The following is a 115343-nucleotide window of genomic DNA, read 5'->3' on the forward strand; positions in this document are numbered from 1 at the left end:
GGAAGCCCTGCTCGGAGCCGGTAGGGCGGCGCGATCCAGCTTCCCGGAAGCGTTCACCGGCAAGGTGTCCAGCAGCACGTAGGCGGCGGGCGCCATATATCCGGGCAGCGCTTCGGCCGCCGCCGCGCGCAGCCGTTCGGTCCGCACGGCTCCCGGCCGCGCCGCGACGACGTAGGCCACCAGTTGCGCGCCGACACCCGCGTCGTCGCGCGCCACGACCACCGCGCGATCGACCCCGTCCACCCTGGCGAGCACGGCCTCGATCTCGCCGGGCTCGACGCGCAGGCCGCGCAGCTTCACCTGGAAGTCCGTGCGTCCGAGGTATTCCAGCTCCCCCTGCGGGGTCCACCGCACCAGGTCACCGGTGCGATACATCCGGTCACCGGCCCGCGCGGGCCCGGCCGGGCCGCCGAACGGGTCGGCCACGAACCGCGCCGCGGTGAGCTCCGGCCGCGCCACGTAGCCCCGGGCGAGCTGTACCCCCGACAGATACAGCTCACCCGGCGCCCCGACCGGCACCGGCCGAAGCCGCGAGTCGAGCACATAGAGCCTGGTGTTGAACACCGGCGCACCGATCGGCACCGAGAGGGTATCGGTGTCGGTGACTTCGTGAAAGGTGACGTCGACCGCCGCTTCCGTCGGACCGTACAGATTGTGCAGGCGAACGCCGGTGAGTTCGCGCATCCGCTGGGCCAGCGCCGCGGGCAGGGCCTCCCCGGAGGCGAACACCGTGCGCAGCGGCGTGCGGAACGCGGCGGGCTGATCGGCGAGGAACGCCGCGAGCATGGAGGGTACGAAATGCGCTGTGGTGATGCCATATTCGTCGATGACGCGGCGCAGATAAGCGGGATCGCGGTGCCCGTCCGGCTGGGCGAGCACCAGCGTCGCGCCGATCTGCAACGGCCAGAAGAATTCCCACACCGAGACGTCGAACGTGGCCGGAGTCTTCTGCAGCACAACGTCTCGCGCCGATAGTCGGTAGGTCTGCTGCATCCACACCAACCGGTTGACGATCGCGCGGTGGGTGATGGCGACGCCCTTGGGCAGACCGGTCGATCCGGAGGTGAAGATCACATACGCCGGGTGCTCCGGCCGCAGGGCCGCGACTCGTTCCCGGTCCCATATCGGCCCCGTCCCGGCCGTCTCGTCGGCCTGGTCCACCCGCACCACCGGCAGGCCGGACAGCTCCGGCGGCAGGTCGTCCCCGGTGATCAGCGCGCACGCCGGACGGGCCGTCGCCAGGATGTGCGCCGTGCGCTCCGGCGGGTGGTCCGGGTCGAGCGGCAGGTAGGCGCCACCCGCGGCGAGCACCGCGTACATCGCGATCACCAGTTCCGGCGAGCGCGGCAGGTGCAGCGCAACCAGCGTTTCCGGCCCGACGCCCAGCGCGATCAGCCTGCGGGCGAGCCCGTTGGCGCGCGCGGCGAGCTCGCGGTAGGTGAGGTCGGGCGCACCGGCGGCCCGCAGCGCCACCGCGCTCGGCGTGCGGGCCGCCTGCGCCTCGAACATCGACACCAGCGTCGCCACGGGAGCGAAGCCGGGCCCGCGACCCGGCAGCCGCGCTTCCACGTCGAATCCCGTCTCGTTCCAGATCCGGGTGCTGACCTCGAGTTCCAGCTCGGTCGCGACCTCGACCGCGGCGAGCGCGGTGTCCGGCTCGGTGGCGACCAGGCGCTCCAGGTAGCGGAGGAACCTGGCGTGCTGCCGTGCGACGTCGTCGGCGGTGTACAGGTGCGGATTGGCCTCGAAGTCCACGTGCACGCGGTCCAGGTCGCCGTAGTAGACGTTGAGGCTCAGGTCCTCGACCGGGCCGGTGGACAGCACGTGGTACCGCCCGGCCGTGGCGCCGAGGGTCAGGTCGCTGCGGAACAGCATGATGTTGGCCAGCGGCCCGAAGAGCCCGCGCCGCGCCGGACCCGCGGCGCGCTCGGCATCCCGCTGGATGTCCTCGTGGCGGTAGCGCTGGTGGCGCAGCGCCCCGGCGACCTCGACGCGGGTGGCGCGCAGCAACGCGCCCCAGCTGCCGTCGACCGGCAACCGCAGCGGCACGATGTTCGACAGCATGCCCGCCGAGCGCCGCAGCCCCGCGGTGGTCCGCGCGGTCACCGGCAGGCTCAGCACCGCCTCGTCCCGGTCGGTGAGCCGTCCCAGATAGGCGGCGAACGCCGCGAGCAGCACCACCGCGAGCGTCGAATCCTGGCTCGCGGCAAGGGCGTTCATCCGCTCGACGAGCTCGGGCGCGAGCCCTCGCCCCGCGGTGAGGTTGGTCGCGCGGCGGTGCGCGCGGCGACCGGCGAGGCTGGTCGCTCCGTCCAGCCCGGCCACCCGCCCGGCCCAGTGCGCGCGATCGGCCTCGAACCGGGCGCTGCTGCGGTAGGCGAGTTCGGACTGGGTCAGGGAGGCGAGGGTGCCGGGCCGCACGGGTTCGGGTTCGATGCCGAGCACCCGCGCGGTGTACCGCTCGGCCACCCGCTTGGTGTTGGTGAGCGCGCCGTAACCGTCCAGCACGATGTGATGGGCCCGCAGATACCAGAAGTACCGCTGCTCGGCGACCCGCAGCACCGCGCCCGCGAACAGCCGGTCGGCGCGCAGGTCGACCGGCGCGCTCGCGTCCGCGCGCATCCAGGCGTGCGCCGCGGCCACCGGGTCGGTCTCCTCCCGCAGGTCGATCAGCGGGATGTCGACCGAGAGGCCGAAGTCGACGCACTGGTGCGGCACCCCGCCGGATTCCCCGATCCGCACCAGCACCGACTGGTACTCGCGGGCCGCTTCGACCGAGACCTCTTGCAGCAGAACGGCATCCAGCTCACCGCGCACGTCCACGTACTGCGCGACGTTGACCGGCACGTCCGGCTCGAGCAGCTGCGCGTACCAGACACCGAGCTGCGCGGGCGCCAAGGCGAACGGCTCGGCGGCCCCGGACGGCTTCGGCCCGACGGAACGCGGCGGCAACGCGCTGGCCCCACCCAACTCCGTATCGTGCACCAGAGCCTCCTACTCGGCGGAAAAGCGGCTGTCCGAACGCTTTCGAGCAGCACGAACAAGCCGCTGCGCCCGGCTGCCCAGCCCGGACGCATGGCGTCGGCCACCACGTGGATTCGATGAGAGCGCGAGCGGTGCTCGGGCACGCTCGCGCGGAAAGCCGCCAATCCTCCAACGTCATCGCCGTGGAGCGAGCGCCACGGCTATGTCAGCTACGTCACACGGTCCTGATCCGTGCAGTGCGAACATTAGGCGCTTCGTTAATAAAAAGGAACAATTTGCACTAAAAACTTCTGGACGGTCGTCCAGCGCGGCTACCAGGGCCGGAAGTCCAGGCAAAGCGCGATGCGCGATCGCGGACGACCGCGGCGACACCGATGGCTGTGCAGATTATGAGCCGAAACGTTGCATTCGCGTTGCATCGGCGCCGAGACGGCGGTCCAGCACCCGGATCTTGGCCTCGATCTGCGCGTACAGCGGCGAGTCGCGATCGACCGTGGCGCGGTAGGCGGCCCATGCCGCGGCGTCGTCGCGACCCTCAGGGCACGCGGTCCACCGGCGCAGCACCGCGGCGTCGCCCGAAGCCAGTACCGCGGTGCGCAATCTGACCCGCAATTCGTCGCGAATGTCGATGATGCCCGGCGCGGTCGAGCGCGGCAGCACCGGCCCGGCATGGAGACGTAATGCGGAATCGACATCACCGGAGTCGAGCGCGGCGCGCAACGCCTCCACATCGGTTGCGACCGGAACACGCAAACGGTAGGGGCGCGAATCGAACACGGCCGGTCCGACCACCGCACGCAACCGGGACACGGCCGCGCGGATGGTGCCGTTGTCCAGATCGGTGTCGTCGAGCAGCAGCGCGAGATGATCGGCGCCGAGCCCCTCCGGATGTTCGGCCAGCAGCAGCAGGATCTCGGCATGCCGCTGCGACAGGGGCACCCGGTCCTCCGCGACGCTCAGTTGCGGCTGCCCGAGACCGAGCACGTCGAGCGCGAGCCGGCCGGCCGGGTGCGGCTGCGCCGGGTCGCGCCTGCCGCCACCGTCCGCGCGACGCTCGCCGGAGCGCATCGCGGTGAGCAGCAGGTCCATCTCCGCGGCCGTCGCGGTGGCTTTGACCAAGGCGAGGATCTCCGGTTTCGCCACGCGGACACCGCCTGCGATCATCAGCACCCCCACCAGCCTGCCGTCCGGATCGTGCACCGGCGCCGCCGCTCCGGTGATCTGATGCATCCGGTGCAGGAAGTGCTCCGGGCCGTGGATCCACGCGGCGCGCCCGGTGCGCACCACCAGGCCGACCGCGTTCGTCCCGATGCGGCGTTCGCTCAGGTCGTCACCGGCGCGCAGGCCGATCTCCGCGGCGGCCGCGACCTGCTCGGCGCCGCCGTGCACGGACAGCACCCGGCCGAACTGATCGGCCACCACGACGATCAGACCCGTTCTGGCCGTGTCTTGTACGAGCAGTTTGTCGATCAGCGGCATGAGCGCGGCCATCGGATGCGCCTGGAAATAGCGCTGCAGGTCGGCGCCGCGCAGACCGCGGCCGTCGACCGCGTCCATCGGGTCGATTCCACCGCGCAGACTGCGCAGCCAGGACTCCAGCACGGCGGGACGCAGCAGACCGGCGAGGCGGGCAAGTTGATCGCCACCCGCGCCGAGATATCCGTGCGCCTTCGCGGCGTAGACTTCGAGCGCACCGAGTTGGGCGCCCGGCTCGACGCCCGGCCGTGGGGGTCGCCCACCTGCGATGTTGCTGACCATTTGCCTTTCTTTCCCGCCCCAAACTGTACCGGCGCATTCGAAGCGGCAACGACCGATGTTGGGCTTTGTCCGCCAGGTCACACCCGGTGCGCATCCCCGAACATTGTGACCGAACCGTCTTTCACTTCATGCCGACAGGTGTGCGGCCGCTTTTTCCGCGATCATCATGGTCGTAGCCTGCGGACCACGACCGAGTGGCACCGGGACCACGGACAGATCCACCACGGACAACCCGGTAACTCCGTGCACCCGGCACCGCTCGTCCACCACGGCCGCCGCATCGTTTTCCCGGCCCATTCGACAGGTGCCGGACAAATGTTGCGAGGTGGCGAGATTCGCGCGTAACCAGCCGTCCAGATCCGCCGGTCGCGGAATCGGATCGACCGGCCGCGCGTTCATTCGTCGCAGCAGCCCGCCGGCGGTCGCCACCGCGTCGCGTAATCGGGCGCGGTCCGCTTCGGCGCTCAAGTAGCGATAGTCGATCAGCGGGGCGGCGGCGGGGTCGGCCGACCGCAAGCGCAGCACCCCGGAGGATCGCGGACGCATCAGGGTGACGCCGAGCCGGTGCACCCCGGGCGTGAACGACACGGCGTACGGCCGGATTTCGACATCGTCGACTTCGAGCACCGTCTCCAGCGGGACGGTCGGCGGTTGGGCCACGTTCAGCAGGTAGGAGATGCCCACTTCCGGATGGTCGCTGAGCCAGGCGCCGACCGGAGCGGCGTGCACGACCGGGATGCCGAGGGAGCGCGACTGTTCCGGGTCGCCGATGCCGGAGCGCAGCAGCAGCGTGGCCGACTCGATCGCGCCCGCGCACAGCACGATGCGGTCGGCCCACTCGACGCCGCTCTCGCCGTCGCGGACGTACTCCACGCCGACCGCCCTGGTTCCGTCGAAGCGGACGCGCGTGACCAGCGTTCCCCCGGCGACGCTCAGGTTCGGGCGGGCCAGCGCGGGCAGCAGATAGCCGATCGAAGGACCGATCCGCCTCCCCTCATCGCAATTGCACGGCACCGCGCCTACTCCCTCACCGCTGCCGGGCGCATTGAGGTCGGGTATCTCGGCGAATCCGGCCGCGCGGCAGGCCTGCTCGAACGCCGCGCTCACCGGCGCTGGAGCCGAGCCGCGCACCACGGGGATCGGGCCGCGATCGCCGTGCCAGGGCTGCGCGCCGAAGTCGAGGTCGCGTTCGATCCGGCAATAGAACGGAAGCACGGCGTCGAACGACCAGGCGTCCGAGCCGCCGAGCGCCCGGCTCCATGCTTCGAAATCCGCCACCGTGGCGCGGACGAAGTACCCGCCGTTGACCGCCCCCGAGCCGCCGATCACCTTGCCGCGCACGATGGTTGCCGGCACCGGCGGGTCGTCGGCGAGGACCACCTCGTACCGCCACAGCCATTCCGCCTCCGGACCGATCGGCAGCGCCGCGGCGGCGAGCAGTTCGGCGGGCATCGCGTCGCGGCTGGTCCACAATCGCCCCGCCTCGAGCAGCCGCACCGTGTGCGCCGGATCGGCGCTCAACCGCTCCGCCAGGACACACCCGGCGGTACCGCCCCCGACGATGAGCGTGTCGGCCATTCGGACTCCCGTCTCAGTATCTCGTCGCGGTCCGCGTCGCCGGGAAGCGGCGCGGCGAGGGTGCGGGCAAGATCCAGGTCATCGCGGGCGATCGGGTCGATCAGTGGGATGGTGTGGTCGGTTTCAGCGCTTCCACGCTGCGCGCGCGGAACGCACCCAGCCACAGGCCGGTGCCGTAGGCGATGTCATCGAGGCGCTTGTAGACCGCGTAGCGCACCGGGTCCAGCCCGCCCGAGTCGCGGTGGGTGAACCAGTCGGCCAGGCCGTCGGCGACGGCCATGGTGATGGCGATGCGCCGCACGCGCCCGGAGAAGACCATCGCCAGCAGCGTGATCGGCCAGTAGTGCCTGCACATCGCCGAGGCCAGCCGCCACAGTCCGGCGAAGAAGCCCCGCGCCAGGTAGATCGCGGCGATCCGGGTCGGGTTGTCCAACCCGGCGAAGACGCGGCGCAACCGGGCCAGCGCGGTGATCAGCGTGACGATGCCGCCGACCAGGCCCCACTTGGTGAGCGTGGCGAACAGGAACGCGGCCAGCACCGTCCAGGACGGCACCGACAGCGGCGAGACCGTTCCCGCGTGCCGCTCGCCCAGCGGCGCCGCGCCGGTGCCGTAGAACAGCTTGCGGCCGAACCACGCGCGGAAGGACACCCGGTGGTCGTGGGCCACGTGCGCCGCGGGCTCGTAGCGCAGCCGCCAGCCCGCGCGCTCCAGCCGCCAGCACAGGTCGACGTCCTCGGCGACGTGCATCGACTCGTCGAAGCCGCCCTGCTCCAGCAGCGCCCTGCGCCGGGCCAGCAGCGCCGCGCTCGGCACGTAGGACACCAGCCCGCGCGAGTGCACCGCCGCCTCCCGCCTGCCCAGGTCCAGCGAGGAGCGGGTGTGCTCGTAACGCGCCAGCGCGTTGGACTCCGGGTCCAGCGCGACGATCCGCGGGGCGACCAGCGCCACCCCCGGGTCGCTGAAGTGGCCGAGCATCACTTCCAGCCACCCACTGCGCGGCACCACGTCGGAATCGAGGAACGCGACGAAGTCGGTGGTCGCCGCCCGTAAGCCGGCATTGCGCGCGGCCGCGGGGCCCTGTTTGCGGTCGTGCCGCAGCACGGTCACCCGGCAGCGGGTGCCGCGGTTACGCGGTATCCGGACCGGCTGGTCGGACCCGTCGTCGACCACGATGACGTTGTGCCCGCGCAACGCCGACAGCAGCCGTGCCAGCCCTTCGGCGTTGTTGTGCAGCGGCACGATGACGGTGACGTCCTCCGGCGAAGGCAGCAGCCGGGGGCGGGGGTTGGCCACTCCGGAGTCGAGCAGCCGTCTGGCTACGACGGCGGACTTGGGACCGGTCACCTCGAGGTACCCGTCGCCGATCATCTCGGCGGCCTCCGGGGCAAGTCGCAGCAACCTGGCCGGCGAACCGCCGATCAGAACCCGCCCGCCGGAGTATGCGCGTACCCGAGGATCGATCCGCACCCCGAATCCGTCGGGCAGGCGATCATGGCGCATTCCTGGCATGCTAGGCGGACTTTCGCGAGCAGACATCAACAGTCCGGAAAAAACGGCGGAATTTCGGGCGAAACCGGCCCGCCACCGGAACGGCCGCGCGCCGCACCCGATGCCGAGGGTTCGCCCGCACCCACTTCCCAGCATCCGGCAACGTGACGGCTATCGCCCGGTCCACAACCGGACGATAGCCAATCCCCGTACTAGAGCATACTTTCAGCAAATTTCACGGCCTCAGGCCAGCGGGCTCTCGTCGCAGGCCCGGGCGGGGCGGCGTTCCGGCGTGAATCCGGCCGGGCGCGTCGCACTGAGCGTCAACGGGACCGGCCCGCTCCTGCGCCCACCCGCGCGCGGCGTGACCCGGCGGGAATGGTCGACCGACGAACGCGGGATCATCCGCGCCGTGTCGGCCAACGCCGCCTCGCCGTAGCCCTGGACGCACTCCGGATCCGGCCCGTCGGCGGGCAGCCCGGTGAAGAACTTCGCCGCCATGCAACCGCCCCGGCAGGCGTCGTAATGACTGCACGACGCGCACGCGCCGCCGCCGCTGGGCTCGCGCAGTTCCCCGAACAGTTCCGAGGATCGCCACACGGCCTCGAAACCGCCGTCGCTCACCACGTTTCCGGCGCGGAACCGGTCGTGAATGGCGAACGGGCACGCATAGACGTCACCCACCGGGTCGACCAGGCAGACCACCCGGCCCGCGCCGCACATGTTCAGGCCGGGCAGCGCCTGACCGAACGCCGACAGGTGGAAGAACGAGTCGCCGGTGAGCACGCCATCGCCATTGCGCAGCAACCAGTCGTAGAGGACGCGCTGCTGGTCGGGCGTCGGGTGCAGCTCGTCCCACACGTCCGCGCCCCGGCCCGACGGCCGCAACCTGGTCAGACGCAAGGTGGCGCCGTACCTTTCGGCGATGGCGCGGAACTGGTCGAGCTGAGCGATGTTGTGCCTGGTCGCCACCACCGACAGCTTCGCGTCCCTGAACCCCGCCGCGGCGAGGTTCTCCAGCGCGCGAATGGCCATGGCGTAGGAGCCGGGGCCGCGCACGGCGTCGTTGACCTCGGCGTCGGCGCCGTCCAGCGACACCTGCACGTCGACGTAGTCGCTGGCCGCGAGCCGGGCCGCGACCTCGGGAGTGATCCTGACCCCGTTGGTGGAGAACTTCACGCCCACGTGATGCGCGGTCGCGTAGTCGACCAGTTCCCAGAAGTCCGGGCGCACCGTGGGCTCGCCGCCGCCGATGTTCACGTAGAACACCTGCATGCGCTCGAACTCATCGATCAGCGCCTTGCACTGCTCGGTACTCAGCTCGCGCGGGTCACGGCGCCCCGAGGACGACAGGCAGTGCACGCAGGACAGGTTGCAGGCGTAGGTGAGTTCCCAGGTCAGGCAGATCGGCGCGGCGAGACCGGACTCGAAGCGGTCCACCAGGCGGACCGCCGCGTCCGACGGCGGGACCACCCCCGCCGTCGACGGCGGCGCCGTGGCCGCGCTCGCGACGGAGGACGCCGTCGGTGCGCCGGCCGGCGCACCGATGATCATGTCGGATTCGGCGAGCTGTGTCAGCGCTTTGGCGTAAGCCGCCGCGCTCGCGTCCGCCACGCCCGCCGCGCGCAGGGCCGCGCGGGCCGACGCGTGCTCCGGCAGCGACCGGACGATCTCGACGATCCGCGGACTCTTCAGGAAGGAGAGCTTGCGCGTGCCGAAGTGGTAGAGCAGCGCGCCGAACGGCTCCGGACGCAGCGCCACTCTCGGATGCAGCTGCCAGCGGGTCTCGAGATCGAGCATCGTCGTCGACCGCCCGTCAGTAGACGCCGCACATGCCGTCGATGGACACCTCTTCGATGAGGCTCTCCTCGACCAGCGGGGCCTCTTCGGCCGACCGCGCGGCGGCCTCCATCCGTCCGGTGTTGTCGGTGTCTGCGTGTCCGGTGGACCCGTATTCCGGCATGGCTACCTCCGCGAGGACGATCCGTGTGCGAACTGCACGGCGCAGTCCGTGCTCACACAATAACGTCATGAACTGACAAAAGAACAGGTTTCAGTCATAGTTCCGGCGAGCGGGGAGGCACCGGCCGCCGCGCGCCGGGCGAGAGGCCGCCGCGTCCGGGAGCCGAGCGGAACAGGCGGCGACGAGGCCGGCGCACGGCGCTCTAGACTGCGGGTGGCAAGCAGCTGAACAGAACGTGACGGGCGGCACGCCCGCAGCGGTAGAGGTGGCATGGGAGTCGGACGAATGCAGGCGAACGGGGGCGGCGGCACACGGTCGTGCGCGCGACGGGCTCGGAGGCGGAAGCGCCTTGCGTAACCACGGAGGGCCCGCGAGCACCACGAACGGCACACTGTCGGAGTCCGAGATCGTCGAGGCCGCGCTGCGGGTGGTACGCGAGGACGGCGTGGAGAAACTATCGATGCGGCGACTGTCGCGCGAACTCGGCGTCTCCCCCATGGCGCCCTACTACTACGTCGCCGACAAGCGCGAGCTGCTCGACCTGGTCGCCAGCGCGGCACTCACCGGAGTGCGCACGCCACCAGCGGAATCCGGCTCCTGGCAGCACCGGTTGCGCGATCTGGTCGACCAGATCGACGAGAAGCTGCGCAAGTATCCCGGCCTCGGTGACATCCTGATCGAGCAGATGCTGGGCAAACAGCTGGACCTGATCGCCGCGATCATGGACATCCTCGACGAAGCGGGGTTCGGCGATCGCAACATCCTCGCCGCCTACGCCACCATCCACACCTACCTGTTCGGCCGCAGCCGGGTGAACCCCCGCGACCGCTCCGCACCGGCCGACGTCACGCTGCCACCGGTGGTCGAGCGGGCCACCCGGTACATCGGCGACCTGCGCGGACGCTACTCCTACGACTTCGGCATGGAGGTGCTGATCGCCGGTCTGGAGGCCCAGCTTGTCCGCCAGGCGGCCACCGACGTACGATGAAACTGAAACACGTTCTAGTTTTGGCGTCGCGGGATGCCCGTGCCAGGTTCGAGAGGACGACATGACCACTGTCGAGGTTCCCCACGGCTCGCGCTCGGTCGTGCTGCGGGTGTCCGCGGTCATCGCCGAGACGGCCGACACCCGCTCACTGGTCTTCGACGTTCCCGACGAGCTGGCCGAGAAGTTCCGCTACCAGCCGGGACAGTTCCTGACCCTGCGCATTCCCAGCGACCGGACCGGCTCGGTGGCGCGCTGCTACTCCCTGGCCAGCTCGCCCTACACCGACGACCGCCCGAAGGTGACCGTCAAGCGGACCGACGGCGGCTACGGGTCCAACTGGGTGTGCGACAACGTGAAGGAGGGCGACCGGATCGAGGTGCTGCCGCCCTCGGGCGTCTTCACCCCGGCCGACCTCGACGACGACCTGCTGTTGTTCGGCGCGGGCAGCGGCATCACGCCGGTCATGTCCATCCTCAAGTCGGCGCTGGCCCGCGGCACCGGCCGCATCGTGCTGGTCTACGCCAACCGCGACCACGAGTCCGTGATCTTCGCAGGCGAGCTGCGCGATCTGGCGGAAAAGCACCCGCAGCGGCTCACCGTGATCCACTGGCTCGAGTACCTGCAGGGCCTGCCGACGGCCGACGCGCTGGCCACCCTGGTCGCCCCGTACCGCGGCTACGACGCGTTCATGTGCGGGCCGAAGCCGTTCATGGACCGGGTGCACGACGCGCTCGCGCAACTGGGCGTGCCGCGCAGCCGCACGCACGCCGAGGTGTTCAACTCGCTGGCCGGCGACCCGTTCGCCGACCAGGCGCCGGTCGAGATCTCCGCGGAGGAGGCGGCCGACGCGGCGACCGTCGAGGTCGAACTCGACGGCGAAGTGCACGAATTGACCTGGCCCCGCAAGCAGACACTGGTGGACATCATGCTGGCCAAGGGACTGGACGTGCCCTATTCCTGCCAGGAAGGCGAATGCGGTTCGTGCGCGTGCACGGTACTCGAGGGCAAGGTCGAAATGGACAACGCCGAAATCCTCGACCCAGAGGATATCGAGAACGGCTATATCCTCGGCTGCCAGGCGCATCCGGTGACCGACCACCTGAAGATCCAGTTCTGAGCGCGCCGGTAGTTCGAACGCACTATCGCGTTCTGCCGCGATAGCGGGATTTGCCGATCCATTGCGGCGGCCTATCGCGCGCGGTATTCCGCGCGGAGTTCCTGCGGCAGATGCTCGGTCGCATAGCTCAACGCGGTGCGTCCCATGGCGGCGGCGTGCCGGTCGAGGAATCCGGTCAGCAGGTCGCGGTCGACGCGCTTGCCGACTTCGCGCAGCATCCAGCCCAGCGCCTTCTGGATCAGATCGTGCCGGTCGCCGAGCAGCAGTTCGCCCAGCGCGAAGGTGGTCGAGGCGTCACCGGCCTTGATGAAGGCGAAGGTGGACAGCAGTGCCACCCTCCGCTCCCACAGCGACTGTGATTCCGCCAGCTCGAACAGCAGATCACGCGGTTTGTCCAGCAGCCACGGGCCGACGATGTGCTCCGCCGACACGTCCACGAGATCCCAGTTGTTCACCCGGCCCCGGCGCACGGCCGCCAGATACAGCCGCACCATGGCGGCGCGCGCGGCGTCGTCGAAGGAGCGCGGCCTGGACGCCGCGGCGAATCGCGCGTTCAAGATGACCAGCGCGGCGAACCGATCCTCGTGCACGTCGCTGTCGAGCAGCCGATCGATCTCCTCGAGCGGAAGCGCAGCGAAACGCTTGGCGACCCGGCGGCTCGCCGTAACCCGGACCCCGAGGAACACCTCGCCCTCGCCGTACTCACCTGGCCCGGTCTTGAAGAATCGCCGCAGGTTCGCCGCGTCGGCCGGGTCGGCCAGTTCCCGCAGCGCCGCGCGCACGTCGGCCGCGGTCACCGAGTCGGTCATCGAGCCATGCTCCTGTTCCCTCCCTCCGCGCCGCGCCTTCGGCGAAGTCCGCACCGCACGCGGTGGCGCCGGTCGTCAGCACGGCGGACGCGGTGCCGAACAGTGGTTCACCCTTGCGCACCCAGCACGCGGCCGGACTCGAAAGCGGCCGCGCTGGCGGGCAGCGCACCGGGGCGTCCGCTGTTCAGCACCCGGATCTCGCCGTTGCCGGTGCTCGGGCGGCCCAGCGCATCGATGCGCCGGATGGTCTGCGCCGCAACGGCTTGGGCGCTGTCGAACAGCCGGACGCCGGTGGGCAGCGCGGCCACGATCGAGTCGGTCACCAGGGGATAGTGCGTGCAGCCGAGCACCACCCCTTCCACGCCGGGCGGAGTGCGCTGCGCCGCGCCCGCGATCGCCTCGTCGGCGGCGGCCAGATCGCCCCGGTCGATCGCATCGGCCAACCCGTGACACGCCACCCCCACCACGTCGGCGTCACCGCCGAATTTCGCGATCAGATCGGCTTGGTACCGGCTCGCCGTGGTGGCCGCGGTGGCCCACACCGCCACCGACCGGCACACGGCCGCCGCGGGCTTGATCGCGGGCACGGTGCCGATCACCGGCACGTCCGGTCCGACGTCCGCCCGCACATGCTCCAGCGCCGTCACGCTGGCGGTGTTGCACGGAAGGACGATCACCTCCGCGCCCGACCGGAGGGACGTCCGCGCGGCGTTCACCACCCGCTCGACCACCCATTCCTCCGGCTTCGGCCCCCATGGTGCGCCATCCGGGTCCAACTGCAGCAGCAGATCCACATCGGGCCGCAACTTGCGCAACCAAGCGGCAGTGGGCAGCAACCCCAGACCCGAGTCGATGAGCGCGACGATCACCGCACCACCGTATTACAGCCCTGCGACAGCCCCGCATGCCGAGCACGGCCCCGGCGACAGCCGCCTCGGCGCGGGGAAACCGGCCGAACCGCCGCACTCGTTCGATGAGGGAGTACGACAGCAGGGCCGCCGACTGACGCCGAACGGGGGCGGCAGGAGCGTCAGCCGCCGGTCAGGATCGCCGCTGCCGCGGGTGTGCGAACCAGGCCGCCTCTGGCGCGAGAAACCGGCCGAACCGCCGTACCCGCTCGGTAACGGAGTACGACAGCAGGGCCGCCGACTGACGCCGAACAGGAGGGCGTCAGCCGTCAGCCGGGATCGCGCCTGACGCAGGTGCGCCGAACCAGAACGACAGCGCCGCGCGCAGACCGCGCTCGGCGGTGTCGGCGGGCTCGTCGACGCTCGCGGCCCAGGCGATGTGGCCGTCCGGGCGGATCAGCAGGGCGTCGGCCGTGCGGTTCTCCGCTTTCGCGGTGCGGATGTCCACGCGGTGCCGCCGGTCCCGGGCGGCATCGCGCAGGTCCGTGCGGTCGGCGAGATCGAGCAGGACGGGCCGTGCGGCATGCAGGAGTTCGGCGACACTGGTCGTGCCGTCGTCCGTGCGCAGGGTGAGGTCGGGCGCGAAGGCGCCGGTCAAGGGATGGTTGTCGGAGTTGGGCAGCGGGTAGCGGATATCGGCGCCCGCGATGAGGGCTCCCATCCGCCGCAGCGGCTGTTCGTCGGTGAGCAGTTCCTGGAAGACCTCCCGCAGCGCTTCGGCGGCCGGGTCGTGCCCACGCCGCAGCGCGACCTGCGCCTGGGTGTGCAGCATGGTGCGCGCTCCGGCGAAACGACGTTCCTCGTCATAGGTGTCCAGCAGGCCGCCGGGCGCCCAACCCTGGACCTCGGCGGCCAGCTTCCAGGCCAGGTTGACCGCGTCGAGCATTCCGGCGTTGAGTGCCACACCCGTGGCGGGGAACAGATGGGCCGCGTCACCGGCGAGCAAGATCCGGCCGGCGCGATAGCGGTCGGCCTGGCGGGCCTTGAAGGTGAAGCGCGACAGCCGGAGCGTGTCGGCCACCGGCAGATCCGCGCCGAGCACGCGACGGATGCTGTCCCGCAGCTCGGCCACGGTCATCGGCACGTCGTCGTCGTATTCGACGGCCTCGTCCTCGATCGTGTAGACCGACAGCACCTCCGACGCGGGCGATGCACCCATCCCGAACAGACCGCGGTCCGTCCGTGTGAAGCCCGCGCGGATGGCGCCGAATCCGGGAACCTCGAGGCCGCCGTCGTCGAGCCGCGTCACCAGATCGGGCACGGTGATCTGGGCCAGTCGGTTCACCTCCGGATAGACGGTGCCGGGAAACGGAATCCCGGCCAGGTCGCGAACCCGGCTGCGCGCGCCGTCGCAGCCGACCAGATAGCGGGCGGTGACCCGGTACGGCCCGTCCGGACCGCCGACCTCCGCGGTGACCGCGTCGGCGTCCTGCCGCAGGTCCAGCACCTGATGTCCGCGCCGGATGTCGACGCCGAGCTCGCGTGCGCGTTCGCCGAGCAGTCGCTCCAGCCGCTGTTGCGGCAGCGGCAAGGCGTGCAGCGGGGAGTCGGGAAGCTGGGTGAGGTCCACGTGCACACCGCCGAAGGGGAACCGCGGAGCGGGGATCGGATCGGTGCAGGCCGCCTCGAACCGATCCAGCAAGCCCCGGTAGCGCAACAGCTCCAGGATCTGCCCGCCGAGACCACCGGCCTTCGGGGTGTCGCGCGGCCGCGACTGCCGCTCCAGCACCAGCGGCCGCACTCCGGCCAGGCGCAGCTCGGCGGCCAGCATCAGGCCGGTCGGGCCTGCGCCCACAATGATCACGTCGGTATGCATGTCAACTCCCATTCCGGCCGAGCCGCGGCCAACGATCCTTCGGGCACCCAGGTCGTCACTCGGACTACCGCGCCCCGTACCTGCCGTGCCGGGGCCACCCGCTCTTGGCGTTGGTCACCGCTCGCGGATGCGCCGGGCGAGGCGCGAAGCGCTGCTGGTTGTTCTGGGCCGGGAAGGTGCTGCGTTGCTTTCGCATATGGGTGCCGCCTTTCGAAAAGCTGGTGAAGCAGATGCCGGACGATCCGGCGGGATCAGGCGCGGTCGAACCAGGTGACCTGCGCGCCGTTGCTGAACTCTCGGCGCTGGGTGACCGTGAATTGCGTCGGCTGGAAATCGCCGGTGAACGCCCGGACGCCGGCACCAGCGATCACCGGGTAGCTCTTGATGATCAACCCATCGACCTCGCCGAGGAGCTGACCGGCCAGCTTGCCGCCGCCGCAGAGCCAGATGTCCAGGCCCGCTTCCTTCTTCAGTTGCCGGACCAGTTCGACCGGATCGGTGTCGACGATCTCCACCTGCGGGTTGTCCACCGGTGCGAGGGTGCTGGAGAAGACGTACTGCTTCAGATGGTTGTACGGGCTGGTGGCGCCGATCGCGAGGCCCGGTTCGTAGGTCCCGCGGCCCATGACCAGGGTGTCGAAGACCTTGTTCGGCGTGTCGATGGGCAAGCCGACGGATTCGCGGAGGGGCGTCGGCACCGTCTCCGGATACCGCTCGTTGATCCACGCCATCATGTCGTCGCACACCGGATAGAAGTCGAATTCGCCCTGCGGCCCCGCGATGTAGCCGTCGAGGGAGACGCCAACGTAGTAGACAAGCTTTCGCAACTTAACCGCCTAGCGTGTAGTACTCTGAACGAAGTGATTTGAACCGTAGTACTACACATGGAGTGGTGTCAAGTGGTGCGCACGAATCCGGAACGCAGACAAGCTCTGCTGGATGCATCGATCGAGGTCCTGGCCCGCGAAGGGGCACGAGGACTGACCTTCCGCGCGGTTGATCAGGAGGCGGGCGTGCCCGCCGGAACCGCGTCCAATTACTTCCCCAACCGGGACGCGCTGCTCGTCCAGGTCGGCAACCGCTACTACGAGCGGCTGATCCCCAGCGACGAAACCATGGCGAGATCACGCGGACCGCAGACACGCGAGAGCATGATCGAACTCATGACCGAGGTCGTCGACCGGGTCTTCCACTTCCGGACCGGCTATCTCGCGATCCTCGAACTGCGGCTGGAGGCAACCCGGCGCCCCGAATTGCAGGCACTGCTCACCGAGCGGGTGCGCGCGGATCTGGACTTCAATATCGCCAACTATCAGGAGTCGCAACTGCCCGGCGACGAGGACGCCGTGGTACTGCTCTATCTCGCCCTGAACTGGCTCATCCTGGAAAGACTCACTCTACCGGGAATTTTCGACGAGCAGCGGGCCGCCGAACTGGTGCGCACGATCGTGGAGCGCGCGATACCGGCTACCCCTTAGATCGCAGGCCATCGACCCCGGTCAACAGCTCGGCGCGGTTCGACGCTCGCCGCCTCCGCCCGTCCGGTGTCCCCACCGGCGCGGGCTCAGCTGGGTGCGAGCAACTCGGTGACCGGAGCCCCGGCCGCGATCTTGGCGCGGGCTTTCATCACCTGGGCCGTCATGCCCGCGCCGACGACGCCGGTGAGGTTGCCGCCCCGGGAGTAGTAGGCGAGGAATTTGCGGCCGTCGTCGGAGGCGATGCGCACCTCGTCGGACGGGCCTGGGGTGCCGAGCGCCTGGATCTTGACGTCGTACTGGTCGCTCCAGAAGTACGGGACGCGCGCCGCCGTCGGCGGTTGCGCGCCCAGTAGCGCGCACGCGACCAATTTGGCCTGTTCACCGGCGTTGGTCCAGTGTTCGACGCGCTTGCGCGATCCGGTCTCGTGCAACCAGGCCGCCACGTCGCCGACCGCCCACACGCCGGCGGCGGAGGTCCGGCCCACCTCGTCGGCGAGCACACCGCCACCGGCCGACGGGTCGGCCAAGTCGATCCCGGAATCGCTCAGCCATTCGGTCACCGGCCGCGAGCCGACTCCGATCACGACGAGGTCGGCGGCGACCTCGGTACCGTCGGACAGCCGCGCGCCGCGCACCCGCCCCGCGTCGTCGCCGAGCAGGGTGTCCACGCCGATGCCGCAGCGCAGATCCACCCCTTCCGCGCGGTGCATCCGCGCCACCAGTTCACCCACCGCTTCGCCGAGTACCGAGGCAAGCGGCGTCGCCTGCGGTTCGACCAGCACGACATCCACTCCCGCAGCCCGGAAACTCGCGGCGAGTTCACAACCGATGAAACCCGCGCCGACGACGAGCGCCGTCCTGGCGCCGCTCAGATCGGCGCGCAGGGCGACGGCGTCGGAATGACCGCGCAGCACGTGCACGCCGCGCAAGGCGGGCAGCCCGGGCAGGCGGCGCGGGCGCAGACCGGTGGCGATGATCAGCTGGTCGTAGTCGAGCGTCGTGCCGTCGGCGAGGCGAACGCGGCGCGTCCCGGTGTCGACCCCGACCGCTTCGGTGTTCAGGCGCAGATCGATCTGCTTCTCGGTGTAGAACTCGCTCGGGCGCAGGGTGGTGTCGTCGGTCTCGCCGCGCACGAACTGCTTCGACAGCGGCGGCCGGTCGTATGGCAACCGCGACTCGTCACCGACCAGCACGAGTTCACCGGCATAACCCGCACGGCGCAATTCCTCCGCGGTGCGCAGGCCGGCGAGGCCTGCTCCGACGATCACGATCGGCGCGGTCATGCGGCCATCCCTTCGCTGGAACCCGGCCGCCGATTCCGCGGAATCGGCGGGGCGACGAAGCTCACCCTAACTGGTGCTTGGTTCATTCCCCTGTGAGGACCATCACGTCGAACGACCGGCCAACTGTCGCGCAACCGTGTCCGTTTCGATGTTGATCGGGCGGTCAATCAGGACTAGACCGAGGTCAGGACATACGCACAGCCTGAGGAGGTACACATGTTCACCGAGAGCCGCGCGCAGGATCTCTTGGCCGTCGTGCTCGGAGCCTTCGCCGCACTGTCCCCGCTGTGGGTGGACCACAACGACAACGCCATGTGGTCGCTGATCGTGCTCGGCGTGCTCATCGCCCTGACCGGTCTGGCCCAGATGTCCCGCCCCGAGATGGCGGCGGCGGACTACGTGATGGGCCTGTGCGGCGTACTGCTGTTCCTCTCGCCGTGGGTCATGGACTTCACCGAGTACCGCAGCGCATCCTGGACCGCATGGGTGGTCGGAGTCGTGACGGCGGTGGTCGCGGTGGCGGCGCTGCCGACGGTGTCGGGGCGGCTGCACGACATGGCGCCCCATCACTGATGCAGCGGCCGGGCGCCCGGCGCGCCGAGCGGCGCCGCAGCGCGAAAGCCGACGGCGACGCCCGGCAGCTGATCCTCGACGCCGCGGAGGAACTCTTCGCGGCACAGGGATACGACGCCACCGCGACGGCGGCCATCGCCGCCGCGGCGGGCGTCCCCAAAGGACTCGTCTTCTACTACTTTCCGACCAAGGACTCGATCCTGTCGGCCTTGATGTCCGAGCGGGTGCCCGCGCAGCCGATCGATGACATCGGCACCGTGGTGGCCCCGGGCGATCCGGCGACGAGCCTGGTCAATCTCGACGCCGCGCTGAACCTGCGCGATCACCGCTCGTCGGTGCTGCGGGTGATCCTGTGGCGGGAGGCCGACACCCATCCCGACGTGCGGCGGCAACTGCGGCGCCTGCGCGACCAGATGCTGGAGGTGACCGCCAAGGTGCTGCAGGCCAGCGCCCCCGGCCCGGTCCGGCCGGGAACCCTGCGCGCGTGCGCCGCGGCCTGGGTCTCGGCGATGTTCGCGATCGCCAGCACCGATCGGCTGCACGCGCTCGACGGCGTGCCGCTGCCCACCGCCGACGAAGTGCTGAACGTGGCTCGCGTGGTCGCGGCGGGCATGACCCAGCTGGGCTGACCCTCCGGAGTTGTCCACAGCACGAGTGTTGTGCACATCCGCCGCCGCGCCGGGCGGCGCGGGGTCGCCGGTCGATCACGATTGCCGGTATGGAAGCACCGCAACTGATCTCGCGTCAGCAGGCGCTGGCATCCGGTCTGTCCGACAAGACGCTGCACCGGCTGTGCAGCACCGGGAAATGGCAGCGGCTGCGCGCCGGGCACTACCTGAACTCGCCGGGCTCCGGTCTCGGCGCCACCGGCAGGCATCTGCTGATGACACTGGCCACCGCGGAGTCGACGTCGGACTCCGCCGTCACCAGCCACTGTTCGGCGGCGGTGCTGCACGGGATGACGACTTGGGGCATTCCGCTCGACCGGGTCCATCTGACCAGGAGCCGGATCAACGGCGGCAGGCTGAGCCGCCGGGTGGTGGTCCATTCGGCGCGGATGGAACCCGACGAGATCACCCTGGTCGACGACATCCGCGTGACCACCCCGGCGCGGACGGTCCTGGACATCGCCCGCTCGGAGGGGCTCGACCAATCGGTCGTCCTAGGGGATTCCGCACTGCGCCAGGGCCTGACCACCACGGCGGAACTGCGCGAACACCTGCGCAGGGCCCGGCGCAGGCCCGGATGCCGCCGCGCCGCCCTCGCCCTGGACTTCCTGGACGGCCGCAGCGGGAGCGTCGGGGCGTCGTTGAGCCGGATCCTGCTGCACCGGGAGGGTCTTCCTGCTCCCGAGGTGCGAGCTCGCGTCTTCTCCGATGAGGAGGTCTGCGTCGGCCGCGTCGATTTCCTGTTTGCCGATCTCGGCGTGATCGGCGAGTTCGACGGAAGCGATCACCGCACGGCCGCACCGCGCGGCCCGCTGCCCGCCGCTCGTGCGGTCACCGCGGAGCGGGTCCGTACGGATCGGCTGCGCGCCCTCGGCTGGGCGGTCGTGCGCTGGAGCTGGAGCGATCTGTCCGCCCCCGCCCAGTTGACCGATCGTCTCCACGCGGCGATCCGCACGGCGGCCGGCACTCGTCGTCGCGGCTACTGGACTCCCACACCCAAACCATGACCCGGCCGAACGCGATTCGCCTCCCGCGCGCCGGCGCCTGCTCGGATCTCGGTGGCCGCAGGCGCACCGATGGCGCGTCAGGCGGGGCGGTCGAGGAACTCGGTGACGTCGATGGCGAAGCGCGGGTGCCGGAGCGCGCTCACGTGGCCTGCGCCCGGGTAGATGACGAGGTGGGAATCGGGGATGCCGTCGGCGGTGCGGCGGAAGGTGTCGAGGCTGTAGGCGGCGTCTCGTCCGCCGCCGATGACGAGAGTGGGCGCGTGGATCTCGCCGAGACGGTCGGTGAGATCGAACCCGTCCTCGGCGCGGAGAAACGCGTACGTGTCGGCGGGGTCGCGCGGGCGGCCCAACGGGTCGAGCAACCACATGAGCGCCGCCGCGAAACGAGCGGCGACGGGCGAGGAGACGCTGCTCGACGCGAGATGGTGCGCGGCCCGGCGGCCGTGCCGGACCGCTTCGGCGTAGCGCATCTGCCCTTCTTTGGCGACCGGATCCAAGCGGCAGCCCGACGACGCGACGACCAAGCGGCGAACGACATCGGGATGGTCGGCGGCGAGTTGCAGCGCCACCGAGCCGCCCGAGGAGATGCCGAGCACGTCCACCGGCTCGCCGAACTCGCGGCGCAGTGCGTCCGCGTGCTCGGCCGCGATCCGCGCCATCGTGGTGCCCTCGGCCATGCCGGGCGCGCGGCTGACCGCGTAGACGCGGAAGTTCCGCGCCAACGGCCGCAGCACTTTCACTTCGGAGGCGAGCATCCGACCACGCGGATTCGCGTGGTCGGGACTGAACCACCGCAGGAAGACCAGCGGCGGGCCCGCGCCGAGGGCGAAGTAGGGCATGCCGTGCTCGAGCACGCCCTCGGCGATCTCGGGCCGCCCGGCCCGCCCGCTCTTGCCCACAACGCCCCTCCGCTCAGCCGTCCATCCGCCCTCCCGACGCTAGCGGAGCGTGCCGCCGGCGGCGATGACCTCTGTCGTCATGCCGTGGAAGCGCTCGACGGCCCGCGCGTAGCGCGCGGAGCATACTGGCCCGGTGAGCCAGCAGACCTCTTCGCGCGCAGCCGGACCACGGCCGTTCCCGCTCGATCCCACGCCCATCCACGTGTCCGACGACGTGCTCGAGGACCTGCGCAGACGCCTGGAGTTGACGCGTTGGCCGGTCGACGCGGGCAACGAGGACTGGTCCTACGGTGTGTCGCGCGGCTATCTGCAGGAGCTGGTCGAGTACTGGCGCACCGGTTACGACTGGCGCGCGGCCGAAGCCGCGCTCAACGCCTACGAGCACTACTTCGTCGACATCGATGGTGTGCCGGTGCATTTCCTGCGGAAGCCGGGTGCAGGCCCCGACCCGACGCCGCTGATCCTCACCCACGGCTGGCCTTGGACCTTCTGGCACTGGGCCAAGGTGATCGATCCACTGGCCGACCCGGCGGCGTTCGGCGGCGACCCGGCCGACGCCTTCGACGTCATCGTCCCGTCTTTCCCCGGATTCGGTTTCTCCGCGCCACTGCCGAACAACCCGGACATGAACTACTGGAAGGTCGCCGACCTCTGGCACGTCCTGATGACCGAGACGCTCGGCCATGCGAAGTACGCCGCGGCGGGCTGCGACGTGGGCGCGCTGGTCACCGGGCAGCTCGGGCACAAGTACGCCGAGGAGCTGTACGGCATCCACATCGGCTCCGGTCAGAAGCTCACCCTGTTCAACGGCGACCGCGCGTGGGACATCACCGGCGGCATGCCCATCCCGGAGGGCCTGCCCGCCGCCGTGCGCGACCGGATCCTGGAACTGGAACGGCGTTTCGCCGTGCATTTGACCGCGCACATGCTCGAACCGAGCACCCTCGCCTACGGGTTGTCCGACTCACCGGCCGGGCTGCTGGCCTGGCTGCTGCAGCGCTGGGTGAAATGGAGCGACAACGGCGGCGACATCGAGTCGGTCTTCGGCAAGGACGACCTGCTCACTCACGCGATGATCTTCTGGGTCACCAATTCCATCGGCACGTCCATCCGCACCTACGCCAACAACAATCGCTATCCCTGGACGCCGTCGCACGACCGGCAGCCGCCCGTCGAGGCGCCGACCGGCATCACGTTCGTCGCCTACGAGAACCCGCCCGGCGTCGACACCGACCGCCGTGTACAGGCGTTCGTCGACAGCGACCGCGGCGCTTGGTACAACCACGTCAACCTCACCGTCCACGAACGCGGCGGTCACTTCATCCCGTGGGAGATCCCCGCCGCGTGGGTCGACGATCTGCGCCGCACCTTCCGCGGACGCACCCCGGCGACCGCCGGGTGAAAGTCCCGGCCCGTATGTGAACTCCCCCAATGGAAGCCGCCGCGCCGGATTCGGCCCGTAAGGTACCGATCATGGTGCCCACCGAGAGGTCCGAATTGGTGCGAGCGGCCGTCGAGTCCTATCTGCTCGACGGAGCGCGCCGGTACAACCGCACCGAGGTCGCCGAGCGGTCGGGGGCGACGACGGCGCTGACCCGGCGGTTGTGGATGGCGCTCGGTTTCCCGTCGAGCATCGGCGACGACGCGGTGGACTACGCCGACGCCGATGTGACGGCGGTGCGCAACTTCGAACAGCTGAACGTGCTGTCCTCGGCCGACGCCAAACAGCAGGCGGCGACCGCGCGCACGCTCGGCCAAGGAATGGCGCGCCTGGCGGAGTGGCAGGTCGATCTGGTGCTCGCGGAGATCGAAGAGCGCATCGCCCGCGCCGAGCCGGGGGCCGACCCCGCGGAGACCGCGCGCGTCGCCGCCGAGGGCGCCATCGCCACGCTGGAGCAGCTGAACACCTATGCGTGGCGGCGGCATCTGGCCGCGTCGCTGTCGCGGTCGCTCGACCCGGGGACGAGCGCGGGCGAGTCGGTGCGCGAACTGGCCGTCGGTTTCGCCGACATGGTCGGTTACACCAGGCTGACCAGGCATCTGCATCCCGACGAACTGTCCATGCTGCTGGAGGCGTTCGAGTCCACCACGACGGCCGCCATCACCGAGAACGGCGGATGGGTGATCAAGAACGTCGGTGACGAGGTCATGTTCGCGACGGAGAGCGCCGCCGAGGCCGCCCGGATCGCGCTGGCCATCCAGGAGTCCACCATGATGGTCGGAGGCACCCCGGAGCTGCGCGTCGCTCTCGCTTACGGCCCGGTGCTGCAACGATTCGGGGATCTGTACGGCTCGGTGGTGAACATCGCCTCCCGGCTCACCGGCGTCGCCCGGCCGGGCACCGTCCTGATCGATGATCACGCCGCCGCCGAACTCGACAGCGACCCGGCGTTCTCGATCAAGCACCTGCGCAGCGTCCGGGTGCGCGGCTTCAATCGCCTGCGTCCGCACCTGCTGCGCCGCAACGGCCGCAACGGCAGGTAGCCCGACCGCCTGCCACCGGCCGCCGCCGTCGGCCCTAGGCTCGTCCGGTGGACAAGGACTGGTCACAGCTACGCGCGCGTTGCCTCGTCGAGGAGGACGCGGCGATTCTGGCCCTACACAAACCCGCCGGTATCTCGGTCATGGGCGAGCGCCACGACACCGATCTCGTCGAGCTGGCGGCGGCCACCGGAGAAACGCTCTATCCGGTGCACCGGATCGATAAGGTGACCTCCGGCTTGATCCTCTTCGCGAAGGAGCTGCGCGCGCACGGCGAACTGACCAGGCAGTTCAACAAGCAGACCGCCGACAAGGCGTATCTTGCCGTCGTCGCGGCCACCGGACTGCCCGACACCGGCGTGTTCGATCTGCCGCTCAGCGTGGGACGGAAGAACCGGGTGCGCATCGCGGCGCCGCGCGAAAGCATTCGCCAGGAGGCGAGCCGCTGGTTCGTCGACGACGCCGACCTGCTGCCCGCGAAGAACTACCCCTCGCTCACCCGGTTCGCGACGGTGCTGCGGGGCCCTTCGCACACCGTTCTCGCGCTGCGCCCGGTGACCGGCCGTCGCCACCAGATTCGCGTCCACTTGGCCTGGACCGGCCATCCGATAGTCGGCGATCCCCTGTTCGACCGCTCCGGCGCGCACCCGCGAACCTACTTGCACTCCTGGCGTCTCGGCCTCACCGCTTCTTGGCGCACCCCGCCGGAACTGGCTTTGGCCGCCGAACCCGACGCGGCCTTCTGGGAGCCGCTGCACGAGTCCGCCGACCCAGCGGCCCTCGACCGCGCGGCCGGCCTGTTGCGGACGCTCGACTAGCGGCACCGCGTTACCCGATCGGCTTGGCGGCGACCATCGCGAAGAACCGCCGAGACTTCGGCCGCACTCGAAGGGCCATGCCGTACGCACAGCAAGCGTCTGAGCAGCGCGATCGCCTAAAGCGGCAGTTGCCTCGAGGCCGCCGCCCAACTGGACGCCGCGCGAACCGGTCCGGGCCGAGCATCGTCCCCGGTACGAACTGGCTATCCACGGCTCTTGTCGCGCCGTGCGGCGTTCGCACCTGCGGAGCCGAGAACGTCGGGTAAAGGAATCCCCGCTACGTCGCGCTCACTGACCCGAGGGACGCGGCTCCAGGTTCGTCCCCAGTCATCCCCAGGCGCCCATGTGCACGGAACAGCAACGGTCCGAGCGGATCAGTTCGGCCAGTTCGGCGAACGGCCGAGCAGCAGAAGAATGCGGTCGAGGGTCGGCGCCTGCTCCGGAAGCGACAGTGCCGGGGCGAAGGCCGCGCCGGGTGCGGATCGTTCCGGACCGTCGGGGACGGCGAGGGCGATGGTCAGCGCGGCTTCGGCCACGTCGGGATCCGGGGTGACGGTCGCGCCGATCGATCGCGCGACGTCCCAGGCGTGCACGACGCTGTCGACGAGGTGGAAGCCGAGCACGCGCACGGCCGGGATGCCCTGGCCGGGCAGGACCTCCGGCAGCACGAGCGAGCGCTCGAACACCTCGTCGGCGGCGAAGGCGGAGAGCACGTCGTCGGCCGATACGCGATAGTCGGCGACCGGATCGGCGGACGCGCGCACGGTCCAGTCCTCGAGATCCTCGCTCCCGCGCGCGGCGGCGGCGAAGCCGTGGTTCTGCGCGATCATGTGTTCCAGCAGGTCACGAAGACGCCAACCCGCGCAGGGTGTTTCGGCGGCCAGCTGGTCGGGACGGACTCCGGCGACCGCGTCCACGCTCAACCACACCGAACGGGCGTGCTGGTCGCGCAATTCTTTCAAGTCATCAGTAAGCATAAGCGTATCGTATGCGCAAGCTTACGATTTTGCCAAGCAGTATCGTCGACCCATGCCGAACGCCCGTCCCGATCTCGCCGCGATGATCGTGCCGCTCGGGCGGGCGCTCATGGCCCTCGAACTGCCCATCCTGGAGCGGCACGACCTGTCCATGTGGGGGTACTCCGTACTCCTCGGCCTCGGCGCGGAACCCGTCTACACCCAGGCGGCGCTGGCCAAAGCGATCGGCGCCGACAAGACCCGCATCATCGGCGTGCTCGACGAGCTACAGCGCCGCGGCCTGATCACGCGCGAAGCCGACCCCGCGGACCGGCGGGTCAACCTGCTGTCGCTCACTCCGGCGGGACGCACCCTGCGCGACCGAGTCCAGCGCGAGATCCAGGCCGGCGAGAACCGGCTGCTCGAGCGGCTTCCCGCGCCGGACCGCGACGCGTTCCTGCGCGCTCTGCGCAGCCTGTCCGACGCGGTGTCCGGACAGCAGAGATAGCAAGAACACAATGTGACTCCGCCCACAACCCGACGGGCAACCGCCGCACGGTGGCGAGCGTCATGACGACGCGTAATACGCAGGTCAATTAGCCTGATGACGTGCCGCGGACGCGACGCGCGCGCCCATCTGACGCAATGCAGCGAACCCCTAGCGAAAGCGAATGCCGATGATCCTGGTTGCTCAGGTCAGCGACACCCACTTCGATCTCGGCACCCGCAACGCCCAGCGTGTGCGGCGGGTGATGGCCTTCATCGCCGGGCTGCGCCGCAGGCCGGACGCCATCGTGGTGACCGGCGACATCACCGACTCCGGCAAACCCGAGCAGTTCGCGGAGGCCAAGGCCGCTTTCGACAGCGAGATCCCGATCTACGCGATTCCCGGCAACCACGACGACCGCGCCGGCTTCCGTACCGCCCTGCTCGGCGAGTCCGCCTCCGACGCCCCGATCAACCACGCGCATCGCGTCGGCGATCTCACGGTAGCCCTGCTGGATTCGAGCGTCCCGGGTCAGCCGGGCGGGCAGCTCGCGGACGAGACCTACGACTGGCTCGGTGGCGTGCTGGACGCGGCGCCCGCGGGCAAGCCGATCCTGCTCGCCCTGCACCACCCGCCCGCGCACCTGTTCAGCCCGATCGTCGACGTGATCTCGCTGGCCGATCCGCAACGGCTCGCCGATCTGGTGGCCGGTGACGACCGGATCGTCGGCGTGGTCACCGGCCACGCGCACTCCGCCGCGGCGACGACCTTCGGGGGACGCCCGCTGCTGGTAGCCCCGAGCACCGCGTCGGTGCTCAGCGGCGAGTGGGAACTCGACCTGCCCGACCACGTCATGGACTACGCGCCCGACCCGGCGGTGGCGCTGCACGTCATCGGTGACGATCACCGGCTCACCAGCCATTTCCGGACGGTTCCGATGGGCGGCCGAATCGGCGTGCAACCGGCCTGACGGCGTTTACCCGGCCCGAGCGGGGGCAATCGGGAGGCACACGACGCCTACCCGGGAGGATTCGCCATGGTCGATCTACCAGCCGCAGTGGTGAAGAACGCGTTCGCGGCCGGAGCCAGGATCCGGCATGCGCGGGTATTCCACCCGTCGGGCCTGCACCTGGCCGGTCGTCTGCACGCCGAGCCCGAATTCGAGCCGCTTTTCGGCAGCGGCGACCGCGCGGTCATCGCGCGGGTGTCCAAAGGCATCGGCCTGCCCAACGGCCTGCCCGATGTGCTGGGCTTGGCGTTCCGGGTGCTCGATCGCGACGAGCAGCCTTGGGATTTCGCGCTCGCCACCACCGGACGGGGACCGCTGGGGCGGTTCGTGATCACCCCTGCGCGCGGCTGGGCCAGCGCACGGTACGGCTGCCTGATGCCCTATCGGATCAGCAACTCCTCGCCCACCTGGTTCTTCGCCGAGCCGGACAGCGTGCAGCCCACGTCCGCGTCGCTCGAGGCGATGCAGGCGCACTTGGACGAGGACCTGGTCAGCTTCACACTCACCGCGGGCCGCCTCGGCGGGCCCACCTGGCGGGTCGCCGAACTCACGCTGCGTCCCGCCGAATCCGCCGAGTACCGCACGGATTACTTCGATCCGATGCTCAATCACCCCGCCGAGGTGGAGCTGTTTCCCGCGGCCATCGGCAAGATCCGCGAGCTGGCCTACACCGGCAGCAGGAGCGGTCGCGGCGAAGAGAGTTAACGCCGGACGGCGCGTTCGCGGCGATAGGCCGCCGGGGTATTACCGGTCCAGCGCTTGAAGGCGAAGATGAACGTCGAGGCCTCGGCGTAGCCGAGCCGGATGGCGACGTCGCTCACCGACAGCGGTGTGGCGGTGAGCATCTCCTCCGCCAGCGCACGCCGTACTTCGTCCAGCAAGGCGCGGTAGCTGGTGCCGGCCGCGTCGAGGTGCCGCCGCAGCGTGCGGGTGCTCATGTTGAGATCGTTCGCCACGGCGTCGATGCCGGGCGGGGCGGCGAATCCATCCGCTCCCCCGCGCGGCACCAAGCGTTCGCGCACCTCGGCGGCGATGCCCGTGCGCGCCCTTCGGCGGTGCACCAGTTCCCGGCACTGCGCCAGGCACATCGCCCAGGTCTGCTCGTTGGCCTGCGGCAACGGCTGTTCCAGCAGCATCGGCTCGATCGCGAACAGGTTGTGCGGCATGTCGAAACGCGGCGGCACGAGGGTCACCTCGGCGATCCGCTCCGCGTAGCCGGGGTCGGGGAACCGGAATTCCGCCCTGGTCAGCGGCAAGCGGGTGCCGAGCAGATCGCTCATCACCTGGTGCATCGCGGTGACGTCGCGTTCGACGAGGAATTGGCGCACGTCGATCGGCACCGACTCGTCGTGCACCACCGCGACGAATTCGCGCTCGCCCCACTCGGCCACCGGGATGCAGAAGGTGAAGCTGAGGTCCAGGTAGCGCAGCGCGAAGCTGATCGCCTCCCCGAGCGTCGGGCTGCTGACGCAGGCGAAGCCGAAGATGCCGAAGGTGGTGATCCGGTAGCGGCGGCCGACCTCCACGCCGAGCGCGGGCCGATCGGCGAGTTCGCGGACGAGGTTGCGGATGACCGCCAGTTCGGTGTGCGCATCGATCTGCACGTCCGGGTCGCGCAATTGCTGCTCGCCGAGCGCGGTGCCGTGCAGCATGCGTCCCGTGGGCACGCCGTGTTCGGCCGCGTAGCCGACCATCAACGCCACGCTGGCCACACCGCGTGGAAAGTTCCAATCGCGGATATCCGGATCCTGCACCCGCTCCACGCGGACATTATGGCCGAATTTCTCTATGCGACGACACGGCGGCTCTTACAGTGGAGTGAGCTACGGTCGCAGTGAGGAGTCTCACATGTCAGCGCGCAATCGGCCATCGATTCTCGTCATCGGCGCCGGCTTCGGCGGCATCGGCATGGCGATCGAGCTGCGTCGCAACGGCTTCGAGGACATCACCATCCTGGAGCGGGCGGCCGACATCGGCGGGGTCTGGCGGGAGAACACCTACCCCGGCGCGGCCTGCGACGTCCCCTCTCCGCTGTACTCGTTCTCGTTCGAACCCAAGCCGGACTGGCCGCAGCGGTACTCGGGGCGCACCGCCATCCATTCCTATCTGCGCGGCGTCGCCGAACGCCACGGCGTGCTGTCGGCGATCCGCTTCGGCACCAGCGTCAGCGACGCCGAATTCGACGACGCCACCGGCCGGTGGACCGTCCGGGCCGCCGACGGGAGGAGCTGGGTCGTCGACGTGCTGATCTCGGCGGTGGGCCAGTTGTCGCGTCCGTCCCTGCCCGCCATCCCCGGCATCGACACCTTCACCGGCCCGTACTTCCATTCGGCCGAGTGGGACCACGACGTCGACCTGCGCGGCAAACGCGTCGCCTGCGTCGGCACCGGGGCCAGCGCCGTGCAGTACATCCCGGAGATCCAGCCCGAGGTCGCCCGGCTCACGCTGTTCCAGCGCACACCGGCCTGGGTGATCCCGAAGTTCGACACCGACTACTCGCCGATCCAGCACAACCTGTTCGCGCGGGTGCCGGGCGCGCTGCTGATCGAACGGTTCGGGTGGTGGTCGATCGCGGAGATCGTCTCGCTGGGGTTGGTGGAGGTTCCCGCCATCGCCCGCTGGGTGGCCCGCATCGCCTCCCGGCACCTCGCCGAACAGGTCGAAGACCCGCAGCTGCGGGCCGAACTCACCCCGGACTATCCGATCGGGTGCAAACGCGCGCTGTTCTCCAACGACTACTACCCCGCGCTCACCCAGCCCAACGTGCGGGTGGAGACCACCGCGATCACCGAGATCACCCCGGCCGGCGTACGCACCGCCGACGGGACGACGCACGAAGTCGACGTGATCATCTACGGCACCGGTTTCAAAGGCACGGAGTTCCTCTGGCCGATGGAGATCTGGGGCCGCAGCGGACGCAGGCTGGCCGACGCATGGGCCGACGGCGCACACGCGTATTACGGGATCACGGTGCCGGACTTCCCGAATTTCTTCCTGGTCTACGGGCCGAACACCAATCTCGGCGTCGGCTCGATCATCTACATGATCGAGTCGCAGACCCGCTACATCCGCCAGGCCGTGCGGTGGCTCGCCGACCACCCCGGCCATTGCGTCGACGTCCGCGCCGACCTGGAAGAGGACTACAACACCGCCCTCCAGCGGCGTCTCGACCGCACCCCGTGGAACTTCTGCTCGAGCTGGTACCGCAACTCCGCCGGCCGCATCACCAACAACTGGCCGGGCTCGCAGACGAGCTACCGCCGCCGCACCCGTCGCTTCGACCCACGGCACTACACCCTCACGCCCGTCTCGTGACGAACGCGCCCCGCCCGGATTCACCTCGGCCCGCCACCGCCCGCCGGGCTGGCAGACTTGTGCTGTGAATGAACTGGCCCGTCCGGGCGGATCGGATGTGCGCGGTCCGCTGCGTCCGATCGAGTTGGCCACCGGCGCCGTGCTCGGCGGAGCCGCCGTCGGGCTGGTGACCATCGGATCGGTCATCCCGTTCGCCGCCGCGCTGCAACTGGTCGGCGCGGTCCCGATCGGGCTGATCGCGCACCGCTTCCGGCTGCGCGCCCTGGTCACCGCGACGATCGCGGCGACGCTGGTCACCTTCGTCGCCGCCGGCGTCGCGTCCGCGACGGCGCTGGTCGCGTCGGCCACCGTGGGCGGGATCATCGGCGTCGTCAAGCGGCGCGGCGGCGGGATCGTCACCGCGTTCGGCCTCTCGGTGCTCGCCGGACTGGCCTGGGCGGGGTTCGCCGTCGGATCGCTCGCGCTGATGTCCACCACCCGCGAGCTGCTGTTCGACAACATCCGCAACGCCTCGCGCGGCGTGCAGGATCTCGCGGCGCGCCTGGAGCAGTTGGCGCCGCTTGGCCGGCTCGCCGCGGACCTGACCGATTCGGTGCTGCACTGGTGGTGGGCGTGGATCGGCGGCAGCGTCGCGCTGGGCATGGTGGCCACCGGCGTCTTCTCCTGGTACGTCCTCGGTTCGGTGCTGGATCGGCTGGCTTGGCTGCCCGGCCGGGACCGGCTGGACGCACCGCTCGACGACCGGCCCGTCGCCCCGCTTCCGGTCACGCTTGACGACGCGGGCTTCCGCTATCCGGGAGCGGCGCGCGATGCGCTGCGCGGCATCGACCTGACCGTCGATGTCGGCGAGTTCGTCGCCGTGGTCGGGCACAACGGTTCGGGCAAGTCGACCCTGACCCGCTTGCTGGCGGGGCTGCCGCCCACCTCGGGATCGGTGCGGCGGCCCGGGTCGGCCGGGCTCGGCAAGCTCGGCGGGACGGCCCTGGTCCTGCAGCGGCCGGAGAGCCAGACCCTCGGGGTGCTCGTCGCCGACGACGTCGTGTGGGGGCTGCCCGCCGAACTCGCCGCCGAGGTGGATGTGGACGCACTTCTCGGCGAGGTGGGGCTCGCCGGAATGGGAGCGAAGGAGACCGCGACGCTCTCCGGCGGACAGCAACAGCGACTGGCGGTCGCCGCCGCGCTGGCCCGGCGTCCCGCGCTGCTGATCGCCGACGAGGCGACCTCGATGATCGATCCGGACGGGCGGCGGGAACTGGTGGACCTGCTGGCCGAGCTGCCGAAACGCCACGCGATGGCCGTGGTGCTGGTGACCCATCACGAGGCCGACGCCGCGGTCGCCGACCGGGTGGTGCACCTGGCCGGGGGAGGCACCGTCGCGCACCTGCCCGCGTGGCCGCGTCCGGCGCGGGATCAGCGACGCAGGCCGATGGGCGCGCCGATCCTCGAACTGCGCGACGTCCGCCACACCTACAACCGTGCGACGCCGTGGGAAGCGCCCGCCCTGCACGGCGTCGATCTGTCCGTGCGCCAAGGCGAGGCCCTGCTCATCGTCGGCGGGAACGGCTCGGGCAAATCCACCCTCGCGTGGATCATGGCGGGCCTGATCGAACCGAGTTCGGGCCGATGCGAGCTGCAAGGGAAGCCGATCGGCAAGCAGATCGGACGGGTTGGACTCGCCTTCCAGCATTCTCGCCTGCAATTACAGAAGCAGACCGTCGGCGAGGAGATCGCGGACTGGGGCGGTCGCGCGACCGGCTCCGGGGCCGTCGGCCGGGCGCTGGACGCGGTGGGGCTGGACCGCGCGCTGGCCGCGCGCTCGATCGAAGAACTCAGCGGCGGCCAAGCCAAGCGGGTGGTGCTCGCGGCGATCGTGGCCAGTCACCCCCAAGTGGTCGTGCTCGACGAGCCGCTGGCCGGTCTCGACCCGGAGGGCCGGGCCGACATCGTCGAGTTGCTCGCGCGGTTGCGGGATGCCGGCTTGACGCTGATCGTCATCTCCCACGACGTGGCCGACATGGCTGCGGTGTGCGACCGGACGGTGCAGCTGCGGTCGGGGCGCATTCTGGGTGCGGAGTCCGCGCGCCAGACGGCGCAGGCGCCGAGCGACTCCGCCGCGCGAGCCGATTCCGGTCCCCGCTCGGTGCGCGCGCACGGCGAAACCGCGTGGCGGTTCGAGCACGGAGGTCGATGATGAGCACCGTTCTGCTGCGCCAAGTCCCGGTCGACAGCCCGGTCCATCGGTTGTGGGCGGGCACGAAGATGATCGGGGTGTTCCTGATCAGCCTGCTGCTGATGTTCCTGCCGTCCTGGCCGGTGCTCGGTGTGATGGCGGCGTTCCTGGTGCTGGTCGGCGCGGTCGCCAGGTTGCCGCTGGGCACGGTGCCGCGGCTGCCGTGGTGGTTCTGGGCGCTGCTCGTCGCGGGAGCCGTGATCAACGTGCCGGTCGGGGGGACGGCCGTGCTGCGCTATGCCCAGGTGCTGGTCTTCGGCCTGATCCTGGTGGCGGCCTCCTTCCTCATCGCGTGGACCACGCCGATGGGCGACATCGCGCCCGCCCTGGCCAAGCTCGGCGCGCCGTTGCGCCGGTTCGGGGTGCCGGTGGACGAATGGGCTGTCGTGGTCGCGCTGACCTTCCGCGGTCTGCCGCTGCTCATGGAGGAGATCCGGGTACTGCGCGCCGCTCGCAGGCTCCGGCCCAAGGACCGCATGATGATCGCCCGCGCGGCCGACAACCCGCTCATCGACATCCTCACCGCGGCCATGGCGGTGTCCACCCGCCGCGCCGGAGAACTGGGTGAGGCGATCACCGCGCGCGGCGGCACCGGGCAGCTCACCGCCCGTCCCAGCGCACCCGGCCTGCGTGACGCGGTGGCGCTCGCGCTGGTCGTCGGCGTCTGCCTCGGCTCCATCGCGCTGCACATCGCGCTGTGAGCGCGGGCGCGCAAATGCGGGGTCCGAACCGGGCCTCGGTCGGTAGCGGCCCCTAATGGTCACCGGGAAATTACGGCCAACCAATTCGCTGACCATTTGCAGACTGAGTGGTATCCATCGAAAACTCTCCGCGGGCAACCTCCAGACCCGCCTCGCGCACAGGGTTGACGTCTCCAACGCGCAGCGGGCCGACCCCATTGCGGCGAACCGGGACCGATCGGTACCACCACGCGAGTCTCCGGGTGCGCAGTCGAACACCAAAACCGCGCAATCCTCTCCGCCCCGCGCGTAGTGCCAGCGAAAGCCCTTGACTTACCGCGACTTACGTCTATGCGCGACGCGATATGAATGATTCGAGATTTATGCCCAACTACGAGGCATGCATCTACACGCCCCGACACGGAGGCCAACCGGCACCGCCTGAACCCCTCGAATCGGGGCCTTGAAATAGCAAATTGCTATATCGACAGGCTCGGCAAAAGGAGGAGGATTACCCTCTGAATCCGTGTCCCAAACCCCCTGGGCCACAGTACAGTTATCACTCGGAAGTAACTGTATTTTGGATCACATCACGGATGTACACGTCGGCGGGGGAAGGAATTTCGGCGTGTGCCGCGTTCTCTAATGCTTGAAACCTGATGAAGATTGGAAACCGAGAAATGATTCTCCGGAGAGTCACCGCCGCCGCCGCTCCACTGGTCGCCGCGCTCGCGGTCGGGGCAGGCGTCGTGCACGCGGAACCGGCTGCGGCGCCGGTGCCCGATATCGGGTACGAAGCCCAGCTGGTCGGCGACAAGATCGTCACGACACTCACCGCGGGCACGTTCGACGTGCGCGGTGACGCCGTGGACATCAAGGACGCCGCCGGCAACGTCGCGGTCACGCTGCCGCTCGCCTTCCGACAGGACGGGCTCGAATATCCCATGGCGCACGTGGTGCGGGACGCGGGCCGCGTGCTGGAACTGACCGTGGTCAAGGACGCGGCGCAGGCCCGCCCGGTGGCGACGCCGGTCGCGTCGCCGTTCGAGAACCAGCGCGCGATGGACGCGTTCCTCTCGCAGTTCGGCATCGCCACCGCGGTCGGCGGGTTCATCGGCACCGTCATCGGCGCGCTCGTCGGATTGACCGGTCTGATCGGCGGTCCCATCGGGATCGGCACCGTGGTCGCCGGTGCGGGCATCGGCGGCATCATCGGCACGATCGTCGTCGGCGGGCCGGCGCTGATCATCGCCGGTATCGATCTGATCAGCACGCTGGCCGCCCCGCCCGGCACCACCAAATGGATGGACACCACCGGGCGTCCGCAGAACTGACCGGCGACCTCGGCACGACGCGCACCGAATCGGCAAGCGGTTCGGTGCGCTTTCGTTTGTGCGCGGTCAGCGGCAACGCCGCGCGAGATCACCCAACCGGTCCGGAGCCGTCGCGCGCCGGTCCCCTTATCGCTCGCGGCATCCAGGAGCCAGCGGCAGACCGGCGAACCGGTCGGCGAGAAAGTTCATCGCGCCCGGCGCCTCACCGATCGCCGCCGGGTTGTGCGTGGGCAGCATCGAGTGCACCGAGGTGAGGGTCGCGCCCTGCGCGCAGTACCGGCCGACCAGGTCGGTGAAGCCGGCCACGGGAATCACGTCGTCGGTGCGGCTGTGATACAGGTACATCGGCGCCTCCGGCGCGCTGCCGCCGAGTTCCTGGGCATCGGTGGCGGCACGGAAATCCGGGTGCGCGAACACATCCGCCACGGCGGTGAAGTCGGCGATCCGCGCGCCGGCGTAGATCGGCACCAGATCGGACCCGCAGGCCGCGCCGTTCGCCGCCAGCGCCGCGCGCCCCTGCTCGTTGAGCAAGTCCAGCACGCCCGTCCCGGGATCGTTGCGGGCGAGCGCGAACAGGATGAGCAACGCCAGCCCGGCCTGCACCGTGCCGTCCGCGTCGCGCGCTATGGCAGGCCAATCCGCCGGAATCCCCCCGGAAGTGATGCCGGCGAACCGGATGTCCGGCGCGTACCACGGCTGCATCTGCGCGGCCCACAGCGTGGCGAACGCACCGCCGGAGTAGCCCCACGCGCCGATGGGTGTCGCGGGCCCGAGCCCGGCTTGCGGCAGATCACGTGCCGCCCGGATGCCGTCGAGCACGCCGCGGCCCGAGTTCACACCGTCCAGGAACCGCGACCGCGGCCCCTCGTAGTCACTGGCCACCACCGCCCACCCGCGCCGCAGCGCCTCGGCCATGAACGGGGTGTCGATCAGCGTGTTCACCGCACCGGTGTCCCAGCCGCCGCGCAGCGCGAACGACGGCGCGCATCGGGTGCCGAGACTGTCCTCCGGCACCTGATACGACAGCAGGGGCCGAGCGCCGGGACCGAACCACGGCAGCATCGGGACCAGCACGGTCGCCACGTCGGCGACGGGCTCGTCGCTCGAGTCGGTGCTCCGGTACTTCACCTGCCACGCCGAAATCGGCAGGGGCAACCCGAACAACGCGATCGGCCGGGAATCCAGCACGGCGCCGTCGGGGTACGCGGCGAGATCGGCGGGAGCGGCGTAGAACGGGTCCAGATCGGGCGGCGGTAGCTCGGCGTGTGCCGCGGGGGCGGCGGCCAGACAGGCTGCCAGCACGAGCAACACGGATAGCACGACCCGCGGGATCGTCGTTCGCACAAGATGGTCGCTCGCCTGCGCGATGACAGGCGCCGCGTGAACAACCTTCATCAGGGCCTCCCCAGTCCGGGCGAGGCGGCGAGTGTCCCGGCACTGGCGGCGCCGGCAGCTGGCCTACCTGCTTCAACGGTACTGCCGGGCCGACCGGCCCGGCAACGGTCGATCGCAGGTCACACCCACCGCCGCTGTTGTCCGCCCGGCTGGTTACAGTGTTGGCCAAAACGCCCCCGGCGCAAGCGAATAGCTGCCCGGCGCGACCGGCGCCCGCAGCGCGAGCGCGACGAAGAGGAGTAGCCGAGCATGCGGCATGGCAACGGACTGGACATCCCGGAAGGACTCGCCGACGTGTGCGCGCCGGACCGGATGGCGGTGATCGTCTACGACATGCAGGTCGGTGTGCTCAGTCAGTTGCCGGACGGCCAGGAGATCATCGAGCGGGTGGCGGGGGTGGTCGACGCGGCGCGCTCCGGCGGCTACCCGGTGGTCTTCCTCCGCCACTTCTTCCTGCCCGAACGGCTCAGCGGGACTTTTGCGCTGCGCATGGCCATGAACTGGCAGCAGGTGGATTCGGTGGACAAGGTGCGCTTCATCCTCCAGCGCGACACCCCGGCCTTCGAGCTGGTGCCCGAACTGCGGCCGCGCGCCGACGAGGTGGTGTTCGACAAAACGTCGATGTCGGCCTTCGAAGGCACTCCGCTGGCCTCGATGCTGCGCGACCTGCGTATCGGCGCGTACGCGATCGCGGGTGTCGCTCTGGAGATCGGCATCGCGCCCACGGTCACGCATTCCACCGATCTCGGATTCGTGCCCGTGGTGATCAGCGACGCGGTCGGCGGCCGGGACAAGGACGCCATGGCGCGCGCTTACGCGGATTTCGAGTTCCAGGGCCACGCGCTGGTGACCGACATCGCGACCATCACCCCGCTGCTCGCGGGCGCCGACTGACCCTGAGACCGGGACCAGGCCCGCGCCTGGTCCCGGTCGACGCTCACTGCTCCCGCAGGGCCTTCTTGGCCGCGTCCTGGGCGGCGTCCACCTGGCTGGAGTACTTGTTGCCCGTCTTCTCGTCGACCAGGTCGCCCGCCTTGTCGATGACCGCGTCCAGCTTGTCCGCGTTCTTCTGCGCCAGGTCCATCGCCTTGCCCGCCAGGTTCTTGAAGTCCACCGTGCACTCCTCGTTGTCGCGCTGAGAACAACCGCGCCACAACCCTACCCAGCGCCAGGGGCCGGGCCGAGCCATGCCGGGTGCCACAGCCGGCCCGCCTCGGTCCAGTTCATGAAACGCACGGTGCCACCGAGTTTCGGCGTCACCCACACCGCTTCCTTGCGTTCCTCGGCGGTGAGTTCGTTGTCGAACGGCGAGGTCTTGCGTTCCAGCTTGCGCAGCCGCGCGGCCAGCTCGCGCATGTCCGGCTCGCTGAAGCCGGTGCCGACCCGCCCGACGTAGTACAGCAGGCCGTCGTGGGGTATGCCGATCAGCAGCGACTTGAACTCCCGAGCTCCGCTGCGCCGCCACCCGCCGATCAGCACCCGCTGGGTGCGCCAGTTGCGCTGCTTCACCCAGGCGTGCCCGCGCTTGCCCGGCAAGTACACCGAATCCTTTCGCTTCGCGACCACGCCCTCGAGCCCGCGCTGCTGGCTGTAGCGCAGGGCGTCGGCGCCCGAGCCGTCCAGCCGCGGCGGCACCACCAGCGACGGCGCGTTCGCCGCGAGCGCCTCGAGCACCCTGCGGCGATCGGAATATCGTTTGCGCAGCAGCGACGTGCCGTCCAGGTACAGCACGTCGAACGCGACGAACACCGCCCGCGCCGCGTCCGCCTGCAGCAGGCCGAGGTTCGCGACATCGTGATCGTCGAAAACAACGGCCTCGCCGTCCAGCACCACCTGATGCCCGGACAGCTCCCGCCGCAACGCCCCGATGCGGGGATAGCGGTCGGTCACCACGTTCCCCGCCCGGCTGCGCAACGTCAGCGCACCGTTGTCGATCTCGGCGATCAGCCGGAAGCCGTCCCACTTGGTCTCGAAGCACCACTCGTCGGCGCCGAGTTCGGTGACGTCGCCGAGCGTAGCGAGCATCGGAGACAGGCCGCGCGGAAACGTCGCGGGTCCGTTCGGTGGACGGATGATCCGGCTCGGCGGCTCGTCCGGCTCCTCTTGCGGTTCGGCTCCGTTGCGCGCGCGCATCAGATGCATCAACCACTGGTTGCCGTTGGTCTGGATCAGCGCGTACCGGCCGTTGAGCCGCTTGCCGTGGAACTGCACGATGACTTCGTCGTCGCGCCACTTCTCGGTCTCGTAGGTGCCGGAGTCCCAGATCGTCATCTCCCCGCCGCCGTACTCGCCCTTCGGGATGGCGCCGTGGAAGTCGAGATACTCCATCGGATGGTCCTCGGTGTGCACGGCGAGGCGGTTCTGGTCGGGCGAGGTCGGCGGGCCTTTGGGCACCGCCCACGACACCAGCACCCCGTCGCGCTCCAGGCGCACGTCCCAGTGCAGGCGCCGCGCATGATGCTCCTGCACGACATAGCGGTTGTTCTCCCCCGGCGCCGGCGACTGAGCGGGAACGGGCTCGGGCGTGCGGGACGGATCGCGCATCGACCGATACTTCGTCAACGCGTCCGGCGCGGACGAGTCGTCCGGTGCCAGCGGTGGATCCAGTTCGGCGAGCAGGTCGCCGTCGGATCGGTACCTGGCCAGCACCTCGTCGAACCGCAGATGCCGCAGCTTCTTCCGGTTCTCGATCTCTTTCCAGGTGCGCGGGGCGGCGACGTTCGGCTCCGCCCTCCCCCGCATCGAGTAGGGCGCGATGGTGGTCTTGGCCGGATTGTTCTGACTCCAGTCGAGGAAGACCTTGCCGCCGCGCGCCGCCTTCGCCATCGTCGCCGTCACCAAGGCCGGGTGCAGCCGCTGCAGATTCGTCGCCACTTGTTTCGCCACCGTGGACGCGCCGTCGGAACTCAGCACGCGATCCAGCGGCACGTAGAGATGAATCCCCTTGCTACCGCTGGTCACCGGGTAGGCGTGCAGTCCGATGCCCTCGACCATCTCACGCACGGCGAGCGCCACCTCGGCGCATTCGGCCAGCCCTGCTCCCGGGCCGGGGTCGAGGTCGAACACCAGCCTGGTCGCCGGACCCATGCCGTCGCCGTCGAAACGCCATTGCGGCACATGCACTTCCAGCGCGGCCTGCTGTGCCAGCCACGCCAGCCCCGCTTCTGAATCGATCAGCGGATAGACGACTTTGCGGTCGGAATGACGCAGGGTGCGCCGCTCGATCCAGGATGGCGCGTGCGACGGAAGATTCTTCTCGAAGAAGGAGGGTTCGTCGACCCCGTTGGGCCAGCGTTTCCGGGTGACCGCCCGCCCGGCGATGTGCGGCAGCATGGCGGGCGCGATGGCCGAATAGTAGGCGATCACCGCGCCTTTGGTCGTTCCGGTGGCCGGGTACAGCACCTTTTCGAGGTTGCTCAGCTCAACCTCGATACCACCGAACTCGCGGCGGGCCGCCATATCCGAAGTGTAGCGGCGGAGGCCACGACGTGGCCTCCGCCGCGGGCTCAGGCGTGCGGCCCGGACTGATCCGGCGGGACCACCTTCTTGGCGGCCTCCTTGCCCTTGGCGATCTTGTCCGAGTACTTGCCGTGTGTCTTCTGGTCGATGAAGTCACCGGCCTTGTCGACCGCGTTGTTGATCTTGTCGGCGTTCTTGGCCGCCGCGTCCTTCCCCTTGTCGACCAGGCCCTTGACCGTATCCGCGAAGCTCATCGCCGTGATCCTTCCTGTCGCCGTTGTCCGGAGTCGTTCAGCCGATATTCTCCCACCAGGAATCCGCGGATGGGGCGCTCGACGGGTCGAGACGCTGCCCCGGCATCGGCACCGCGACAGCGGTGCCCGCCTCCCGCGCCGCGGCCACCATCCGCGTGACCGGCTCCGACCAGCCGTGGAAGGCCAGATTGAACGTCGCCCAGTGAATGGGCACCAGCAGTCCGTGGCCGGGATTCCCGCCGCACAGGTCGGCGTGTGCCCGCACCGCCTCCTCGGGATTCATGTGCACATCCGGCCAGCGCTCGTCGTAGGCCCCGATCGGAAGCAGCGTGAGGTCGAACGGCCCGAGCGCCGCGCCCGCCTCGGCGAATGCCTTGGTGAAGCCGGTGTCGCCGCCGAAATAGGCCCGCTTGGCGGGACCGACGATCGACCACGACGCCCACAGTGTGGTGTTGCGCAGCAGGCCGCGTCCGGAGAAATGCCGCGCCTCCGTGCAGGTGATCGTCAGATCCACGCCATCGCGGTCGCGGCCGAGCTCGGCGAGCGACACCGAACCGCCCCAGTCCAATTCGACGATGCGGTCTTCCGGCACACCCCAGTGCCGCAGGTGGGCGCCGATGCCGATCGGAACGAGGAACGGCGCGCTCTGGCGTGCAACCAGTTCCCGGACGGTCTCCTTGTCCAGGTGGTCGTAGTGGTCGTGAGAGATGAGCACCGCGTCGATCGGCGGCAGGTCGGCCAGCGGTTGCGGCACCGGATGCATCCGCGCCGGACCGACCAGCGGCGATGGCGAAACCCGCTCGCTCCACACCGGATCGGTGAGAATCCGGTATCCGTCGACCTCGATCAACGTCGTGGCGTGGCCGTACCAGGTGACGGCGAGAGCGCCCGCCGCGGCCGGTTGCTGCGGCATCCGTACCGGGATGCGGCCGCGCGGCCTGCCCACGTTGCGCTGGGTCAGCGCCGAGACCAAGAGCGAGGGAGCCGAACCGGCGACCACCTGGCTACTGGGCTCGGTGTTGTGGAACTGCCGATCGCGATAGGTCGTCGCCCCCATCGCGTACGGCTGGATCGCCGAAATCGACGCGCCCATGGCCGACGGGATGTCCCACACGGCCCGGACCAGCCAGCTGATGCCGAGCGCACCCGCCGCCGCGCCCGCGATACGTTTGATGTCCATCATCGCCCCACGAACTTCGCTGGGCGCTTTTCCTGCCTGGCCAAACGACCCTCCTTGGCATCCTCGCTCGTCCACGCGGCCTCCAGCGCCGCGCGTTGCTGCGCGGTTTCCGGCTCGCGCGTTCCGTCGTCGTTGAGCACCAGCTTCATGTGCCGCAGGGACAGCGGGGCCAGCGCCGCGATGTGCTTGGCCCAGGCCTGCGCGTCGGCCACGGTGCCGATCCGGTTGGCGAACCCGAAGGCGTAGGCATCGTCGGCCGAGATCTGCTCGGCTCCCAGCAACACCGTGCGCGCCGGACCGCCGCCGATCAAGGCGGCCAGCCTGCGCACCGTCCACCGATCGACGGTGATGCCCAGTTTCGCGGCCGGGACCGCGATATAGGCCTCCGGCGCGATCACCCGCAGGTCGGAAGCGAGCGCCAGCTGCACACCGGCTCCGATCGCCGCGCCGTTGATCGCCGAGATCACCGGGACCGGCGCCGATTCGATGGCGTGCAACATGTCCAGCAACCCGGACAGGAAATCGCCGGAGTACACCCCGGACAGATCGGCGCCCGCGCTGAACACCGGGCCCCGCCCGGTCAGTACGATGGCCCGTGCCTGGTCGGCGACAGCGTCGAGCACTGCTTCCCGCAGCAGTGTCACGAGTTCGTGATTGAGCGCGTTGCGGCGCTCCTCCCGCTGCAGTTCGATGGTGACCACGTCACCATCGCGGCTGACCCCGAGCATGCGACCTCCCCGACTGAACGGTCCGTCTGATCTCTTCACTCTGCCACAGGGGACTACCCGTTCCACGCCGGGCGATACGATCACCGGCTGTGCCGACCGACTTCGACATCCTGGTGATCGGCGCTGGTCAGGCGGGACTCTCGGCCGGATACCACCTCCAGCGCCTCGGACTGCGCCCGGAGCGGCACTATCTGATCGTCGACCGGTCCCCAGGGCCAGGCGGCGCGTGGCAGTTCCGCTGGCCCTCCCTCACCCTGGACACGGTCAACCGCGTGCACGATCTGCCCGGTATGTCGTTCGCCGAGACGTTGCCGCCCGGTTCGTCGTCCGCGCGGGCGGCATCCGCCGTGCCGCACTACTACGAGCTGTACGAGAAACGGTTCGACCTGCGGGTCCACCGGCAGGTATCGGTCACCGTGGTGTGCGATCGCACGGAGAAAGGCGCCCCCGCCGAGCGCGGTCCGGTGCTCGACGCTGAGACCGACACGGCCGGCCGGATCCGGGTGCGCGGCCTGATCAACTGCACCGGCACCTGGGAGCATCCGTTCGTTCCGCACTATCCCGGGGCGCAGACCTTCGCCGGCCGCCAGCTGCACACCCGCGACTACCGCACCGCCGCGGAATTCGCGGGCGAGCACGTCGTGGTGGTCGGCGGCGGCATCTCGGCGGTCCAGTTGCTCGACGAGATCTCCCGGGTCACCACGACGACCTGGGTGACGAGGACACCTCCGCGCTTTCGCGACGGCGACTTCACCGAAGCCGCCGGGCGTGCCGCCGTCGCGATGGTCGAAGACCGGGTGCGGCGCGGGCTGCCGCCGGGATCGGTGGTATCGGTCACCGGGCTGCCCCTCGACGACCGGCTGCGGGCGGCGCGGGCCCGCGGCGCGCTCACTCGCCTGCCGATGTTCGAGCGCATCGAGCCCGACGGGGTGCGGTGGGCCGACGGAACCTTCCAGCGAGCGGACGTGATCCTCTGGGCCACCGGGTTCCGCAGCGCGCTCGACCACCTCGCGCCGCTGCGCCTGCGCGGTCCCGGCGGCGGCATCACCATGACGGGACGGCTCGCCACGCAGGTGGCCGCCGATCCGCGCATCCACCTGATCGGGTACGGACCGTCGGCGAGCACCATCGGCGCCAACCGCGCCGGCCGCGCGGCGGCTCACGAACTCACCGGATACCTCGGGCTGCGCTGACCGGCCACCCGCCCGGATCGTCAGTCGATCAGGCCCATGGTGAACGTGTCGGGGTCCCCTCCGGTGCGCGCACCGGTGTTCAGCGCGGTGATCGCGTTCATCTGCTCCGGAGTCAGCTCGAAGCCGAAGACGTCGAAATTCTCCCGGATCCGCGACGGCGTCACCGACTTCGGGATGACCACATTGCCCAGCTGCAGATGCCAGCGGATGATCACCTGCGCCGGAGTACGACCGACCTCGGCGGCGACCGCCGTGATGGTGTCCTGCGCCAGCAGCGTGCCCTGCCCGAGTGGGCTCCACGCCTCGGTGGCGATCGCGTTGGCGGCATGGAACTCGCGCAGTTCGGGCTGCGCCAGCCGGGGGTGCAGCTCGATCTGGTTCACCGCCGGAATCTCCCCGGTCTCGGCGATCAGCCGCTGCAGATGCGCCACCGTGAAGTTCGAGACGCCGATCGACCGCACCCGGCCCTGCGACTTCAGCGCTTGGAAGGCGCGGAAGGTGTCCACGAAGCGCCCGGCCGCTGCCACCGGCCAGTGGATGAGGTAGAGGTCGAGGTAATCCAGACCGAGCCGCTGCATACTGGCGTCGAACGCGCGCAGCGTCGAGTCGTAGCCCTGGTCGGAGTTCCACAACTTGGTCGTGACGTAGATCTCCTCGCGGGGCAGGCCGGATTCCCGGATCGCGCGGCCGGTGCCCTCTTCGTTCCCGTAGATCGCGGCGGTGTCGATGCTGCGGTAGCCCGCCTCCAGCGCGGTGGTGACGACCGAGAAGACATCCCCGGCGGGCACTTGGAACACGCCGAAGCCGAGCTGCGGGATCACGTTCCCGTCGTTCAGCACGATCGAGGGAACGGTGCTGGTCTCGCTTTTGAAGGTCACATTCCGACGGTAGAAGTGTGGCGGCGAACCGTCAATCACGCGGTCTGGTGTGTTGTCCCGCAATTTGCTGAGAAACCAGTGGCGCGCCGTGCGGAGGTGCCGCCTCCGCCGCCGGTCAGCTCGGCATACCGGGCAGGCCGAGGCGCCGGTAACGCGCGTGCCGAGCCGCGCGCAGTTCCGGTTCCGGCAGGGCGCGCAAGTCCGCCAGTTCGCGCGCGATCGCCGCGACCATCCGGCGGGCGAAGTCGACCGGCTCGTCGGCCGCGTCGGGGTGCTCGGGAACGATCCGGTCGACCACACCGTCCTCCAGCAGGTCGGCGGCGCTGATCCGTTGCGCCGCAGCCAGTTCCGCCGCATGGTCGGTGTCGCGGAAGACGATGGCGCTCGCTCCTTCCGGCGGCAGCGGGGCCAGCCACCCGTGCGTCGCGGCCAGCACCCGGTCGGCGGGCAGCAGCGCCAGCGCGCCGCCGCCGGTGCCCTGGCCGAGCAGCACCGAAACGGTCGGGGTGTCCAGCGTCACCAGATCGGCGATGCAGCGGGCGATCTCGGGCGCCAGCCCGCGTTCCTCGGCCTCCTTCGACAGCGCCGCACCCACCGTATCGATGACCAGCACCAGAGGCAGCCGCAATTCCTGAGCAAGCGCCATACTGCGCCGAGCCTCCCGCAACGCGGCCGGACCCATGGTGTTCTCGCCCTGCTGACCGCGCCGGTCGTGGCCGAACACGACGCACGGCTGCCCGCGGAAACGGCCGAGGGCGAGCACGGCGGTGCGATCGGACTCGCCCTGCCCGGTGCCGCTGAGCGGAACCCGTTGCGTCACATGACGAAGCAGTTCACGAAGGCCGGGACGTTGTGAGCGGCGGGAGATGAGGACCGACTGCCACACCCGATCGTCCGCAGGACGATTCCGCTCGGCATCGGACCGAATATGCTGTGGCGCATCAAATCTGGAAGACGCAGCAGGATCGTGAGTCGACCGCGGTTGCGATGCCGCGATCTGCTCGGAAAGCCGGCGTCCCGTAGCGGGATCCGGTAACTCCGTGCCGCTCAGCACGCTCAGCGCGCGATGCGCGATCCGACGGAAGACCGGAATCGTCAGCACGCCGTCGATGACGCCGTGCCGATACAGGTTCTCCGCGGTCTGCACGCCTTCCGGAAAAGGTCGGCCGTACAGAGCCTGGTAAACCCGAGGGCCGAGGAACCCGATGAGCGCACCGGGCTCGGCGAAGGTGATGTGACCCAACGAGCCCCACGACGCGAAAACGCCGCCCATCGTGGGATCGCGCAGGTAGACGACGTAGGGATACCCCGCCGACTTGTGTGCCGCCACGGCGCCTGCGATCTTCACCATCTGCACGAAGGCGACGGTGCCCTCCTGCATCCTGGTCCCGCCGGAGGTCGGCGACGCGACCAGCGGCAGACCGAGTTCGGTGGCGCGCTCCACCGCGGAGACGATCCGCTCGGCCGCGGCCACGCCGATCGAGCCGGCCAGGAACCCGAATTCGCAGGCGATCACGGCCACCCGTCGCCCACGCAGCAACCCTTCGCCGGTGAGCACCGATTCGTCGGTGCCCGCCGCGACGGCCGCCTTCCGCAAGGCATCGCGGTACTGCGGGGATGCGGCCACCGTCACCGGCGGCCGGTCCCAGCTGACGAACGAGTCCTTGTCGAGCAGTTGCTCGAGCAACTCTCGCGCCGAAGTACGCACCGGGCGAGCCTATCCGGCCCTACCCGGTGCTCCGGCGAGCCACGCGAGCACTCAGTAGCCCTGCATCACCTTGCGCAGCGCGTACTCGGTGAGCGCGACCAGCGCCTGCTTGGCCGGCTCACGACGACGAGCGTCGATGGACAGGATCGGCACATCGGCAGGCACGGCCAGCGCCTGCCGGATGTCCTCGATCGGGTACCGCGGCGCGTCGTCGAATTCGTTGAGCGCCACCAGGAACGGCAGGCCGCGCGCTTCGAAGTAGTCGACGGCCGCGAAGCTGTCCTCCAGCCTGCGGGTGTCGACCAGGACGACGGCGCCGATGGCGCCGCGGATCAGGTCGTCCCACATGAACCAGAAACGGTACTGGCCAGGCGTGCCGAACAGGTACAACACGAGATCGTCGGCGAGACTGATCCGGCCGAAGTCCATCGCCACGGTGGTGGTCGACTTCATCGGGATGCCGGTCAGATTGTCGATCCCGGCGCTGGCATTGGTCACCAATGCCTCGGTGCGCAGCGGAACGATCTCCGAGACAGCACCGACCAACGTGGTCTTCCCGACACCGAAGCCACCCGCGACCACGATCTTCGCCGATGTTGGCTTACTGGTACGAGTGTCGACCTGCGCCGTCGAATCAAATACGCCGGAGTCCACTGAGAACCCTTTCGATCAGCTCGCGACGTTCATCGTCGCTGGAATCGTCTTTCAATGTCGCCGAAACGCGCACGTGCCCGGCCTCGATCAAATCGGCCACGAGCACACGGGCCACCCCGATTGGGATACCCAATCGGGCTGCTACCTCGGCAACGGACGGCGATTCTCTGCACAACTCCACGATTGACGTCTCGATGTTGGTCAGTTCGAACTGCCGCTCCAGGGCGACCGGATGCGATGCGACGAGGGCCTCCAACGCCAACTCGACCGCGGGCCTGGTGCGGCCTGCGGTCAACGAGTATGGGCGTACGAGACTGGGCTCGACGCTCCCCACGCGGTGATCTTCTATGTCCATCCCACCATCAGGAACCCATCGTGACGCGTGGTGTGGCCTGAACAGTCTGGCCAACCCGCTCGACCAACAGAGCCATCTCGTAGCCGACCTGACCGATGTCACACGACGTGTTGGTCAGCACCGCGAGATAGGAACCATCGCCGACAGCCATGAGTAGCAGGTAACCGTGCTCCATCTCGACGACGGACTGCAGCACGGTGCCGCCCTCGAACAGGTTCGAGACGCCGACCGACAGGCTGGCCAGACCGGCCGTGACGGCCGAGAGCTGTTCGGCGCGGTCGACGGGCAGCTGGGCGCTCGCGGCCATGAGTAGGCCGTCGGCCGAGACCAGGACGGCATGGGCTACGCCAGGAACCTCGTTGGCAAAGTTCGAAACCAGCCAATCCAGCTGACGATTCGTACCACCTAGATCGGGGTTCATCGGTCTCCTTTATCTCCGGTTAGGTTCATTGCTCTCATTGCGCGGCCATCCCGGACGCCCTGCTGGTGACGACTCAAGCTGGACCTGATCGTTTCTGGGTCGCGGCGCGGCGCCCGATCCGCCGCACCGCTCACGCCGCCGGGGACAAGCCTTCCGCCCGGATTGCGTTGGGGCAAGCCCGCCGCCGTTTTCGCCTCCGGCTGCGCCTCGCTGGCACGGCGAGCCGCTTGCCATCCCTCGTCACCCGGCGATTCGAAGGAAGCAGCCACCTGGGACCTATCCGTGTTGGGATCCGACAGCCATGCCGACATCATCTCGGCGAAGATCGGCGTACCGCCCATCACCGAATCCGATTCCTCCGCGGGCTGCAGCCTGGTCTGGAAGAACGAAGCCGTCTTGGCCGGGTTGGACCGGAAGCTGTGCTTGCCCGGATCGCGCCCCGCCGACGCCGCGGGCTGTTCGCCGCTCGCGGCGTGCTGGCCACCGCGATCCCGCTGCGGCAGTGCGACACCCGGCGGCACGGGCTGGCGCTGCGGCGCCTGGGCGCCCGGCTGCCGCTGCGGCAGACCGGTCAGGCCGCCCTCGCGCTGCGGCAGACCGGTCAGGCCGCCCTCGCGCTGCGGCAGACTCGACGGCGCGGGCGGACGCTGCGGCAGACCATTGAGCGCACCGGCATCCCGCTGCGGCAGGCCGCTGCCGGCCGAATCCCGTTGCGGCAGGCCATTGCCGACCGCGGGCAGCGCGCCGGAGCCCGGCTCACGCTGCGGCAGGCCACCGGTGGACTCGCGCTGCGGAAGACGATGCGCGCCCGCGTCCCGCTGCGGCAGACCGTTGCCCGGTTCACGCTGCGGAAGACCATTGGCCGCCGCGTCGCGCTGTGGCAGACCCGGCGCGGGCTGCCGCGACGGCAGACCCGTGGCACCGGGCTCACGCGAGGGCAGACCGCTCACACCGGGCTCACGCGACGGCAAGCCGGTGATACCGGACTCACGCGACGGAATACCGCTCGCACCCGGCTCACGCGACGGCAAGCCCGTGGCACCGGACTCACGCGACGGAATACCGCTCGCACCCGGCTCACGCGACGGCAGACCCGTGGCACCCGGCTCACGCGACGGAAGGCCCGTGGCACCCGGCTCACGGGACGGCAGACCCGTGACACCCGATTCACGCTGCGGCAGACCTCCCGCCGCCGACTCACGCTGCGGCACACCGTTCGATCCCGGCTGCCGCTGCGGTAGGCCGGTGGCGCCCAGCTCACGCTGCGGCAGGCCCGTGGCCCCAGGCTCACGCGACGGCAGACCACCCGCCGCCGAATCACGCTGCGGCAAGCCGCCGGAAGCGGACTCACGCTGCGGCAGACCACTCGAACCGGGCTCCCGCTGCGGCAGACCGCCGGAGGCGGACTCGCGCTGCGGCAGACCGTTCGACGCGTCTCGCGCCGGCGCGCCATTGGCGCCCGGCTGACGCTGGGGCAGACCGGTGCTCGGCTGCGGCACGCCGTTGGCGCCCGGCTGACGCACCGGCAGTTCACCCGAGTTCGGCTCACGCGGCGGCAGGCCGGAACCGGGCCGCTCCGTGGGGGCACCGGGCTGGCGCGGCGGCGGACCGCCGGGGTTGAGGTTGCGTTTGGGCAGGTTGGCCGCGGCCAGCTTGCCGCGCTGCGGACCACTCGGCGCGGACTGCCCCGACGCGGGCCGCAGACTCGTGGCCGACTGCTGGGCCTCCGAGCGCATGCCGGACGACGACATCGCCGAACCCGGCTGCCGCTGCGGCAGTCCGCCGGGGCCGGTGGGGACCGGTCCGCTGGGCGGAGCGGCCGGCTTGGCGCTGACGGCCGGAATCGGGCCGCTCACCCCGGGATCGACGGTCACCACGACATTGCCCCCAGGAGTCCGCTGGACGGCCCGCATCTGCATGGACGACGGCGCCGACGGACGCTGAGGAGCTGCGGCCTGCGGCGAAGGCTGCGGGGTGACGGGCTGCCCCGCGCTCGGTTTGCCCGCGACGATGAGTCCGACGGGCACGTGCACGGTCACCGTCACGCCGGGATCGCGCGCGGTGTCGAAGGTCGGCCGCAGCCGCACGGTGAGACCGTGCCGCTCGGCGAGCCTGCCGACCACGAACAGACCCATGTGCCTGGCCGTGTCCGGCCCTGGCTCGGCGGTCTGCTCCAGACGGCGGTTGATCTCGGCCATCTCGGCGGGCGGCATACCGATGCCGCGGTCGGCCACCTCGATGAGCAGGCCCTGATCGTGCGCCTGCGCGAAGGTGAACTTGACGTCGGTCTCCGGCGGCGAGGCGCGAAGCGCGTTGTCCAGCAGCTCGGCGAACAGGTGCGCGAGGTCGGAGGCGGCGGGTTCCTTCAGCGAACCGCGGGGAGTGGCGCCGAGCTTCACGCGCTCGTAGTCCTCCACCTCGGAGATCGCGGCGCGCAGCACGTCGGCGATCTCGACCGGGGCGGACTTGGCGCGGCGCTGCCTGGTGCCGGCGAGAATCAGCAGGTTGTCGCCGTTGCGGCGCATGCGGGCGGCGAGATGGTCCAGCCGGAACAGGTTCTCCAGCAGGCGCGGGTCCTTCTCGTCGTACTCCATCGCCTCGATGAGCGTGAGCTGGTGGTCGACGAGCGACTTCGACCGCCGCGCCAAGGTCTCGAACATGTCGTTGACCTGCGAACGCATCTTCGCCTGGTCGCTGGCCAGACGCAGCGCCTGGCCGTGGATGTCGTCCACCGCGCGGGCCAGCTGACCGATCTCCTCGGTGCTGCGCACCGGCATCGGCTCCAGCGGCACCTCTTCCGGCGAGGCGCCGTTGCGGAGCTGGGCGACCTCGTGCGGCAGGTCGCTCTCGGCCACGCGCAGGGCGGCCAACCGCAGCCGATGCAGCGGGACGATCATCGAGCGGGCCACGAAGACCGCGAGCAACAGCGCGGCGAGGATGGTGGCGATAACGACCGCGGTGTAGGTCCACGCGTCGCGCTGGGCGTTGGTCACCAGCGAGTTCATCGCGGAGTCGATGTCTTTGGTCGCCTTGCCGACGACGTGCTCGTAGACCGCGAGGCTGTCGGTCAGCGACTTCTTCAGATCACCGACGGGAAGCTGGCCCGCCTGCGACTGCGGGCTGGTCAGCAGCGCGATCCTGGTGTCGATGCCGGCGCGCAGGTCGGCGATCGAGGTGTCGCCGTCGGAGAAGCGGTGCGCGAGCACGTTGAGCAGCGCGCGCTCGGTGTTGGAGGCGATGAGGAAGTTCTGGACGCCGGACTGCTGGGAGCGCAGCACCTCGGGGAAGGCGGCGAGCTCGCTGACCAGGGTGGCGCGGGTGTTGAGCGAGTCGACCAAGCGCAGTTTGGCCGCGTCCACCGCGGTGTCGCTGACCTGGCCGACCGTCGTCTCCACGATCCGGACGCTGTCGCTGCGGACGCGGTCGATCAGCGCGAGGGTGTCCGACGGCGGACCGGTGGAGACCGATTTGCCCTGGGCGCGCACGCCCTTGGCCTGGGTGAGCATGCTGTCGATGGCCGCGCGCGCACCGGGCACTCCGTCGAGCTTGGAAACCGCCTTCTCGGCGTTGGCGATCGCCTTGTCCAGGTCCGCGAGGTTCTGGTCGGTCACCACGGACTGGTTGGTGCCCAGCGAGATCATCTGCGAGCCCGCGGTGGTGGCGGTCTGCGCGCTGAGCGCGGTGACCGATGGGATGGCGGCGACGTTCTCCGAGATGTCGGCGAGCCGGTTCGACTCCGCGAACTCCGACGAGATCCTGGAGACGCCGAGCCCGACCGCGACCGCGAGCGGCACGGCGAGCACCGCCGTCACCTTCCAGCGCAGGTCCCAGTTGCCCAGCGCCCAGCGGCTACTGCCGGAACTAGCGGCGTCACGCATCTCCCACTCACTTTCCAAACTGGCCTCTACCACGCGCCATCAACCGAACCTCCACAATCGCGTGCTTGGCTCGACAGGTGGAGCTGGCCGAGAGCTGCGGCTGGCCGAGAAATTGCGTCTACGACGGCCCAAATAAGTGACATCAGATTCTAACGGATCAATAACTTCTTGGGTGACGGGGCGTGATGTCGCGATCATTGACCTGCCGGTTCCAGGCAAAACCAAAGGTCGCGGCACCCACCCGGGCGTCGCGTGAAGTCTGCCACAATCAACCAGATCTATCGAGGCGGGCATCGAGGCGAGGCTAGGGAGTCACGGGGTTGAACGTGCGGCAGGAGTATCGACCGGCCTATCAGACCAGCTTGGTGGATCCCGCCGAGTTCTGGGCCGGCGCGGCCGAAGCGATCGACTGGGACGTGCCGCCAGCGCAGATCCTCGACTCCGGTGCCCGCCCGGTGGCCAGGTGGTTCTCCGGCGCTCGGCTCAACACCTCCTTCAACGCTCTCGACCGCCACGTCCACCCCACCGCCCCCGGCGTTCCCAGCCGCGCCGACCAGCCCGCCCTGATCTACGACTCGGCTATGACCGATGTCACCGTCGTCTACACCTACGCCGAACTGCTCGACGAGGTGGCGCGGTTCGCGGGCGCGATGGTGCGGCTGGGCGTCACCGCCGGCGATCGCGTGGTGATCTACCTGCCGATGATTCCCGAAGCGGTGATCGCGATGCTGGCCTGCGCCCGCATCGGCGCGGTGCACTCCGTGGTGTTCGGCGGATTCGCGGCCCCGGAGCTGGCCGCCCGCATCGATGACGCGGAGCCGGTGTTGATCATCACAGCGTCCGGCGGCCTGGAACCGGGCAAGCGGATCGAATACCCGCCCATCGTGCTGCGGGCGCTGGACCTGGCCCAGACGACCGCGCCGCGCACCGTGATCGTCAAGCAGCGGCCGCAGTTCGACACGATCCCGTTCCCCGCTCCGCAGCCGGCCACCGAGTACCTGCCGAGTTCGGCGGAGACGGTGGCCGCGCAGTGGCTCGACTGGGACGACGCCGTCCGCGACGCGCCGAGGGCCGACCCGGTGTCGGTCGCCGCGACCGATCCGCTCTACATCCTCTACACCTCCGGCACCACCGGGAAGCCGAAGGGCGTTGTCCGCGACAACGGCGGGCACGCGGTCGCCCTGGCCTGGTCGATGCGCAACATCTACGACGTCGACGCGGGTCAGGTGATGTGGGCCGCCTCCGACGTGGGCTGGGTGGTCGGGCACTCCTACATCGTCTACGCGCCGCTGCTGGTCGGAGCCACCACGCTGCTGTACGAAGGCAAGCCGGTCGGCACTCCGGACGCGGGGGCGTACTGGCGGGTGGTCGACAAGCACAAGGTCGACGTGCTGTTCACCGCGCCGACCGCGCTGCGCGCCATCCGCAAGGCCGACCCCGATGCCGAGCTGGCCCACCGGCACGATCTGTCCTCCCTGCGCGCGCTGTTCTGCGCGGGCGAACGCCTCGACCCGGCCACCTACGCCTGGGCCGAGCAGACCCTGCTCGCGGGTCGCTCGGACTGCCCGGTCGTGGATCACTGGTGGCAGACCGAGACCGGATGGCCGGTCTGCGCCAACCCGCTCGGCCTGCAGCAGCTGCCGATCAAACCGGGCTCGGCCTCGGTGCCGGTGCCCGGCTATCGACTGCGCGTGCTGGACTCCTCCGGCAACGCGGTGGCGCCGAACACCGAGGGCAACATCGTCATCGGGCTGCCGCTGCCGCCCGGCACGCTGACCGGCCTATGGCGTGACGCGGCGCGGTACGAGCGCTCCTATCTCTCCGCCTACCCCGGCCACTACCTCACCGGCGACTCCGGCTACTTCGACGAGGACGGCTACCTGTACGTCCTCGGCCGCAGCGACGACGTGATCAACATGGCCGGGCATCGGCTTTCGGCCGGCAGCATCGAGGCGGCCATCGCGGGGCACGACGCGGTCGCCGAATGCGCCGTCATCGGACTGCCCGACGAGCTCAAGGGGCACCGGCCGCTGGCGTACGTGGTGCTCAAGTCCGGCGTCGAACTCGATCCCGACCGGTTGCGCGACGAGCTGATCGAGCGGGTGCGCACCCAGGTCGGCGCGATCGCCACGCTGCACGACGCCATCATCGTGACCGCGCTGCCCAAGACCAGATCGGGCAAGATCCTGCGCAAGACCCTCCGGCAGATCACCTCCGGCGAGACGTTCGAGGTGCCGTCCACCATCGAGGACCCGGCGGTCCTGGCGGCGCTCGAGCAGCAGATCCGCGTCGCGCGCCCCGAGTGGCTGGATCCGGCGCACGGCGCCGACCACACCGGCGACGTGGTCGAGCCCGACGTGGATCCGGTTGCCCCGTCCTGACTTCCGTCCGCCGTCGACGTCCTCAGAGTTTCCTCAGAGGATGTTCATATCGGTGCCAGCAGTTCGAAATAGCCTCGAGACCGCCCCGAAACCCCTCGATGATCTGGAGGCAGATTCATGAAACGTTCCGTAGGCCGCCCCGCCATCGCCGCCGCGGCAGCAGGTGGAATCGCCACGGTCACGTTGCTACTGAGCCCCGCCGTCGCCGCGGCGGGCCCGATGGAATACGCCGAGCCGCTGCTGACATCGGACTGCTCGTTCGCCCAGGTCGACGCGGCGCTGCACGACAAGGCGCCGCAGCTGGCCGCGGTGCTCGACGCGAACCCGAGCCAGAAGGCCGAGCTGCAGCGCAGGTTCGACCAGCCGGTCGAGCAGCGCAGGGCCGAGTTGCGGCGGGCCATCGACGAGAACCCGGACGCGGTGCGCCAGGCGGAGAACGACCCGAGGACCGCGCAGTTGCGCGACACCATCCGCGTCGTGGCGGAGACCTGCCACAACTACTGATTCGCGGTGACCTGGGTGACCCGCCGGAATCCGCGTGTTCCGGCGGGTCGTCCGCGGGTTCCGAACGCGAGTCCACGCGCCCGGCTCGCACGACCGAAGATCTACGGAGGCGGGGAGCAGAATGGACGACGTGACCTCGACCTCGAACCCGACGGTTCTCGTGGTGGACGACGACGAGGACGTGCTCGCCTCGGTCGAGCGCGGGCTGCGTCTGTCCGGCTTCCGAGTCCTGGTGGCCAGGGACGGCGCCCAGGCGCTGCGCAGTGTGAACGAGCACGCGCCCGACGCCATCGTGCTGGATATGAACATGCCGGTGCTCGACGGCGCCGGCGTGGTGACCGCCTTGCGCGCGATGGGCAACGAGGTGCCGATCTGCGTGCTCAGCGCCCGCGCGTCGGTGGACGACCGCATCGCCGGACTGGAATCCGGCGCCGACGACTACTTGGTCAAGCCATTCGTGCTGAAGGAACTGGTGGTCCGGATCAGAGCGCTGCTGCGCAGGCGGTCGGACGTACCCGCACCCGCGACACCGGGCGCGGTCACCGTCGGCCCGCTCGAGGTGGACGTCGCGGGCTACCGCGCGCTGCTGCACGGCCGGGAGATCGAACTCACCAAGCGGGAATTCGAACTGCTGTCGACGCTGGCCAGAAACGTCGGGGTGGTGCTGAGCCGGGAACGTCTGCTGGAACTGGTGTGGGGCTACGACTTCGCCGCCGACACGAATGTGGTGGACGTCTTCGTCGGCTATCTGCGCCGCAAACTCGAGGTGGACGGCACTGCGCGCCTGCTGCACACGATCCGCGGCGTCGGGTTCGTGCTGCGAGCGCCGAAATGACGGCGCCCGCCGCCGCACCGCCGGGAACTCGCAGGCGCCGGTCGTTTTCGCTGCGCACCCGCGTCGCGGGCGCTGCCGCCGCGGGCGCGATCATCATCGTCACGCTGATCAGCCTGATCAGCATCCGCGCCATCGAGCGCAACAACGTCCGGCAATCCGATCAGCAACTCGACGTCGCCGCGCGCATCGTCCTGATCGAGCCGCAGATCGCGGTCCGGGTCATCAGCCTGACCGGCCTGAACAACAACATGGCTGTGACCGTCCGTGACAACGGGGAGGTCGTCGCGAGCACGCCCCCGGAACTGCCCGAGCTGCCGGTCGGTTCCCGCACCGTCCCGGTGAACGGCATCCCGTACCGGATTCTGACCACCACCGAGAAGCAACCCTCGGGCCGGGTGGTCGCCCTCGGCATACCCGCAGCGGACGCGGCCGAGGCCACCGCCGAGCAGCAACGGTGGGTGCTCGGCGGCGCCCTGCTCGCCATCGCCGCGGCCGCTGGACTCGGCTGGTTGCTCGCGGGCGCGGCGGTGCGCCCGATCGTCCGGCTCACCCGGCAGGTGGGCGCACGCAGCGCGTTCCCGGATCCGAGCAATCCGCAGGCGCCGGTGGAGGGCGCGGGCGTGCACGAGGCGGAACAACTGGCCGACGCGGTGAACACCATGCTGCAGCGAGTGGATCAGGCGCAGGCGCAGACCGCCGCCGCGCTGGAGACCGCACGCGACTTCGCCGCCGTGTCCGCCCACGAGCTGCGCACCCCGCTGACCGCGATGCGCACCGATCTCGAGGTGCTGCGCACGCTCGATCTGGACGAGGCGCAGCGGGCCGAGATCCTCAACGACCTGCAGCGCAGCCAGGGCCGGGTGGAGAGCACGCTCGCCGCGCTGGAGCGGCTGGCCACCGGTGACCTGACCAACGAGCGCGACCACGTCGCCACCGACGTCGGCGACCTGTGCGACCAGGCCGCGCACGACGCCATGCGGCACTTCCCCGGCTTGGTCGTGCGCATCGATTCCGATGCCGAGCTGGTCACCCGCGGCCTGCCCGCCGGGCTGCGGCTCGCGGTGGACAACGCGCTGGCCAACTCGGTGAAACACGGCGGAGCGACCGAGGCCCTGGTCTCGGCGCATCGCGCGCCGGGCGGCCACATCGTGATCTCGGTCGACGACAACGGCCGCGGCATCCCGCCGCAGGAGCGCGAGGCCGTCTTCGACCGCTTCTTCCGCGGCAGCCAGGCGAGCAAGGGCGGCTCCGGCCTCGGCTTGGCGCTGGTCGCCCAGCAGGCCCAACTGCACGGCGGCCGGGCGTATTTCGACGCGGGCGCCCTCGGTGGCATCCGCTTGGTCCTCGACCTGCCCGAGCGGTCGGCAACTTAGACAACTCTCAGAGAAACGCCAAGGGGCGCGCCATATCTCGGGCTTAGGGTCGGCGGCGTGATCGGAAAACGCGCCCGCTGGGGCCTTCTCGTCGTTGCCCTCGTCTCAGCCGGAGCGCTCGGCGCCGGGATCACCGTATGGAGGGGGACGGATCGGGCGCCGACGGGAATCGCGCTGGTCGATGCCGATGCCGGTCCGACGGGCGCGCGCGTGGTCAAGGCGTTGCAGGACGCGGGCGGCTACGAATGGACCGTCGTGGCGCCGGGCGAGGCGAGCGCCGACGACTACGCCGCCGTCATCACGCTGCCCGCCGATCTCACCGCCTCGATGGGCACGCTGGCCGGGCCGGAACCGAAGCGGGCCAAGGTCACCGTGGACACCAACGAACATGCCGACGCCGACCTGGTGCACGGCGCGGTGACCGCGGTGACGCACCGGATCGGCGCGGCCGGCGTCGACGCCGCGCTCACCGCCGTCGCGCAGGCCAGGTCGCAGATGTCGCAGGTGCAGTTCACCGCCCAGTTGCTCAACGCCGGGGTCGAGGCGGCCGCCGCGGGAGCCGACCAGTTCAGCTCCGGCGCCGACCAGTTGCTCGGCTTCCTCGAATTCGCGAAATCGGGGTCTTCGCAACTCACTTCGGCCATCGCGTTGCTGAACTCCACCGTCGACGGCGCCGCCGCGCAGGCCGGTCGGCTCGCCGCGGCTCTCGATTCCACCGGCATCACCATCGCGCAGGTGGAACGGACGGCGAACACGGTGAGCGGCGGACTCGACCAGGTGCTGCCGCTGCTGCGCGCGCTGCCGTTCGCGAACGACCCGGCGCTCGCCGACATCATCGGGAAGCTGGAGGCGCTGCGCGGCGTGTCCGCGCAGGCGGGTTACCAGCTGACCGGCCTCGGCTCGCTCGTCGGCGGCGCGGTCGACCCCGACACCGACCTCGGCACCCTGCTCCGCACCGTCGTCGACCGCATGACCAGCGCGAGCGCGCAACTGTCCGAGGGCGCGAAGCTCGCGGAGGGCCTGCCTCAGCTCGCCGAACAGGGCGGAGCCCAACTGGTCGACGCCATCGGCCAGCTCACCGGCGGCGTGAGCCAGCTACAGAACATCGTGCACAACCTGAGCACCCAGACCGACAAGGCCGTGGCCGCCTTGCCCCAGCGCAGCAGCACCCAGCAAGCGGCGTTGGCAGCCGCCCTGACCGACCCGGTGGAGATCGTCAGAAAGTAGATACGACGATGGCCCGTCTTCCTTCACGGATGACGGGCCATAACATCTTCAGGCTCACGACGCGCGGGCCAACGGTGAGTCTCACGGTTACCGATCGCGCGACCGTTTGGAACCGCGTGCGCTTTTATCCGCGACCGGCTTGCCGACGTGCCCAGCTCACCTCGACCACGTCTTTCGAGCGAAGCGAGACCGAGCATGCGCCGTTCACGGCCCGGCTCGCGTCCGAGCGGCCGCTGCGCAAGCGACGACGTCGCAAGCAGTGGTCGCTCGGACGCGAGCCATGAAGGGGCCGTGAACACGCGGCGCCGAAGGCGCCGCCGAACTAATTGGCGTTCAGCAGGTCGATCACGAAGACCAGCGTCTTGCCGGAAAGCGGGTGACCGCCGCCCGCCCCGCCATAGGCCAGCTCCGGCGGGATGGTCAGCTGACGACGGCCGCCGACCTTCATCCCGGGGATGCCGTCCTGCCAGCCCTGGATCAGGCCGCGCAGCGGGAAGGTGATGGACTCGCCGCGGTTCCACGACGAGTCGAACTCTTCGCCGGATTCGAATTCGACGCCCACGTAGTGCACTTCCACGGTGCCGCCGGGCACGGCTTCCTTGCCCGAGCCTTCGATGATGTCCTTGATCACCAGCTCGGTGGGCGCGGGCCCAGCCTGGAACTCGATCTCCGGTTTGGTCATTCGGCTATCCCCTTCGATAGATGGTGGATGGATATCGTCAACGGTTGTTGATCTCGCGGTAATCGCGAGCGCCGTAACCGGTGTAGATCTGCCGGGGACGGCCGATCTTCAGCGGCTCGCTGTGCATTTCGCGCCAGTGCGCGATCCAGCCGGGCAGCCGGCCCATCGCGAACAGCACGGTGAACATGCGGGTCGGGAAGCCCATCGCCTTGTAGATGACGCCGGTGTAGAAGTCGACGTTCGGGTACAGGCGGCGCTCGATGAAGTAGTCGTCGGTGAGCGCGGCCTCTTCCAGGGCCTGGGCGATGTCGAACAGCTCGTCGTGGCCGCCGAGCTTGCTCAGGATGGCGTCGGCGTGCTTCTTGGCGATCGAGGCGCGCGGGTCGTAGTTGCGGTAGACGCGGTGCCCGAAGCCCATGAGCTTCACCCCGTCTTCCTTGTTCTTGACCTTGCGGATGAACTCCTTGACGTCGCTGCCGCTGGCCTTGATGCCGTCGAGCATCTCCAGCACGGCCTGGTTCGCGCCGCCGTGCAGCGGGCCCCAGAGCGCGTTGATGCCGCCGGACACCGAGGTGAACAGGTTGGCGTCGGACGAGCCGACCAGGCGCACGGTGGAGGTGGAGCAGTTCTGCTCGTGGTCGGCGTGCAGGATCAGCAGCATGTCCAGTGCCGCGGCGACCTCGGGGTCCACCTCGTAGGGCTCGGCGGGGAAGCCGAAGGTCATCCGCAGGAAGTTCTCCACCAGGCTCAGCGAGTTGTCCGGGTAGAGGAACGGCTGGCCGACCGACTTCTTGTACGAGTAGGCCGCGATGGTGGGCAGCTTGGCCAGCAGCCGGATGGTGGACAGCTCGACCTGCTCGGGGTCGCGCGGGTCCAGCGAGTCCTGGTAGTAGGCCGACAGGGCGTTCACCGCCGAGGACAGCACCGGCATCGGGTGCGCGTTGCGCGGGAAGCCGTCGAAGAAGCGCTTCAGGTCCTCGTGCAGCAGCGTGTGCCTGCGGATGCGGTCGGTGAAGTCCTCGAGCTGGGCCTGGGTGGGCAGCTCGCCGTAGATCAGCAGGTAGCTGACCTCGATGAAGGTCGAGGCCGCCGCGAGCTGGTCGATCGGGTAGCCGCGGTAGCGCAGGATGCCCGCCTCACCGTCGATGTAGGTGATCGCCGACTTGGTCGGGGCGGTGTTCATGAAGCCCGGGTCGTACGTCACGTACCCGGTGCTGGCCAGCAGCTTTCCCAGCTCGATCCCGTCGTTGCCCTCGGCGGCCCTGGTGACCGTCATCGGGAACTCGCCGCCGGGGTAGGAAAGCACCGGCTTGGCGTCGTCGTCGACGTTGATGATGTTCTCAGCGGGCACGGAAGGATCCCTCTCAGGCTAGAACCACAGGCACCGGCGCGGTGGCGCACGATGCGCTTGCCTCAACGCTAGCCGTTGGCCGACGCGGACAATACCGGAGGGTAGTCCTGCGGCGGCTCACAAACACGTCCCGGCGCGGTGAGGTTCGCCTGCCCCGGCCGAACGCGGTCGCCAGGTGGCCGCGGTGCACGTCACACGGCGATTTCGGCATGAGCGCGAGCGACACGGTAACGCGTGAAGGCGGGAAACGCGACCGCCGCGATCAGCACGCCCGCCACCACCAGCGCGCCTCCGCCCGCCGCGGCTACAGCGGTACCCAGGCTCGCTGCCGCGAAACCGTGGGCAACATCACCGATCCTCGGGCCGCCCGCGACCACCACGGTGAACACCCCTTGCAGCCGCCCGCGCAGATCGTCGGTCGCCACCGTTTGCAGCATCGTGACCCGCAGCGCGGCCGAGACCATGTCCACCGCGCCGCCGAAGGCCGAGCAGGCCAGCGCGATCCACAGCCCGGCGCCGAGACCGAGACCGTGGCGGGTGAGCCCGACGGCGACGCCGAAGCCGACCATGGCCAGACCCCACAGCGCGATGCAGACCAGCACCGCGAACCCTTGCCTGCGGATGCGCGGGATCCACCCCGAGAAGACCCCGCCGAGCACCGCGCCCGCCGACATCGAGGCGAACAGCAGGCCGAGCGCGACGCCGCCGGTGGCCGGGTCGCCGAAGGTCTCGTGCGCGATCTGCGGGAACAGCGCGCGCGGCATGCCGAACACCATGGCGATCACGTCCACCGCGAACGACGCCAGCAGCACCCGCTGGGTGGCGAGGTAGCCGAAACCGGCGAGCACCGTGCGGAATCCGGCGCTGCGCACCGTCCCGGTCGGCGGCAACTCGGGCAGCCGCCACACCGCCCACAAGGTGGCCAGCAGCGCGACCGCGTCGATCAGGTAGAGCGTGGCCAGCCCGACGACGGGGATGAGCACCCCCGCCAGCACCGGGCCCGCGATCGCTCCGAACTGCATCACCGTCATGTTCAGCGAATTCGCCGCGGCCAGTTGGTCTTCCGGCAGCAGCCGGGGGATGGTCGCGCTGCGGGTCGGCTGATTCACCGCGAAGAACGCCTGCTGCACGGCGAACAGACCCAGCACCAGCCACACGTTGTCCGCCCCGGCCGCCGCTTGCAGCCAGAAGGCCAGCGCCGTGAGCCCGGTTCCGGAATTGGTGATCAGCAGGAGTCGGCGCCGGTCGAGCACGTCGGCGAGCGCGCCGCCCCACAGGCCGAACACGATCAGCGGCACCAGGCCGAACAGACCGGCCAGGCCGACGTAACCGGAGCTGCCGGTGATCTGGAAGATCTGCTGCGGAACGGCGACCACGGACAATTGCGCGCCGATCATGGTGACGATGCCCGAGCTCCAGAGGCGTCGGAAGTCGGGATTGCGCAGTGGAGTGGTGTCGGCGAGCAGTTTCACCGCCGCAGCGTAATCAGTCCTCCGTTCCGGATCGACGCGAGAATTCTCACCCGCACGCTGGGAATACGTCAGGGCTGCAGGCGCTCGACGGTGGTCGTCGCCTCGTCGATCCGCATCCGGATGCGGTTGTGCAGCCTGCCGCGCCGCCCCTGCCAGAACTCCACCTCGTCGGGACGGACCAGGAAACCGCCCCAGTGCGGCGGCACCGGGATCTCGTCGGTGTCGGCGAACCGCGCGGTCGTCTCGGCCAGCGTGCGGTCCAGTTCGGCGCGGGAGGCGATCGGCTGGGACTGGCGCGAGGCCCACGCGCCGAGCTGCGAGTCCCTGGGCCGGGAACGCCAGTAGGCCGCCGTCGTCTCGGCGGGAACCCGCTCGACCGAGCCGCGCAGATGCACCTGCCTGCCCAGCGCGGGCCAGACGAAGGTGACCGCGGCATACGGCAGTGCGGTCAGCTGGGCGCCCTTGGCCGAGTCGTAGTTGGTGTAGAAGATCACACCGTCGGGCGAGAGCCCTTTGCACAGCACGGTCCGCGCGACCGGCCGCGGCGTGCCGTCGGCCAGGGACACCGTGGCCAGCACCATCGCGTTGGGTTCGGCGATGCCCACCGCGGTGGCCTGTTCGATCCAGTGCCGCAGCAGCGGCTCCCAGCCGCCCGCCAGCCAGGTCTCGTCCAAGTCGACGTCGTCGTTGCCGCCGTGCGGCAGGCCGCCGTAGTCGACCCGCATGGCGGCGAGATCCGATGAATTGTCCAGGTCACGCATGGGCCAGACGTTACTCTTCGGTAGCGGGGAGCTAAGGTCTTGATGATCGGCATGTGCTCGTCAAATCCGACAATTCCCATCGGCGAGAACATGCGACCCAAGTGCAAGGAGAGTCGCGACATGACTACCAGCCCCGCGGTTTCCGGTGGGCAGGCCACCGTACCCAGCGATTTCGTCAGTGGCCTCGAGGGCGTGGTGGCTTTCACCACCGACATCGCCGAACCGGACAAGGACGGCGGCGCGCTGCGCTACCGCGGAGTCGACATCGAGAACCTGGTCGGGAACCGGGTCACCTTCGGTGACGTGTGGGCGCTGCTGGTCGACGGATCGTTCGGGCGCGGCCTGCCGCCCGCCGAGCCGTTCCCGCTCCCGGTGCATACCGGTGACGTGCGCGTCGACGTGCAGGCCGGGCTGGCCATGCTCGCCCCGATCTGGGGCTACCAGCCGCTGCTGGACATCGACGACGAGACCGCCAGGGAGAACCTGGCCCGCGCCTCGGTGATGGCGCTGTCCTACGTCGCGCAGTCGGCGCGCGGCATCTACCAGCCCGCAGTCCCGCAGAAGAAGATCGACGAGTGCACCACGGTCACCGAGCGCTTCATGACCCGGTGGAAGGGTGACCCCGACCCGCGCCACACCGAGGCCATCGACGCCTACTGGGTCTCCGCCGCCGAGCACGGCATGAACGCCTCCACCTTCACCGCCAGAGTGATCGCCTCGACCGGCGCCGACGTCGCGGCCGCGCTGTCCGGAGCGATCGGCGCCATGTCCGGCCCGCTGCACGGCGGCGCGCCCGCGCGCGTGCTGCCGATGATCGAGGAGGTCGAGCGAACCGGTGACGCGCGGGCGCTGGTCAAGGGCATCCTGGACCGCAAGGAGAAGCTGATGGGCTTCGGCCACCGGGTCTACCGGGCCGAGGACCCGCGCGCCCGCGTGCTGCGGGCGACCGCCGAGCGCCTCGGCGCGCCGCGCTACGAGGTCGCCGCCGCGCTGGAGCAGGCCGCCCTCGCGGAGCTGCGCGAACGCCGTCCGGACCGGGCCATCGAGACCAACGTGGAGTTCTGGGCCGCCGTGATCCTCGACTTCGCCGAGGTGCCCGCGCACATGATGCCCGCCATGTTCACCTGCGGCCGCACCGCGGGCTGGTGCGCCCACATCCTGGAGCAGAAGCAACTGGGCAAGCTGGTCCGCCCCGCGGCCATCTACACCGGCCCCGGCCCCCGCAAGCCCGAGGATGTCGAGGGCTGGGCCACGATCGCGCACACGTAGCGCGCACGGCGTCACGACCGCGAGCCGGACCTGAGGGCGGAAGATGTTGTCCCGCTGTCAGGTCCGGCTCGCGTAGCATCCGGGAGGGGAAGCTAGAGGACTAGAGGGATGCTGGACAAAGGAATATCGAGGCGGCGGATGCTCGGCGTCGGCGCCGCTCTGGCCGCAGGATTCGCCGCCACCGGGTGCGGCACCACGCAGAACACGTCTTTGGCGCAGGCGCGCGCGTCGATCGCGCCCGGCGCGACCACGGGGATGCGGGCCGCGCCGGTCTCGACGGGCCTGGACGCCGGCACACCCGTCGCCGTCGCCGCCAGGCACGCCGGCAGCCTGCCGCGGCAGTGGGGCGTCGAGATGCCTGGCATCACAAGTACTTTCAGCGCCGCGGGCAAACAGATGGCGCTCACTTTCGACGCCTGCGGCGGAACCGGCAACAACGACATCGACGAGTCGCTGGTGAATTTCCTGATCAGCGAGCGGATTCCGGCGACGTTGTTCCTCAACAAACGCTGGATCGAAGCCAACCGCGCGCGCACCGCGCAGCTGGCGGCGAATCCTCTCTTCGAACTGGCCAATCACGGTGTGGCGCACAAACCGCTGTCGGTGAACGGCCGCGAAGCCTATGGCATCGCCGGAACCGCTTCGGCGCGGGAGGCGGCCGACGAAGTCTGGGCCAACCACGAGTTGCTCACGACGATCACCGGCAAACCGCCGCGATTCTTCCGCGCAGGCACCGCGCATTACGACGACGTCGCGGTGTCCATCGTCAACGAATTGGGTGAAACGCCGGTCGGTTTCAGTATCAACGCCGATTTCGGCGCGACGGCGTCGGCCACCCAGGTGCAGTCGGCGATGAATGCCGCCGCGTCCGGCGCCATTTCCCTGGCCCATATGCATCGGCCGCGCTCCGGAACCGCGGCCGGGATGATCGCGGCGTTGCCGAAGATTCGCGCCATGGGTTTCACCTTCGTGCACCTGTAGCCGCCCGGCCGCATTCGCCGGCGATTCACTCCTCGAGCGACGCGACCCAGTCGACGGCGACCGTATCGCCACGGTCCACCTCGAAGAAGGCGACCTCGAGATGCCTGCCCAGGTCGACCAGCCGCAGGGCGTGCAGCGGCACCGGCTGCACCAGCCGCACCCGCCACGGCTTGGGTTCGTCCCAGGCGCGCAGTTCGAGGTCCAGCCGCAGCACCGGATCGTCACGACCGGAGTAGTCGGCCGCGACCGGAGCGGCGGCGAGCACGGTGGCGTCGGCGCGGCGGCCGTCGGCGAGGATCTTCGCGATGCTCGCCCGGCCCGCGTCTTCGAGGTCGGGGACGTACAGCACCAGGCGATCGCGGTGGCGCGGATCCACCCGGCAGCACACCGCGTCGCCCGGCCGCATCCATTCCAGGTCCGCGTCCGGCACCCGCTGCCGCACCCGGGTCTCGTAGGGGAACTCGCCGGCCAGCTGCACGCGGACCCAGAACACATGGCCCGGTTCGGTGCGGCGCGGACGCACGCCGAGGATCGTGGCGGTACCCGCCTCCCCGCGGATCAGCAACTCCCGCCGCATCGCGTCCGAGACCGTCGCGCCGCGCAGGCGGAAATTCCGCGCCCGCTCGCGCAGTCGCCACCCCGAGTTTGCTGACGGCATGCTCATGGGCGCTTACGTTAGCCGGAGTGTGGGCGTCGCCACAGCGACACCACCGACTACCCTGTTGGCCATGACCTCTGCGTTTCCGACCATTCCCGACGACATCAAGCCCGCCGACGGACGGTTCGGCTGCGGCCCTTCCAAGGTGCGCCCGGAGCAGCTGCAGTCGCTGGTGAACGTCGGCGCCTCGGTGTTCGGAACCTCGCATCGGCAGAAACCGGTCAAGGACGTGGTGGCGCGCGTGCGCTCCGGCCTGCGCGAGCTGTTCGGCCTGCCGGACGGCTACGAGGTGGTGCTCGGCAACGGCGGCACCACCGCGTTCTGGGACGCGGCGGCCTTCGGCCTGGTCCGGGAGCGTTCGCTGCACCTGACCAACGGTGAGTTCAGCTCGAAGTTCGCCGCCGTGACCAAGGGCAACCCGTTCATCGGCGACCCGATCGTGGTCTCGGCGGAGCCGGGCAGCGCGCCGGAGCCGGTGTCGGACCCGTCGGCGGACCTGATCGGCTGGGCGCACAACGAGACCTCCACCGGCGTGTCCATCCCGGTGCGGCGTCCCGCGGGCTCGGAGCACGCGCTCATCGCCATCGACGCCACCTCCGGCGCGGGCGGCCTGCCGGTGACCATCACCGACGCCGACGTCTACTACTTCGCTCCGCAGAAGTGCTTCGCCTCCGACGGCGGCCTGTGGGTGGCGCTGATGAGCCCGGCCGCGCTGGAGCGGGTCGAGGAGATCAAGGCTTCGGGCCGCTGGACGCCCGATTTCCTGTCGCTGCCGATCGCGATCGACAACAGCACCAAGGATCAGACCTACAACACCCCGGCGCTGGGCACCCTGCTGCTGTTCGCCGACCAGATCGAGTGGCTCAACAACAACGGCGGCCTGGACTGGGCGGTCAAGCGCACGCTGGACTCCTCCTCGCGGCTGTACTCCTGGGCGGAGTCGAGCGAGTACGCCACCCCGTACGTCACGGACCCGGCGCACCGCTCGCAGGTGGTCGGCACCATCGATTTCGCCGACTCGGTCGACGCGGCCGCGGTGGCGAAGATCCTGCGCGCCAACGGCATCGTGGACACCGAGCCCTACCGCAAGCTCGGCCGCAACCAGCTGCGTATCGGCATGTTCCCCGCGATCGATCCGGACGACGTCAGCCAGCTGACCCGCTCCATCGATTGGGTCGTGCAGAATCTCGGCTGAGCGCCGCATTTCTCGGTCCGGAGCGCGCAACACGCCCGGGATCGACACGCCGCTGAATTAGCCAAAGCGGATCGAACAGAGCAGATTAGCGGGGCACGGACATCTCCGAGGAGATTTCCGTGCCGCGTGTCCTGCCCCATGAATCTCAGATGTGCACTACTGTTTCGGAAAGTGGGCGGTGTCGCGAGTCGACGCGATAAGGAGGTAACGGTGCGTGAACTTCGAGTGATCGGGGTGACGCCCGACTCCACGCACATCGTGTGCATCGACACCGAGTCCGGTCAGAAGTTCCGGCTGCCCGCCGACGACAAACTGCGAGCCGCCGCGCGCGGAGACCTTGCCCGATTCGGCCAGATCGAGATCGAAATGGAAGCAACTATGCGTCCCCGCGATATCCAGGCCCGTATTCGTGCAGGGGCCTCCGTCGAACAGGTCACCGAAGAATCCGGAATGCCGGCCAGTCGCGTCGAGCGATTCGCCTATCCGGTGCTGCTGGAGCGAGCGCGCGCCGCCGAGCTCGCCCAGAAGGCCCACCCGGTCCGCCCCGACGGTCCCGCCGTCGACACCCTCATCGATGTGGTCACCGCCGCGTTCACCGCGCGCGGGCACAACATCGAGGGCGCCGAATGGGACGCGTGGAAGGACGAGAAGGGTTACTGGGTCGCCCAGTTGCAGTGGCAGAACGGGCGATCGGAGATCGCGGCGCACTGGCGCTACCAGCCGGACGCACACGGCGGCTCGGTCTCTCCGCTCGACGACCCGGCCTCCGACCTGATCGATCCGGACTTCGGACGCGCGCTGCGCGGGCTGGCCACGATCGTGCCGCCGGAACCCGAGCCCGCGCCGCAGCCGGAGCCGGTGGCCGAACCGCGTCCAGCCCCGGCCGCGCCGCCCGCGCGCACCGCGAGCCGTCAGAGCCAGCCGACGTTGGACGAGTACTACGAACAGCGGGCCGTCGCGGCCGGTGGCAGCGCCGCCGCGATCCCGGCGGGCAACGCGCCGGCGCCGGCGACGGCGACGGCCGCTGCCACGCCTCCCGCCGCCGGTAACGCGGCGCCCGCCAACGGGGCCGCCGCGACTGCGGCCACCCCCGCCGACACCGCCGCGCCTGCGCCCGCCGCGACCGAGGAGCCCGCGAAGCCCGCGGCCAAGGCTCCGGCGAAGCCGACGCGCAGCAAGCGCGGCAAGGCCCCGATGCCGTCCTGGGAGGACGTGCTGCTCGGGGTGCGCAGCTCGGGTCACTGAGCGCCCCCGCCACCGCGGGTCTTCTTCGCGCCGATCGGGGGCACGGTAGCGCGCTTCCCGGGTTCGCCCGGCTCCGATGAGCGCGTGAAATCAGCGGTCACGAACCGGTGTTCACGGCGCGAAGCCGCACCGAGGCCGGAGCGAGGCGAGTAGATTTTCGGTGGGTCGACGAGCGTCGGCGCCGACGGTGGCCGCAGCGGTGCCGCGGTCTACGCCGTCGTGCGTTGCTCGAAGTTCGCGGAGTTGATTCGTGTGACTATCGGGAGGTGCCGGAATGCTATCCAAGGCTTGGTCGCTCTGGTACGTCGACGCACCGGACCCGCTGGCAGTACTGCGCGCGAGCCGTAACCCCGATCCCCAGGCGGCACTGGCACTGGCCAAGCAACTGCACGAAGACCGCGACGTGCAGCCGATCCTGGCAGGCACGCTGGCGGGTTGCGCGGGCCCGGCGAGCGACGAGGTCTGCATCGGTTGCTTTCCCGGCGTGACGGTGCTGTGCTCGGCGCAGGCCGCGCGCATCCGCCCGACCGAGATCCCGGCATTGCTGGTGCGCCCGCTGGCCTCGGAACACACCTATCTGGTGTCGTTCGACATCGAGCACGGCTGGGGTGCGTTCGCGCACTGGGAGCGCGGCGAGTTCCGCAGGTCGTTCAGCTCGACGCGGGTACACATCCTGGAGGACGAAGGACTTCCGCTGGTGTGGGAGCGGTCCTACTGGGCAGGAGAACATCCGGTGCGCTGGCGCGCCGGCGAGCTGCCCGACCCGCAGTCGCTGCCGTTCGATCCGCCCGACTTCGCCGACGCGGCCAACAACGAATGGCTCGGCTTCCACTACCGCGGTCCCGCCGCGCCCGGCGCGCTCGGGCCAGGGGACATCCCCATCTGCAAGTTCGCGCTGCACCCGAAGGGCAAGCTGCCCGCCTCGCCGGTGCGCGGCTCAGGCGATGGCGGGGCACACACGACTTCGCGCAAGCGCGGCCTGTTCGGCTGGCTGAGCGGACACGACCCCGTCGGCTAGCCGCTTCGCCGTGCCCCGGGCGGCGCTGTCTCAGTGCAGCCGGACACCGTCCGCCGACAAACCGCGCACGCCGGAGCGAAGACCGGAGGTACGCACAACGCGCGCCGCCGGAGCGAACACCGGAGGTACGCACAACGCGCGCCGCCGGAGCGAACACCAGAGGTACGCACAACGCGCACGGCCGGAGCGAAGGCGGAGGTACGCACAACGCGCACGGCCGGAGCGAAGGCGGAGGTACGCACAACGCGCACGGCCGGAGCGAAGGCGGAGGTACGCCTCAGCCGAACAATCCCTCCAGCACCAGCACGACCCATCCGAGCAGCACGCCCGCCACACCGCCGCCGATCACCCACCGCGTCACGGGGGTGAATCGCCAGCGCCAAGCGGTGGGCGCGGCGCCGCCGGCCGCGACCAGATTCACCGCCACCGCGAGCAACGGATGCACTTCGGCCAGCGCGGCCCCGAAGGAATACACCGCGACCGCAGAAAGCAGCGCCACCATGAACGCCACGGTGAGGCCAGCGCCCCATGGCGTCGGGTCCTGATAGGACGGATAGGGCCGGTACGGTTCGGTCACGCCGTCCTCACCCGCTCGTAGAACGCCATCGCGGCCGCGGTCGCGACATTGAGCGAATCGGTGCCTGGCGTCATGGGGATGCGCGCGCGGACGTCGGTGGCCCGCATGGCCTCCTCGGTCAGTCCCGGCCCCTCGGCTCCGAGCAACAACGCCACCCGCTCCCCCGTCATCGCAGCGGCCAGATTCGCCGCCGCCGGATCGGGCGTGAGGGCGATGATCTGGAATCCCTTGCGCCGCAGTATATCCAGGCCACCCGGCCAATCCGGCACGGACGCGAACGGCACCCGGAGCACATGTCCCATCGACACCCGGACGGCGCGGCGGTAGAGCGGATCGGCGCAGCGGTCACCGAACAGGATCGCGTCGGCTCCAAGCCCGGCGGCGTTGCGGAACATGGCGCCGAGATTCTCGTGGTCGTTGACGCCTTCCAGCACCGCGACGGTGCGCGCCTTCTCGAGCACCTCGTTCATGCCGAGTTCGGCGGGGCGACGGGCGACGGCCAGCACGCCGCGGTTGAGGTGGAACCCGACCACCTCGGCCATCACCTCGGCCGTGGCGCGGTAGTACGGCACGTCGACGGTCACCAGGTCGTCGGCGAGTTCGGCGCGCCTGCGCTCCACGCCGAGCAGCGCGGTCGGCTGGAAACGCGAATCGAGCATGCGCTGGACCACCACGACGCCCTCGGCGATCACCAGGCCTTTGCGGCCGGGCAGATCTGGCCTGCGATCGGCCGACTTGAGATCGCGGAAATCGTCGACCCGTGGGTCGGCGGGGTCATCGATGTCGATCACTTCGGCCACCGCTCCATCCTGCCGGGCGGCCGCGGCCGGGTCCGAATCGGTGTTCGCCCTGCGGTCGCGGACCGCGAAAATGCGGTGCGGGCAGGTACGCGAAGGTGGGATGGTCGAGGCATGACCCCGCCGGGAATCACCATTCGGTCGGCCACCGCGCACGACGCGCCCGCGATCACGACCCTGTTGGAGACCTCGTTCGGCACCCGCTCCGACCCGGCCGAAGCCGAACGATATCCGCTGCTGTTCCCGCCGGAGAGCGCGATCGTGGCGGTCGACGGCGGAGAGGTCGTCGGGCACGCCCAGTCCACCACCATGACGGTGACCGTGCCCGGCGAGCGAACGGTGCGGGTGTGCGGCATCGCGGGCGTCGGCGTCGCGCCCACGCACCGGCGACGCGGCATCCTGCGCGCCATGTACGCCGAACAACACCGGCGCGTCGAGGCCGCCGGCCTGCCGTTGACCATGTTCACCGCGAGCGAGGGCGGCATCTACGGCCGGTTCGGCTACGGCACCGCCACACGGGAGAACGCGGTCGGCATCGACCGGCGCTTCGCCGGATTCCTCCCGTCGACGCCCGATCCAGGCGGTGTGGCGCTGCGCTCGCCGAGCGAGCTGCGCGCGGCGGCGGAAGCGATCTACGACCGCTGGCGCAGGCTGGTGCCGGGCGCACAGGTACGTCCGGCGGCGGCCTGGGACATCGTGTTCGACGATCCACAGCGTTATCGCGAGGGCGGAACCACCCTGTTCGGGCTCCTGCACGCCGACGGCTACGCGCTGTATCGGTACCACGCGGACGGCAGGGCGCGGACGGTGGAAGTCGTCGAACTGCGGACGGTCACGACCGAAGCGCACGCGGCCCTGTGGCGGGCCCTGCTGGGGCTCGATCTGGTCCGACGGGTGGATGCCGTGCTCACCGACCACGACCCGCTGCCCTATCTGCTGACCGATCCCCGGCTGGTGCGCACCACCGCACGCTATGACGGACTGTGGCTGCGCCTGATGGACGTCCCCGCCGCGTTGACGGCGCGCGCTTACGCCGGCGACCTGGATGTGACGCTCGCGGTGACCGATCCGTTCCGGAACGCGGGCGGCACGTTCGCACTGCGCGTGCGGAACGGACAGGCCGAATGCGAGCCGACCGACCGTGCGCCCGATATCGAACTCGGCATCGATGTGCTCGCGAGCATGTATCTCGGTGCGTATCCCGCCCGGGTCTTCGCGGCGGCGAACCGGTTGCGCGCGAAGGACGCCGCACGGCTGCGTGCCTTCGACGACGCCTTCCGCGCGGAGCGGGACGCGATGCTGGGCTGGTTCTTCTGAGGGCGCGCACCGCGCCGCGCCGCCTGGCATGCTGGTCTCATGAAGCCGATCCAGTTGGTTCTCAACATCCTGTGGCTCGTCCTCGCCGGATTCTGGCTGGCGCTCGGCTACATCGCGGCGGGAATCATCTGCTTCATCCTGATCATCACGATCCCCTTCGGCATCGCGTCGTTCCGGATCGCCGCCTACGTGCTGTGGCCGTTCGGCCGGACCACCGTGGAGAAGCCGGGCGCGGGCGCGGGTTCGCTGATCGGCAACATCATCTGGTTCGTCGTCGCGGGCTGGTGGCTGGCGCTCGGGCACCTGCTCACCAGCATTCCGCTGTTCGTCTCGATCATCGGCATCCCGTTCGGGTGGGCCAACCTGAAATTCATACCGATTTCGCTGTTCCCACTGGGACGGGAGATCGTGGACAGCGACCGGCCGTTCGGCGCGCAATAGCGGCAGCTCAACCGGGGTTTACGCCCTGGGCGGCGGGGACGGCGAGCCACGCCGCATCGCGACAGTACTGTGATCTGAATCACAGACTGTTAACGAAGTCACACCCCCGTGCGATGGTTAGCTAGAAGGTAACTGATTTATTTCCAGTGCCCACAGCGTCCCGAGCGGGCGCCGAGCCGACCGCGCAGGAGGGCTCCACCATGACCGACCGAACCGCCCGCAGGGCCGACTCGGACACCGCGCCACTCGCGCCGATCGCGGTGATCGTGGGGGTGCTGCTGCTCATCGGCGCGGCCACCCAGCTCCCGCACCTGCCTCGATGGGCCGACGATTACGGAGTTCTGGTCTATCCGGTCTTCGTGCTGTGGCTGACCGTCGCGGGTGGGCTGCTGTGGTGGGGCGCCGGGATCATCCGGACCAAGCGCTGATCCACGCCGCGCGCGGCGAATCCTGTTGCTGCGGTGGCTACTCGGATTCCGCCACGATCTGCTTCATGATCGCCACGGCACGGGTCAGCACGACGAGCTGCTCCTCGGTGAGCGTCGACAGCTGCTCGGTCATCCACGCCTCGCGGGCGCTGGCTTCGTCGGCGATGAGCGCGCGGCCCGCGGGGGACAGCGAGACGATGATCTGACGGCCATCGGTCGGATGCGGATTGCGCTCGACCAGATCGAGGTCGGTGAGCGAGGCGATGACACGGGTCATCGAGGGGGGCTGCACGCGTTCCTTCGCCGCGAGCGCACCGGGGGTCATCGCGCCCTCGCGCGCGAGCGTGGCGAGCGCGGAGAGTTGGGTCAGCGAGATCTGCGAGTCGGCCCGACGGCCGCGCAGGTGTCGCGTCAGTCGAACGACCGCCAGCGAGAGCTCACCAGCAAGGGCTCTGACATCCGATGGCGTTGTCACAGTGCCAAACGATACGGGACCGATGGCGGCCGGTCGCGGCTTCCCGCCATGGTCCGACCACCTCGGCTCCGCGCGGTCGGCGGACTCCGCCCGGCAAGCCCGATTAGGCTGAACCCGTGACACCGAAAGTCCCGCAGCTTCCGCCGCGCCTGACCGACCCGCGCCCCGTGCTCGCGGTCGGCAGCGCACTGTGGCTGATCGCCACCGTGGTGGTGTGGGCCGGCGGCGACCGGTGGGCGTCGGCGCGTCCGGTCTGCCTGATGGGGTTGGTGGTCGGACTGATCGGGTTGGTCATCTACCTGGTCCAGCGCCGCGGCGCCCGGCGCGGGGACAAGGGCGCGCAGACGGGCTTGTAGGGCGGATTACGCCCGGACCAACTCGAATTCGTCGGTGGTGCCGGTGAGCGGGTAGAGCCCGCCGCCGGGATCCAGACGGGTCGCATAGTGCTGGAAGCGATAGCGTCCCGGCTCGGCGTCCGAAGGGATGTCCCAGGTGAACCGAGCCACCGACTCCGCGAGCCCGCGTTTGCTCCAGTGGTATTTCACCGCCCACTCCCCCTCGTTGGCCACCCGCACCCACTCGCCCGACGCGTTCCTGCGCTGCACTTCCAAGAAGGTCCCGTTGCGCCGGTTGTCGTGTTTCGGATGCGCCGAGACGAATTCCGCCAGCACTTGATCTCCGGGGCCGTAGGACGGGTGCGGTTGCACCAGCACGTCACCGAAGTCGCGGCCCGGCACGGCCGCGTCCGGCCCCGCGCCCGGCTGGAAGTTCGGCTGCAGCTGGGACACATCGCGCGGGGCGGGGCCGCGCGGCACCGGCCTGCGGGCGGCGAATGCCGTGGCCAGACGGGTGAACTCCTGCTGATAGGCGCACAGGGTGTAGCGGCCGAACAGCGTCGAAGCACCCTCGTATTGCTGGGAATCGTATTCCTCTGGCGTGGTGACGTATTCGTGGTAGGCGTTCGCGTATCCCTGCATCAGCACCTGCTCCAGCGGAACGTCCAGCGCCGCGGCCACGGCCCGGCGAATGCGCAGGCCCGACGTGATGGTGAACTCGCCACCCGCCGCCGCCAGATAGAGTTCGCCGATGCGAACGAGCTGAATCGGCAGCACATTCGGCACCCAGGGCACCGGAGGCAGCAAGCCGAGGGGCACCGCGATCGCTTTCGGCGCCTGCGCGTCCGCCAGCCAGCCCGGAGCGGGCTGGGCGGGATCGCCGAGCGCGTCCAGGAACGGGTTGCGCACGCCCTCCGGAATCGGACCGCCTGGCAGGCCGGGACCATCCTCGACGCTGCCCGCGATCAGCGACACACCCGCCGCGGCCGGTGCGGTGCGCCGCGGTAGCCCGTCCGGCGTGAAACGGCCGTCCACGGCGATATCGGCGAGATCTATGTAGCACAGCATCCCGTCGACCGGGCCGGAGATCGAACGGGCCCGAGCCGCCGCCTCCTCGGACGCCGCGTATTGCCGTTCGCCGAGGATGCGGGTGTTCTCGAACTCGTCCTCGGTGGGACCCGAGCCTTGGCGCAGGTTCAGGTTCGGGGACATGTCACCGGCGTTGGTCTGCGCGAAGGCCGCGACGAACGCGGGCTTGCCGTCCAGGTAGCGCACGCCGTGCTCGATGTGCTCGCAGCGGAACGACGCGTAGCCCTTGTTGTCCGAGCTGATCAACCGGTTCGCGTTGGTCATGGAGGTGTTGTGGGTGGCGAACCAGGTGATGGTCCCGGCCACCCGGTCGCCCTTGCGCAGGACGAGCGTGGTCACCGCCGGGTCGATGGCGTCCGGGAAATGTTGTTTGTCCGCAGGTGGATTCAGTTCCCACGCCACGCGCGACCGGTTCACGCTCGCGTTGCGCAACTCGGCGCGGCCGACGGCCAGCGAACCCGGCCCGAGATCGGCGTGCGCGGCGGCGATCGCCTCGACGATCCCGTTCACCTCGGCGTCGTACACCTGCTGCTGGAAACCGAGGATGGACAGGTTGTAGGCGTAGTCGTTGCTGGAGCCGCCGCAGGTCGCGTGCGAATGGGTCGAGGTCAACAGCACGTTCTGCTCGGTGTACCGATCGCCGAAACGGCGGGCCAGTTCGGTCAGCACGCCGCGGTGCACGGACTGGAAGATCATCCCGTTCTCGGCGACCACGAAGACGATCCGCCGCCCGGCGCTGCCGATGATGAACGCCCGCGCCCGCGGACGCAGATGGATGCCCGCGGTCTGCTGCTCGAGCTGGGAGTAGCCCATCATCCCGCATTCGGCGGCCGGGCCGGTGATGTCGGAGAGTCCGACGCCGATCTCGTAACCGCCGGCATCCGGTGCGGCGGCCGCCGGAACGCCGAGTGCGTCGCTCGTGCCCGTCACGGCCGCGAGCGCGGCGGACCCGATCGCGGCGCGGGTCAGAACAGTTCGGCGTGACACCGGCATACCCGTCTCCCTTCTGTCCGGATGCAGCGAACCACACAACTGGTCAGTCGTCCAGTCCAGATTTTTCCCGCCCATGAATTGACTGCGGGGGCCGTGGGCGCTTAACTCCCTTGGGTGTCCTCCCGATTGAGCGTCGAAGAACGACGGGCCCACCTTATCGAGGCCGCGATCGGCCTTGCCGAGAAAAAGGGTGTTGCGGGCGTGACCACGCGCGATGTCGCTCAGGCGGCCGGCGTCTCGCTCGGTGTGGTGCATTACTGTTTCGAAAACAAGGACGCGCTGATGACCGAGCTGGTCAAAGCGTTGTCGATGGAATTACGCGATTCCGTCGATGCGAACGAAACGGTATGGCAGGACGTCGGAAGTGGAAAAGAAGCCCTTCAAAAATTGATCCGGTCGGGTCTGGAACTGATGTGGCTGAACATCGAAGCCACTCCGGAACGACAGCTGCTCACTTACGAAACGACCACTTACGCGTTGCGCGAGGGCGAACAAACCCCGGCGAAACTCGCGATCGCCCGCGAGCAGTACAACTTCAACGACTCCACGGTCGCCGACATCCTGGAGCACGCGCGCGACGCCACCGGCAACACCTGGTCGGTCCCGGTGCAGACGCTGAGCCGGTTCACCCTGAACGTCATCGACGGTGTGGTGCTGCGCTGGCTGGTGGACAACGACAGCGAGAGCGTGCGCGGGCAGTTGGATCTGCTGAGCGAGATGCTGACCGGGTACGCGGCGCAGTAACCCGCGGCTCAGTCCCGCCGCGGCGCTCGGACGTGCACCTCGGAGCCGGTCTGCCACCAGGGCACCGCGACCGTGGTCTCGATCGCACCGCTCAGCCGCACCGTCAGGTTCTGGTGCACCACCAGCTCACCCGTTCGCGGAGGCAGCGTGAACAGCTGCCGCAGCACGACGCCCAGCGGCTCCGCCGCCCAGGTCGTGCGACGGCCGGTGCTGGTCACCTCGGCGGTGACGACCTCCGACACCAGCGGCAGATCGAGCAGAGCCGCCAGGGACGATGCCGTTTCGGTGTCGCCTGCCACCAAGCGATCCGGCGGCACGGCGAGGCCGAACCACGGTAGATCGAGGACGAACGCGTCCTCCGGATCGACCACGGCGCCGGTGAGCGCGCGCACGCGATCGGGCGGTTGCAGGTCGGCGAGATCGAGCAGGCCGGCGGCGACAGCGGCGGCCAAGCGGGCATGGGTGCGCGAAGCCACGTCCGGCGATGGTGTTCGCACGGGGTCGGCCAGCGCCTCCAGCAAAGCGGCGGCCAACTCGTCGGTGATCGTCCCTGGGTCGGCGAGAACCGCGCGACAAGCGTCCGGGTCGACACCGGCGATGGTGAACGTCGGGAGCAGTCCGTCGAAATCGGTGTCGGCGGGATGGCGCAGCAACCCCAGCGCAGTGCCGTCGACCCGCGCGTACCGGCGCAGCCACCACGCGGTGTAGCCGTCGGCGTCGGCGAGCAGGCGACGGGTGCGCGGCGATGCGGCCAACTGCCGCAACGCTTCCGGCCAGGCGGCGTCATCGATCAGATCGAGGTCACGGACGGCCACCAGCTCGGGTGGGTCCTCCTGGAGCGTCGACCACCAGTGTTCCTCGTCGTCCAGGTCGTGGTCGGGGCCGGTCGGATCGGCTTCGACGAGCACACCGAAATCCCAGCCGACGCCGACGGCGCGCAACGCCTCCGTGCCGTAGCGCTCGACGAGTTCGGCGGCTGCCGTGCCGAACGGCGCGTCGGGAACGAGCAGCTCACGCAGCGGCGCTCCGGGCAACAGCAGTTCGTCGGCGGGTCGCGACTCCCCTTGCGCGTCGGGTAATTCGAGCAAACCGAGCCAGGAAGGAAGGGCCTCCCGATCGGCATGCGCGGCGAGACGCAAGATCGCATCCGCGGTGTCGGGGTCGCCCGGGTGGTCCTCCAGATCGGCGCGCAAGCCGGGATCGGTCAGAAGATCCTCGGCGGTAGCCGACCGCGCGCCGAGCCGAGCCAGCAACGGATGCGCGGCCTCAGGATGCGCCAGCCGCGCCCAGTGCAGCGGGATCGCGACCTCGAGCTGATCGTCCAGCACCACGGTGCGCGGCCCGGTGACGAGCCTGCCGTCGGCCAGCGGTACCGCCAGCGCGCCCAACTCCTCCGCCGCGAGCGGATCCGCCACGAACGGTTCGAGGGCGGCGTAGAAGGACCGCCACCAACTCGGCGGCCGCTCCAAGCCCACGGACAACTCCGCCAGCCGCGCCAGCCCGAGCCGGTGCACATCCAGGACGCCCATGGCTTCGGCGTGCGCGCGCCCGGACAGGTCCGGGAGCACGAGAGGACCGACCACTTCGTCGAGCAGGTCGGCCAGTTCGGCGGTCAGACCGGCGAAGATGTAGGCGCGGGTGGGGACGGCGATGTTCTGGTGGTGCGTCGGTCCGGCGGTCGACGGTGCCGCGGCGACAGCGAACGCATCCGGTTCGTCGGGAGGCGATGTGACGTCGGCTGATTCGGTGCCGGACCATGCGCTCAGCACATCGAGAGCCTCGGTCCCCGAGGCCGAGCCCCGCAGGCCCAGCGCTTCGATATCGGCGGGGAGCCGCTCGATTGCGGCTTCCGAGTGAACGCGCCGGTGCGGGGCGACCACGGGCAGCCAAGGACGGGTCCGCAATTCGCGTAGCAACGCTTCACGCAGCAGGCCATCGGCCTCGCTGCGGGCGAACCCGGGCGTCGGCACCAGCACGAGCCGGTCGCGTGGCGGAAGAGCACGAGCGAAATCCGCGTAGCCGTCGGCCAGTTCGCCGAGCCGCGCGCCGGGCAGCAACCTGCGCCGATCCGGCTGCATCGGGATATCGGCGATGAGCAAGGCGGGCAGTGACAGTTCCTCGTCCGACCTGGTCGGCGCCCGCAGCACGTCGGGGGCGGCGGCCACCGGCCTGCCGTCGCGCACCGGCAGCAGCCAGCGGGCGCGCCGCGTGCGGTACTGCCACCAGGTGCGCTGTTCGCTGCCTGGGCCGTCGACGTAGACCTCGTGCAGGCCGTCGCCCATGTCCTCGGCACTGCTGACGAATTCGGCCGTGCCGATCCGGATGCGCCGCAAGGCTGGCAACTCCAGCAGCAGATCGACGGCTTCGGCGTGCATCGCGGCCAGCAGCGCTTCGGCGTCAACGTCGGCGCGCAGCCGCAGCACCACCTCGGTGTCGAGACCGTCCGCCGGGCGGGCCTCGATCGGCCAGGCCAACCGCAGCACCGGAGGGGCGAATTCACCCGCGTCAGCGGCGGGTAAAGGAATCACGTTGTCGCGCAGAGCCTCCCGGGTTTCGGTACGGGAAAACCGCAGCGATCCGGAGGCCGACCGCAGCTCGATGTCGTCGCTCACCGCGAGCACCGCCGTGAAACCGACGCCGAATCGGCCGACGGTCCCGCCGTCGGATTTCCCCGACGCGCGCAAGGCGGTGAGCGCCTGCACACCCGAGACGTCCAGCGGCGCACCCGTATTGCCGATGTGCAGGTCGCGACCGTCGAGCCAGACCGCGACGGCGCCTGCCACGCCCGCCTTGCGCGCGGCATCGGCGGCATTCTGCGCCAACTCGGTCAGCAATCGGTCGCGGTAACCCGCGCGCACCAAGTCGTTCTCGGTGGCGGCGTCCTCCCGCAACCGGGTCGGCGAGTCACGCCATGCGGCGAGCACCGCCGCGCGCAACGCCGACGTGCCGAACGGGTCGGCTGTCCCGCTCAGCTCCGCGGCGATGACTGGAACTCCGGCCGTGCCTCGTCCTCGGCGACACCCGCCCCGGATGGCGCATCGACGTCTTCGGTACCGGCCGACGTAGCGGTGGGTTCCGGTCCCGGAGTGAGGGACGACGAAGCGGACTCGTGCGCCTCCGCCACGGCGTCGGACGCCGGGGCCGACTCCGCCGCGACGGCTTCAGCCGGCGCCGACTCGACCGCGCCGGCCGGCACGGCGTCCGAGCCGGCCGCTGCGACCGACTCTCTCGATGCGGTATCCGATTCCGGCGCGCTCGTGCCGACGGCATTCGACTCGCCGACGTGCGTCGGTGCACCGCTGCTCAGCGCCGCGGATGAGGTCGATCCCGCCGCGTCCGCTTCCGTCGGTTCGGACGTCGCGGGACCGGCACTCTCATCGCTCACCGAAGCAGCCGTGCCCTCTGCCTGGCCCACGGTCGTACCGGTCACGCTCGACGCGGCTGCGGGCTCGGCGGGCGAGGAACTCACATGCGCTTCCGACTCCGTCGCAGTGCCCCCTGGATCAGGCTCTGCCGCCGTGTTCGGGACGGTGTCGGCGATAGCGGCACCACCCTGAGCGAAGACCGAGTCCGGGGCAACGGCCGCGTGTTCAGCCACCGCGTTCTCGCCGGACGCAGCGACCGCTTTCTCAGCGACCGCAGAGTTCTCCCCGACCGGAGGCTTCTCGGCTGGCCCGGAATTCTGGTCTGTCGCGATGTCCTCGGCGACCACCGCCTCGCGGGCCCGCGCAGTGGCGTCCGCGTCCGGGCGGAGTTCACCGGTCTGGGCCACGTCCTCCGCGTGCTCGGCCGAGCCATGCCGATCCACGTCCTCGGACGGAGCTGCCTCGACCTGTTCGCGCTTACCGTCGCGCGGCTCGTCCCTGTGGAGTGTGATCACCTCGATGGCCGAGTCGTCGTACGCCTCGTACAGCGGCGACCCGTTGCCGGTGGGGACCTCGGTGTCCGAGTGCGCGCCACAGCCGTAGGCGACGTGGACGACGTGACCGTCGGCGCCCATGGCGTTGCCGCAGACGCCGAACGCGGCGCGCAGCGACCCGGCGAGCGGCAGATAGAAGCCGCAGCTTCCACAGGTGGCGGGCGCGGCCTTGGCCATCTCCGAATCGGGCCCGTACTGGCTGTACCAGCGCTCGGCGGCCTCCTCGCGGCCTTCCCTGCTCATCACCTTGGTGCGGCCGAGGCCGACCTCGTAGGCCACTTCGTCCACCACCGGGTCGCCGGTCGCGACGTAGCCGGGCACCAGGCGAGGATCGTCGGCGGGCGGGGCGAGCAGATCGCCCGGCGCGAGGTCCCCGGGGCGGACCCGCTGCTCCCAGGGCACGAACTCGGGCGCGACCAGAGCATCCGGCCCCGGCAGCAAGGCGGACTCGCTGACCGTCGCGCGGTCGGCACCGGGCGGTGCGGCCACCACGACCGCCCACTGCCACCCGCGGTAACCGGGCAGCGTGGCCTCGAAACGATGGGTCGCCGCGCTCTCGTCCTCGGCGATCACGCCGAGGTGCGCGCCGACGGCCGACGGTTCCAACTCCAGGAGCGCACGGCGGGCCAGGTCGACGGCATCAGCCAGAATCGGCCGCACGCCGGACTCCGAAACAGAAACTGCGCTCACGGCCTACATTTTGCCGTATGGAGCGCAATCGGCGTGCGTTGGCCATCAGTGTGCTGGTCGGTCTGCTCATCCTGGGCGGATGCGGCGGCGCGGCGGACCCGGCGCCCGAGATGAACATCGAGGTACTCGGCACCCGTCCGCACGATACGAAGGCGTTCACCCAGGGTCTGGAAATCGACGGCGATGTTCTGTTCGAGAGCACCGGTCTGGCCGGTGCGTCCGGCGTGCGCGCGTCCCGGCTGACGACCGGGGAGGAATTGGCCAGAACCGAACTGCCCGCCCCGTACTTCGGCGAGGGCATCACCCTCGCAGGCGCCACACTCTGGCAGCTGACCTGGCACGACGGCGTTGCCATCGCCCGTGACCCGGCGACGCTGGCCGAACGCGGCCGGGTGAGCTATGACGGCGAAGGCTGGGGTCTGTGCGCCAGGAACGGACGACTGGTCATGAGCGACGGCACCGACCGCCTCACCTTCCGCGATCCGGTCACCTTCGCCCCCACCGGCTCGATCGAACTGACCAGCCACAACGGCGCGCGTCTCAACGAACTCGAGTGCGCAGCGGACGGGTCGGTCTACGCCAACGACTGGCCGACCGACACCATCCTGCGCATCGACCCGGACTCCGGCGCGGTGCTCGCGACCGCCGACGCCGCCGGTCTGCTCCCCGCGACCGCGCGGGCCGGAGCCGACGCGCTCAACGGCATCGCGCAACTGCCCGGCACCGACCGGTTCCTGATCACGGGCAAGAACTGGCCCACCATGTTCGAGGTCCGCTTCACCCCAGCCTGAGCACGATCGCGGTCGCGACAACGATCACTTTCCGCCCCCGCCACGGAGCGCGCGTGAACGCCCGGCCCGGGAGTGCGCCAGAATTGGAGTCGTGACTACTCCCCGCGAACCTTCCGGTCCCGGCCGTGATCGGTGGGAAGGCGAGGAGGTCCCGCCGTTCGATCGGCATCCCGGTTTCGATCGGTACCCGCCACCCAACGCGCCGCGGCGCCGCAGGCCGCTGCCACCGCTCGGCCCGGGAGCCGGACGCGCCGCCGAGCGTTACGACCAGCCGGGACCGCCGCCGAGCCCGCGACGCGACGCGCCACCGCCCGCGCAACCCCCGCCGACCAAGCCGTTCCCCGTCGGCCCCGACGCCGAGCAGCCGGCGAATTCCGAGCCCCCCGGCGAACGGCGGATGCCGCGCAAACTCACGGTCACCCGCGTGGCCGCGATGCGCGGCAGGGAACTCACCGAAAAGGGCATCGCGACCTTCCAGCGCGCGGCCAAGGCCGACGGCGCGGACAAGTCCGGCCTCACGGCGCTCACCTACGCCACCATGGCGAACTTCGCCCTGGACGCCGCCATCGCGGTGGCGCTGGCCAACACCTTGTTCTTCGCCAGCGCGACCGCGGAGAGCAAGACGAAAGTGGCGCTGTACCTGCTGATCACGATCGCGCCGTTCGCGGTGATCGCCCCGCTGATCGGGCCGCTGCTCGATCGGCTGCAGCGCGGTCGCCGCTTGGCGCTTGCGACGTCGTTCGCGGTGCGCGCGGTGGTCGCGGTGGTGCTGATCTTCCAATTCGACACCTGGGCGCTGTATCCGCTCGCGCTGTGCATGATGATCGGCAGCAAATCGTTCTCCGTGCTGAAGAGCGCGGTCACGCCACGGGTGCTGCCGCCGGACATCGATCTGGTCCGCACCAACTCCCGCCTCACGGTGTTCGGGCTGGTCGGCGGCACCATGGGCGCCGGAGCGCTGGCCGGGCTGGCCGCGGCGATCGCGGACTCCAACGGCGCGCTGGTCTTCGCGGCGCTGATCGCCTGCGCGGGGGCGTATCTGAGCCTGCGCATCCCTTCCTGGGTGGAGGTGACCGAGGGCGAGGTCCCCGCGACGCTGAGCTATCACGGCGCCGACGCGCGCACCGAGGTGCTCTCCTCCGGCGCGGAGTCGTCGGTCCCGCCGCGCAAACGCAGGCAACCGCTCGGCCGCGCCGTGGTGACCGGCCTGTGGGGCAACAGCGCCATCCGGGTGCTGACCGGGTTCCTCACCTTCTACGTCGCGTTCGTCGCCAAGGCGACCGAGCACCGGCCGGTGCAGCAGGCCCTCATGCTCGGCGCGGTCGGCGCGGCCGCGGCCGTCGGCAATTTCGCGGGCAACGCGACGGGCGCCCGGCTGAAGCTGGGCAGGCCATCGCTGATCGTGCTCGGCTGCACGGCGGCGTGCGCGCTGGTGTCACTGTTCGCGACGTTCGCGGACAACCTGCTCGGCGCGGCAGCCGCCGCCCTGGTCGCGGCGGGGACGAGCGCGCTGGCCAAGGTGTCGCTGGACGCCTCGATCCAGGACGACCTGCCGCCGGAGTCGATCGCCTCCGGCTTCGGGCGGTCGGAGACCGTGCTCCAGCTGAGCTGGGTCGTCGGCGGGGCGGCCGGTGTGCTGCTGCCGACCGACTATTGGAAGGGCTTCGCGGTGGTCACCGTGATCCTCGTGCTCGGCTTGGTGCAGACTTTCCTCAGCTTCCGAGGTCATTCGCTGCTGCCGGGCCTCGGCGGCAACCGTCCCCAGCACGCGGAACAAGAAGTGCCGACGACGCGGCCGCACGGATATCCGGCGAACGCGCCACGGGCAGAGGATCCGGCGCCGCGCGGCGGCGACACCACACGCTTTCGACGAGGGCAAGGAGACCCGATCTGGTGAGCAAGCTCAACGCACGCACGATCGCCGCGCTGGTCGCGGCCGCACTGCTCGTGCTCACCGCCGCCTTCGCTGGCGCGCTCGCGGTGCTGGTCCGCGACGCCGAGAAGCCCGACGTCACGCTCACCGCGTACGCGCACGGGAAGACGGTCACCGTGCGACCGTTCAGCTACTGCTCGGTGACCATGCAGGATTGCAGCATCCTGCCCGAAGACAACGTCCCCGGCACGGTATTCGCGACGCTGAACTGCGGCCAGGACACACCGGACTGCCACCGTGGCCGCACCGTCGAACTGGAAGTCCCCGCCGGTTACCCACTGCAGCTGTCGCTTCCGAAGAAGGTCGCCGACGCGCCGTGGCTCGCACAACTGGTCTACCTTTTGCCGAACGGCGAAAAAGTCGACCAGGTGATCAGCCGCAACGACTACCCGGACCGGGCTTTCGCCCTCACCATCGATTCGAAACCGGAACCGGACCTGCGCCTCATCGGCGTCGAGTTCCAGCTGCCGATCCTGGCCCGCGACGAAACGGGCCGTGAGTTCTACGTGCCGCACGCCACCTGGTCGATCAGCACGGCTTGACAAGTCCGAGCGCACCGCTTTTCGTGGACCCCGCGGGTGCCGGCGCGCGTGGTGACACGCGGCGCAGGCACGGGGCCACGCTCAGCTCAGTCGAGGCGAACAGACCTCGAACCGGTTCCACCGGCAGCTCGACGGCCGCCTCGAAGGAAGCGGCACCGAGCGGAATCAGCGGTCCAGTTCGCGAGCCACCGCGCGGACGACCTCCGAGATGCGTTGCGCCGTCTTGCGATCCGGATACTTGCCCTTACGCAGATCCGGCTGCACCTTCGCCTCGAGCAAGGTGATCATGTCCTCGACCATGCCGTGCAGTTCGTCGGGCGTGTGCCTACGCGCGGCAGGTTCCTTGCGCGCGTTGCGTTCCTGGCCCTGCCGCACCGACGGCGGCGCCTCGAGCAGCTTGAGGCTCAGCGCCTGTGGCCCGCGACGGCCTGCGGCCATACCGAATTCCACGCGCTGGCCGGGCTTGAGGCCCTCGACGCCCTGGGGCAGCGCGGACGAGCGGACGTAGACGTCCTCACCCTCGTCCTGGGAAAGGAAGCCGAAGCCCTTTTCGACGTCGTACCACTTCACCCTGCCGGTCGGCACTGCGCTCACCCGTTCATCATCGAAAACTCGGACCCCTACGGCCCGAGCACATCCGTCTGCCGAGCCGGTCGCGCGACCGGCTCTTTTCCTGTGCGAAAAGAACGCGCCCAGCAGGATTGCAGGACGCGATTGCCATCGAGTCTACCCCGGTGCGAATAACGCAAGCACATCAGTTTTACCGTCGATCCGTGACGAACCCTTCCACTCCCACCCCGCCCGGCGACGCTGAGCGGCGGCGCGGCGACTGGTTGCTGCGGCTCGCGCTCTCGGTGTTCGCGCTGGGATTGCTGGCAATCATCGCCATCTTCACGATCCCTTTGCTGACCGACGCGGAGCCGGGACTGTGGCTCTACTTCGGGGCGATGCTCGCACCGCTCGGCTTCGTGCTCGCGCTCGTGTTCGCCCTGCGCTCCGGCCGGCGGTCGCGCTGACCCGGAGAGCCGACCGCCGATCCGACCACGAACCGGTTACCCCGCGCGATCGTTACCCACGCCAGTGTGTGATCCTCGTCACATTACGAGTAGGTCACGGAGTGATGACGGCCGGCGGAGGACCCGACCGCAGCGTCTCTAGCTGCGCGAAGCCCCATTTTTCGCACCGATACCGCGCCGAGACCCATTGGTACACGCCGGTTACCAAATAGTGATTTTTCCCGCGGTTCGTCGTACCGTCTTATCCAGCCGGGGCACACCCGGCGACCACCGGCCCGCCGCACCGAGCCTCGCCCCGCGGGTACCGGACCCCCGACGGAAACGTAGGGGCGAGGGCGGAACGGACGACCTCTCAGTCCGAACCAGAACCGAAGACGTCGCAGGTGCGTCGAGAGGAAGACGAACCCGATATGAGTGGACGCCATCGCAAGCCAAGCTCGACCGGACGCACGGTAGCCAAGGTTGCCGTCACCGGGGCCATCATCGGCACCGCCGGTGTGGCCTTCGCAGGCAACGCCAGCGCGGCACCCGACTCCGACTGGGATCGACTCGCTCAGTGCGAGGCCGGCGGCAACTGGGGCATCAACACGGGCAACGGTTTCCAGGGCGGGCTGCAGTTCTCGCCCAGCACCTGGCGCGCCCACGGCGGCCAGGAATACGCCGCCAGCGCCAACCAGGCCACCCGCGAACAGCAGATCGCGGTCGCCGAGAAGGTGCTCGCCTCGCAGGGTTGGGGCGCTTGGCCCTCCTGCTCCTCGAAGCTGGGCCTGAGCAGCGCGCCCACCCCGCGCTCCGCGCCCGCCACCGCCGAGACCCCGCGCTGGAACCCCGCGCCGCAGCCCGCCCAGGCCGCGCCGGCGGACACGCAGCAGATCTTCTCGGCCGTCGACCGCGCCCTCGAGGTCGTGCAGAGCCAGGGCGTCCAGGTGCCCAAGGAAGCGCTCGATTTCTTCAACGCCGCCAAGTCCAGCGGAGTCACCCTCGACCCCGCGATCGTGAACTTCTACGAGGCGAACAAGGGCCTGTTGCCCTCCTGACCCGGAACGCTTCGCAAGAAGGGCCCCGCATCAACGTGGATGCGGGGCCCTTCTTCGTAGCCGAGAACGTTCCGGTCGCGCGCTCAGCGGTTGATCACCGTGTTCGGGTGCATGTAGGGCAACTGCTCAGCCGGAACCGGGAACTCGGTGTCCTCGCCGTAAGGCGAGAGGCCACCGGAGCGGGCCGAAGAGAGTTCGGTGACCGCGTGGTCACCGTCGGCGACCTTCGGCCAGCCGTTGTCGACATAGGATTTCTTCGATTTGTTCACCACGGCCCCATGCTAGCCCGGCCGCTGCGCTCGGATGCGCCGCAGCCCGTACCTCCGGACGTCGGCGGGCGATCGCCCAGCATCGTAGGCTGGATCGGATGACCGCGACCGACTCCCTTGCCGGATGGCTCGGCGCCCGCAGTGATGCCCAGCTCGTGACGCTGCTGCAGCTTCGGCCAGACCTGGCCGTGCCGCTGCCGTCCACCATGGCCGTGCTCGCCGCCCGCGTCGAGCAGCGCGCGTCCGTGCTGCGCGCCACGGAGGACTTGAACACCCTCGAATTCGCCCTCGTGGAAACCCTTGCCAGGCACGGGGTGACGCGGCCCGACGGCGGCCCGCTGCGCCCCGCGGATTTGCATGTGCAATTGAGCGAACGGGTGCGGGCCGCCGCGATCGACGAGGCACTGGAACGGCTGACCGCTCGCGCGCTGGTCTGGATCGACGCCGAGCAGGGACTGCACCTGATTCCGGCGGCCGCCGAGGCATTGCCGTGGCCGATCGGCGCCGCGACCGAGATCCCCGACGCGCTCACCGAACCCGAAGTGGTCGCGGCGCTGCCCGAGCTCTCGTCGGCCGAACGATCCCTGCTGGACAAACTGGCCGCGACCGGGCCGCGTGGCCGCACCAAGGACGCCGCACCGGGCACTCCGGCCGACCGGCCGATCCAGCGCCTGCTGGCGCGCAGGCTGTTGCACTGGATCGATGACGAGACCGTCGAGCTTCCGGTCACCGTCGGCCAGGTGCTGCGGCGGGAACCGGTCACCCACCCGCACGCTCTGACGCCGCCGCGACCCGAGACCACGAAACAAACGCCCGCCGAGGTGAACGCGGTGGCGGCGGGCGAGGTGGGCGAGCTGCTGCGGCACTGCGCGGCCGTGCTCGAGGTACTGGGCCAGGCCCCGGCTCCCGCCTTGCGCGCGGGCGGCCTGGGCGTGCGCGAGCTGCGCCGCGTCGCCAAGCAGGCCGGTGTCGACGAGCAGCGCGCGGGTTTGCTGGTCGAGCTGCTGGCGGGCGCGAAATTGATCGAGAAGGGTTTGCCGGACCCGCCGCCCGACTTCGAGACGACCGACGACTTCTGGGCGCCGACACCACTGGTGGACGCCTGGCTGGAAGCGCCGCCCGCCCGGCGCTGGGCCACCCTCGGACTCACCTGGCTGGATCTGGACCGGATGCCGTGGATGATCGGCATGCGCGATGCCAACGACAAGCCGCTGGCCGCTCTGTCCCTGGAACTGCGCACCCCGACCGCGCCGCGCGACCGGCGCGCGATCCTCGCCCTCCTCGCGGAATACCCGTCCGGCACGGCGCTGGCCCCGGCGGATATCGGCCGCCTACTGGCCTGGCGGCAGCCGCGCAGGCGCAGGAACTTCCGGCCGGAGGTGGTGGAACAGACGTTGGCGGAGGCGGCGGCGCTCGGGCTGATCGGCCGCGGCGCGCTCGGCTCGGCGGCGCGGGCGCTGCTGCACGCGGCGCCGACCAGCGTGGCCGACGCCGAGGCCGAAATGGAGGCGGCGCTGCCGGAGCCGGTGGACCACGTGCTGGTGCAGGCGGACCTCACGGTGATCGCGCCAGGCCCGTTGACCACCGACCTCCAGCGTCGCGTGGCCCTCGTCGCCGACGTCGAATCCGCGGGCGCGGCAACGGTGTACCGGATCGGGGAGTCCTCGGTGCGGCGCGCCCTCGACGCCGGGCTGACGGCGGCCGAACTGCACGCGCTGTTCGCCGCGCATTCCCGCACGCCGATCCCGCAGGCGCTGACCTATCTGATCGACGACGTGGCCCGGCGCCACGGCCAGTTGCGCGCGGGCATGGCGCAGTCGTTCATCCGCAGTGACGACCCGGCGCTGCTGGCCCAAGTGCTGTCCGCGCCGGTGGCGAGCGCGCTGGCGCTGCGATCCATCGCGCCGACCGTCGCCATCGCCCAAGCTCCGCTGGGTGAACTGCTCGAGCAGCTGCGCGCGGCCGGTTTCGCGCCCGCGGGTGAGGACTCGACCGGCGCGATCGTCGATCTGCGACCGCGGGGAGCGCGGATCTCGGTGCGGCCCGCCGCGCGGCAGCCGTATCGGCCGACACCGCCGAGCACCGAACAGCTCGAAATGCTCGTCACCGAACTGCGGGCGGGCGAACGCGCCGCCAGCGCCCGATCCGGTCAGGCGGTGCGCCCAGACGGCACCAGGACCAATACCGCCGCCACCCTCGCCCTGCTGCAGCTCGCGGCGCGGGTGCGGCGGTCGGTGAACATCGGCTACGTCGACGCTCGCGGCGTCGCCACCCAGCGGGTGGTCGAGCCGTTGAAGGTGGGCAACGGGCAGCTCGACGCGCTCGACCCGGTCACCGGCGCGGTCCGGCACTTCACGCTGCACCGGATCGCGTCGGTCGCCCTGCTGGAATGATCAGCCCTTCGGCTTGGCCGTGCAGAAGGTGACTTTGGGGTCCGATTCGATGAGGCGGAAGCCGTCGGCGTCCTGATCGCACAGCAATTCGTCGGCCTTGCCATCGATCCGCTTCAGCACCTTGAAGGTGGCTTCCGGGGAAGAGCAGTCGACGTGCTTGTATCCGGTGGTGCTGCTCTCGTTGTAGCAGCTGCCTTCCTTGAAGTTCGGCGCCAGGCACAGGAAGGCGGTGGTGCCGCCGGCCAGCGTCTCCTCGTAGGAGGTGTAGTCGGCGGCGCAGTCGGTCTTCTTGTCGTAGGACTGCGCGACCTTGTACACGGCCTTGTCCGACGAGCAGTCGACCGGCTCGGTCTTGGAATCGACCGCGGAGCCCTCGATGACGTTGATGCAGTCACCGACCCCGGCCTTGGCGGTGTCCGACTTGCCCGCGTCCTCGATCATCGAACAGCCGGCCACCGCGACCACCACCGCGGCCACCGCGACGAGGGCGAGCACGAGCCGTGCCAGCAGCCTCGTTCCTGGAAACTTCACCTGAAAACCTCTCTCACCGAACACGTTCACGGGCTCGTGAACGCGGTGAGGATACCCGCACGACCTGAGCGGCCGCATCAGCCCGCCGGGCGACCTCGCAGGGCGCGCTAGTAGCTGTGCGTGCCGTACAGCCCCATGAGCGCGTAACCGAGGATGCTGGGGAGCAGACGGCCGAGCAAGAAGAACGCAGAGTAATTCACTAGCAACGCCTTTCGCGTATTCCGTGCAACTGGACTCTTGTCCGGTATGCGGAGTGTGTCGTCGCCCGAGACCGGGTCGTTACGCTAGGGCAGTATGGCGGTCGATGACGTCGCGCGCGACTTGTACGGGCTGATGCCCGCGGAGTTCGTCGCGGCCCGCGCCGACCGGGCGGCCGCCGCGAAGCAGGCGGGCGACAAGCAGCTCGCGGCCGCCATCGGCAAGCTGCGCAAACCCACCATGACCGCATGGGCGGCGAACCTGCTGTCCAGGGCGGCGCCCGACGACGTGGACGCCTTGCTCCGGCTCGCCGCGGCACTGGCCGCGGCGCAGCGGAAGCTTTCCGCCGAACAGTTGCGCGACCTGACCGCGCAGCGCCAGCAACTGGTCAACGCCCTCGCCAAGAAGGCGGGCGCGCTCGCCGCCGAACACGGGCATCCGGTCGGCGAGAACGTCGTGCGGGAGATCGGCCAGACCTTGACGGCGGCACTCGCCGACCCGGAGGTCGCCGATCGGCTGCGCGCCGGAACGCTCGCCACGGCCGCCAGCTACGAGGGCTTCGGACCGAGCGGACCGGATCTGCTCGCGGTGCCGGAACCGGCCGCGCCGCGCGGACGAGCGGCCGCGCGCGAGCAGCAGGACGACAGCGCGCGCCGCGAACTGGCCGAAGCCGAGGAAGCACTCGAAACCGCTCGCTCCGAAGCGGATTCGGCACAAGCCGCGCTCGCGGAAGCCACCGGAGAATTGTCCGCGGCCGAGGAACGCGTCGCCACGTTGCGCGAGGAACTCGACCACGCCGAACAGCAGCGGCAGTTCCGCAAGTCGGCCGAGCGATCGGCCAAGGACGAACTGCAGGCCGCGCGCCGTCAGGTGGAGCGAGCCGAGCGCAGGCTGACGAAGGCACGGCAGCGCGCCGGAAACGGCTGACGGGTCAGCTGCGCAGAGCGCCGGGGAACAGGTACTCCTCCGGCGGCGGCGCGGTGGTGTTCAGCCACGCGTGGAAGAAGCCGGTCAGGTCCATAGGCGATCTGGACTGCACGAAAGCGCGGAACTCCGGCATCGAGGCGTTGCCGTAGGCGTGCGCGGCGAGGAAGTCGCGCACCGCCGTGAAGAACACTTCGTCGCCGATCTGCCTGCGCAGCGCGTGCAGGAACAGTGGGCCGCGGTAGTAGACGGAGGTGAACTCCTTGCCAACGCCGGGGTTCTCCAGCGGGATGTTCCAGTACTTCTCGCTGTCGCGGTACTTGCGGATGGTCTCGCGGTACTGGTCGTCTACGTTCTTGCCCTCCATCCGCTCCGGCCACAGGTAGTCGGCGGTATAGCTGGCGAAGCACTCGTTGAGGCAGATGTCCGACCACTGGCGAATCGACACCCAGTCGCCCCACCACTGGTGCGCGAGCTCGTGCACGACGACCTGCAGATCTATCTCCGGCGCGTAGAGCGGGCGGGTCTGGGTCTCCAGCGAGAACGTGATGCCCGCGTCCAGGTGGATGCCGCCCGCGGCCTCGAAGGGGTAAGGGCCGTAGAGCTTTTCGGCGAAGTCGAGGATCTCCGGCACGCGCTGCTCCAGCTCGCGCTGGCGCGGCTGCACATTCGGCGCGAACGCGCTGAGCAGCGGAACGCCGTTGGCCCTGCGCTGCTCGAGGTAGTCGAACTTGTCGATCGCGACCGTGGTCAGGTAGCCGACCACGGGCCTGGCGTTGGCCCAGCGGACCGTCCGCTTGTCGCCGCGGACCACGTCCTCGATGCGCACGCCGTTGGAGACCACCTCCCACTCCGCGGGAACGGTGGCGGTCAGACCGAAGGTGGCTTTGTCCAGCGGTGTGTCGTTGAGCGGGTACCACGTGGTCGCCGAGTGCGGTTCACCGGCGACGAACGCGCCGCCGCTGGGCGCGAAGGTCCACCCTTCGCCCTCGGTGTCCAGCGCGGTGCCCGCGTAGTCGACGGTGACAGTGAACGGCAGGCCGGGCAGCAGCGGCAGCGACGGCGTCACGGTCAGTTCGTGCTCGCCGTTGCGGTCGAAACCGGCGGGCAGTCCGTTCACCGACACCTCGCGCACTTCCGGCCCCGCGAAATCGAGATTGAACGCGCGCAGGGCCTGGGTGGCGTGTGCGGTGATGGTGGTGGTTCCGGCCAGTTTCCGGCTGGGCGGGTCGTAGTCGATGCCGACGTCGTAGTGCTGGACGTCGTAGCCGCCGTTGCCGTCGAGCGGATAGTACGGATCGCCCAGACCCGGCGCGCCGACCAGCGGGTCCGGGGGCGGATCCGCGTGCGCGGGCGCCCAGGACACCGCGGCGAAGACACACGCGATCGCGGCGCACACCCGGCCGGACAACCACATACGAACAACCACCCCTTTCCACCCCGCCTGTTGCCGGTACCGGCGCACCGGCTTCGCTGGATGGTAGCGGCTTCAGTCGCCGCTTCCGGTCAGCGCCACCGACGCGCCGACACCGAAGATCATCACCCCGCCCGCGCCGCCGACCGCCTCCAGCCTGCGCGGCGACTTGGCGAACCAGGACCTCGCCGAGGCGGCCAGCAGTGCCCACGCACTGTCGGAGACCAGCGCGATGGCCAGGAAGATCGTGCCGAGCAGCAGGAACTGCCACGACAGCGACCCGGAGGCCGGGTCGGCGAAGTGCGGCAGGACCGCGGAGAAGAAGACGATCGCCTTGGGATTGGTGAGCCCGACGACGGCGCTCTGGCGCAACACGCGCGTGCTGGGCGCCGGTTCGACCGCGGCGCCGAGCGCCTCGCGCAATGCCGAACGCTGACGGATCGCTTGGATCCCGAGGTACATCAGATACAGCGCGCCTGCGAACTTGACCACCGTGAGCGCCAGCGCCGATGCGGTGAGCAAGGCGCCGAGACCGACCGCGACCAGCACCAGGGCGGCGTAGACGCCCATGGCGTGCCCGAGCACCGAGAGCAGGGCCGCGCGCCGGCCCAGCGTGAGGGCGCGACCGACGGTGAACAACACGCCGGGACCGGGCACGACGATGATGACGACCGCGGCGGCGACGAATGCCAGCAGGTTGGACGCTGGAACCATCCTTCGAGTCTAGGCGACGACGCAACCGATAATCCCGTGTACGCAGCCGGTTTCAGGAGCCGAGTTCACCCGGCAGCTGGTGCGGATCGAGCAGCAGACGTTTCGCGGTGGTGCGCCGCACCTTCTCGGCGAGCGCGAGATTGTCGGTGAGCAGCCGCCATTCGGCTTCGCTGATCGCGGCGCGGGCGCGGGCGATGACGGAATCGTCGGTGGTGCCCCAAGCGATCGGCATGGCGCTCACCGATTGCCAGCGCTGCCCCACCTGGCGCGGCGCGCGGTCGGTGCGCACCGCGACCGAAGGCACCCGCTCCCCGAGCCTGGCCTCGTGACCGGGGAGGTCGCGGACCTTCCTGGTCACCAAGGCGTAGCGCGGATCGCGCATGTCCGGCGCGGACACGTCGACCAAGGCGAGCAGCACGACACCCGACGGGCGGGCCTCGGAGACCACCGCGGGCACCAGCTCGCCGTCCGCGTAGAGCTTGTCGATGCTGGAATGCCACGGCGTCCACAGGGCCACCCACAGCGCCGTCACCGCGCCGAGCGCGAAGGCGACCGCGAGCAGGTAGGCCCACGGATGGTTAAGCCAGATCAGCAGCGCCGTGCCGGCCGCCGCGACCACCGCGGCGGCGATCGCCAGCAGGCGCAGGCGGCGAAGGTCGGCGAAGACTTCGTTCACCGCGTGGGCGTGCTTGCGGTCCACCGCGAATTCGAAGCGTCGCACGCCCTCATTCCTAGCACAGTTTGTGGAGGCTATGCCTCCGGTTATCCGATGGCGGGGCCGAGCAAGTCGTCGGCATCCGTGATGCGGTAGGCATACCCCTGTTCGGCGAGAAAACGCTGACGGTGCGCGGCGTATTCGGCGTCCAACGTGTCGCGCGCGACGACCGAGTAGAAGTGTGCCTGCCCGCCGTCGTGTTTCGGACGCAGAAGCCGCCCGAGACGCTGCGCCTCCTCCTGTCGGGAGCCGAAGGTACCCGAAACCTGGACGGCGACGGACGCTTCCGGCAAATCGATGGAGAAGTTCGCCACCTTGCTCACCACGAGCACCGGAATCTCGCCGCGCCGGAACGCGTCGAACAGTTCCTCCCGCTCCTTGGTCTTCGTCGACCCCTGGATCACGGGCGCGTCGAGCGCGGCGCCGAGTTCGTCCAGCTGCTCCAGGTACGCGCCGATGACCAGGCTCGGCGCCTCCTTGTGCTGGGCCAGGATCGATTCGACCACGGCGATCTTGGTGTGCGCGGTGGAGCACAGCTTGTAGCGCTCCTCCGGCTCCGCGGTCGCGTAGGCCATCCGCTCGGCGTCGGTCAGCGTGACCCTGACCTCGATGCAGTCGGCGGGGGCGATCCACCCCTGGGCCTCGATGTCCTTCCACGGCGCGTCGTAGCGCTTCGGGCCGATCAGCGAGAACACGTCGCCCTCGCGGCCGTCCTCGCGCACCAGCGTGGCGGTCAGCCCCAGCCTGCGGCGGGACTGCAGATCGGCGGTCATCCGGAAGACCGGGGCGGGCAGCAGGTGTACCTCGTCGTAGATGACCAGCCCCCAGTCGCGGCTGTCGAACAGTTCCAGGTGCTTGTACTCGCCTTTGGTGCGCCGGGTGATCACCTGGTAGGTGGCGATGGTGACCGGGCGGATCTCCTTGCGCTCACCGGAGTACTCGCCGATCTCCTCCTCGGTGAGCGAGGTGCGCGCGAGCAGTTCGCGCCGCCACTGCCTGCCCGCCACCGTGTTGGTGACCAGGATCAGCGTGGTGGCCTTCGCCTTGGCCATCGCCGCCGCGCCGACCATCGTCTTGCCCGCGCCGCAGGGCAGCACCACCACCCCGGAGCCGCCCGCCCAGAACGAGTCGGCGGCCATCTGCTGGTAGTCGCGCAGATGCCAGCCGTCGGTGGCGTAGTCGAGCTCGATCGGGTGCGCCTCGCCGTCGACGTAACCGGCCAGGTCCTCGGCGGGCCAGCCGATCTTCAGCAGCATCTGCTTGATCCGGCCGCGCTCGGACGGGTGCACCACCACCGTGTCGTCGTCGATGCGCGCGCCGAGCATGGGCGCGATCTTCTTGTGCCGCAGCACCTCCTCCAGCACCGCGCGATCCAGGCTGACCAGCGTCAACCCGTGCGCGGGATGCTTCACCAGCTGCAACCTGCCGTAGCGGGCCATGGTGTCCACCACATCGACCAGCAGCGGCTGCGGCACCGCGTAGCGGGAGAAGCTGACCAGCGCGTCCACCACCTGCTCGGCATCGTGCCCAGCGGCGCGCGCGTTCCACAGCGCCAGCGGCGTCACCCGATAGGTGTGCACGTGCTCGGGCGCCCGCTCCAGTTCGGCGAACGGCGCGATCGCCTGCCGAGCGGCATCGGCCGACTCGTGGTCGACCTCCAGCAGCAGCGTTTTGTCGCTCTGCACGATCAGCGGACCGTCGTTCACAGTCCCTCCTCAGTTGGATTCCCCGCCATTCTCCCCGACCCCACCGACAACCCCGCAGGTTACCGGCCCTTCCCGCGAGACGCGGTTGCGGCAGCGACCGCATGTAACGCCGGAAGGGCGCGATGTCTTCCCGCAGGCCGCGCGGGACGGCTCAGCCGCGTACGAGTGCGCGCTCGGCGAACGCGCCGACGACAGGCGCGAGCGTCGTGGCGTAGCCGCTGGTGATGTGGTTGTCGTCGCGGTAGACGAGGGTGTTCCCGACGATGACCGGACAGCGGGCGGTGGTGCAGAACAGCGAGGTCAGATCGGCGTACTGCGCGCCGCCCTCGATGGCGGCCGCGCGTTCGGCGGCGATGCCCGCGTCGTCGACCGCGACCGCACGGGTGGGCGCGCACGCGGCGGCGTCATCGATGTGTTCGGCCACACACGCGGGCACGGTGGCATGGGGATCGGGGACGCCGCCCAGGACGAGGACCGCCGAGCCCAGCTCGCGCAGCTGGGCGGCCAGGCGACGCACGCTGTCGATCCACGCCGGGTCGTAGGTGGTGAAGCCGAAGTCGCCGCCGTAGCGACGCGACATGCCCACCACGACCAGCCGGGGCCGCTCGTGCCGCAGCCTGGCCATGATCTGCCCGCGCCACTGCTCGCACTCGGTGTACCTCCGACCCAGATAGGGACTGGTGATGGGCAGATCGAGCAACGGACAGGTGACCTTCGCCATGGTCTCCAGCCGCCAATGCCGCGCTACGGCGATGTCCTCGAACGCCGGTTGCCACATCGCCGCGTGGGAGTCGCCGACCAAAGCCACCGTGGTGGCGGAGGCTGGATCACCGGAGGCGCACTCCCCCTGGCCCACGTCGGTCCAAGAACGGAAGCAACCGTTGTCGAACACCTCCGCTCGGTCGCCGCGCGCGTTCGAAAGCGCCGGCGTGAGATTCGACGGGACGTCGCGGACCTCCGCCGAGGCGGCGACCGCCGCTCGGGTCTGCGTGGTCAGCTGCTCGATCGCGGCGTCGTAGGGGTCGGCGGCGGGAGTGGCCGGCGCGGCCGGTGTCGTCAGCGTGAGGCTCTGCGCCGCCGTGCCGCGCCCGACCGGAGGGGGCACCAGCACGAGCAGCGCGGCCGCCACACCGATGGCCAGCGCGGTGCTCACACCACCGCAGGCGAGGCTGAGCCCGCCCGATGCGCGCAGGCGGGCGGCGAAGCGGACCGGATTCTCGATCAACCGCTGGGTGAGCGCGGCGAGCCCACCGGCCATCGCGACCGCGCCGAGCGCACCGACCAGCCCGAGGGGGCGGCCGAGCGCGTGCGGGGCCAGCACCAGCACCGGCCAGTGCCAGAGATACCAGGAGTAGGACAGCCTGCCGACGGTCTGCATCTCGGACACCGCCAGCACGCGACCGACACCGAATCGCGTTGCCACACAGCCGCTTCCGATGACCATGACCGCGCCGAGCACAGGCAGCAACGCCGCGATGCCCGGATACGGCGTCCGCTCGTCGAGCCGAACGCAGGCCACGACGATCAATCCGGCTCCCGCCCACCCCGCGCAGGCGGACACCGACTTCGGCAATCGGGACCAGAGAACGGCCGACAGCGCCACCATGCCGCCAGCCGCCAGCTCCCAGGCGCGCGCGGGCAGCGCGAAGAACGCCCACGGTGGCATGGTGCGGGTCCAGGTCAGCGCGACCGCGAAAGACAGCACGGCGACGACGCCGAGAACGATCAGGTACGGCAGCGCGGTGACCGAACCGCTGTGGCGCCGTCGCACGAGCCAAGCCGTCGTGATCACGAGCGCGGGCCAGATCAGGTAGAACTGCTCCTCCACCCCGAGCGACCAGAAGTGCTGAAACGGCGAGGGCGGCGCGTCCGCGGCGAGATAGTCGGTGCCCTGCAGAGCGAATCGATAATTCCCGGCGTACAGCGCGCTCGCGATCCCGTCGCCGAGCGCTTGGCGCGCCTGCAGCGGCGGCAACAGCACGGCCGCGCCGATCGCCGTGGCGACCAGCACGACACCCGCGGCAGGCAGCAGCCTGCGCGCCCGCGCGCCGTAGAACCGGACGAGCCCGACAGTGCCACCGGCCGCCGCTTCCCGATACAGCATTCCCGTGATCAGAAAACCGGAAATCACGAAAAATACGTCCACGCCGACAAATCCACCACCGATCCCCGGCACACCGGCATGGAAAAGCACCACGGCCAGCACCGCCACCGCCCGCATTCCCTCGATGTCCCCCCGAAATGCCGCCCCCCGCGACACCCGGTCGATCAGCTCCGCCCGCCGATTTCCCAACCCGCTGACCGTGGCCGCCATGCGCAGCATTGTCATCGGTCCGGCCGGGCAAGTCCCGCCGACTCGCCGCCCGGCACGCGCCTCGGCCTGCGTCTTCGGCCCCCTCCATCGCTGTCGCGGCGGCACCGGCGCAGCGTCGGCAGGTATGCTCCTGACTTCGAGGGCCAGACCGAAAGAGGGGGCGTCATGGGCAATTTCGACCTTGATCCGGAACAAACTCGCGAACTCGCTCGTGTAGTTCGTGGCCATGCCGACGCGACCGCGCAGTTGGCACCCCTGGCCCAAGGGTTGCGCGCGGAGCCGACGCTCCCGAAGTCGGACATCGCGGCGACAATCGATTCTTTGAGTGGAGCGTTGGACAAGGTGATCGACTACCACACGCGTCAGCTGCGCGGTTTCGCCGACAGCGCGGACGCCGCGGTCGAAGCCTTCCTCACGCAGGACGCCGAATTCGCGTCCCGACTGAAGCAGGCGGGACAGAAGTGAGCGGAGGAAACTATGTCGACGCGCTCACCGTTCCTTTGGTCCTGTCCTGGGATCCTCGTATCGCGATCGCGATCGCGGACAAGTTCAAAGAGAAAGCCTCCCAACTCGACGACCATACCCACAAGGCCGCAGTGTCGATCGACATGTCATATACGTACTATCGGGGCAGGTCAGGCGATTCGGCGCGCGACCGGGGACATCAGGATCGCGAGCACGCCCGCCGCACGAAAGAAGTACTCGTCGGCCTTCAACAGGAAATCTACAAGCACATCGCGTCGATCGTCGACTACATCGATGTCATCCGCGAAAAGAAGGCCGAGGCGGAGGAGTCAGAATTCGATCTATTCGTCCGAGACGACGGCGGGGTCGACTCCCGGATGTCAATGGGGAAGTTCTCTTGAAATTCGGCCCTTCCGGTCTAGTCGAGAAAGAGGGTTACGAGGCGTATCTCACCGCCCAGATCAGGGCCGCGCTCACAGCTGTTCAGCAGGCGGACAAGGAAGGCGCCGATCAGGTGCGACGCTGGCTGGAAGAGCTATCGGACGAAGTCAAACGCGGTACCACCGCGATGCCAGAAGATCCCGAACTGGCAAAAATCCTCAATGAATATCAGACCGCGCCGTCGAAGTCGGGTGCCGGTCTGTGGCCCTCCGGCCCGCTGCTGACCGAAATCCGTCTGCTCTACCCCGACTTCCAGCCGACACTCATGACACCGGAGGAGGCGGCACTCGTCTCCACGCTTCTGCTGAAACCCACCGGCGTGGCGGACGTGGCCGAGTTCTTCGAACTGAAGTCCCAAGCCGAGAACGCGGCGAAGGCCGCATATCCCGATATTCCATCGGCCTGGGCGGACGATCATGGCGATGCCTACCGGCATATGTACTGGAATGCTCTGATGACCCAGAAATACGGGGAAGAGTGGACCGCATCGTTCGCCACAGCCCACGAGGGAACGGGTGCGAACACCCCGGCGCGTGAAGCCATGGATCTCTACAACAACGAGCAAGGCCGCAGAATCGCGGTCGATCATCCCGACGCTTCGCCCGAGGAACTGCAACGCCTGGTCCGCCAGCGAATCGAGGCGGGGCAGGCGATCGTGATCGACAACCGGCAACAGATCGAGTGGAGTAATCGCGTTCCGATCGGCGACACGGTCTCGCCGAACTCGTCGGACATTCCTCTTCCAGGAGCGAAATGATGAATGCCTTGCGCACGGCCTCGTTGACGACTCTCGGGATCATCGTCGCGACCATGACAGCGTGCTCTTCATCGCAGAGCGGACACGACAGCGGTATCGCCGCCTCCTGCACCGGGTCATTCGACATGTTGTCCACTGCCGAGCCCTTGGGCGCGAGGGGCGCACTCGACCGTGCGGTTTCCGAAGCCCTCGGCAGGCCGGAGAAGGTGAGCGTAGCGGATCTGACGCGGGCGGCGGGCTGGTCGGATACCTGGGATCGGGTCGTAGTCGCCAAAGCCGGCATCACCCTCGAGCGTATGAATCAGGCAAGCGGCTTACAGGATTACTGCTGGCCGAACCTTCCGACCGCAGTCGGCAGCGACGGGCCTGCGCAAGTGTTCTACGTCTTCTTCGACGGCGACAAGCCCTTGCAATCAATCCGCACGGACACGAGCAAGGAGTATTTCCACCGATACCGCAGTGGCGACGTGCTGCGCCCCGATACCCGCCTGGAGCCGGTGCCACCGCGTTCGCCCGGAAGCACCGGGTACTTCCAACCGGCGTAAGGCGGCATCCGCTCACGTCCAGCGGCTGTCGAGTGGACCGCGACAAGGGCCGGTGGGGCGGGTGAGGATCGGGGCATGATCGAGATGGCGGCGGTGGTGGGGGTTGCGGTGGCGGCGTTGGGGATGGTGCTCACGCCGGGGCCGAACATGATGTATCTGGTGTCGCGGACGGTGTCGCAGGGGCGGCGGGCCGGGTTGGTCTCGTTGGCGGGGGTGGCGGCGGGGTTCGGGGTGTATCTTGCGGCGGCGACGGCGGGGATAACGGCCGTGTTCGCGGTGGTGCCGGGCCTGTATCTGGCGGTGAAGCTGGCGGGGGCCGCGTATCTGGGGTGGCTGGCGTGGCAGGCGCTGCGGCCGGGCGGGGTCTCCGTTTTCGCGCCCACGGCGCTGTCCCCGGACCCCACCCGGCGTTTGTTCGCGATGGGTCTGGTCACCAATCTGCTGAATCCGAAGATCGCGATCATGTACATGGCTCTGATCCCGCAGTTCGTCGCGCCGGAGCACGGGAAGGTGTGGTTGCAGAGCCTGTGCCTGGGCGCGGTGCAGATCGCGGTGGCGCTCACCGTGAACGGCCTGATCGTCCTCGGGGCGGGCGGTCTGGCGACGTTCCTCGCCGCCCGCCCCCTGTGGCTGCGCACCCAGCGATACGTCACCGGCACGATGCTGGGCGCCATCGCCGCCCTGCTCGCCACCGACCGCGCCCGGCCCGTGCCGGCCTGAGCCGAACGCGCATCAGTCCCGTCGGGCCGGCTGCGTCAACCGGTAGTGCAGTTCCGCGAATTGGCCGGCCTGTTCGACAGCGATGAGCCGCATCCGGTCCGACAGGATGCGCCGCGGCAGCAGCGGGGCGCCCGCCCCCAGCGTCACCGGAGCGACGCTCACCATGACGTCGTCGAGGAGTCCGGCATCGGCGAACTGCCCGGCGAGGTCGCCGCCGCCGACGATCCAGATGTCTCGCGCACCGGCCGCCTCGGCCATCGCCCGATGCACCGCCTCGACCGGGCCCGAGACGAACCGGAGATTCGCGCCCGGTATCGGGGGAAGATCCCGGTGGGTGAAGACCCAGCACGGGCGCTCCCCGTAGTACTGACGCCAGTTGTCCGGTGGTTCGTTGGCCACGACCCATTCGTAGGTGGTCGCGCCCATGCACATGGCGCCGACCCGCGCGAGGAAGCCCGCGATGCCCGCTTGCGCCTCGTCCGCGCCCTCCACCTCGAAGAGCCAGGTGAGCGAGTTGTCCGAGTCGGCGAGATATCCGTCGAGAGAAGTTGCCGTGTAGTACCTGGTTGCCATGCCGTGCACCCTGCCAGCAAAACCTGACAGTTCACGGCAAGGTTCGGAATCAACCGAGCCGCAACCGGCGGACCCCTTCGTCCAGCGTCTCGTCACGCTTGCAGAAGGTGAACCGCACCAGATGACTCCAGGTGGCGGTGTCGTCGGCGAACGCGGTGACCGGCACCGCCGCCACACCGAGCCGCTTCGGCAGCTCACGGCAGAACGTCAGGCCGTCGGCGGCGCCGAGCGGGGTGATATCGGCGACGACGAAGTAGCCGCCCGCGCTCGGATACACCCGCATTCCGGTGTCGGCGAGCGCGGCGGAGAGGCGAAGACGCTTCTGCGACAATGCCTCCCGCAGCCTGCCCACCCACTCCAGCTCGTGGTTGATCGCGTGTGCCACGGCGGGCTGGAACGGCCCGCCCGCCACGAAGGTCAGGAATTGCTTGGCCGCGAGCACCCCCTCGATCAGGTCGGCGGGTCCGCAGGCCCACCCCGTCTTCCACCCGGTGACGCTGAAGGTCTTGGCCGCGCTGGACACCACGAGGGTGCGCTCGGCCATTCCCGGCAGAGTGGCCAGGCTGATGTGCTCGACGCCGTCGTAGACCAAGTGCTCGTAGACCTCGTCGGTGAGCACCAGAATGTCGTGCTCACAAGCGATCTCGGCGATCGCGAGCAAGTCGGCGCGCCCCAGCACGGTGCCGGTGGGGTTGTGCGGCGAGTTGACGATGAGCATCCGGGTCGCCGGGGTGATGGCCGCACGCAGACTGTCCAAGTCCAGCACGAAACGATCCCCGTCGGCCACCAGACGCGCCGTACGCCGCCGTGCGCCCGCCAGCGCCACGGCCGCGGCGTAGGAGTCGTAGTACGGCTCGATCACCACGACCTCTTCGCCCGGCTCCACCAAGCCGAGCACCGCGGCACTGATCGCCTCTGTCGCGCCCACCGTCACCAGGACCTGCGAGTCGGGGTCGTAGTCGGTCCCGTAGCGCCGGGCCCGGTCGTCGGCCACGGCTCGGCGCAGCACCGGCATGCCGCGGCCCGGCGGGTACTGGTTGAGCCCGTCGGCGATGGCGCGGCGCGCCACTTCCAGCATGCTCGCGGGACCGTCGGTGTCCGGGAACCCCTGCCCCAGGTTGACCGCGTCGTGCCGAACGGCGAGTTCGGTCATCTCGGCGAAGATGGTGGACGCGAAGGGGCGCAGACGGGCGACGATCGGATCTCGCGAGGGCATAACCGGAGACTAGTCCAGCTACCCGGCACCGCATCCAGACAGCTGGCAGCTACGCTCGGACCCGGCGGGGCTCAGCCCAGCCGGATGCCGGTCAGCTTGGCCGGATTCGCCACATCGTAAGTGCCCCAGACCAATCCGTCCCGAACGGTGAAGCCGACGACCCGCCTGGGATAGCCGACCCGGCCTTCCCCCGCCGGACGCGCCGCGACCTCGAGACCCAGTTGCCCGTTCACCGAGACGAACGAATACACCTGTTCGGCGTCCTCCAGCCCGTACTTGCGCACCAGGCCCAAGTAGAAACGGGCGATGCGATCCGCGCCGTGCAGGACGTTGATCGCGGTGGCTGTGGTGCCGTTGGCATCGCCGATCATCACCGCGTCCGGATGCAGCGCCGCGGTGACGGCGGCCACGTCACCGGTGCTCAGCGCGACGAGGAAGCGCTGCACGGCGGCCTCGTGTTCGGTGTCCGGCACCGGCGGCGGCGTCTGGGCCACCGCCTTCCGTGCCCGCACGGCCAGCTGCCGCGCCGCGTCGGCGGAGACACCGAGGATGCCCGCGATCTCGTCGAACGGCACCGACAACCCGTCGTGCAGCACGAAGGCCACCCGCTGCGGCGGCGTCAAGGTGTCCAGCACGATCAGCGCCGCGAACCGGCACTCTTGCTTGCGCACCACGGCTTCCAGCGGGTCGGGAGCGCTCGACGGCGTGCGGCCGGTGACCACCGGTTCCGGCAGCCACTGGCCTACGTAACTCTCCCGCCGCGCCGCCGCGCTGCGCAAACGGTCCAGGCAGATCCGGGTCACCACCGTGGTCAGCCAAGCGCGCAGATCATCGATCTCGGACTGGTGCGCGCCCGCCAAGCGCAACCAGCTCTCCTGCACCGCGTCCTCGGCATCGCCGACGCTGCCCGTCAGTCGATAGGCGACCGAGAGCAGATGCGCCCGATGTGACTCGAACAGGTCGGAAAGCAGCGCGGCAACCATCGAGGGGAAGTCTACGGTCCGGTTTCCCGGCCTCCCCCGCGGCACGGCGGCATGCGCCGGACGAACCGGATGATCCACCGGCCCATCCCGTGGCAGCATGGCTCGATGGACCACCACGTGCTGTCGAACTGAACCATCTGGCTGTCGCCTCCGACGGCCGACGATGTCGACACCATCACCGAGTGCTGCCAGGACCCGGCTATCGCGGAATGGGTGACCATCCCGGTGCCTTACGTCCGGGACAGCGCCGTGACCTTCCTCGAGAAGATGGTCGTTCCGGGATGGGCGGCGCAGCCCGACCTGGGCGGTGCGGTTGCACGCCCGGACGCCGCCGCGACCACTGGCTCGCCGCCCGCCTGCGCACCGACCCGCCCGGTCCGTCGAACGAGTGGCCCGCCGCATTGCTCAGCGGACACACACCGAGCATTCGGGCATCCGGCATGTCCTGAACCAGACCTGCCGTGCACCGACCTCACCACGGCGAACTCTGCGTGACCCCGGTGCGGCGGCGGCTCGTGTCCGGGCGGACGAAACCCGCGCTTCGTCCACTCGGGCACGAGCCGCACCGGTTCAGCGCTCGCGGCGCTGCCGCACCGCGTCGGCGAGGCGGTCCAGCTGCGCGGCGGTGGTTTCCCAATCCAGGCAGGCGTCGGTGATCGACTGGCCGTAGGTGAGTTCGTCGGCGTGGCCGAGGGTGAGGTCCTGGCGTCCCGCCACCAGGAAGCTTTCCAGCATGACGCCGACGACACTCGACTCGCCCGCGGCCAGCCGCCGCGCGATGTCGGTGACCACGTCGACCTGCTTGTTGTGGTCCTTGTTGCTGTTGCCGTGGCTGGCGTCCACCACGATCCGCTGCGGCAGCGACGCCTTCTCCAGCCGCAGGCAGGCCTCCGCGACCGAAGCCGCGTCGTAGTTCGGCCCCGCGCTGCCGCCGCGCAGGATCACGTGGCAGTCCGGGTTGCCGGTGGTGCGGATGAGCGCGGAGCGACCGTCCAGATCGGTGCCGGGGAACACGTGGCTGGCCGCCGCGGCGCGCACGCCGTCCACCGCCACCTGGACGTCCCCGTCGGTGCCGTTCTTGATCCCCACCGGCATCGACAGCGCGCTGCTGAGCTGACGGTGCACCTGGCTGGCCGCGGTGCGCGCGCCGATCGCCCCGTAGGACACCAGATCCGCGATGTACTGCGGCGTGATCGGATCGAGGAACTCACAGGCCACCGGAAGACCGAGGGCGGTGATGTCGGCCAGCAGCTTGCGCCCGAAGCCCAATCCGGTGTTGACGTCGAACGATCCGTCCAGGTGCGGGTCGTTGATCAGACCCTTCCAACCCAGGCTGGTGCGCGGCTTCTCGAAGTAGACCCGCATCACCACGTGCAGCCGGTCATCGAGTTCCGCCGCCTTCGCCGCCAGGCGGCGCGCGTAGTCCAGCGCGGCGGCGGGGTCGTGCACCGAGCACGGGCCGACGATCACCATCAGGCGATCATCGGCGCCGTCGAGCACGTCGACGGTGGCTTTGCGTCCCGCACGGACGGTGTCGGCGAGGGCATCGGTGATCGGATGCACCCGGCGCACCTCCGCGGGCGAGCGCAGCGGGCTCACGTTGAGGGTGCGTTGATCGTCCAGATCGGAATGCCGTGCGTCGACGTCGGCAGCGGTTGTCATGTCGTGGGTTCCTTTTCTCGGGGCCGACCCACGGATGCGAATCCCGTCGAGCCGGTCCATCGTCCGGCTCGGGGTGGAAGTTCGTCAGCGCACGCGGTTGCCGCAGACCAGCCCACCCAGGGCCGGCTTGCTAAACCAGAAATACACGCGCTGCACGTCAGGCACAGTACCAGTCCGCAACCGATCGGTGAACTGTGTTCTGTGTCATCGGCCGCGACTTCGTCGCGGCGTGTTCGCGGCCAGGCTCGGTCTCGCTTCGCTCGAAACCGGGAGCTGAGCCGGTGTGGTTGCGTCTGAAAGTACTGCGGCGCAACGGTCCCGGCGTTCGAGGGATCGCCTGCTCGGGCACCACTGTTGGTCTTTCGCTCAGTCGAACGCCGACTGGTCGACGGCTCGGCTCATCCCCACGGTCTGAGCAAGTATCACCCCGCCGGAGTGCGGGCGATGCCATGTGGTCCGGATTCACCCCCACTGGCCGGGGACGTAGCTGCCCGCGGGGGTGCGGGCGATGACGTTCATCCGGTTCCAGGCGTTGATCATCGCGATGGCGGCGATGAGGGCGGCGATCTGGTCGTCGTCGTAGTGCTTGCGCACCTCCTGCCAGACCGCGTCGCTGACCGCGCGTCCGTCGCCGATCCGGGTCGCCTCCTCGGTGAGCGCCAGTGCGGCGCGCTCGGCCTCGGTGAAGACGGTGGCCTCATGCCAGGCGGCGATCAGGTTGAGCCGCACCGAGGTTTCGCCCGCGTGCGCGGCGTCCTTGGTGTGCATGTCGGTGCAGTAACCGCAGCCGTTGATCTGGCTGGCGCGAATCTTCACCAACTCGTAGGTCGCCGCGTCCAGGGTGGAATCGTTGATCACCTTGGAGGCCGTGGTGAGCCGCTTGATGAAGCTGGCGCCGACCGGGTTGCCGAAGAGTTCGAAGCGCTGTTCCATGATGTCCCGTCCTTGTCGTTCCCTGTGGGTTCATCAAGAGGACGACGTGGAAACACGGAGTGTGACAACGCCTTATGAGACGTGGGTCACATCAACGCTTGCGGGTGGACGGCGTTCATTTCGCGAAGTCGTAAGTGACCCCGGTCAGCTTCTCCGACAGCTCCCACAAATCGGCCGCGACCTTCTCGTCCCTGGACGCCTTCGACGATCCGGACGGGCCGGGATATCCCCGCATGCCACCGAGTCCGGTCGGGCCGTAGTAGCCGCCCGGCTGGACGTCGGTGGTCGCGGCGTACAGCGTCGGCAGCGCGCCCATCGCGGCGTTCTGCGCCAACACCCGGTTGCCCACCCACATCACCCGGTCGAGGAAGGTCTCGGTGTGCGACTGCAATTCGGTGGACGCGTAGCCGGGATGCGCGGCGACCGAGAGTTTCGCCGAGCCCGCCGCGGTCAGTCTGCGCTGCAGTTCGCGAGCGAACATCAGGTTGGCCAGTTTGGCCTGCCCGTAGGCGGCCCATCGCTGATACTTGCGCCGCTCCCAGTTGAGATCGTCCAGGTCGATCTTGCCGACTTGATGCGCACCGCTGGAGACGGTGACGATCCGGTCGGAGATCTTGTCCAGCAGCATCCCGGTGAGCGCGAAGTGACCGAGATGATTTGTGCCGATCTGCTTTTCGAATCCGTCCGCGGTGCGTCCTTCGGGTACCGCCATCACACCAGCGTTGTTGATCAGCACGTCGGCCCCGTCGACGTTCTGGGCGAACGCGCGGACCGAGGCGAGATCGGCCAGGTCGAGTTCGCGCACCTGCGCCAGCTCGCCCAGTTCGGCGGCCACCCGCTCGCCTTTGGCGACGTTCCGGCAGGCGAGAACGACCTGGCCGCCCGCTGCGGCCAGCGCGCGCGCCGTCTCGGCTCCCAGGCCACTGTTGGCCCCCGTCACGATGAATCTACGACCGCTCTGGTCGGGGATGTTCGAGGTGTCCCACCTGGTCATGCGGAAAGTCTAGTGCGCGGCGGCACCCAGCGGCAGGTTCGAACACGCCCGGCACACACCACGTGAAGTAGGGTGCCTAACCTACTTAGGGAACCCTTTGCTTGATTTGTGAGGCAGATCGTGAATTCCACACCCACCGAGTCCGCCCATCGCGACGGCTACGTACCTTTTCCCGCCGCAGTGGCCGCGGAGTACCGGGCCGCAGGGTACTGGGCCGGGCGCCCGCTCGGAGATCTTCTGCGCGCGAGCGCGCTCCGGCAGCCCCACCGTCCCGCGCTGCTCGACGCGGAGGGCGCGCGCAGTTACGCCGAGGTCGACGCCGCCGCGGACCGGATGGCCCACGGGCTGCTCGCGCTCGGTATCGCTCCCGGCGACCGCGTGGTGGTGCAGTTGCCCAATGTGCCCGAGTTCCTGACCGTGTTGTTCGGCCTGCTCCGCGCCGGGATCATTCCCGTGTTGAGCCTGCCCGCGCATCGCCGCGCCGAAATCGAGCATCTGGCGCGGCTTTCCGACGCGGTCGGCTATATCGTCGCCGACCGGATGGCCGACTTCGACTATCGCGAGCTGGCTTCGACCGTGCGGGACGCGGTGCCGTCGTTGCGCCACGTCCTCGTGCTCGGCGATCCAGGGCCGTTCACCACCCTTGCCTCGGTGCCGCGCGACGGCGGCGAGCTGCCCGAGATCGATCCGGGCGACATCGCCCTGATGCTGGTGTCCGGCGGCACCACCGGCCTGCCGAAGCTCATCGCGCGCACGCACGACGACTACGTCTACAACGCCACCGCCAGCGCCGAAGTGTGCGCGCTGACCGAACAGGACGTCTATCTCGCGACGCTGCCCGCCGCCCACAACTTCCCGCTGGCCTGCCCCGGCATCTTCGGCGCCATCGGGGTGGGCGGCGCGGTCGCCTTCGTCGCCGACCCGAGCCCGGAGAGCGCGTTCGCGGCGATCGAGCGGCACCGGGTCACGGTCACCGCCGTCGTGCCGCCGCTGGCCCAACTCTGGTGCGCGGCCACCGAATGGGAAGAGGCCGACCTGAGTTCGTTGCGACTGCTCCAAGTGGGCGGCGCACGACTGGCGGAGGTCAACGCGAAAGAGGTGCCCCCGGCGCTTGGCGCGACCCTGCAGCAGGTGTTCGGCATGGCGGAGGGCCTGATCAACTACACCCGGCTGGACGATCCGGCCGAGCTGCTGCACACCACCCAGGGCCGACCGCTCTCGCCCGCCGACGAGATCCGCGTGGTGGACGGTGACGGCAACGACGTGGCCCCCGGCGCGGAGGGCGAGTTGCTGACCAGGGGGCCGTACACCATCCGCGGCTACTACCGCGCACCCGAACACAATGCGCGCGCCTTCACCCCGGACGGCTTCTACCGCAGCGGCGATCTGGTCCGCCGCCTGCCCAGCGGGCATCTCGTGGTGTCCGGCCGGATCAAAGACGTGATCAACCGCGGCGGCGAGAACGTCTCCTGCGACGAACTCGAGGAACACCTGCTCGCCCATCCCGCGGTCCGGCATGCCGCCGCGGTCGGGCTGCCCGACGCGGCGCTGGGCGAGAAGGTTTGCGCCGTCCTGGTCGTGGACGGTGAGATGCCGACGCTGGCCGAGCTCAAGTCCTTCCTCGCCGCGCGTGGCCTGGCCACCTACAAGTTGCCCGACGTGCTGCGCCGCAGCGACAAGCTGCCGATCACCGCGGTCGGCAAGATCGACAAGAAGGCGCTGCGCGCAGAACTGTAGCGCCGGTGGGAAACGGGCAGCGCACCGTCGGTGCGCTGCCCGTGCGACTCAGGCTTTGACGACGTAGGGCGCGATGCTGCCCAGCTTCTCGCAGGTCTCTTCGAACTCCCGCTCCGGGCGGGACTGGCCGACGATGCCCGCGCCCGCGCGCAGCCAGGCGCCCTCGGCGTTCTGATAGACCGCGCGCAGCACCAGGGTCGCCTCCAGCGCGCCGGTGGGCGAAACGGTCACGACCGCACCGGAATACAACCCGCGGGGGTCGTGATCGAGCCGGAACACCGAGTCGACGCCTTCCCGCTTGGGAATTCCCGAAGCGGTCACCGAGGGGAACAGCACCTCCAACGCGTCCCAGCTGGACCGGTCGGCGGCCAGCCTGCCGCGCACCGTCGACGCCAGGTGCTGCACGCTGCCCCGCTCACGCACGGCCATGAAATCCGACACCGCCGGTGTGCCGGGATCGGCGACAGCCGCGATCTCCGAGAAAGAGGTCTGCACCGAGATCGCGTGTTCCACGATCTCTTTCGGGTCGGTGATCAAGTCGGCCCTGGCGGCGAGATCGGCCGCGGCGCCGCGACCGAACGCGCGGGTGCCGGCCAAGGGCTCGGTGGTCACCACCCGGTCGTCGTCCACGGAGGCGACCAGCTCCGGACTGAAGCCCGCCGCCTCCAGGCCGCCGAGCCGCAGCAGGAACGACCGCGCCGGAGTGTTGTGCGCCCGCCCGAGCCGATAGGTGGCCGGAATGTCGACGGCGAATGGCAGCTCCACTTTCCTGGACAGGATGACCTTCTGATAGCGCCCGGCCCGGATCTCGCCGACCGCCTCGGCCACCCGGTCGCGGTAGCCGGTGGGATCGATGCGGATGTCGGCCGGATGCGCCTGCGGCAGTTCGGTGTTCTGCGACTGCGCGATCAGATCGTGGATGTCGCCGGTCTCCGACGGCGTCGCACCCGATACCCGGATGCCGAACGCGCCCACCCTGACCTCGATACGCGGAACCATCAGGTGCGCCAGAGTCGTGCGCGGGTCGAGATGCCGGGTGGCGTCCAGCGCCCACGCGCAGAACTCGAATCCGATCCAGCCGTAGGCGTTGCGTCCGTCCAGGGGCAGCGCGCCGAGCGCGCGGTCGATCACTCCCGCCGGATTGCCTTCCCATCGGCTGGTCGTGGTCTCGCCTTCCCAAGCGACGCGCAGCTCCCGCACGTCCAGTTCGACACTGCCGATCGGATCGGCGGCGAACACCCACTCCCCCGGACGCTCGTACATCACGTACTCGCCGAACCGATCCGCCCCCGCCAGCCGGGACATCGCTGCCGCCGGATCGGTCACATACTCAACCCGCAGGCGTTCCGTGGTCGACAACGATCCTCCAAAGGTTACCCTGGCCTAACTCAGTGGAGGTAAGGTTAGCATTACCTCTTTCGCTGTGCGGGTGTGCTCGCGGCCACAAATCCGACGTCCGGGAATCGCTCGGCACGGAATGGCCCGCGCCCCGCAAGCACTTTCGCCCACGCGGGCGCCGCTGGTCAGGCTCAGCCCCGCGAACTCGCCACGCCGTCTGCCTGCGCGGAATAGACCCGCCGGGATTGAATAGTGGAGAGCGTCACCTGCGGAGGGAAGAACATCGATGATCGATCACCGCGGCGATTCACCCGCGACAACCCGGCCCGGGACCCCACCGCGATCGGTGGTGGCCCTGATCGACGCCGCGTCGGGGGTGGAACGCGAACTCGTCGGCAAGTGGCTCGCCGACGGCGGGATCAGCGCCGAGTTCGGTACCGACGCGCCGGTCACCCAGCTCGATCTGGACGCGGGCGCCGTCGCCGCACAGCTGGTCGGCAGGCGCGACGATCCGCTGGTGGTGCCGATCCGCGTGCTGTGGCTGCCGCCGGAACGCGACGGCGTACGCCGCGTCACCTTCGCCGATCTCGCCCTGCTGACCAACCCGCGCAAACCCCATCGGCTCGCACAGCGCAGGCTGGTCTCCAAGTCACCGGACCGGCACGTCGTGCTCACCGGCGCACCGGCCCGGTTGAGCGAGCTGCGCGTGAACAACCCGGAGGCGTCGACGCTCTACGACAAGGGCACCGCCGAACCGTTCGCCCGCGCCATCGTGCGCGCGGCGGTGGTGGCGCTGGAACGCGCCGAGCGCACCATCATCGGCGACCGGTACAAAGTGCCGAAGCTGGTCACGGAGGAGATCCTCGACGCGCCCGACTTCCTGCGCAGGCTGGAGTTGATCGCCGATCAGATCGGCGCCAGCCCGCACGAGGTGTACCGGCGCGCGGAGAAAGCGCTCAACGAACTGGTCGCGGCCCAGAGCCGACTGATCTCCGATCTGTTCACCCAGGCCATGCGCCCGGTGCACGCCTCGACCTGGAACGTGGACTCCGACGATTCCGGTCTGGCCGGGTTGCGCGACCTCAATCGCCGCTTCCCGCTGGTGTTCCTGCCTTCGCACCGCTCGTATGTCGACGCGTTCGTGCTGGGAGACGTGCTGGCGCGCAACGACTTTCCCCCGAACCACGTGATCGGCGGCGCGAACCTCGGCTTCTGGCCGATGGGCCCGATCGCCCGGCGCACCGGAACGGTGTTCATCCGGCGCAGCTTCGGCGACGACGAGGTCTACAAGGCCGTCGTCGAGGAGTACTTCGCCTACCTGCTGGCCAAGCGCTTCAACCTGGAGTGGTACTTCGAGGGCGGCCGCACCCGCACCGGCAAGTTGCGGCCACCGCGCTACGGCTTGCTAAACTACCTCGCCGCGGCGGTCCGATCCAACCGCATCGACGACGTCATGCTGGTTCCGGTCTCGATCACCTACGAACGGCTCAACGAACTCGGCGCCATCGCCACCGAGCAGGAGGGCGGCAAGAAGAAACCGGAGGGCCTGACCTGGCTGGCGCGTTATATCCGCAGCCAGCAGCACTCCGCCGGGCACGTGTACGTCCGCTTCGGTGAACCGCTCTCGGCGCGCGATCGGCTCGCCGCGCACGGCGACCCGCTCACCACTCCGCCGCTGACCATCCCGCTGCATCACACCGAGCCGATTCCGGCGCCGCGCACGGAGGCGGGAGTGGTCGACAGCGAACCGCCGGAAATCGCCGAACTGGAACGAAGGGCCGTGCAGCGGCTGGCGTTCGAAGTGGCGGTCGGCATCAACGCGGTCACCCCGATCACGGTCAACGCGCTGGTCACCCTCGCGCTGCTCGGCGTGGACGGACGCGCCCTCACCCTCGGCGAAGTGCGCACGGTCCTCAATCCGGTGCTCGGCTACATCGACAAACGCGAGCTGCCGGGTGGCGAACTCGAGGCGCTGCGCGACGAACAGGGCTTGGCCGTGGTGCTGGAACAGCTTTCGCTCGCCCGGGTGGTCACGGTGTATCGCGGCGGGGTCGAGCCGGTGTACTCGATCGAGTCGGGTGCGCATCTGGAGGCCGCCTTCTATCGCAACAGCGCGGTGCACTGGTTCGTCAACCGGGCGATCCTCGAGCTGGCCATCCTCGCCGCGGTCGACAGCGGCGACGCCGACGCCCTGAAAACCGGCTGGGACGAGGCGTTCCGGTTGCGCGACCTGCTGAAGTTCGAGTTCTTCTTCCCCGAGCGCGGCGAATTCGCCGATCAGATGGTCGCGGAGGTGCTGCTGGTCGATCCGGACTGGTACAGCCACACCCGCCGCGACACCTACGGCTCGGACATCCTGGCGAAGCTCACCGCCTCCGGCTTCACCATGGCCCACCGCGTGCTGCGGTCGTTCGTGGACGCGCAGCTGGTGGTGGCCGAACGGCTGGCCGCCCAGGACGCGGGCGAGGAGATCGACCGCAAGGAGTTCATCACCGAGTGCGTGGCGGTCGGTAAGCAGATGCTGCTGCAGAAGCGGCTGCACAGCCCGGAGTCGGTTTCCACCGAGCTGTTCACCAGTGCGCTCAAGCTCGCCGACAACTACGGCTTGCTGGAGACGGTGCCCGACGACGAGCCCGACCAGCGCCGCGCCGAGCTGAGCGAGCGGAGGAACGAGTTCGCCGAGCGTCTGCGCGTCATCGGCGCCCGCATCGCGCAGGCCGCCGCGCTCGACCCGTCCAACCGGGAGGCGCGGTGACCGGCGCGCGCGCTGACCTCGACGCCGCGCTCGCCGCCATCCGCTCCGGTCCGCAAGGCCGCGCGGTCGCCGCGATCTTCGACTTCGGCGGCACGGTCATCGACGCCCCGAGACCGCGGCGCAGGTTGCGTCGCAAGCCCGCCGACGTGCTGCTCGACGGTATCCGCGACCACATGACCGACGGCGAATACAGCCGGTTCCTGCGCGAGTTGTCCGAAGCGCTGGCCGGACGTTCCGAACAGGAGCTGGACGAGCTGGGTAGGCGCCTGTTCCAGCGCTCCGTGTACGGGTACCTGCACCCCGAAGCGTGGGAGTTGATCCGGACGCACCAGGCGGCAGGGCACACCATCGTGCTGGTCAGCTCGCTGACCCGATTCCAGGTCGCACCCGCCGCGGCGCAGCTGGGTATCGAGCACGTGCTGTACACGCCCATGGCCACCAGCGGCGGCGTGCTCACCGGGCATCCCGATGGGAAGACGCTGTGGCGCAACGGCAAAGCCGAGGCGGTCACCGGGTTCGCCGCCGCGCACCAGCTGGATCTCGAGCGCAGCTACGCCTACGCCGACGCGATCGCCGACCTGCCCGTGCTGTCGCTGGTGGGGCGTCCGGTGGCGGTGAACGCCGACGAGGCGCTGACCGACGTCGCCGACCGGCAGCACTGGACCCGGCTGACCTTCCGTCCGCGCCGCCCGCCGCGCGCGAGCGATTACGTGCGCACCGCAGCCGGATTCGCCGGGCTGCTCGGGGGCGCGCTGTTCGGCGTCGCGTCGAAATCGCCGACGCGGGACCGCCAGCGGATGGCCGACGCGCTGATGGCCCACGCGGCGCGCAACACGCTGCGCATCGCCGGCGTGCACGTGCGGGTGACCGGCGCCGAGCACGCGCGATCACCGCGACCCGCGGTCTTCCTGTTCAACCACCAGAGCCAGTTCGACATCATCATCGTGCCCCAAGTGCTCGGCGGCGGCGTGACCGCGATCGGCAAGAAGGAGCTGACCAAGAATCCGGTCTTCGGACCGCTCATGCGCTTCGTCGGCGTGACGTTCATCGACCGTGCGAACACCGCGCAGGCCAGGGCGGCGCTGCGCCCGGTGGTGGAGACACTGCGCGGCGGCCTGTCGGTCGCGGTGGCTCCGGAGGGCACTCGCTCCTACACGCCCGAGGTCGGACCGTTCAAGAAGGGCGCGTTCCACATCGCGATGCAGGCGGGGGTGCCGGTGATCCCGGTCGTCATCCGGAACGCGGGCGAGATCTGCTGGCGCAACGCGATGGTCGCCCGGCCGGGGACGGTCGACGTGGCGATACTCGACCCGATCGACGTCAGCGCATGGGACCCGCGCGATCTGGACGACAAAGTCGCGCAGGTCCGCCAGTTGTTCGTCGACACGCTCCTGGATTGGCCGCGCTGAACGGTTCGGGAGAGCCGTTGATCGGAGGCCCCGCTCCGCCCGGAGCGGGGCCGAGGGCCGTTACTCAGACCGCGCGGCCGAACAGCAGCTTCCACGGCATCAGCGCCGACTCGAGCTGCACCTTGAGGCTCATCTTCGACGCGCCGAGCGTCCGCTCCTCGAAACGGATCGGCACCTCGGCGATCGCGATCCCCTTCTTGATGGTCCGGTAGTTCATCTCGACCTGGAAGGAATACCCGTTGCTGCGGATGGAGGCCACGTCGATGGCCCGCAGGGTGTCGGCCTTCCACGCCTTGAAGCCCGCGGTGGCGTCCTTGACGCCCAGGCGCAGGATCAGGTTCACGTAGAAGTTGGCCCAAGCCGAGAGCGCCTTGCGGTACCACTTCCATTCGGCGGCGGTGGAGCCGCCGGGAACGTACCGCGAACCGAGCACGACGCCCGCGTCGGTGCTCGACAGCTTCTCCAGCATCGCCGGGATGACTTCGGCGGGGTGCGACAGGTCGGCGTCCATCTGGATCACGACGTCCGCGCCCTCGTCCAAGGCGCGCGTGATGCCGGCGACGTACGCCCGGCCGAGCCCGTCCTTCTCGGTGCGGTGCAGCACACCGACCACGTTCGGCAGTTCGGCGGCGAGTTTGTCGGCCACCTCGCCGGTGCCGTCCGGCGAGCTGTCGTCCACCACGAGTACGTGCAGGTCGGGCACCGGCAGCGCGGTCAGCCGCTCCACCGCAACCGGCAGATTCTCCCGCTCGTTGTAGGTCGGCACAACAACGGTAACCCTCAAGGGTCGCCCTCCCTGCTGATCCTGGTTTCCGCTCGCAGCCCACGCCAGGACCTCCGAGCATTCGTCGAGTTCTGGAGAACCGTACTCGATCCACCTGATCGCGACCTGAGCGGCCGCACCGGGCGCGACGACGCCCGAGCCCCCGACCTGCGGCTCAAGATCAACTTCACCGTCCCCGGGAAGGCGTTATTCCAGCCGTGCCGCCGGGGCCTTCAGTCCCCGTCCCGCCATGCCCGGTCCCGGGCGTCTTCCCGCGCGTTGCGCGCGTGCGCGATCTCGAGCGCGCGCTCGGCCGTCGCCTTGTCCGGGTACGGCCCCATCCGGTCGCGGAACCAGCACTGCCGCCCTTGCTCGGCCCGATTGTGCTTCAAGCAGTAATACCAGCGCTCAGCCATACCTCCAGCATCCCACCGAACCGCACGGCTCAATCGCTTTTCTCGTTCGCCCACCATTGCCCGGACGCCGCGATTCAGGGCCAAAGGCTTCGGTAATGGACGAGAGCGTCACACAGGAGAACCACACCGAAGATCGCGAACAGCACGCGCACCGAAGCAGGCCCGTACGAGCTGATAATGCGAACAATTTTTCGATACATCCGCCGCGCTCGGGTCGTGCGCCGCATCGCGAGGCCGAGTATCACCAGCGGCGGCAGCAATGCGAGCGCGCAATAAGCGACGACGATCAACGGCCACAACGCCGGTAGCGGATGCCGCGCGGAGATCATCGCGAGGCCGGCCAGATAGGGAACCGCCGTCGGCGCCTGCGCGATGCCGATCGCCACGCCGAGACCCGCGAGCACCCATGGCTGTCGTCGCAGTGCGGTCGCCCGCTCCGGGGCCGCCGGACCGCCCATTCGAATACTCGCGAGGGCGATCAGCACCACACCGGCGACGAGTTCTCCCCAATACCGCACCGCGGGGGTGACCCGGAAGTCGAACAGGTCGGTCAAGAAGCCGATCCCCAGGATTGTGCAGATGCCGAAAGCGGTGGTGACGGCGAAGACGCCCGCCAGCAAGCTCAAACCGCTCACCAGCGGCGAGCGACGGCTCACCCTGCTGTCGTAGACCACCGCCGTGGTGACGCCGATCAGCAGCAGGTCGAGCGAGTCGAGGAAGGCGAACCCCGCGAGCGCGAGGAGAAGGGTCCACATGGCCGCGCCAGCCTACCCGCGCCACCCGAGCGCCCACCCGAATCCGAACACCCCTGCACCACTGTGTGATTCGCCACATCGGCACGAAGCAGCACCCCACAGCGACCGACACCACACAGATCAACAACCGTCGCCAAGACGGCCCCGACGAGGGAAACCGTCGAACGCGAGCCCAGTCGAGCCACGCGAAGCGCTTGCGGCAACCACCCATCAGACCCCGCCAAAGCGAGACAAACCAGGACCACACCCACCGAGGTAAGGCAACGCCCCGAACAACCCCCACAGGCCGGAACCAAACCAGACGACACCCCACTTAAGGCAGGAACAGCGCCAACGACGCCCGCCGAAGGCAGGAACCATGCGGACGACACCGCCTGAGGCACGACGAGCTCGAACCGCACCGCCCAAGACGCGACGAATCCGAACGACACCACCCAAGACGCGACAAGCCCGAACGACACCACCCAAATCGCGACAAGCCCGAACGCACCACCCAAATCGCGACAAGCCCGAACGCACCACCCAAATCGCGACAAGCCCGAACCACACACCCAAGCCAGGACAAATCCGAACGACACCCCGAAAACGCAACCAGAGACAACGGGGGTCCGGGGGCGAAGCCCGCCGGGCGGGGTGTGGGGGTTGCACCCCCACAAGAAATGACGAAACGAGCCCCACCCACGCTTTCCGTGGACAGGGCTCGCCTACGAGTGAAGTGGCCAGGGCCGGGATCGAACCGGCGACCTTCCGCTTTTCAGGCGGACGCTCGTACCAACTGAGCTACCTGGCCGCAGGCACCCGAAGTGAATGCCATACGCGAAACGCCGGATATCTCCGGCGCCTCTTTGCGACCCTGACGGGACTCGAACCCGCGACCTCCGCCGTGACAGGGCGG

The 115343-nt window shown here is 69.6% G+C and carries 103 protein-coding genes, 2 tRNA genes and 1 pseudogene (2 of these 106 cut by a window edge); 48 read left to right on the top strand and 58 right to left on the bottom strand.

Going from position 1 to position 115343, the window contains the following annotated elements; translation table 11 throughout:
- The 7 genes and pseudogenes from ACH49X_RS26155 to mftA form a co-directional block, all read right to left on the bottom strand.
- On the bottom strand, positions 1–2985 hold the beginning of the coding sequence (locus tag ACH49X_RS26155) for a non-ribosomal peptide synthase/polyketide synthase (RefSeq protein ID WP_357206510.1). 14796 nt of this gene lie to the left of the window's left edge; the window shows 2985 of its 17781 coding nt (coding positions 1–2985); its start codon is at positions 2983–2985; its stop codon lies beyond the left edge, outside the window.
- 387 nt (positions 2986–3372) lie between these two features.
- Entirely contained in the window at positions 3373–4743 is a 1371-nt protein-coding gene (locus ACH49X_RS26160; protein ID WP_195078284.1) for a GAF domain-containing protein, read from the bottom strand.
- Between the two features lie 126 nt (positions 4744–4869).
- The gene (gene mftG / locus ACH49X_RS26165; protein ID WP_195078283.1) at positions 4870–6321 is read right to left on the bottom strand and encodes a mycofactocin system GMC family oxidoreductase MftG; all 1452 of its coding nucleotides are present in this window, start codon (positions 6319–6321) and stop codon (positions 4870–4872) included.
- 100 nt (positions 6322–6421) lie between these two features.
- Entirely contained in the window at positions 6422–7822 is a 1401-nt protein-coding gene (gene mftF / locus ACH49X_RS26170) for a mycofactocin biosynthesis glycosyltransferase MftF (RefSeq protein ID WP_195078282.1), read from the bottom strand.
- Positions 7823–8053: 231 nt separating this feature from the next.
- Positions 8054–9364 (bottom strand): mycofactocin radical SAM maturase, encoded by a 1311-nt coding sequence (gene mftC / locus ACH49X_RS26175; protein ID WP_397071203.1) that lies wholly within the window; start codon positions 9362–9364, stop codon positions 8054–8056.
- A gap of 51 nt (positions 9365–9415) precedes the next feature.
- Positions 9416–9610 (bottom strand): annotated as a pseudogene (gene mftB, locus ACH49X_RS26180) (mycofactocin biosynthesis chaperone MftB); the annotation flags it as partial.
- A 16-nt stretch (positions 9611–9626) separates the two neighbouring features.
- The gene (gene mftA, locus ACH49X_RS26185) at positions 9627–9722 is read right to left on the bottom strand and encodes a mycofactocin precursor MftA (protein ID WP_157111451.1); all 96 of its coding nucleotides are present in this window, start codon (positions 9720–9722) and stop codon (positions 9627–9629) included.
- A 400-nt stretch (positions 9723–10122) separates the two neighbouring features.
- Between mftA and mftR2 the strand changes: the two genes are divergently transcribed.
- Positions 10123–10761 carry a mycofactocin system transcriptional regulator MftR2 gene (mftR2, locus tag ACH49X_RS26190; protein ID WP_195078280.1) on the top strand — a complete coding sequence of 213 codons (639 nt, stop codon included), beginning with the start codon at positions 10123–10125 and terminating at the stop codon, positions 10759–10761.
- A gap of 61 nt (positions 10762–10822) precedes the next feature.
- Positions 10823–11878, top strand: a complete 1056-nt coding sequence (locus ACH49X_RS26195) for a 2Fe-2S iron-sulfur cluster-binding protein (protein ID WP_195078279.1) — start codon at positions 10823–10825, stop codon at positions 11876–11878.
- Between the two features lie 71 nt (positions 11879–11949).
- Here ACH49X_RS26195 and ACH49X_RS26200 read toward each other — a convergent pair whose 3' ends face one another.
- The 4 genes from ACH49X_RS26200 to ACH49X_RS26215 form a co-directional block, all read right to left on the bottom strand.
- Complete coding sequence (locus ACH49X_RS26200) at positions 11950–12687, bottom strand: DNA alkylation repair protein (RefSeq protein ID WP_357206513.1); 738 nt, start codon at positions 12685–12687, stop codon at positions 11950–11952.
- 107 nt (positions 12688–12794) lie between these two features.
- On the bottom strand, positions 12795–13556 hold the full coding sequence (locus ACH49X_RS26205) for a glutamate racemase (RefSeq protein ID WP_195078277.1): 762 nt from the start codon (positions 13554–13556) through the stop codon (positions 12795–12797).
- A 301-nt stretch (positions 13557–13857) separates the two neighbouring features.
- Positions 13858–15411: an FAD-dependent monooxygenase gene (locus ACH49X_RS26210; protein ID WP_357206515.1), complete on the bottom strand. Its 1554-nt coding sequence runs from the start codon at positions 15409–15411 to the stop codon at positions 13858–13860.
- Positions 15412–15662: 251 nt separating this feature from the next.
- The gene (locus ACH49X_RS26215; protein ID WP_357104053.1) at positions 15663–16238 is read right to left on the bottom strand and encodes a dihydrofolate reductase family protein; all 576 of its coding nucleotides are present in this window, start codon (positions 16236–16238) and stop codon (positions 15663–15665) included.
- A gap of 72 nt (positions 16239–16310) precedes the next feature.
- Here ACH49X_RS26215 and ACH49X_RS26220 point away from each other — a divergent pair, with 72 nt between their 5' ends.
- Positions 16311–16889, top strand: a complete 579-nt coding sequence (locus ACH49X_RS26220) for a TetR family transcriptional regulator (RefSeq protein WP_357206517.1) — start codon at positions 16311–16313, stop codon at positions 16887–16889.
- 86 nt (positions 16890–16975) lie between these two features.
- Here the strand turns inward: ACH49X_RS26220 and ACH49X_RS26225 are convergent, their stop codons facing one another.
- Positions 16976–18172, bottom strand: a complete 1197-nt coding sequence (locus tag ACH49X_RS26225; protein ID WP_357206519.1) for an FAD/NAD(P)-binding oxidoreductase — start codon at positions 18170–18172, stop codon at positions 16976–16978.
- Between the two features lie 216 nt (positions 18173–18388).
- Here ACH49X_RS26225 and ACH49X_RS26230 point away from each other — a divergent pair, with 216 nt between their 5' ends.
- From ACH49X_RS26230 to ACH49X_RS26240, 3 genes are all read left to right on the top strand, one after another.
- Positions 18389–18745, top strand: coding sequence for an SPW repeat protein (locus ACH49X_RS26230; RefSeq protein WP_195044329.1), 357 nt, complete (start codon positions 18389–18391; stop codon positions 18743–18745).
- Positions 18745–19374, top strand: a complete 630-nt coding sequence (locus ACH49X_RS26235) for a TetR/AcrR family transcriptional regulator (RefSeq protein WP_195078273.1) — start codon at positions 18745–18747, stop codon at positions 19372–19374. The genes ACH49X_RS26230 and ACH49X_RS26235 overlap by 1 nt, the downstream gene beginning before the upstream one ends.
- 89 nt (positions 19375–19463) lie before the next feature.
- On the top strand, positions 19464–20420 hold the full coding sequence (locus tag ACH49X_RS26240; RefSeq protein WP_195078272.1) for a type IV toxin-antitoxin system AbiEi family antitoxin domain-containing protein: 957 nt from the start codon (positions 19464–19466) through the stop codon (positions 20418–20420).
- Between the two features lie 77 nt (positions 20421–20497).
- Here ACH49X_RS26240 and ACH49X_RS26245 read toward each other — a convergent pair whose 3' ends face one another.
- The gene (locus ACH49X_RS26245) at positions 20498–21319 is read right to left on the bottom strand and encodes an alpha/beta hydrolase (RefSeq protein WP_323124137.1); all 822 of its coding nucleotides are present in this window, start codon (positions 21317–21319) and stop codon (positions 20498–20500) included.
- A gap of 133 nt (positions 21320–21452) precedes the next feature.
- On the opposite strand from ACH49X_RS26245, the gene ACH49X_RS26250 reads away from it, so the two are divergent.
- From ACH49X_RS26250 to ACH49X_RS26260, 3 genes are all read left to right on the top strand, one after another.
- The gene (locus tag ACH49X_RS26250) at positions 21453–22721 is read left to right on the top strand and encodes an epoxide hydrolase family protein (RefSeq protein ID WP_195078271.1); all 1269 of its coding nucleotides are present in this window, start codon (positions 21453–21455) and stop codon (positions 22719–22721) included.
- Positions 22722–22792: 71 nt separating this feature from the next.
- Positions 22793–23803 (top strand): adenylate/guanylate cyclase domain-containing protein, encoded by a 1011-nt coding sequence (locus tag ACH49X_RS26255; protein ID WP_195078270.1) that lies wholly within the window; start codon positions 22793–22795, stop codon positions 23801–23803.
- 47 nt (positions 23804–23850) lie between these two features.
- Positions 23851–24618, top strand: coding sequence for an RluA family pseudouridine synthase (locus tag ACH49X_RS26260; RefSeq protein ID WP_195078269.1), 768 nt, complete (start codon positions 23851–23853; stop codon positions 24616–24618).
- A 374-nt stretch (positions 24619–24992) separates the two neighbouring features.
- Here ACH49X_RS26260 and ACH49X_RS26265 read toward each other — a convergent pair whose 3' ends face one another.
- Complete coding sequence (locus ACH49X_RS26265; RefSeq protein WP_357206522.1) at positions 24993–25595, bottom strand: TIGR03086 family metal-binding protein; 603 nt, start codon at positions 25593–25595, stop codon at positions 24993–24995.
- Between the two features lie 52 nt (positions 25596–25647).
- Here ACH49X_RS26265 and ACH49X_RS26270 point away from each other — a divergent pair, with 52 nt between their 5' ends.
- The 3 genes from ACH49X_RS26270 (at position 25648) to ACH49X_RS26280 (ending at position 27775) form a co-directional block, all read left to right on the top strand.
- Positions 25648–26082, top strand: coding sequence for a MarR family winged helix-turn-helix transcriptional regulator (locus ACH49X_RS26270; protein ID WP_195078267.1), 435 nt, complete (start codon positions 25648–25650; stop codon positions 26080–26082).
- A gap of 163 nt (positions 26083–26245) precedes the next feature.
- Positions 26246–27031, top strand: coding sequence for a metallophosphoesterase (locus ACH49X_RS26275; RefSeq protein WP_323124136.1), 786 nt, complete (start codon positions 26246–26248; stop codon positions 27029–27031).
- Positions 27032–27097: 66 nt separating this feature from the next.
- Positions 27098–27775: a phosphodiesterase gene (locus ACH49X_RS26280; RefSeq protein WP_195078266.1), complete on the top strand. Its 678-nt coding sequence runs from the start codon at positions 27098–27100 to the stop codon at positions 27773–27775.
- Here the strand turns inward: ACH49X_RS26280 and ACH49X_RS26285 are convergent.
- On the bottom strand, positions 27772–28833 hold the full coding sequence (locus ACH49X_RS26285; RefSeq protein ID WP_323124135.1) for an AraC family transcriptional regulator: 1062 nt from the start codon (positions 28831–28833) through the stop codon (positions 27772–27774). The genes ACH49X_RS26280 and ACH49X_RS26285 overlap by 4 nt on opposite strands.
- 85 nt (positions 28834–28918) lie before the next feature.
- Here ACH49X_RS26285 and ACH49X_RS26290 point away from each other — a divergent pair, with 85 nt between their 5' ends.
- The 4 genes from ACH49X_RS26290 to ACH49X_RS26305 all read left to right on the top strand — a co-directional run bounded on the left by ACH49X_RS26290 (position 28919) and on the right by ACH49X_RS26305 (position 34629).
- Positions 28919–30385, top strand: a complete 1467-nt coding sequence (locus tag ACH49X_RS26290) for an NAD(P)/FAD-dependent oxidoreductase (protein WP_357206524.1) — start codon at positions 28919–28921, stop codon at positions 30383–30385.
- Between the two features lie 64 nt (positions 30386–30449).
- Positions 30450–32576: an ATP-binding cassette domain-containing protein gene (locus ACH49X_RS26295; protein WP_323124134.1), complete on the top strand. Its 2127-nt coding sequence runs from the start codon at positions 30450–30452 to the stop codon at positions 32574–32576.
- The gene (locus ACH49X_RS26300) at positions 32576–33316 is read left to right on the top strand and encodes an energy-coupling factor transporter transmembrane protein EcfT (RefSeq protein WP_357206526.1); all 741 of its coding nucleotides are present in this window, start codon (positions 32576–32578) and stop codon (positions 33314–33316) included. The genes ACH49X_RS26295 and ACH49X_RS26300 overlap by 1 nt, the downstream gene beginning before the upstream one ends.
- Positions 33317–33975: 659 nt before the next feature.
- Entirely contained in the window at positions 33976–34629 is a 654-nt protein-coding gene (locus tag ACH49X_RS26305) for an ammonium transporter (protein WP_195078263.1), read from the top strand.
- Positions 34630–34755: 126 nt separating this feature from the next.
- Here the strand turns inward: ACH49X_RS26305 and ACH49X_RS26310 are convergent, their stop codons facing one another.
- Positions 34756–35949: a lipase family protein gene (locus ACH49X_RS26310; RefSeq protein ID WP_357206528.1), complete on the bottom strand. Its 1194-nt coding sequence runs from the start codon at positions 35947–35949 to the stop codon at positions 34756–34758.
- Positions 35950–36273: 324 nt separating this feature from the next.
- On the opposite strand from ACH49X_RS26310, the gene ACH49X_RS26315 reads away from it, so the two are divergent.
- Positions 36274–36918 (top strand): cysteine hydrolase family protein, encoded by a 645-nt coding sequence (locus ACH49X_RS26315; protein ID WP_195078261.1) that lies wholly within the window; start codon positions 36274–36276, stop codon positions 36916–36918.
- Between the two features lie 43 nt (positions 36919–36961).
- Here the strand turns inward: ACH49X_RS26315 and ACH49X_RS26320 are convergent, their stop codons facing one another.
- From ACH49X_RS26320 to ACH49X_RS26340, 5 genes are read right to left on the bottom strand one after another with little or no spacing between them, the layout of a single operon-like run.
- The gene (locus tag ACH49X_RS26320) at positions 36962–37138 is read right to left on the bottom strand and encodes an antitoxin (protein WP_244891740.1); all 177 of its coding nucleotides are present in this window, start codon (positions 37136–37138) and stop codon (positions 36962–36964) included.
- Positions 37139–37182: 44 nt separating this feature from the next.
- The gene (locus ACH49X_RS26325; RefSeq protein ID WP_195078260.1) at positions 37183–39483 is read right to left on the bottom strand and encodes an ATP-dependent DNA ligase; all 2301 of its coding nucleotides are present in this window, start codon (positions 39481–39483) and stop codon (positions 37183–37185) included.
- Positions 39484–39530: 47 nt separating this feature from the next.
- On the bottom strand, positions 39531–39737 hold the full coding sequence (locus ACH49X_RS26330; protein WP_067795782.1) for an antitoxin: 207 nt from the start codon (positions 39735–39737) through the stop codon (positions 39531–39533).
- Between the two features lie 37 nt (positions 39738–39774).
- Positions 39775–40917 (bottom strand): MBL fold metallo-hydrolase, encoded by a 1143-nt coding sequence (locus ACH49X_RS26335; protein ID WP_195078259.1) that lies wholly within the window; start codon positions 40915–40917, stop codon positions 39775–39777.
- The gene (locus ACH49X_RS26340; protein WP_195078258.1) at positions 40917–41645 is read right to left on the bottom strand and encodes an enoyl-CoA hydratase; all 729 of its coding nucleotides are present in this window, start codon (positions 41643–41645) and stop codon (positions 40917–40919) included. Before ACH49X_RS26340 ends, ACH49X_RS26335 begins: the two co-directional genes overlap by 1 nt.
- Before the next feature lie 89 nt (positions 41646–41734).
- Between ACH49X_RS26340 and ACH49X_RS26345 the strand changes: the two genes are divergently transcribed.
- Entirely contained in the window at positions 41735–42838 is a 1104-nt protein-coding gene (locus ACH49X_RS26345) for an NAD(P)-binding domain-containing protein (protein ID WP_195078257.1), read from the top strand.
- A gap of 20 nt (positions 42839–42858) precedes the next feature.
- Here ACH49X_RS26345 and ACH49X_RS26350 read toward each other — a convergent pair whose 3' ends face one another.
- From ACH49X_RS26350 to ACH49X_RS26375, 6 genes are all read right to left on the bottom strand, one after another.
- A complete protein-coding gene (locus ACH49X_RS26350) occupies positions 42859–43716 on the bottom strand; it encodes an aldo/keto reductase (RefSeq protein ID WP_195078256.1) in 858 nt (285 codons plus the stop codon).
- 115 nt (positions 43717–43831) lie between these two features.
- A complete protein-coding gene (locus tag ACH49X_RS26355; protein WP_357206530.1) occupies positions 43832–45424 on the bottom strand; it encodes a carboxyl transferase domain-containing protein in 1593 nt (530 codons plus the stop codon).
- Positions 45425–45475: 51 nt separating this feature from the next.
- A complete protein-coding gene (locus ACH49X_RS26360; protein WP_174186021.1) occupies positions 45476–46078 on the bottom strand; it encodes an ATP/GTP-binding protein in 603 nt (200 codons plus the stop codon).
- The gene (locus ACH49X_RS26365) at positions 46059–46433 is read right to left on the bottom strand and encodes a DUF742 domain-containing protein (RefSeq protein WP_039795171.1); all 375 of its coding nucleotides are present in this window, start codon (positions 46431–46433) and stop codon (positions 46059–46061) included. The genes ACH49X_RS26360 and ACH49X_RS26365 overlap by 20 nt, the downstream gene beginning before the upstream one ends.
- A 7-nt stretch (positions 46434–46440) precedes the next feature.
- Positions 46441–46854, bottom strand: coding sequence for a roadblock/LC7 domain-containing protein (locus ACH49X_RS26370; protein ID WP_011207200.1), 414 nt, complete (start codon positions 46852–46854; stop codon positions 46441–46443).
- On the bottom strand, positions 46851–50732 hold the full coding sequence (locus ACH49X_RS26375; protein WP_357206532.1) for an ATP-binding protein: 3882 nt from the start codon (positions 50730–50732) through the stop codon (positions 46851–46853). Before ACH49X_RS26375 ends, ACH49X_RS26370 begins: the two co-directional genes overlap by 4 nt.
- Positions 50733–51052: 320 nt before the next feature.
- Here ACH49X_RS26375 and ACH49X_RS26380 point away from each other — a divergent pair, with 320 nt between their 5' ends.
- From ACH49X_RS26380 to ACH49X_RS26400, 5 genes are all read left to right on the top strand, one after another.
- The gene (locus ACH49X_RS26380) at positions 51053–53113 is read left to right on the top strand and encodes an AMP-binding protein (protein WP_195078253.1); all 2061 of its coding nucleotides are present in this window, start codon (positions 51053–51055) and stop codon (positions 53111–53113) included.
- A gap of 117 nt (positions 53114–53230) precedes the next feature.
- A complete protein-coding gene (locus ACH49X_RS26385) occupies positions 53231–53617 on the top strand; it encodes a hemophore-related protein (protein ID WP_195078252.1) in 387 nt (128 codons plus the stop codon).
- Positions 53618–53738: 121 nt separating this feature from the next.
- Positions 53739–54452 carry a response regulator transcription factor gene (locus ACH49X_RS26390; protein WP_195078251.1) on the top strand — a complete coding sequence of 238 codons (714 nt, stop codon included), beginning with the start codon at positions 53739–53741 and terminating at the stop codon, positions 54450–54452.
- Positions 54449–55825: a sensor histidine kinase KdpD gene (locus tag ACH49X_RS26395; RefSeq protein ID WP_195078250.1), complete on the top strand. Its 1377-nt coding sequence runs from the start codon at positions 54449–54451 to the stop codon at positions 55823–55825. The genes ACH49X_RS26390 and ACH49X_RS26395 overlap by 4 nt, the downstream gene beginning before the upstream one ends.
- A 57-nt stretch (positions 55826–55882) precedes the next feature.
- Positions 55883–57052 (top strand): YhgE/Pip domain-containing protein, encoded by a 1170-nt coding sequence (locus ACH49X_RS26400; protein ID WP_195078249.1) that lies wholly within the window; start codon positions 55883–55885, stop codon positions 57050–57052.
- A gap of 322 nt (positions 57053–57374) precedes the next feature.
- Here ACH49X_RS26400 and ACH49X_RS26405 read toward each other — a convergent pair whose 3' ends face one another.
- From ACH49X_RS26405 to pdxH, 4 genes are all read right to left on the bottom strand, one after another.
- A complete protein-coding gene (locus ACH49X_RS26405) occupies positions 57375–57734 on the bottom strand; it encodes an FKBP-type peptidyl-prolyl cis-trans isomerase (RefSeq protein ID WP_039795159.1) in 360 nt (119 codons plus the stop codon).
- Positions 57735–57771: 37 nt separating this feature from the next.
- Entirely contained in the window at positions 57772–59085 is a 1314-nt protein-coding gene (locus ACH49X_RS26410; protein WP_083880375.1) for a citrate synthase, read from the bottom strand.
- Positions 59086–59276: 191 nt separating this feature from the next.
- Complete coding sequence (locus ACH49X_RS26415; protein ID WP_195078248.1) at positions 59277–60557, bottom strand: MFS transporter; 1281 nt, start codon at positions 60555–60557, stop codon at positions 59277–59279.
- Positions 60558–60625: 68 nt separating this feature from the next.
- Positions 60626–61318: a pyridoxamine 5'-phosphate oxidase gene (pdxH, locus tag ACH49X_RS26420; RefSeq protein WP_357206534.1), complete on the bottom strand. Its 693-nt coding sequence runs from the start codon at positions 61316–61318 to the stop codon at positions 60626–60628.
- 120 nt (positions 61319–61438) lie between these two features.
- Here pdxH and ACH49X_RS26425 point away from each other — a divergent pair, with 120 nt between their 5' ends.
- Together ACH49X_RS26425 and ACH49X_RS26430 are read left to right on the top strand one after the other, a co-directional pair.
- Positions 61439–62587 (top strand): citrate synthase 2, encoded by a 1149-nt coding sequence (locus ACH49X_RS26425; protein WP_195078246.1) that lies wholly within the window; start codon positions 61439–61441, stop codon positions 62585–62587.
- A 108-nt stretch (positions 62588–62695) separates the two neighbouring features.
- On the top strand, positions 62696–63568 hold the full coding sequence (locus tag ACH49X_RS26430; protein WP_357206536.1) for a polysaccharide deacetylase family protein: 873 nt from the start codon (positions 62696–62698) through the stop codon (positions 63566–63568).
- Positions 63569–63593: 25 nt separating this feature from the next.
- Here the strand turns inward: ACH49X_RS26430 and ACH49X_RS26435 are convergent, their stop codons facing one another.
- Positions 63594–64232 carry a hypothetical protein gene (locus ACH49X_RS26435; RefSeq protein WP_357206538.1) on the bottom strand — a complete coding sequence of 213 codons (639 nt, stop codon included), beginning with the start codon at positions 64230–64232 and terminating at the stop codon, positions 63594–63596.
- A 64-nt stretch (positions 64233–64296) separates the two neighbouring features.
- Between ACH49X_RS26435 and serC the strand changes: the two genes are divergently transcribed.
- From serC to ACH49X_RS26450, 3 genes are all read left to right on the top strand, one after another.
- Positions 64297–65421: a phosphoserine transaminase gene (gene serC, locus ACH49X_RS26440; RefSeq protein ID WP_357206540.1), complete on the top strand. Its 1125-nt coding sequence runs from the start codon at positions 64297–64299 to the stop codon at positions 65419–65421.
- A gap of 210 nt (positions 65422–65631) precedes the next feature.
- Complete coding sequence (gene sepH, locus ACH49X_RS26445; RefSeq protein WP_357206542.1) at positions 65632–66666, top strand: septation protein SepH; 1035 nt, start codon at positions 65632–65634, stop codon at positions 66664–66666.
- Between the two features lie 274 nt (positions 66667–66940).
- Positions 66941–67684 (top strand): DUF6928 family protein, encoded by a 744-nt coding sequence (locus tag ACH49X_RS26450; protein WP_357206544.1) that lies wholly within the window; start codon positions 66941–66943, stop codon positions 67682–67684.
- Positions 67685–67961: 277 nt separating this feature from the next.
- Here the strand turns inward: ACH49X_RS26450 and ACH49X_RS26455 are convergent, their stop codons facing one another.
- Both ACH49X_RS26455 and ACH49X_RS26460 read right to left on the bottom strand, forming a co-directional pair.
- Positions 67962–68261: a DUF2537 domain-containing protein gene (locus ACH49X_RS26455; RefSeq protein WP_357206546.1), complete on the bottom strand. Its 300-nt coding sequence runs from the start codon at positions 68259–68261 to the stop codon at positions 67962–67964.
- Positions 68258–69061, bottom strand: coding sequence for an RNA methyltransferase (locus tag ACH49X_RS26460; RefSeq protein WP_195078240.1), 804 nt, complete (start codon positions 69059–69061; stop codon positions 68258–68260). Before ACH49X_RS26460 ends, ACH49X_RS26455 begins: the two co-directional genes overlap by 4 nt.
- A 111-nt stretch (positions 69062–69172) precedes the next feature.
- Between ACH49X_RS26460 and ACH49X_RS26465 the strand changes: the two genes are divergently transcribed.
- From ACH49X_RS26465 to ACH49X_RS26475, 3 genes are all read left to right on the top strand, one after another.
- Positions 69173–70375, top strand: a complete 1203-nt coding sequence (locus tag ACH49X_RS26465) for a GNAT family N-acetyltransferase (RefSeq protein ID WP_195078239.1) — start codon at positions 69173–69175, stop codon at positions 70373–70375.
- Between the two features lie 39 nt (positions 70376–70414).
- Positions 70415–70816: a YccF domain-containing protein gene (locus tag ACH49X_RS26470; protein WP_195078238.1), complete on the top strand. Its 402-nt coding sequence runs from the start codon at positions 70415–70417 to the stop codon at positions 70814–70816.
- Between the two features lie 200 nt (positions 70817–71016).
- Entirely contained in the window at positions 71017–71244 is a 228-nt protein-coding gene (locus ACH49X_RS26475) for a hypothetical protein (protein WP_195078237.1), read from the top strand.
- Positions 71245–71281: 37 nt separating this feature from the next.
- Here the strand turns inward: ACH49X_RS26475 and ACH49X_RS26480 are convergent, their stop codons facing one another.
- On the bottom strand, positions 71282–71719 hold the full coding sequence (locus ACH49X_RS26480) for a MarR family winged helix-turn-helix transcriptional regulator (RefSeq protein WP_043686798.1): 438 nt from the start codon (positions 71717–71719) through the stop codon (positions 71282–71284).
- 116 nt (positions 71720–71835) lie between these two features.
- Between ACH49X_RS26480 and ACH49X_RS26485 the strand changes: the two genes are divergently transcribed.
- Entirely contained in the window at positions 71836–72075 is a 240-nt protein-coding gene (locus tag ACH49X_RS26485; RefSeq protein WP_195078236.1) for a DUF2530 domain-containing protein, read from the top strand.
- A 6-nt stretch (positions 72076–72081) separates the two neighbouring features.
- On the opposite strand, the gene ACH49X_RS26490 is transcribed toward ACH49X_RS26485, so the two are convergent.
- Positions 72082–74136, bottom strand: coding sequence for a neutral/alkaline ceramidase (locus ACH49X_RS26490; protein WP_195078235.1), 2055 nt, complete (start codon positions 74134–74136; stop codon positions 72082–72084).
- A 126-nt stretch (positions 74137–74262) separates the two neighbouring features.
- Here ACH49X_RS26490 and ACH49X_RS26495 point away from each other — a divergent pair, with 126 nt between their 5' ends.
- Entirely contained in the window at positions 74263–74880 is a 618-nt protein-coding gene (locus ACH49X_RS26495) for a TetR/AcrR family transcriptional regulator (RefSeq protein WP_228827672.1), read from the top strand.
- Between the two features lie 8 nt (positions 74881–74888).
- On the opposite strand, the gene ACH49X_RS26500 is transcribed toward ACH49X_RS26495, so the two are convergent.
- Together ACH49X_RS26500 and ACH49X_RS26505 are read right to left on the bottom strand one after the other, a co-directional pair.
- On the bottom strand, positions 74889–77816 hold the full coding sequence (locus ACH49X_RS26500; protein WP_357206547.1) for a sacsin N-terminal ATP-binding-like domain-containing protein: 2928 nt from the start codon (positions 77814–77816) through the stop codon (positions 74889–74891).
- A gap of 32 nt (positions 77817–77848) precedes the next feature.
- Positions 77849–79489, bottom strand: a complete 1641-nt coding sequence (locus tag ACH49X_RS26505; protein ID WP_397071123.1) for a DUF3027 domain-containing protein — start codon at positions 79487–79489, stop codon at positions 77849–77851.
- 17 nt (positions 79490–79506) lie between these two features.
- Between ACH49X_RS26505 and ACH49X_RS26510 the strand changes: the two genes are divergently transcribed.
- The 3 genes from ACH49X_RS26510 (at position 79507) to ACH49X_RS26520 (ending at position 82755) form a co-directional block, all read left to right on the top strand.
- Positions 79507–80280, top strand: a complete 774-nt coding sequence (locus tag ACH49X_RS26510; RefSeq protein WP_195078233.1) for a glutaminyl-peptide cyclotransferase — start codon at positions 79507–79509, stop codon at positions 80278–80280.
- 91 nt (positions 80281–80371) lie between these two features.
- Positions 80372–82177, top strand: a complete 1806-nt coding sequence (locus ACH49X_RS26515) for an MFS transporter (protein WP_195078232.1) — start codon at positions 80372–80374, stop codon at positions 82175–82177.
- A complete protein-coding gene (locus ACH49X_RS26520) occupies positions 82174–82755 on the top strand; it encodes a DUF2771 domain-containing protein (RefSeq protein ID WP_195078231.1) in 582 nt (193 codons plus the stop codon). Before ACH49X_RS26515 ends, ACH49X_RS26520 begins: the two co-directional genes overlap by 4 nt.
- 165 nt (positions 82756–82920) lie before the next feature.
- Here ACH49X_RS26520 and ACH49X_RS26525 read toward each other — a convergent pair whose 3' ends face one another.
- Entirely contained in the window at positions 82921–83340 is a 420-nt protein-coding gene (locus ACH49X_RS26525) for a cold-shock protein (protein WP_063023190.1), read from the bottom strand.
- 188 nt (positions 83341–83528) lie between these two features.
- On the opposite strand from ACH49X_RS26525, the gene ACH49X_RS26530 reads away from it, so the two are divergent.
- Positions 83529–83771 (top strand): hypothetical protein, encoded by a 243-nt coding sequence (locus ACH49X_RS26530; protein ID WP_357206549.1) that lies wholly within the window; start codon positions 83529–83531, stop codon positions 83769–83771.
- Positions 83772–84181: 410 nt separating this feature from the next.
- A complete protein-coding gene (locus ACH49X_RS26535) occupies positions 84182–84808 on the top strand; it encodes a resuscitation-promoting factor Rpf1 domain-containing protein (protein ID WP_195078230.1) in 627 nt (208 codons plus the stop codon).
- An 83-nt stretch (positions 84809–84891) separates the two neighbouring features.
- Here ACH49X_RS26535 and ACH49X_RS26540 read toward each other — a convergent pair whose 3' ends face one another.
- On the bottom strand, positions 84892–85080 hold the full coding sequence (locus tag ACH49X_RS26540; RefSeq protein ID WP_039795086.1) for a hypothetical protein: 189 nt from the start codon (positions 85078–85080) through the stop codon (positions 84892–84894).
- 95 nt (positions 85081–85175) lie between these two features.
- Between ACH49X_RS26540 and ACH49X_RS26545 the strand changes: the two genes are divergently transcribed.
- On the top strand, positions 85176–87470 hold the full coding sequence (locus ACH49X_RS26545; RefSeq protein WP_357206551.1) for a helicase-associated domain-containing protein: 2295 nt from the start codon (positions 85176–85178) through the stop codon (positions 87468–87470).
- Here ACH49X_RS26545 and ACH49X_RS26550 read toward each other — a convergent pair whose 3' ends face one another.
- A complete protein-coding gene (locus tag ACH49X_RS26550; RefSeq protein WP_195078228.1) occupies positions 87471–88001 on the bottom strand; it encodes a hypothetical protein in 531 nt (176 codons plus the stop codon). It lies immediately after the preceding gene.
- 294 nt (positions 88002–88295) lie between these two features.
- Here ACH49X_RS26550 and ACH49X_RS26555 point away from each other — a divergent pair, with 294 nt between their 5' ends.
- Positions 88296–89126, top strand: coding sequence for a hypothetical protein (locus ACH49X_RS26555; protein WP_357206553.1), 831 nt, complete (start codon positions 88296–88298; stop codon positions 89124–89126).
- Between the two features lie 4 nt (positions 89127–89130).
- Here the strand turns inward: ACH49X_RS26555 and ACH49X_RS26560 are convergent, their stop codons facing one another.
- From ACH49X_RS26560 to ACH49X_RS26580, 5 genes are all read right to left on the bottom strand, one after another.
- The gene (locus ACH49X_RS26560; RefSeq protein WP_323124131.1) at positions 89131–90552 is read right to left on the bottom strand and encodes a M1 family metallopeptidase; all 1422 of its coding nucleotides are present in this window, start codon (positions 90550–90552) and stop codon (positions 89131–89133) included.
- A gap of 60 nt (positions 90553–90612) precedes the next feature.
- Positions 90613–91251: a LysE family translocator gene (locus tag ACH49X_RS26565; RefSeq protein WP_195078226.1), complete on the bottom strand. Its 639-nt coding sequence runs from the start codon at positions 91249–91251 to the stop codon at positions 90613–90615.
- Positions 91252–91303: 52 nt separating this feature from the next.
- Positions 91304–91972: a DUF3239 domain-containing protein gene (locus ACH49X_RS26570; protein WP_195078225.1), complete on the bottom strand. Its 669-nt coding sequence runs from the start codon at positions 91970–91972 to the stop codon at positions 91304–91306.
- A 41-nt stretch (positions 91973–92013) separates the two neighbouring features.
- Positions 92014–93672 (bottom strand): DNA repair helicase XPB, encoded by a 1659-nt coding sequence (locus tag ACH49X_RS26575; RefSeq protein WP_357112756.1) that lies wholly within the window; start codon positions 93670–93672, stop codon positions 92014–92016.
- Between the two features lie 151 nt (positions 93673–93823).
- Positions 93824–95893, bottom strand: coding sequence for an acyltransferase family protein (locus ACH49X_RS26580; protein ID WP_357206657.1), 2070 nt, complete (start codon positions 95891–95893; stop codon positions 93824–93826).
- Between the two features lie 258 nt (positions 95894–96151).
- On the opposite strand from ACH49X_RS26580, the gene ACH49X_RS26585 reads away from it, so the two are divergent.
- From ACH49X_RS26585 to ACH49X_RS26605, 5 genes are all read left to right on the top strand, one after another.
- Entirely contained in the window at positions 96152–96451 is a 300-nt protein-coding gene (locus tag ACH49X_RS26585; protein ID WP_357206555.1) for a hypothetical protein, read from the top strand.
- A complete protein-coding gene (locus ACH49X_RS26590; protein ID WP_357206557.1) occupies positions 96448–96852 on the top strand; it encodes a hypothetical protein in 405 nt (134 codons plus the stop codon). The genes ACH49X_RS26585 and ACH49X_RS26590 overlap by 4 nt, the downstream gene beginning before the upstream one ends.
- Positions 96849–97649: a DUF6973 domain-containing protein gene (locus tag ACH49X_RS26595; protein ID WP_357206559.1), complete on the top strand. Its 801-nt coding sequence runs from the start codon at positions 96849–96851 to the stop codon at positions 97647–97649. The genes ACH49X_RS26590 and ACH49X_RS26595 overlap by 4 nt, the downstream gene beginning before the upstream one ends.
- Positions 97649–98194: a hypothetical protein gene (locus tag ACH49X_RS26600; protein WP_357206561.1), complete on the top strand. Its 546-nt coding sequence runs from the start codon at positions 97649–97651 to the stop codon at positions 98192–98194. The genes ACH49X_RS26595 and ACH49X_RS26600 overlap by 1 nt, the downstream gene beginning before the upstream one ends.
- A 75-nt stretch (positions 98195–98269) precedes the next feature.
- A complete protein-coding gene (locus tag ACH49X_RS26605; RefSeq protein WP_195078219.1) occupies positions 98270–98914 on the top strand; it encodes a LysE family translocator in 645 nt (214 codons plus the stop codon).
- 12 nt (positions 98915–98926) lie between these two features.
- Here the strand turns inward: ACH49X_RS26605 and ACH49X_RS26610 are convergent, their stop codons facing one another.
- The 6 genes from ACH49X_RS26610 to ACH49X_RS26635 form a co-directional block, all read right to left on the bottom strand.
- Positions 98927–99487: a dihydrofolate reductase family protein gene (locus ACH49X_RS26610; protein ID WP_357206563.1), complete on the bottom strand. Its 561-nt coding sequence runs from the start codon at positions 99485–99487 to the stop codon at positions 98927–98929.
- A 49-nt stretch (positions 99488–99536) separates the two neighbouring features.
- Positions 99537–100703 carry a pyridoxal phosphate-dependent aminotransferase gene (locus tag ACH49X_RS26615; protein ID WP_357206565.1) on the bottom strand — a complete coding sequence of 389 codons (1167 nt, stop codon included), beginning with the start codon at positions 100701–100703 and terminating at the stop codon, positions 99537–99539.
- A gap of 71 nt (positions 100704–100774) precedes the next feature.
- The gene (locus ACH49X_RS26620) at positions 100775–101686 is read right to left on the bottom strand and encodes a sigma-70 family RNA polymerase sigma factor (RefSeq protein ID WP_357112748.1); all 912 of its coding nucleotides are present in this window, start codon (positions 101684–101686) and stop codon (positions 100775–100777) included.
- A gap of 570 nt (positions 101687–102256) precedes the next feature.
- Positions 102257–103348 carry a 3-deoxy-7-phosphoheptulonate synthase gene (locus ACH49X_RS26625; protein ID WP_195078215.1) on the bottom strand — a complete coding sequence of 364 codons (1092 nt, stop codon included), beginning with the start codon at positions 103346–103348 and terminating at the stop codon, positions 102257–102259.
- Between the two features lie 462 nt (positions 103349–103810).
- Positions 103811–104281, bottom strand: coding sequence for a carboxymuconolactone decarboxylase family protein (locus ACH49X_RS26630; protein ID WP_350907107.1), 471 nt, complete (start codon positions 104279–104281; stop codon positions 103811–103813).
- 115 nt (positions 104282–104396) lie between these two features.
- Positions 104397–105275, bottom strand: a complete 879-nt coding sequence (locus ACH49X_RS26635; protein WP_357206567.1) for an oxidoreductase — start codon at positions 105273–105275, stop codon at positions 104397–104399.
- Positions 105276–105395: 120 nt separating this feature from the next.
- On the opposite strand from ACH49X_RS26635, the gene ACH49X_RS26640 reads away from it, so the two are divergent.
- The gene (locus ACH49X_RS26640; protein WP_357206569.1) at positions 105396–107012 is read left to right on the top strand and encodes an AMP-binding protein; all 1617 of its coding nucleotides are present in this window, start codon (positions 105396–105398) and stop codon (positions 107010–107012) included.
- 48 nt (positions 107013–107060) lie between these two features.
- Here the strand turns inward: ACH49X_RS26640 and nbtS are convergent, their stop codons facing one another.
- Complete coding sequence (gene nbtS, locus ACH49X_RS26645) at positions 107061–108371, bottom strand: nocobactin biosynthesis salicylate synthase NbtS (protein ID WP_195078211.1); 1311 nt, start codon at positions 108369–108371, stop codon at positions 107061–107063.
- 265 nt (positions 108372–108636) lie between these two features.
- Here nbtS and ACH49X_RS26650 point away from each other — a divergent pair, with 265 nt between their 5' ends.
- A complete protein-coding gene (locus tag ACH49X_RS26650; protein WP_357206570.1) occupies positions 108637–111105 on the top strand; it encodes a glycerol-3-phosphate 1-O-acyltransferase in 2469 nt (822 codons plus the stop codon).
- Complete coding sequence (locus ACH49X_RS26655) at positions 111102–112514, top strand: HAD-IB family hydrolase (RefSeq protein ID WP_195078209.1); 1413 nt, start codon at positions 111102–111104, stop codon at positions 112512–112514. Before ACH49X_RS26650 ends, ACH49X_RS26655 begins: the two co-directional genes overlap by 4 nt.
- A gap of 64 nt (positions 112515–112578) precedes the next feature.
- On the opposite strand, the gene ACH49X_RS26660 is transcribed toward ACH49X_RS26655, so the two are convergent.
- The 5 genes from ACH49X_RS26660 to ACH49X_RS26680 all read right to left on the bottom strand — a co-directional run.
- Positions 112579–113298: a polyprenol monophosphomannose synthase gene (locus tag ACH49X_RS26660; protein WP_323124130.1), complete on the bottom strand. Its 720-nt coding sequence runs from the start codon at positions 113296–113298 to the stop codon at positions 112579–112581.
- A 212-nt stretch (positions 113299–113510) separates the two neighbouring features.
- Positions 113511–113693: a hypothetical protein gene (locus ACH49X_RS26665; protein ID WP_195085694.1), complete on the bottom strand. Its 183-nt coding sequence runs from the start codon at positions 113691–113693 to the stop codon at positions 113511–113513.
- A 74-nt stretch (positions 113694–113767) separates the two neighbouring features.
- Positions 113768–114448: a GAP family protein gene (locus tag ACH49X_RS26670; RefSeq protein WP_195078207.1), complete on the bottom strand. Its 681-nt coding sequence runs from the start codon at positions 114446–114448 to the stop codon at positions 113768–113770.
- Between the two features lie 716 nt (positions 114449–115164).
- Positions 115165–115238, bottom strand: a tRNA-Phe gene (locus tag ACH49X_RS26675).
- A gap of 58 nt (positions 115239–115296) precedes the next feature.
- Positions 115297–115343: transfer RNA gene (locus ACH49X_RS26680), tRNA-Asp, on the bottom strand; it runs 27 nt beyond the window's last position.

Origin of the sequence: Nocardia sp. NPDC019323 (assembly GCF_044389845.1) — a bacterium.
GTDB classification, from domain to species: Bacteria; Actinomycetota; Actinomycetes; order Mycobacteriales; family Mycobacteriaceae; genus Nocardia; species Nocardia implantans.

Bases quoted from the DNA above. Each gene is read 5' to 3' on its own strand.
- ACH49X_RS26160 (WP_195078284.1), bottom strand. From the start codon at position 4,743: ATGGTCAGCAACATCGCAGGTGGGCGACCCCCACGGCCGGGCGTCGAG.
- mftG (WP_195078283.1), bottom strand. From the start codon at position 6,321: ATGGCCGACACGCTCATCGTCGGGGGCGGTACCGCCGGGTGTGTCCTG.
- mftF (WP_195078282.1), bottom strand. From the start codon at position 7,822: ATGCGCCATGATCGCCTGCCCGACGGATTCGGGGTGCGGATCGATCCT.
- mftC (WP_397071203.1), bottom strand. From the start codon at position 9,364: ATGATCATCGGTGCGCCGGCCGGCGCACCGACGGCGTCCTCCGTCGCG.
- mftA (WP_157111451.1), bottom strand. From the start codon at position 9,722: ATGGAGGCCGCCGCGCGGTCGGCCGAAGAGGCCCCGCTGGTCGAGGAG.
- ACH49X_RS26195 (WP_195078279.1), top strand. From the start codon at position 10,823: ATGACCACTGTCGAGGTTCCCCACGGCTCGCGCTCGGTCGTGCTGCGG.
- ACH49X_RS26200 (WP_357206513.1), bottom strand. From the start codon at position 12,687: ATGACCGACTCGGTGACCGCGGCCGACGTGCGCGCGGCGCTGCGGGAA.
- ACH49X_RS26210 (WP_357206515.1), bottom strand. From the start codon at position 15,411: ATGCATACCGACGTGATCATTGTGGGCGCAGGCCCGACCGGCCTGATG.
- ACH49X_RS26225 (WP_357206519.1), bottom strand. From the start codon at position 18,172: ATGACCGCGCCGATCGTGATCGTCGGAGCAGGCCTCGCCGGCCTGCGC.
- ACH49X_RS26230 (WP_195044329.1), top strand. From the start codon at position 18,389: ATGTTCACCGAGAGCCGCGCGCAGGATCTCTTGGCCGTCGTGCTCGGA.
- ACH49X_RS26235 (WP_195078273.1), top strand. From the start codon at position 18,745: ATGCAGCGGCCGGGCGCCCGGCGCGCCGAGCGGCGCCGCAGCGCGAAA.
- ACH49X_RS26240 (WP_195078272.1), top strand. From the start codon at position 19,464: ATGGAAGCACCGCAACTGATCTCGCGTCAGCAGGCGCTGGCATCCGGT.
- ACH49X_RS26255 (WP_195078270.1), top strand. From the start codon at position 22,793: ATGGTGCCCACCGAGAGGTCCGAATTGGTGCGAGCGGCCGTCGAGTCC.
- ACH49X_RS26265 (WP_357206522.1), bottom strand. From the start codon at position 25,595: ATGCTTACTGATGACTTGAAAGAATTGCGCGACCAGCACGCCCGTTCG.
- ACH49X_RS26270 (WP_195078267.1), top strand. From the start codon at position 25,648: ATGCCGAACGCCCGTCCCGATCTCGCCGCGATGATCGTGCCGCTCGGG.
- ACH49X_RS26275 (WP_323124136.1), top strand. From the start codon at position 26,246: ATGCCGATGATCCTGGTTGCTCAGGTCAGCGACACCCACTTCGATCTC.
- ACH49X_RS26280 (WP_195078266.1), top strand. From the start codon at position 27,098: ATGGTCGATCTACCAGCCGCAGTGGTGAAGAACGCGTTCGCGGCCGGA.
- ACH49X_RS26290 (WP_357206524.1), top strand. From the start codon at position 28,919: ATGTCAGCGCGCAATCGGCCATCGATTCTCGTCATCGGCGCCGGCTTC.
- ACH49X_RS26300 (WP_357206526.1), top strand. From the start codon at position 32,576: ATGAGCACCGTTCTGCTGCGCCAAGTCCCGGTCGACAGCCCGGTCCAT.
- ACH49X_RS26305 (WP_195078263.1), top strand. From the start codon at position 33,976: ATGATTCTCCGGAGAGTCACCGCCGCCGCCGCTCCACTGGTCGCCGCG.
- ACH49X_RS26315 (WP_195078261.1), top strand. From the start codon at position 36,274: ATGCGGCATGGCAACGGACTGGACATCCCGGAAGGACTCGCCGACGTG.
- ACH49X_RS26325 (WP_195078260.1), bottom strand. From the start codon at position 39,483: ATGGCGGCCCGCCGCGAGTTCGGTGGTATCGAGGTTGAGCTGAGCAAC.
- ACH49X_RS26330 (WP_067795782.1), bottom strand. From the start codon at position 39,737: ATGAGCTTCGCGGATACGGTCAAGGGCCTGGTCGACAAGGGGAAGGAC.
- ACH49X_RS26335 (WP_195078259.1), bottom strand. From the start codon at position 40,917: ATGGACATCAAACGTATCGCGGGCGCGGCGGCGGGTGCGCTCGGCATC.
- ACH49X_RS26340 (WP_195078258.1), bottom strand. From the start codon at position 41,645: ATGCTCGGGGTCAGCCGCGATGGTGACGTGGTCACCATCGAACTGCAG.
- ACH49X_RS26365 (WP_039795171.1), bottom strand. From the start codon at position 46,433: ATGGACATAGAAGATCACCGCGTGGGGAGCGTCGAGCCCAGTCTCGTA.
- ACH49X_RS26370 (WP_011207200.1), bottom strand. From the start codon at position 46,854: ATGAACCCCGATCTAGGTGGTACGAATCGTCAGCTGGATTGGCTGGTT.
- ACH49X_RS26375 (WP_357206532.1), bottom strand. From the start codon at position 50,732: ATGCGTGACGCCGCTAGTTCCGGCAGTAGCCGCTGGGCGCTGGGCAAC.
- ACH49X_RS26385 (WP_195078252.1), top strand. From the start codon at position 53,231: ATGAAACGTTCCGTAGGCCGCCCCGCCATCGCCGCCGCGGCAGCAGGT.
- ACH49X_RS26390 (WP_195078251.1), top strand. From the start codon at position 53,739: ATGGACGACGTGACCTCGACCTCGAACCCGACGGTTCTCGTGGTGGAC.
- ACH49X_RS26395 (WP_195078250.1), top strand. From the start codon at position 54,449: ATGACGGCGCCCGCCGCCGCACCGCCGGGAACTCGCAGGCGCCGGTCG.
- ACH49X_RS26405 (WP_039795159.1), bottom strand. From the start codon at position 57,734: ATGACCAAACCGGAGATCGAGTTCCAGGCTGGGCCCGCGCCCACCGAG.
- pdxH (WP_357206534.1), bottom strand. From the start codon at position 61,318: ATGCGTGACCTGGACAATTCATCGGATCTCGCCGCCATGCGGGTCGAC.
- ACH49X_RS26425 (WP_195078246.1), top strand. From the start codon at position 61,439: ATGACTACCAGCCCCGCGGTTTCCGGTGGGCAGGCCACCGTACCCAGC.
- ACH49X_RS26430 (WP_357206536.1), top strand. From the start codon at position 62,696: ATGCTGGACAAAGGAATATCGAGGCGGCGGATGCTCGGCGTCGGCGCC.
- ACH49X_RS26435 (WP_357206538.1), bottom strand. From the start codon at position 64,232: ATGAGCATGCCGTCAGCAAACTCGGGGTGGCGACTGCGCGAGCGGGCG.
- serC (WP_357206540.1), top strand. From the start codon at position 64,297: ATGACCTCTGCGTTTCCGACCATTCCCGACGACATCAAGCCCGCCGAC.
- ACH49X_RS26450 (WP_357206544.1), top strand. From the start codon at position 66,941: ATGCTATCCAAGGCTTGGTCGCTCTGGTACGTCGACGCACCGGACCCG.
- ACH49X_RS26465 (WP_195078239.1), top strand. From the start codon at position 69,173: ATGACCCCGCCGGGAATCACCATTCGGTCGGCCACCGCGCACGACGCG.
- ACH49X_RS26470 (WP_195078238.1), top strand. From the start codon at position 70,415: ATGAAGCCGATCCAGTTGGTTCTCAACATCCTGTGGCTCGTCCTCGCC.
- ACH49X_RS26475 (WP_195078237.1), top strand. From the start codon at position 71,017: ATGACCGACCGAACCGCCCGCAGGGCCGACTCGGACACCGCGCCACTC.
- ACH49X_RS26490 (WP_195078235.1), bottom strand. From the start codon at position 74,136: ATGCCGGTGTCACGCCGAACTGTTCTGACCCGCGCCGCGATCGGGTCC.
- ACH49X_RS26510 (WP_195078233.1), top strand. From the start codon at position 79,507: ATGGAGCGCAATCGGCGTGCGTTGGCCATCAGTGTGCTGGTCGGTCTG.
- ACH49X_RS26535 (WP_195078230.1), top strand. From the start codon at position 84,182: ATGAGTGGACGCCATCGCAAGCCAAGCTCGACCGGACGCACGGTAGCC.
- ACH49X_RS26545 (WP_357206551.1), top strand. From the start codon at position 85,176: ATGACCGCGACCGACTCCCTTGCCGGATGGCTCGGCGCCCGCAGTGAT.
- ACH49X_RS26555 (WP_357206553.1), top strand. From the start codon at position 88,296: ATGGCGGTCGATGACGTCGCGCGCGACTTGTACGGGCTGATGCCCGCG.
- ACH49X_RS26565 (WP_195078226.1), bottom strand. From the start codon at position 91,251: ATGGTTCCAGCGTCCAACCTGCTGGCATTCGTCGCCGCCGCGGTCGTC.
- ACH49X_RS26580 (WP_357206657.1), bottom strand. From the start codon at position 95,893: ATGCGGGCGGTGGCGGTGCTGGCCGTGGTGCTTTTCCATGCCGGTGTG.
- ACH49X_RS26585 (WP_357206555.1), top strand. From the start codon at position 96,152: ATGGGCAATTTCGACCTTGATCCGGAACAAACTCGCGAACTCGCTCGT.
- ACH49X_RS26600 (WP_357206561.1), top strand. From the start codon at position 97,649: ATGAATGCCTTGCGCACGGCCTCGTTGACGACTCTCGGGATCATCGTC.
- ACH49X_RS26605 (WP_195078219.1), top strand. From the start codon at position 98,270: ATGATCGAGATGGCGGCGGTGGTGGGGGTTGCGGTGGCGGCGTTGGGG.
- ACH49X_RS26610 (WP_357206563.1), bottom strand. From the start codon at position 99,487: ATGGCAACCAGGTACTACACGGCAACTTCTCTCGACGGATATCTCGCC.
- ACH49X_RS26615 (WP_357206565.1), bottom strand. From the start codon at position 100,703: ATGCCCTCGCGAGATCCGATCGTCGCCCGTCTGCGCCCCTTCGCGTCC.
- ACH49X_RS26620 (WP_357112748.1), bottom strand. From the start codon at position 101,686: ATGGTTGCCGCGCTGCTTTCCGACCTGTTCGAGTCACATCGGGCGCAT.
- ACH49X_RS26625 (WP_195078215.1), bottom strand. From the start codon at position 103,348: ATGACAACCGCTGCCGACGTCGACGCACGGCATTCCGATCTGGACGAT.
- ACH49X_RS26630 (WP_350907107.1), bottom strand. From the start codon at position 104,281: ATGGAACAGCGCTTCGAACTCTTCGGCAACCCGGTCGGCGCCAGCTTC.
- ACH49X_RS26635 (WP_357206567.1), bottom strand. From the start codon at position 105,275: ATGACCAGGTGGGACACCTCGAACATCCCCGACCAGAGCGGTCGTAGA.
- ACH49X_RS26650 (WP_357206570.1), top strand. From the start codon at position 108,637: ATGATCGATCACCGCGGCGATTCACCCGCGACAACCCGGCCCGGGACC.
- ACH49X_RS26665 (WP_195085694.1), bottom strand. From the start codon at position 113,693: ATGGCTGAGCGCTGGTATTACTGCTTGAAGCACAATCGGGCCGAGCAA.
- ACH49X_RS26670 (WP_195078207.1), bottom strand. From the start codon at position 114,448: ATGTGGACCCTTCTCCTCGCGCTCGCGGGGTTCGCCTTCCTCGACTCG.